The organism is Streptomyces sp. CA-142005 (assembly GCF_050942335.1).
Classification (GTDB): Bacteria; Actinomycetota; Actinomycetes; order Streptomycetales; family Streptomycetaceae; genus Streptomyces.
On sequence record NZ_CP192078.1, the window covers coordinates 1,126,410 to 1,236,997 of the forward strand.

The 110,588-nt window shown below is 72.7% G+C and carries 108 protein-coding genes and 3 pseudogenes (2 of these 111 cut by a window edge); 51 read left to right on the plus strand and 60 right to left on the minus strand.

The window, feature by feature from the left end; genetic code table 11:
• Nucleotides 1–223, minus strand: the 5' end (the start) of a protein-coding gene (locus tag ACQPXS_RS05550) for an ABC transporter substrate-binding protein (protein ID WP_433447480.1). It extends 1,121 nt beyond the left edge of the window; 223 of the gene's 1,344 nt are visible here — the first part of the coding sequence; the start codon lies at nt 221–223; its stop codon lies beyond the left edge, outside the window.
• 85 nt (nt 224–308) lie between these two features.
• Complete coding sequence (locus tag ACQPXS_RS05555; protein WP_433447482.1) at nt 309–2,138, minus strand: glycoside hydrolase family 2 protein; 1,830 nt, start codon at nt 2,136–2,138, stop codon at nt 309–311.
• A 150-nt stretch (nt 2,139–2,288) separates the two neighbouring features.
• Here ACQPXS_RS05555 and ACQPXS_RS05560 point away from each other — a divergent pair, with 150 nt between their 5' ends.
• On the plus strand, nt 2,289–3,302 hold the full coding sequence (locus tag ACQPXS_RS05560) for a LacI family DNA-binding transcriptional regulator (protein WP_433447484.1): 1,014 nt from the start codon (nt 2,289–2,291) through the stop codon (nt 3,300–3,302).
• A gap of 11 nt (nt 3,303–3,313) precedes the next feature.
• On the opposite strand, the gene ACQPXS_RS05565 is transcribed toward ACQPXS_RS05560, so the two are convergent.
• The 4 genes from ACQPXS_RS05565 to ACQPXS_RS05580 all read right to left on the minus strand — a co-directional run bounded on the left by ACQPXS_RS05565 (nt 3,314) and on the right by ACQPXS_RS05580 (nt 8,510).
• Nucleotides 3,314–4,600 (minus strand): phosphodiester glycosidase family protein, encoded by a 1,287-nt coding sequence (locus tag ACQPXS_RS05565; RefSeq protein ID WP_433447487.1) that lies wholly within the window; start codon nt 4,598–4,600, stop codon nt 3,314–3,316.
• Between the two features lie 403 nt (nt 4,601–5,003).
• Entirely contained in the window at nt 5,004–7,196 is a 2,193-nt protein-coding gene (locus ACQPXS_RS05570) for an MMPL family transporter (RefSeq protein WP_433447489.1), read from the minus strand.
• Between the two features lie 224 nt (nt 7,197–7,420).
• Nucleotides 7,421–8,074 carry a maleylpyruvate isomerase N-terminal domain-containing protein gene (locus ACQPXS_RS05575; protein WP_433447492.1) on the minus strand — a complete coding sequence of 218 codons (654 nt, stop codon included), beginning with the start codon at nt 8,072–8,074 and terminating at the stop codon, nt 7,421–7,423.
• A gap of 70 nt (nt 8,075–8,144) precedes the next feature.
• On the minus strand, nt 8,145–8,510 hold the full coding sequence (locus ACQPXS_RS05580) for a 5-carboxymethyl-2-hydroxymuconate Delta-isomerase (protein WP_433447494.1): 366 nt from the start codon (nt 8,508–8,510) through the stop codon (nt 8,145–8,147).
• A gap of 268 nt (nt 8,511–8,778) precedes the next feature.
• Here ACQPXS_RS05580 and ACQPXS_RS05585 point away from each other — a divergent pair, with 268 nt between their 5' ends.
• Together ACQPXS_RS05585 and ACQPXS_RS05590 are read left to right on the plus strand one after the other, a co-directional pair.
• On the plus strand, nt 8,779–9,213 hold the full coding sequence (locus tag ACQPXS_RS05585) for a septal ring lytic transglycosylase RlpA family protein (protein WP_433447496.1): 435 nt from the start codon (nt 8,779–8,781) through the stop codon (nt 9,211–9,213).
• Between the two features lie 63 nt (nt 9,214–9,276).
• Entirely contained in the window at nt 9,277–10,425 is a 1,149-nt protein-coding gene (locus ACQPXS_RS05590; protein WP_433447498.1) for a glycoside hydrolase family 19 protein, read from the plus strand.
• A gap of 112 nt (nt 10,426–10,537) precedes the next feature.
• On the opposite strand, the gene ACQPXS_RS05595 is transcribed toward ACQPXS_RS05590, so the two are convergent.
• Nucleotides 10,538–11,389 (minus strand): helix-turn-helix transcriptional regulator, encoded by an 852-nt coding sequence (locus ACQPXS_RS05595; protein WP_433447501.1) that lies wholly within the window; start codon nt 11,387–11,389, stop codon nt 10,538–10,540.
• A gap of 87 nt (nt 11,390–11,476) precedes the next feature.
• On the opposite strand from ACQPXS_RS05595, the gene ACQPXS_RS05600 reads away from it, so the two are divergent.
• Entirely contained in the window at nt 11,477–12,277 is an 801-nt protein-coding gene (locus ACQPXS_RS05600; RefSeq protein WP_433447504.1) for an SDR family NAD(P)-dependent oxidoreductase, read from the plus strand.
• Nucleotides 12,278–12,292: 15 nt separating this feature from the next.
• On the opposite strand, the gene ACQPXS_RS05605 is transcribed toward ACQPXS_RS05600, so the two are convergent.
• Complete coding sequence (locus ACQPXS_RS05605; RefSeq protein ID WP_433447506.1) at nt 12,293–13,165, minus strand: SGNH/GDSL hydrolase family protein; 873 nt, start codon at nt 13,163–13,165, stop codon at nt 12,293–12,295.
• 353 nt (nt 13,166–13,518) lie between these two features.
• On the opposite strand from ACQPXS_RS05605, the gene ACQPXS_RS05610 reads away from it, so the two are divergent.
• Nucleotides 13,519–14,514: an NAD-dependent epimerase/dehydratase family protein gene (locus ACQPXS_RS05610; RefSeq protein ID WP_433447509.1), complete on the plus strand. Its 996-nt coding sequence runs from the start codon at nt 13,519–13,521 to the stop codon at nt 14,512–14,514.
• Nucleotides 14,515–15,358: 844 nt separating this feature from the next.
• Here ACQPXS_RS05610 and ACQPXS_RS05615 read toward each other — a convergent pair.
• Both ACQPXS_RS05615 and ACQPXS_RS05620 read right to left on the minus strand, forming a co-directional pair.
• The gene (locus ACQPXS_RS05615) at nt 15,359–16,468 is read right to left on the minus strand and encodes a sensor histidine kinase (RefSeq protein ID WP_351801551.1); all 1,110 of its coding nucleotides are present in this window, start codon (nt 16,466–16,468) and stop codon (nt 15,359–15,361) included.
• 2 nt (nt 16,469–16,470) lie between these two features.
• Nucleotides 16,471–17,202 carry a response regulator transcription factor gene (locus ACQPXS_RS05620; protein ID WP_356306325.1) on the minus strand — a complete coding sequence of 244 codons (732 nt, stop codon included), beginning with the start codon at nt 17,200–17,202 and terminating at the stop codon, nt 16,471–16,473.
• A 111-nt stretch (nt 17,203–17,313) separates the two neighbouring features.
• Here ACQPXS_RS05620 and ACQPXS_RS05625 point away from each other — a divergent pair, with 111 nt between their 5' ends.
• Genes ACQPXS_RS05625 through ACQPXS_RS05635 form a run of 3 tightly spaced genes read left to right on the plus strand, consistent with a single transcriptional unit; the run spans nt 17,314 to nt 19,372 of the window.
• On the plus strand, nt 17,314–18,006 hold the full coding sequence (locus tag ACQPXS_RS05625) for a glycosyltransferase family 2 protein (protein ID WP_356306323.1): 693 nt from the start codon (nt 17,314–17,316) through the stop codon (nt 18,004–18,006).
• Entirely contained in the window at nt 18,003–18,620 is a 618-nt protein-coding gene (locus ACQPXS_RS05630) for a TIGR04282 family arsenosugar biosynthesis glycosyltransferase (protein WP_433447513.1), read from the plus strand. The genes ACQPXS_RS05625 and ACQPXS_RS05630 overlap by 4 nt, the downstream gene beginning before the upstream one ends.
• Nucleotides 18,617–19,372: a methyltransferase domain-containing protein gene (locus ACQPXS_RS05635; RefSeq protein WP_433447516.1), complete on the plus strand. Its 756-nt coding sequence runs from the start codon at nt 18,617–18,619 to the stop codon at nt 19,370–19,372. The genes ACQPXS_RS05630 and ACQPXS_RS05635 overlap by 4 nt, the downstream gene beginning before the upstream one ends.
• 313 nt (nt 19,373–19,685) lie before the next feature.
• Here ACQPXS_RS05635 and ACQPXS_RS05640 read toward each other — a convergent pair whose 3' ends face one another.
• Nucleotides 19,686–20,918, minus strand: coding sequence for a molybdopterin-dependent oxidoreductase (locus ACQPXS_RS05640; RefSeq protein ID WP_356306317.1), 1,233 nt, complete (start codon nt 20,916–20,918; stop codon nt 19,686–19,688).
• 113 nt (nt 20,919–21,031) lie between these two features.
• On the opposite strand from ACQPXS_RS05640, the gene ACQPXS_RS05645 reads away from it, so the two are divergent.
• Nucleotides 21,032–22,366, plus strand: a complete 1,335-nt coding sequence (locus tag ACQPXS_RS05645; protein WP_433447519.1) for a hypothetical protein — start codon at nt 21,032–21,034, stop codon at nt 22,364–22,366.
• Between the two features lie 155 nt (nt 22,367–22,521).
• On the opposite strand, the gene ACQPXS_RS05650 is transcribed toward ACQPXS_RS05645, so the two are convergent.
• The 5 genes from ACQPXS_RS05650 to ACQPXS_RS05670 all read right to left on the minus strand — a co-directional run bounded on the left by ACQPXS_RS05650 (nt 22,522) and on the right by ACQPXS_RS05670 (nt 28,865).
• Nucleotides 22,522–25,530, minus strand: coding sequence for a CHAT domain-containing protein (locus ACQPXS_RS05650; RefSeq protein WP_433447522.1), 3,009 nt, complete (start codon nt 25,528–25,530; stop codon nt 22,522–22,524).
• Nucleotides 25,515–26,306, minus strand: coding sequence for a hypothetical protein (locus ACQPXS_RS05655; RefSeq protein WP_433447524.1), 792 nt, complete (start codon nt 26,304–26,306; stop codon nt 25,515–25,517). Before ACQPXS_RS05655 ends, ACQPXS_RS05650 begins: the two co-directional genes overlap by 16 nt.
• Nucleotides 26,299–26,583, minus strand: coding sequence for a hypothetical protein (locus ACQPXS_RS05660; protein ID WP_433447527.1), 285 nt, complete (start codon nt 26,581–26,583; stop codon nt 26,299–26,301). The genes ACQPXS_RS05655 and ACQPXS_RS05660 overlap by 8 nt, the downstream gene beginning before the upstream one ends.
• Before the next feature lie 271 nt (nt 26,584–26,854).
• Complete coding sequence (locus tag ACQPXS_RS05665) at nt 26,855–27,298, minus strand: DNA-binding protein (protein WP_351801573.1); 444 nt, start codon at nt 27,296–27,298, stop codon at nt 26,855–26,857.
• A 73-nt stretch (nt 27,299–27,371) separates the two neighbouring features.
• Nucleotides 27,372–28,865: a long-chain-fatty-acid--CoA ligase gene (locus ACQPXS_RS05670; RefSeq protein WP_433447530.1), complete on the minus strand. Its 1,494-nt coding sequence runs from the start codon at nt 28,863–28,865 to the stop codon at nt 27,372–27,374.
• Nucleotides 28,866–29,039: 174 nt separating this feature from the next.
• Here ACQPXS_RS05670 and ACQPXS_RS05675 point away from each other — a divergent pair, with 174 nt between their 5' ends.
• Nucleotides 29,040–30,191 (plus strand): PucR family transcriptional regulator, encoded by a 1,152-nt coding sequence (locus ACQPXS_RS05675; RefSeq protein WP_433455721.1) that lies wholly within the window; start codon nt 29,040–29,042, stop codon nt 30,189–30,191.
• A 62-nt stretch (nt 30,192–30,253) separates the two neighbouring features.
• On the opposite strand, the gene ACQPXS_RS05680 is transcribed toward ACQPXS_RS05675, so the two are convergent.
• Nucleotides 30,254–30,997: a class I SAM-dependent methyltransferase gene (locus ACQPXS_RS05680; RefSeq protein WP_433447532.1), complete on the minus strand. Its 744-nt coding sequence runs from the start codon at nt 30,995–30,997 to the stop codon at nt 30,254–30,256.
• A gap of 116 nt (nt 30,998–31,113) precedes the next feature.
• Nucleotides 31,114–31,266: a hypothetical protein gene (locus tag ACQPXS_RS05685; protein WP_433447535.1), complete on the minus strand. Its 153-nt coding sequence runs from the start codon at nt 31,264–31,266 to the stop codon at nt 31,114–31,116.
• Between the two features lie 10 nt (nt 31,267–31,276).
• Between ACQPXS_RS05685 and ACQPXS_RS05690 the strand changes: the two genes are divergently transcribed.
• Nucleotides 31,277–31,780 carry a LamG domain-containing protein gene (locus ACQPXS_RS05690; protein WP_433447537.1) on the plus strand — a complete coding sequence of 168 codons (504 nt, stop codon included), beginning with the start codon at nt 31,277–31,279 and terminating at the stop codon, nt 31,778–31,780.
• Between the two features lie 193 nt (nt 31,781–31,973).
• On the opposite strand, the gene ACQPXS_RS05695 is transcribed toward ACQPXS_RS05690, so the two are convergent.
• Together ACQPXS_RS05695 and ACQPXS_RS05700 are read right to left on the minus strand one after the other, a co-directional pair.
• Nucleotides 31,974–32,504: an NADPH-dependent FMN reductase gene (locus ACQPXS_RS05695; RefSeq protein ID WP_433447539.1), complete on the minus strand. Its 531-nt coding sequence runs from the start codon at nt 32,502–32,504 to the stop codon at nt 31,974–31,976.
• A gap of 108 nt (nt 32,505–32,612) precedes the next feature.
• A complete protein-coding gene (locus ACQPXS_RS05700) occupies nt 32,613–33,278 on the minus strand; it encodes a ScbR family autoregulator-binding transcription factor (RefSeq protein ID WP_433447541.1) in 666 nt (221 codons plus the stop codon).
• Nucleotides 33,279–33,439: 161 nt separating this feature from the next.
• On the opposite strand from ACQPXS_RS05700, the gene ACQPXS_RS05705 reads away from it, so the two are divergent.
• The 4 genes from ACQPXS_RS05705 (at nt 33,440) to ACQPXS_RS05720 (ending at nt 36,772) form a co-directional block, all read left to right on the plus strand.
• Complete coding sequence (locus tag ACQPXS_RS05705) at nt 33,440–34,414, plus strand: TIGR01777 family oxidoreductase (protein WP_433447543.1); 975 nt, start codon at nt 33,440–33,442, stop codon at nt 34,412–34,414.
• A gap of 70 nt (nt 34,415–34,484) precedes the next feature.
• Nucleotides 34,485–35,399, plus strand: a complete 915-nt coding sequence (locus tag ACQPXS_RS05710; RefSeq protein WP_433447546.1) for a TIGR01777 family oxidoreductase — start codon at nt 34,485–34,487, stop codon at nt 35,397–35,399.
• Between the two features lie 151 nt (nt 35,400–35,550).
• Nucleotides 35,551–36,420: a class II glutamine amidotransferase gene (locus ACQPXS_RS05715; protein ID WP_433447548.1), complete on the plus strand. Its 870-nt coding sequence runs from the start codon at nt 35,551–35,553 to the stop codon at nt 36,418–36,420.
• 118 nt (nt 36,421–36,538) lie between these two features.
• Nucleotides 36,539–36,772 carry a hypothetical protein gene (locus ACQPXS_RS05720; protein WP_351801592.1) on the plus strand — a complete coding sequence of 78 codons (234 nt, stop codon included), beginning with the start codon at nt 36,539–36,541 and terminating at the stop codon, nt 36,770–36,772.
• Between the two features lie 19 nt (nt 36,773–36,791).
• Here ACQPXS_RS05720 and tatA read toward each other — a convergent pair whose 3' ends face one another.
• From tatA to ACQPXS_RS05735, 3 genes are all read right to left on the minus strand, one after another.
• Nucleotides 36,792–36,998: a Sec-independent protein translocase subunit TatA gene (gene tatA, locus ACQPXS_RS05725; protein WP_433447551.1), complete on the minus strand. Its 207-nt coding sequence runs from the start codon at nt 36,996–36,998 to the stop codon at nt 36,792–36,794.
• 71 nt (nt 36,999–37,069) lie between these two features.
• Nucleotides 37,070–38,773 (minus strand): LCP family protein, encoded by a 1,704-nt coding sequence (locus ACQPXS_RS05730; RefSeq protein ID WP_433447553.1) that lies wholly within the window; start codon nt 38,771–38,773, stop codon nt 37,070–37,072.
• A gap of 328 nt (nt 38,774–39,101) precedes the next feature.
• Nucleotides 39,102–39,464 carry an ArsR/SmtB family transcription factor gene (locus ACQPXS_RS05735; RefSeq protein ID WP_433447556.1) on the minus strand — a complete coding sequence of 121 codons (363 nt, stop codon included), beginning with the start codon at nt 39,462–39,464 and terminating at the stop codon, nt 39,102–39,104.
• 560 nt (nt 39,465–40,024) lie between these two features.
• Here ACQPXS_RS05735 and ACQPXS_RS05740 point away from each other — a divergent pair.
• Nucleotides 40,025–40,291, plus strand: coding sequence for a GlsB/YeaQ/YmgE family stress response membrane protein (locus ACQPXS_RS05740; RefSeq protein WP_351801600.1), 267 nt, complete (start codon nt 40,025–40,027; stop codon nt 40,289–40,291).
• Nucleotides 40,292–40,365: 74 nt separating this feature from the next.
• On the opposite strand, the gene ACQPXS_RS05745 is transcribed toward ACQPXS_RS05740, so the two are convergent.
• Together ACQPXS_RS05745 and ACQPXS_RS05750 are read right to left on the minus strand one after the other, a co-directional pair.
• Complete coding sequence (locus ACQPXS_RS05745) at nt 40,366–41,238, minus strand: trypsin-like serine protease (protein ID WP_433447559.1); 873 nt, start codon at nt 41,236–41,238, stop codon at nt 40,366–40,368.
• 11 nt (nt 41,239–41,249) lie between these two features.
• Nucleotides 41,250–42,098: a helix-turn-helix domain-containing protein gene (locus tag ACQPXS_RS05750; protein WP_433447562.1), complete on the minus strand. Its 849-nt coding sequence runs from the start codon at nt 42,096–42,098 to the stop codon at nt 41,250–41,252.
• Between the two features lie 87 nt (nt 42,099–42,185).
• On the opposite strand from ACQPXS_RS05750, the gene ACQPXS_RS05755 reads away from it, so the two are divergent.
• On the plus strand, nt 42,186–43,190 hold the full coding sequence (locus ACQPXS_RS05755) for an LLM class flavin-dependent oxidoreductase (RefSeq protein WP_433447565.1): 1,005 nt from the start codon (nt 42,186–42,188) through the stop codon (nt 43,188–43,190).
• Nucleotides 43,191–43,487: 297 nt separating this feature from the next.
• Here the strand turns inward: ACQPXS_RS05755 and ACQPXS_RS05760 are convergent, their stop codons facing one another.
• The 3 genes and pseudogenes from ACQPXS_RS05760 to ACQPXS_RS05770 all read right to left on the minus strand — a co-directional run bounded on the left by ACQPXS_RS05760 (nt 43,488) and on the right by ACQPXS_RS05770 (nt 45,546).
• A complete protein-coding gene (locus ACQPXS_RS05760) occupies nt 43,488–43,664 on the minus strand; it encodes a hypothetical protein (protein ID WP_433447567.1) in 177 nt (58 codons plus the stop codon).
• Nucleotides 43,665–43,944: 280 nt separating this feature from the next.
• Nucleotides 43,945–44,633, minus strand: a pseudogene (locus ACQPXS_RS05765) (beta-glucanase).
• A 310-nt stretch (nt 44,634–44,943) separates the two neighbouring features.
• On the minus strand, nt 44,944–45,546 hold the full coding sequence (locus ACQPXS_RS05770) for an Rv1733c family protein (protein ID WP_433447569.1): 603 nt from the start codon (nt 45,544–45,546) through the stop codon (nt 44,944–44,946).
• A gap of 409 nt (nt 45,547–45,955) precedes the next feature.
• Between ACQPXS_RS05770 and ACQPXS_RS05775 the strand changes: the two genes are divergently transcribed.
• From ACQPXS_RS05775 to ACQPXS_RS05785, 3 genes are all read left to right on the plus strand, one after another.
• Entirely contained in the window at nt 45,956–46,471 is a 516-nt protein-coding gene (locus tag ACQPXS_RS05775) for a pyridoxamine 5'-phosphate oxidase family protein (RefSeq protein ID WP_433447572.1), read from the plus strand.
• Nucleotides 46,472–46,849: 378 nt separating this feature from the next.
• The gene (locus ACQPXS_RS05780; protein ID WP_433447574.1) at nt 46,850–47,671 is read left to right on the plus strand and encodes a serine hydrolase; all 822 of its coding nucleotides are present in this window, start codon (nt 46,850–46,852) and stop codon (nt 47,669–47,671) included.
• A 356-nt stretch (nt 47,672–48,027) separates the two neighbouring features.
• Nucleotides 48,028–48,258, plus strand: a complete 231-nt coding sequence (locus ACQPXS_RS05785; protein WP_351801615.1) for a response regulator transcription factor — start codon at nt 48,028–48,030, stop codon at nt 48,256–48,258.
• Nucleotides 48,259–48,276: 18 nt separating this feature from the next.
• Here ACQPXS_RS05785 and ACQPXS_RS05790 read toward each other — a convergent pair whose 3' ends face one another.
• Nucleotides 48,277–50,082 (minus strand): alkaline phosphatase family protein, encoded by a 1,806-nt coding sequence (locus ACQPXS_RS05790; RefSeq protein ID WP_433447577.1) that lies wholly within the window; start codon nt 50,080–50,082, stop codon nt 48,277–48,279.
• A gap of 247 nt (nt 50,083–50,329) precedes the next feature.
• Here ACQPXS_RS05790 and ACQPXS_RS05795 point away from each other — a divergent pair, with 247 nt between their 5' ends.
• Entirely contained in the window at nt 50,330–50,743 is a 414-nt protein-coding gene (locus ACQPXS_RS05795) for an SRPBCC family protein (protein WP_433447579.1), read from the plus strand.
• A 76-nt stretch (nt 50,744–50,819) separates the two neighbouring features.
• Nucleotides 50,820–51,017, plus strand: a complete 198-nt coding sequence (locus ACQPXS_RS05800) for a hypothetical protein (protein WP_433447582.1) — start codon at nt 50,820–50,822, stop codon at nt 51,015–51,017.
• A gap of 112 nt (nt 51,018–51,129) precedes the next feature.
• Here ACQPXS_RS05800 and ACQPXS_RS05805 read toward each other — a convergent pair whose 3' ends face one another.
• The 3 genes from ACQPXS_RS05805 to ACQPXS_RS05815 all read right to left on the minus strand — a co-directional run bounded on the left by ACQPXS_RS05805 (nt 51,130) and on the right by ACQPXS_RS05815 (nt 54,529).
• A complete protein-coding gene (locus ACQPXS_RS05805; RefSeq protein WP_433447584.1) occupies nt 51,130–52,311 on the minus strand; it encodes an ROK family protein in 1,182 nt (393 codons plus the stop codon).
• A 152-nt stretch (nt 52,312–52,463) separates the two neighbouring features.
• Nucleotides 52,464–54,038 (minus strand): hypothetical protein, encoded by a 1,575-nt coding sequence (locus ACQPXS_RS05810; protein ID WP_433447587.1) that lies wholly within the window; start codon nt 54,036–54,038, stop codon nt 52,464–52,466.
• A gap of 140 nt (nt 54,039–54,178) precedes the next feature.
• The gene (locus ACQPXS_RS05815; RefSeq protein WP_351801625.1) at nt 54,179–54,529 is read right to left on the minus strand and encodes a DoxX family protein; all 351 of its coding nucleotides are present in this window, start codon (nt 54,527–54,529) and stop codon (nt 54,179–54,181) included.
• 61 nt (nt 54,530–54,590) lie between these two features.
• Here ACQPXS_RS05815 and ACQPXS_RS05820 point away from each other — a divergent pair, with 61 nt between their 5' ends.
• The 9 genes from ACQPXS_RS05820 to hypA all read left to right on the plus strand — a co-directional run bounded on the left by ACQPXS_RS05820 (nt 54,591) and on the right by hypA (nt 62,403).
• Nucleotides 54,591–55,487, plus strand: a complete 897-nt coding sequence (locus ACQPXS_RS05820) for a LysR family transcriptional regulator (RefSeq protein WP_433447589.1) — start codon at nt 54,591–54,593, stop codon at nt 55,485–55,487.
• Nucleotides 55,488–55,815: 328 nt separating this feature from the next.
• On the plus strand, nt 55,816–57,363 hold the full coding sequence (locus ACQPXS_RS05825; RefSeq protein ID WP_433447591.1) for a hypothetical protein: 1,548 nt from the start codon (nt 55,816–55,818) through the stop codon (nt 57,361–57,363).
• A 144-nt stretch (nt 57,364–57,507) separates the two neighbouring features.
• Nucleotides 57,508–58,596, plus strand: a complete 1,089-nt coding sequence (locus ACQPXS_RS05830) for a hydrogenase expression protein HypE (RefSeq protein WP_433447594.1) — start codon at nt 57,508–57,510, stop codon at nt 58,594–58,596.
• A 63-nt stretch (nt 58,597–58,659) separates the two neighbouring features.
• The gene (locus tag ACQPXS_RS05835; RefSeq protein WP_433447596.1) at nt 58,660–60,453 is read left to right on the plus strand and encodes a nickel-dependent hydrogenase large subunit; all 1,794 of its coding nucleotides are present in this window, start codon (nt 58,660–58,662) and stop codon (nt 60,451–60,453) included.
• Nucleotides 60,446–61,006 (plus strand): NifU family protein, encoded by a 561-nt coding sequence (locus ACQPXS_RS05840; protein WP_433447598.1) that lies wholly within the window; start codon nt 60,446–60,448, stop codon nt 61,004–61,006. Before ACQPXS_RS05835 ends, ACQPXS_RS05840 begins: the two co-directional genes overlap by 8 nt.
• Entirely contained in the window at nt 61,003–61,599 is a 597-nt protein-coding gene (locus tag ACQPXS_RS05845; RefSeq protein WP_433447600.1) for a DUF5947 family protein, read from the plus strand. The genes ACQPXS_RS05840 and ACQPXS_RS05845 overlap by 4 nt, the downstream gene beginning before the upstream one ends.
• Nucleotides 61,600–61,620: 21 nt before the next feature.
• Nucleotides 61,621–61,827: a hypothetical protein gene (locus tag ACQPXS_RS05850; protein ID WP_351801637.1), complete on the plus strand. Its 207-nt coding sequence runs from the start codon at nt 61,621–61,623 to the stop codon at nt 61,825–61,827.
• Between the two features lie 62 nt (nt 61,828–61,889).
• A complete protein-coding gene (locus ACQPXS_RS05855) occupies nt 61,890–62,039 on the plus strand; it encodes a hypothetical protein (protein WP_433447603.1) in 150 nt (49 codons plus the stop codon).
• A gap of 7 nt (nt 62,040–62,046) precedes the next feature.
• On the plus strand, nt 62,047–62,403 hold the full coding sequence (hypA, locus tag ACQPXS_RS05860; protein WP_433447605.1) for a hydrogenase maturation nickel metallochaperone HypA: 357 nt from the start codon (nt 62,047–62,049) through the stop codon (nt 62,401–62,403).
• Between the two features lie 20 nt (nt 62,404–62,423).
• Here hypA and hypE read toward each other — a convergent pair whose 3' ends face one another.
• From hypE to ACQPXS_RS05905, 9 genes are all read right to left on the minus strand, one after another.
• Entirely contained in the window at nt 62,424–63,503 is a 1,080-nt protein-coding gene (gene hypE / locus ACQPXS_RS05865) for a hydrogenase expression/formation protein HypE (protein WP_433447607.1), read from the minus strand.
• On the minus strand, nt 63,496–64,647 hold the full coding sequence (hypD, locus tag ACQPXS_RS05870) for a hydrogenase formation protein HypD (RefSeq protein ID WP_433447610.1): 1,152 nt from the start codon (nt 64,645–64,647) through the stop codon (nt 63,496–63,498). The genes hypE and hypD overlap by 8 nt, the downstream gene beginning before the upstream one ends.
• The gene (locus tag ACQPXS_RS05875) at nt 64,644–64,934 is read right to left on the minus strand and encodes a HypC/HybG/HupF family hydrogenase formation chaperone (protein WP_351801647.1); all 291 of its coding nucleotides are present in this window, start codon (nt 64,932–64,934) and stop codon (nt 64,644–64,646) included. Before ACQPXS_RS05875 ends, hypD begins: the two co-directional genes overlap by 4 nt.
• A gap of 3 nt (nt 64,935–64,937) precedes the next feature.
• Entirely contained in the window at nt 64,938–67,289 is a 2,352-nt protein-coding gene (gene hypF / locus ACQPXS_RS05880) for a carbamoyltransferase HypF (protein WP_433447612.1), read from the minus strand.
• Entirely contained in the window at nt 67,286–68,008 is a 723-nt protein-coding gene (gene hypB, locus ACQPXS_RS05885) for a hydrogenase nickel incorporation protein HypB (RefSeq protein WP_433447614.1), read from the minus strand. The genes hypF and hypB overlap by 4 nt, the downstream gene beginning before the upstream one ends.
• A gap of 73 nt (nt 68,009–68,081) precedes the next feature.
• Nucleotides 68,082–68,648 (minus strand): hydrogenase maturation protease, encoded by a 567-nt coding sequence (locus ACQPXS_RS05890; protein ID WP_433447616.1) that lies wholly within the window; start codon nt 68,646–68,648, stop codon nt 68,082–68,084.
• Nucleotides 68,645–70,351, minus strand: a complete 1,707-nt coding sequence (locus tag ACQPXS_RS05895; RefSeq protein ID WP_433447618.1) for a hydrogenase maturation protein — start codon at nt 70,349–70,351, stop codon at nt 68,645–68,647. Before ACQPXS_RS05895 ends, ACQPXS_RS05890 begins: the two co-directional genes overlap by 4 nt.
• 75 nt (nt 70,352–70,426) lie before the next feature.
• A complete protein-coding gene (locus ACQPXS_RS05900) occupies nt 70,427–70,795 on the minus strand; it encodes a hypothetical protein (RefSeq protein ID WP_433447620.1) in 369 nt (122 codons plus the stop codon).
• Nucleotides 70,796–71,035: 240 nt separating this feature from the next.
• Nucleotides 71,036–71,566 (minus strand): hypothetical protein, encoded by a 531-nt coding sequence (locus ACQPXS_RS05905; RefSeq protein WP_433447622.1) that lies wholly within the window; start codon nt 71,564–71,566, stop codon nt 71,036–71,038.
• 217 nt (nt 71,567–71,783) lie between these two features.
• Here ACQPXS_RS05905 and ACQPXS_RS05910 point away from each other — a divergent pair, with 217 nt between their 5' ends.
• From ACQPXS_RS05910 to ACQPXS_RS05920, 3 genes are all read left to right on the plus strand, one after another.
• Entirely contained in the window at nt 71,784–72,272 is a 489-nt protein-coding gene (locus ACQPXS_RS05910) for a DUF1360 domain-containing protein (protein WP_433447624.1), read from the plus strand.
• Nucleotides 72,273–72,649: 377 nt separating this feature from the next.
• Nucleotides 72,650–73,093 carry a DUF2267 domain-containing protein gene (locus ACQPXS_RS05915; protein WP_433447626.1) on the plus strand — a complete coding sequence of 148 codons (444 nt, stop codon included), beginning with the start codon at nt 72,650–72,652 and terminating at the stop codon, nt 73,091–73,093.
• 189 nt (nt 73,094–73,282) lie between these two features.
• Complete coding sequence (locus ACQPXS_RS05920) at nt 73,283–73,651, plus strand: ANTAR domain-containing protein (protein WP_433447628.1); 369 nt, start codon at nt 73,283–73,285, stop codon at nt 73,649–73,651.
• A gap of 18 nt (nt 73,652–73,669) precedes the next feature.
• Here the strand turns inward: ACQPXS_RS05920 and ACQPXS_RS05925 are convergent, their stop codons facing one another.
• Nucleotides 73,670–73,819, minus strand: a complete 150-nt coding sequence (locus ACQPXS_RS05925; RefSeq protein WP_351801667.1) for a hypothetical protein — start codon at nt 73,817–73,819, stop codon at nt 73,670–73,672.
• Between the two features lie 361 nt (nt 73,820–74,180).
• On the opposite strand from ACQPXS_RS05925, the pseudogene ACQPXS_RS05930 reads away from it, so the two are divergent.
• Both ACQPXS_RS05930 and ACQPXS_RS05935 read left to right on the plus strand, forming a co-directional pair.
• Nucleotides 74,181–74,613: pseudogene (locus ACQPXS_RS05930) on the plus strand (nitroreductase family protein); the annotation flags it as partial.
• Between the two features lie 222 nt (nt 74,614–74,835).
• On the plus strand, nt 74,836–76,002 hold the full coding sequence (locus ACQPXS_RS05935) for an AI-2E family transporter (protein ID WP_433447630.1): 1,167 nt from the start codon (nt 74,836–74,838) through the stop codon (nt 76,000–76,002).
• A gap of 84 nt (nt 76,003–76,086) precedes the next feature.
• Here ACQPXS_RS05935 and ACQPXS_RS05940 read toward each other — a convergent pair whose 3' ends face one another.
• Nucleotides 76,087–76,644: a TetR/AcrR family transcriptional regulator gene (locus tag ACQPXS_RS05940; protein ID WP_433447632.1), complete on the minus strand. Its 558-nt coding sequence runs from the start codon at nt 76,642–76,644 to the stop codon at nt 76,087–76,089.
• A 106-nt stretch (nt 76,645–76,750) separates the two neighbouring features.
• Between ACQPXS_RS05940 and ACQPXS_RS05945 the strand changes: the two genes are divergently transcribed.
• Nucleotides 76,751–77,908, plus strand: coding sequence for an FAD-dependent monooxygenase (locus tag ACQPXS_RS05945; RefSeq protein WP_433447634.1), 1,158 nt, complete (start codon nt 76,751–76,753; stop codon nt 77,906–77,908).
• A 220-nt stretch (nt 77,909–78,128) separates the two neighbouring features.
• On the opposite strand, the gene ACQPXS_RS05950 is transcribed toward ACQPXS_RS05945, so the two are convergent.
• Nucleotides 78,129–78,785 carry a M56 family metallopeptidase gene (locus tag ACQPXS_RS05950; protein WP_433447636.1) on the minus strand — a complete coding sequence of 219 codons (657 nt, stop codon included), beginning with the start codon at nt 78,783–78,785 and terminating at the stop codon, nt 78,129–78,131.
• A 447-nt stretch (nt 78,786–79,232) separates the two neighbouring features.
• Between ACQPXS_RS05950 and ACQPXS_RS05955 the strand changes: the two genes are divergently transcribed.
• The gene (locus tag ACQPXS_RS05955; protein ID WP_433447638.1) at nt 79,233–80,378 is read left to right on the plus strand and encodes an FUSC family protein; all 1,146 of its coding nucleotides are present in this window, start codon (nt 79,233–79,235) and stop codon (nt 80,376–80,378) included.
• 66 nt (nt 80,379–80,444) lie between these two features.
• On the opposite strand, the gene ACQPXS_RS05960 is transcribed toward ACQPXS_RS05955, so the two are convergent.
• A complete protein-coding gene (locus ACQPXS_RS05960; protein WP_351801671.1) occupies nt 80,445–81,239 on the minus strand; it encodes an SDR family NAD(P)-dependent oxidoreductase in 795 nt (264 codons plus the stop codon).
• Nucleotides 81,240–81,316: 77 nt separating this feature from the next.
• Nucleotides 81,317–81,820 (minus strand): molybdenum cofactor biosysynthesis protein, encoded by a 504-nt coding sequence (locus ACQPXS_RS05965; RefSeq protein WP_433447641.1) that lies wholly within the window; start codon nt 81,818–81,820, stop codon nt 81,317–81,319.
• Between the two features lie 223 nt (nt 81,821–82,043).
• On the opposite strand from ACQPXS_RS05965, the gene ACQPXS_RS05970 reads away from it, so the two are divergent.
• The gene (locus ACQPXS_RS05970; protein ID WP_433447643.1) at nt 82,044–82,685 is read left to right on the plus strand and encodes a LysE family transporter; all 642 of its coding nucleotides are present in this window, start codon (nt 82,044–82,046) and stop codon (nt 82,683–82,685) included.
• A 100-nt stretch (nt 82,686–82,785) separates the two neighbouring features.
• On the opposite strand, the gene ACQPXS_RS05975 is transcribed toward ACQPXS_RS05970, so the two are convergent.
• The 4 genes from ACQPXS_RS05975 to ACQPXS_RS05990 form a co-directional block, all read right to left on the minus strand.
• On the minus strand, nt 82,786–83,622 hold the full coding sequence (locus tag ACQPXS_RS05975; protein ID WP_433447645.1) for a lysozyme: 837 nt from the start codon (nt 83,620–83,622) through the stop codon (nt 82,786–82,788).
• 151 nt (nt 83,623–83,773) lie between these two features.
• Nucleotides 83,774–85,630 (minus strand): M1 family aminopeptidase, encoded by a 1,857-nt coding sequence (locus ACQPXS_RS05980; RefSeq protein WP_433447647.1) that lies wholly within the window; start codon nt 85,628–85,630, stop codon nt 83,774–83,776.
• Between the two features lie 221 nt (nt 85,631–85,851).
• Nucleotides 85,852–86,508: a maltokinase N-terminal cap-like domain-containing protein gene (locus ACQPXS_RS05985; RefSeq protein ID WP_433447649.1), complete on the minus strand. Its 657-nt coding sequence runs from the start codon at nt 86,506–86,508 to the stop codon at nt 85,852–85,854.
• 168 nt (nt 86,509–86,676) lie between these two features.
• Nucleotides 86,677–87,297 (minus strand): hypothetical protein, encoded by a 621-nt coding sequence (locus ACQPXS_RS05990; RefSeq protein ID WP_433447651.1) that lies wholly within the window; start codon nt 87,295–87,297, stop codon nt 86,677–86,679.
• Nucleotides 87,298–87,444: 147 nt separating this feature from the next.
• On the opposite strand from ACQPXS_RS05990, the gene ACQPXS_RS05995 reads away from it, so the two are divergent.
• Nucleotides 87,445–88,362, plus strand: a complete 918-nt coding sequence (locus ACQPXS_RS05995; RefSeq protein ID WP_433447654.1) for an SGNH/GDSL hydrolase family protein — start codon at nt 87,445–87,447, stop codon at nt 88,360–88,362.
• Nucleotides 88,363–88,628: 266 nt separating this feature from the next.
• Here the strand turns inward: ACQPXS_RS05995 and pgm are convergent, their stop codons facing one another.
• Complete coding sequence (gene pgm / locus ACQPXS_RS06000) at nt 88,629–90,269, minus strand: phosphoglucomutase (alpha-D-glucose-1,6-bisphosphate-dependent) (RefSeq protein ID WP_433447656.1); 1,641 nt, start codon at nt 90,267–90,269, stop codon at nt 88,629–88,631.
• Between the two features lie 159 nt (nt 90,270–90,428).
• Here pgm and ACQPXS_RS06005 point away from each other — a divergent pair, with 159 nt between their 5' ends.
• Nucleotides 90,429–91,046, plus strand: coding sequence for a DUF4328 domain-containing protein (locus ACQPXS_RS06005; RefSeq protein ID WP_433447659.1), 618 nt, complete (start codon nt 90,429–90,431; stop codon nt 91,044–91,046).
• A gap of 10 nt (nt 91,047–91,056) precedes the next feature.
• Here the strand turns inward: ACQPXS_RS06005 and ACQPXS_RS06010 are convergent, their stop codons facing one another.
• Both ACQPXS_RS06010 and proP read right to left on the minus strand, forming a co-directional pair.
• Nucleotides 91,057–91,899 (minus strand): chitosanase, encoded by an 843-nt coding sequence (locus ACQPXS_RS06010; protein WP_433447661.1) that lies wholly within the window; start codon nt 91,897–91,899, stop codon nt 91,057–91,059.
• Between the two features lie 157 nt (nt 91,900–92,056).
• Nucleotides 92,057–93,607 carry a glycine betaine/L-proline transporter ProP gene (gene proP, locus ACQPXS_RS06015; protein WP_433447663.1) on the minus strand — a complete coding sequence of 517 codons (1,551 nt, stop codon included), beginning with the start codon at nt 93,605–93,607 and terminating at the stop codon, nt 92,057–92,059.
• A 181-nt stretch (nt 93,608–93,788) separates the two neighbouring features.
• Here proP and mgrA point away from each other — a divergent pair, with 181 nt between their 5' ends.
• The 3 genes from mgrA to ACQPXS_RS06030 all read left to right on the plus strand — a co-directional run bounded on the left by mgrA (nt 93,789) and on the right by ACQPXS_RS06030 (nt 95,798).
• The gene (gene mgrA, locus ACQPXS_RS06020; protein WP_433447665.1) at nt 93,789–94,832 is read left to right on the plus strand and encodes an L-glyceraldehyde 3-phosphate reductase; all 1,044 of its coding nucleotides are present in this window, start codon (nt 93,789–93,791) and stop codon (nt 94,830–94,832) included.
• A 157-nt stretch (nt 94,833–94,989) separates the two neighbouring features.
• A complete protein-coding gene (locus ACQPXS_RS06025) occupies nt 94,990–95,169 on the plus strand; it encodes a hypothetical protein (protein ID WP_356306184.1) in 180 nt (59 codons plus the stop codon).
• 2 nt (nt 95,170–95,171) lie between these two features.
• Nucleotides 95,172–95,798 carry a DedA family protein gene (locus ACQPXS_RS06030; RefSeq protein WP_433447667.1) on the plus strand — a complete coding sequence of 209 codons (627 nt, stop codon included), beginning with the start codon at nt 95,172–95,174 and terminating at the stop codon, nt 95,796–95,798.
• A 19-nt stretch (nt 95,799–95,817) separates the two neighbouring features.
• On the opposite strand, the gene ACQPXS_RS06035 is transcribed toward ACQPXS_RS06030, so the two are convergent.
• The 3 genes from ACQPXS_RS06035 to ACQPXS_RS06045 all read right to left on the minus strand — a co-directional run bounded on the left by ACQPXS_RS06035 (nt 95,818) and on the right by ACQPXS_RS06045 (nt 99,498).
• Nucleotides 95,818–96,972, minus strand: coding sequence for an ANTAR domain-containing protein (locus tag ACQPXS_RS06035; RefSeq protein WP_433447669.1), 1,155 nt, complete (start codon nt 96,970–96,972; stop codon nt 95,818–95,820).
• A gap of 313 nt (nt 96,973–97,285) precedes the next feature.
• Nucleotides 97,286–98,941 (minus strand): MFS transporter, encoded by a 1,656-nt coding sequence (locus ACQPXS_RS06040; protein ID WP_433455723.1) that lies wholly within the window; start codon nt 98,939–98,941, stop codon nt 97,286–97,288.
• A 134-nt stretch (nt 98,942–99,075) separates the two neighbouring features.
• Nucleotides 99,076–99,498, minus strand: a complete 423-nt coding sequence (locus tag ACQPXS_RS06045) for a MarR family winged helix-turn-helix transcriptional regulator (RefSeq protein WP_433447671.1) — start codon at nt 99,496–99,498, stop codon at nt 99,076–99,078.
• Nucleotides 99,499–99,647: 149 nt separating this feature from the next.
• On the opposite strand from ACQPXS_RS06045, the gene ACQPXS_RS06050 reads away from it, so the two are divergent.
• Nucleotides 99,648–99,821, plus strand: a complete 174-nt coding sequence (locus ACQPXS_RS06050) for a CsbD family protein (RefSeq protein WP_433447673.1) — start codon at nt 99,648–99,650, stop codon at nt 99,819–99,821.
• Between the two features lie 266 nt (nt 99,822–100,087).
• Entirely contained in the window at nt 100,088–100,534 is a 447-nt protein-coding gene (locus tag ACQPXS_RS06055; RefSeq protein WP_433447675.1) for an ATP-binding protein, read from the plus strand.
• Nucleotides 100,535–100,559: 25 nt separating this feature from the next.
• Here the strand turns inward: ACQPXS_RS06055 and ACQPXS_RS06060 are convergent, their stop codons facing one another.
• Together ACQPXS_RS06060 and ACQPXS_RS06065 are read right to left on the minus strand one after the other, a co-directional pair.
• Complete coding sequence (locus ACQPXS_RS06060) at nt 100,560–100,820, minus strand: hypothetical protein (RefSeq protein ID WP_433447677.1); 261 nt, start codon at nt 100,818–100,820, stop codon at nt 100,560–100,562.
• Between the two features lie 194 nt (nt 100,821–101,014).
• Complete coding sequence (locus ACQPXS_RS06065) at nt 101,015–101,350, minus strand: thiamine pyrophosphate-binding protein (protein WP_433447679.1); 336 nt, start codon at nt 101,348–101,350, stop codon at nt 101,015–101,017.
• A gap of 170 nt (nt 101,351–101,520) precedes the next feature.
• Between ACQPXS_RS06065 and ACQPXS_RS06070 the strand changes: the two genes are divergently transcribed.
• The 3 genes from ACQPXS_RS06070 to nrfD are packed head-to-tail and all read left to right on the plus strand — an operon-like array spanning nt 101,521 to nt 104,154.
• Entirely contained in the window at nt 101,521–102,111 is a 591-nt protein-coding gene (locus ACQPXS_RS06070; RefSeq protein ID WP_433447681.1) for a hypothetical protein, read from the plus strand.
• Nucleotides 102,112–102,127: 16 nt separating this feature from the next.
• Nucleotides 102,128–103,144, plus strand: coding sequence for a 4Fe-4S dicluster domain-containing protein (locus tag ACQPXS_RS06075; protein ID WP_433447683.1), 1,017 nt, complete (start codon nt 102,128–102,130; stop codon nt 103,142–103,144).
• A complete protein-coding gene (nrfD, locus tag ACQPXS_RS06080) occupies nt 103,141–104,154 on the plus strand; it encodes an NrfD/PsrC family molybdoenzyme membrane anchor subunit (protein ID WP_433447685.1) in 1,014 nt (337 codons plus the stop codon). The genes ACQPXS_RS06075 and nrfD overlap by 4 nt, the downstream gene beginning before the upstream one ends.
• 6 nt (nt 104,155–104,160) lie before the next feature.
• On the opposite strand, the pseudogene ACQPXS_RS06085 reads toward nrfD, so the two are convergent.
• Nucleotides 104,161–105,655: pseudogene (locus ACQPXS_RS06085) on the minus strand (MFS transporter).
• A 228-nt stretch (nt 105,656–105,883) separates the two neighbouring features.
• On the opposite strand from ACQPXS_RS06085, the gene ACQPXS_RS06090 reads away from it, so the two are divergent.
• A complete protein-coding gene (locus ACQPXS_RS06090) occupies nt 105,884–107,395 on the plus strand; it encodes an MFS transporter (RefSeq protein WP_433447688.1) in 1,512 nt (503 codons plus the stop codon).
• A 232-nt stretch (nt 107,396–107,627) separates the two neighbouring features.
• Here ACQPXS_RS06090 and ACQPXS_RS06095 read toward each other — a convergent pair whose 3' ends face one another.
• The gene (locus tag ACQPXS_RS06095; protein ID WP_433447690.1) at nt 107,628–108,164 is read right to left on the minus strand and encodes a haloacid dehalogenase type II; all 537 of its coding nucleotides are present in this window, start codon (nt 108,162–108,164) and stop codon (nt 107,628–107,630) included.
• Nucleotides 108,165–108,339: 175 nt separating this feature from the next.
• Between ACQPXS_RS06095 and fdh the strand changes: the two genes are divergently transcribed.
• Nucleotides 108,340–110,588, plus strand: partial view of a formate dehydrogenase gene (gene fdh / locus ACQPXS_RS06100; protein ID WP_433447692.1) — the 5' portion only. The gene runs 1,012 nt beyond the window's last position; only the first 2,249 of its 3,261 coding nucleotides appear in the window; the start codon lies at nt 108,340–108,342; its stop codon lies off the right edge, out of view.

Below are 110,588 nucleotides of genomic sequence, written 5' to 3' on the forward strand. Positions count from 1 at the left end.
GCATGTCGGGTCGCGCGGCACGCACCATGTCGTTGAGCAGGCCGCCGTCGGCGCCGCTGAACAGGTCCCAGAGGCGGACGGTGGACTCGTCGGCGGCGAGCGCGGATCCGCAGCCGGAGAGCGCGCCGGCGCCGAGGACCGCGGCTGTGGAGGCGAGGGCCGCGGTCAGGGCGCGGCGCCTGGTCAGGCCGGGAGGCCGGACGGGTGCGGGTATGCCGGTCATATGGCTCCTTTCCCCATGGATATACATCGATGTAAATCGCGGGCAGGATGTGCTGCTCGCGCTCAGGCAGAGCCTCGCGAACGTGCTACGGCGTCCCCGCTTCGTAGGCCGCCGGGCGCTGCTGGGCGTCCCTCAGCCGGGCGGTGTCGACCTTCTCGGAGCGGTCGAAGCGGTAGACGCCGTTGCGCTCCTGGAAGACGTCGGTGAGCTGGGTGTAGCAGTAGCCGAACATGTCCGGGTCGTCGAGCAGGACGCCCGTGAGGCCGGTGAAGCGGTCGATGAACTCCTCGGCGGTGCCCGGCCGTTCGCCGTAGCCCCAGGAGGTGCCGGGCTCGTTCCCGGCCGCCTCGGCGGCCGCCTTCGGGTCCCACCAGACGCCACCGAACTCGCTGCAGAAATAGGGCTGTCCGCGGTAGGGCACCGACCACGGCCGCCCGTCCGGCGCCGCGTTGACGTACGGCCGGCCCTCGGCCAGCCCGTCCATGGCCTTGGCGAAGACCGCCGGGTCCTGCTCGTAGCAGTGGGAGTCGTACACGTCGGTCTCCGCGACCCGGTGGGCGTAGCCGGAGGCGTCGATCACGGGCCGGGTCGGGTCGGCCTGCTTGGTGGCCAGGAACATCGCGCGGGTGACGTCGTCGAGCTGGGTGATGCGGTCGTGCAGCGGCTGGTACGTCTCGTTCAGCGGGCACCAGCCGACGATCGAGGGATGGGAGTGGTCGCGCTCCAGGGCCTCCAGCCACTGGGCCACGTACGACGCGTCGGGTCGCTGGTTGTCGTCGCGGACGCCCACCTCGCAGCCCCAGTCGCCGAACTCGCCCCACACCAGGTAGCCGAGCCGGTCGGCGTGGTACAGGTAGCGCTCCTCGAAGACCTTCTGGTGCAGTCGGGCGCCGTTGAAGCCGGCGGCGAGGCCCAGTTCGATGTCGCGGACCAGGTCGGCGTCGCTCGGTGCGGTCATCAGGCCGTCGGGGTAGTAGCCCTGGTCGAGCACGAGGCGCTGGAAGACGGGCTCTCCGTTGAGCAGCAGCCGCTTGCCGTCGACGGCGACCGAGCGCAGGCCGGCGTAGGAGCGCGCGGCGTCGGCGACCGTGCCGTCGGCGTCGAGGAGTTCCAGGGTCAGGTCGTACAGATGCGGGTCCTGCGGGGACCAGGGGCGCACCCGGTCGGCGGGCAGGGGCAGGACGAGCCGGGGGCACAGGTCGAGGTCCGCGCGGGTCTCGGCGGCGGTGATGTCACCCTGGCCGTCGGCGAGCGTGGCCCGGAGCCGGTGGCCGGGCCGGTTGGCGGTCAACGGGAGTTCCAGCAGGAAGGAGCCGGAGGCCAGGTCGGGGGTGATGCGGGGCCGCTTGAGGGCGACGGCGCGCGGGACCGGCTCCAGCCACACGGTCTGCCAGATCCCCGTCGTCCGGGTGTAGTGGCAGTGGGAGTTGGCGTACCAGGTGGACTGCTTGCCGCGTGCCTGCACGCCGTGCCGGCTGTCCCGGGCCCGTACGACGATCGTCAACTCCTGGCCGGGAACGGCGACTTCGCCGAGGTCAGCGGTGAAGGGCGTGAAGCCGCCGCGGTGCCGGGCGACCTCGCTGCCGTTGACCCAGACGGTGGTGTCGTGGTCCACGGCCCCGAAGTGCAGCAGCACCCGGGCGTCGCCCCAGGCGGCGGGCACGGTCACCGTCCGCCGGTACCAGACGGCCTCCAGGAAGTCCGTCTCCCCGATCCCGGACAGCGCCGACTCGGGACAGAAGGGGACCAGGATCGTGCCGGCGAGTTCACGCGCCGCCAGGCCGCGCTCCAGGCCGGTGTCCGACCGGTCGATCTCGAACTGCCACTCGCCGTTGAGATTGAGCCAGGCCTCGCGGACGAACTGCGGCCTGGGGTATTCGGGACGGGGCGTGTCCGGGGCGTGCGGGACGGGCATGGGGCTCCTTGCATCGAGGGTGCGGGTCGGTGCGCGACACATGGCACCATGGGTTTACATCGATGTAAAGATGTCGGGAGAGAAGACCGGGCCCGAAACCCCCGTGCGTGACGGTCGGTACGATCACGGCAAGCGGAAGGACGGAGCAGCGTGGCGGCCAGACCGAGGATCAAGGACGTGGCGGAGTACGCCGGCGTCTCCCCCAAGACCGTCTCCAACGTGATCAACAACTTCGAGCACGTGTCGGAGCGGACCCGCGCCGCCGTCCAGGAGGCCATCGACGCCCTCGGCTACCGCGTCAACATCGCCGGGCGGCAGCTGCGCCAGGGCCGTACCGGCGTGATCACCCTGGCGGTCCCGGAACTCGACGTCGCCTACTTCTCCGAGCTGGCCAAACACGTCATGGCGGAGGCCGACCGGCACGGCCGTACGGTGCTGCTCCACCAGACCGGCGCCGTGCGCGAACGCGAGCTCGCGGCACTGCACGGCTTCGACGCGCAGTTCTCCGACGGCGTCATCCTCAGCCCGCTCTCCCTGCTCCCCCGCGACCTGGTCACCCGGGACCGGCGCCTGCCCGTCGTCCTGCTGGGCGAGCGCTCGGCCAAGGGCAGCACCGACCATGTCGGCATCGACAACGTGCTGGCGGCCCGCGAGGCCGCCGAGCACCTGCTGGCCCGCGGGCGCCGCCGGATCGCCGTCATCGGCGGCGCGCTGCGCGGCCGCCAGGGCACCGACCGGCTGCGGACCGACGGCTACCGCGAGGCCCTGAAGGCGGCGGGGGTGCCCTTCGACGCCGATCTCGTGGTGCCGGTGGAGGCCTTCCACTGGCAGGACGGGCTGCGCGCCGCCACCGCGCTGATGGCTCGGGAGGCCCGGCCTGACGCGCTGCTGTGCCTGAACGACCATCTCGCCCTCGGCGCGCTGCGCGCCCTGCACGAGCAGGGCCGCTCGGTGCCGGGAGACCTCGACGTGATCGGCTTCGACGACATCGAGGCCTCCCGGTTCAGCGTGCCCAGCCTGACCACCGTCGCCCCCGACAAGCGGGAGATCGCCCGGGTCGCCGTAGCACTGCTGCTGGAGCGGATCGACGACCCGGACGCCACTGCCGTGCACGACCATGTGGCCGGGCACCGGATCATCGTGCGGGAGAGCACGGGCGGCTGAGCGGAGGGATCTCAGCCCTCGGTGGGACGGTACGGGCCGGGTACGAAGACCAGGGCGTCGCCCACGGACCGCTCGGTGGAGCCGCTGGGGTGGTTCACCAGCGTCCCCTCGACCGACATGGTGGTCGAACCGCCGCCGTCCAGGTTGACCGCGTCGGTCAGGCCGAGGGCGTCGGCGACCGCCGCCGTCTCGTCCATCGTGGTGCCGACACTGGTCGTCATGCGGCCGTCGACGGTCGCCAGGACGACCTTGCCCTCGCGGGTCGTACCGGCGATCGTGCGCGGGTTGCGGTCGAAGAAGCTGCCCGTGCCGGCCGGCACCACGATCCGCCCGAGCGCGGTGAGGCGATAGCGGCCGTTCACGCCGAACAGTCCGGGCCGGACGGGGACTTGCCGGCCCTGCTCGTCCGTGAGCACCGAGTCGGTGCGCAGGCAGCCCCCGTCGGCGGTGTGCAGCAGGGCCGCCGCGTCGGCGCCCGTGGCCTGTACCGAGGTCTGGCCGGTGGTCAGGTGGGTGCCGCGCTCCGTCTGCGTGCGCACGACGCAGCCGTTGCGGTCGAGGACCACCTCGACGCCGGCGCCGGCGGGCGTGGTGTCGGCGAACTCGGGGGTGAAGCGCACGACGTCGCCGGGCACGGCGCACTGGGTCGGATCGGTCAGGTCGGCGCAGCCCGCCGGTACGACGGGCGGGTGGTTCACGTACTTCAGCGGCAGCGTCGCGCCGGTCCGCCGGTTGTGCAGGCTGCCCGACCAGCTGAGCCGGCCCATCAGGGCGCGGTTGTCGTGGGCGTCCACGACGAAGTCGGCCTCCGCGGGATCGCCGGTGGGCTCGCTGAGGAGGCGGCCGTCGTAGAGGCCGAGCCCCACCGGGTCGCCGGGGTACTGGGCGCTGGCGGTGAAGGTGAAGAAGGAGGCGTTGACGCCGGCCAGGGCCTGCGAGGAGCGCACCAGGTCGGTCGTCTTCTCGGTGTGGGCCAGGTCGGGGCCGTACGTCGCCTCCAACTGCCCGCGCGCCCTGCGCGGGTCGATGGTCAGGACCTCGACCACCCAGGGGCCGCGTGTCGTGGTGTTGATCTGGTCGGCCGGGGCGGGTTCGGTCCCGCGGACGATACGGGTGAGGGTCACACCGTCGGCCAGGGTCTGTGTCGTACGGGTCTCCGCGAGGCCGGGCTCGCCGAGCGGGAGCGTCGCCTCGGCGGCGGTCGCCCGGCCGGCGGGCGGCGCGAGCAGCAGGAGCAGGGCGGCCGCGGTGAGCGTCGCGGCACGGGTCATGCCGGGTCTGTACGAGGTGAATGCCATGCACGTGAGGGTGCTGGTCGATGCGGACGTTTACCCGTGCGGCGGTTGATGCCCCGGTCCCGGTTCGGTTAACTGCCGGTAACGTGGATCGAGTTGGCGGGGCCGGCGGGCCGGGGGCCGGCATCCTGTCCTGCCTTGCGCAGACCCGGCCGGACTGTGCCGCCGCAGTCTCGTCCGCCGGTCGGTCCGGCCCACCGGGTGGCCGAACCCGGCGGGGTGCAGCGCGTCCAGGGCCGCGTTGCCGAACGCGCCGCGCCACTCGTAGGTGAATCTTCACGCCGGGCTCGCAGTGGCACCGCACGTGAGCGTGGGATCGCCGGCCGCGTCCCACGCGACGCGCGGACGGGGCGTCCCGCCAGGCCTCTTGACCCGGCGGGACGCCCCGTCACGACCAGCACTGCCGCTAGTTGCCGCGCCCCGCGGCGTCGTGGGCGACGGAGTCCCGCTCGCCGCCCGGCGCCGACACGGAACCGCCGGCACCGGTGGCCGCGCCGGCCGGCGCGGCCTCGGCCCGGTCCCCGTGCCCCGGCCACCACGCGGCGTGGCCGATCAGCGCGGTGAGGCTCGGGGTGAAGAACATCGCCATCACGAACGCGGCGACGGCGATGCCGAAGGACACCGCGAAACCCATCTCCGTGAGCAGCGAGTTGCCCGCCAGCATCATCGTGGCGAAGGTCGCCGCCAGGATGAAGCCGGCCGCGGCGACCGTCGGACCGGCGTGCCGCAGGGCCATGCCGGCCGCCTCACGCGGCTCGCGGCCCTCGCGGGCCTCCTCGCGCAGCCGGGCGATCATGAGGATGTTGTAGTCGGTGCCGATGGCGACCACGAACAGATACATGATCACCGGGAGCATGAACATCAGACCCGAGTGTCCCTGCCCCTTCTGGAAGATCCACACGGTGGCGCCGAGCGTCGCGCCGAAGCCCAGGCCCACCGATGCCATCAGGTACCAGGGGGCGACGACACTGCGCAGCAGCAGACCGAGGATCACCATGATGAGGACGGCGGCCACCGGGAAGACCGTCTTGTAGTCGTGGTTCACCGCGGCGTCGATGTCCTTGTAGATCGAGGACATGCCGCCGACGACCGCCGTGGTGCCGTCAGGGGCGTCGGCGTGTGCCACGTCCCGCACCCGGCCCACGGTGTCGATGGCCTTGTCCGTCGACGCCTCGTACTTGAGCGTGACGGTGAAGTCCGCGGTGCTGCCCTCCTTGTTGACCTGCGTCATACGGGCGCTCGCCACCCCGTCCACGGCCCCGAGCTGGCTCGCGTACGCGTCGAAGGCGGCCCTGTCCAGCGGCTTGCCGTCGGTGCTGGACAGATAGACGTCGGTGGGTGCCGCGGCGCCCGCCGAGTACGCCTTCTGCATCTGGTCCTGGACGACCATGGACTCCTTGGTCTTCGGCATGGAGCCGGACGCCAGGTCGAACGTGGCGTTGTAGCCGAAGATGCCGAGCGACAGCGCGATCAGGACGAGACCGGACGCCCCGGCGGTCAACGCGGGGCGGCGCTGCACACCGCGGCCGAGGGCGGCGAACCGGGCGTTCTCCGGCTCCTTCTGCCAGGACTTGGAGGGCCAGAAGACCTTTGGTCCGATCAGCGAGACCACGGCCGGGATCAGGGTCAGGCCCGCCACGAGGGTGGCGGCCACCGCGATCGCCAGCGCCGGGCCCATCTGCTTGAGGAAGCCCAGCGTGGACAGCACCAGCGCGAGGAACGCGATGATGACGGCGCCGGCCGCCGAGGCGATGGCCTCACCGACCCGGCCGACCGCGTTGATCATCGCCTCCTTGGGTTCGTCTCCGGCGCGCAGGCGTTCGCGGTACCGGAACATCAGGAAGAGGAAGTAGTCCGTACCCACGCCGAAGAGCACGACGATCAGGATGGACGAGATCGAGCTGTTGGCCTGCAGGTCGAACAGCTTGGTGGCGTAGGCGATCAGGCCGTTGGCGATGGCCGACACCAGGCCGATCAGCACCAGGGGCAGGAAGGCCAGGATCGGCGCCCGGAAGATGATCAGCAGGGTCACCAGGATGATCACGAAGGTGCCGATGCCGATCAGCGCCTGTCCACGCTTGGACGAGTCCTGCTGGTCGAGCGCCTGCGCGGCGGAGCCGCCGAGCTTGACGTCGAGATGCGTGCCCTTGGCCAGCTCCTTGACGTCGTCGCGCAACACCTTGGCCGCGTCCGCCTGTTTGGGCTGGCCGGCGTTCTTGCTGTCCATCTGGACCAGGGTCAGGTCATACCTGCCGTCCTTGGACGGCCGGCCGGGGACGACCTTCTGCACCTGGTCGATGTGCTTGTCGCCCAGCTCGGTGCTGATCCGGGCGACGTCCTGCTTGTCGGCGGCGGTCAGCTTGCCGCCGTCCGTGCGCTGGTAGAGCGCGATCGCGGACGGGGTGAAGGCGCTGGGGAACGCCTTCTGCTGGAGATCCGCCGCTTTGATGGATTCGTAACTCTTGGGCAGGAAGCTGCTCTCGTCACTGTTCGAGGGCAGACTCGGAGCGGTGGCGACAATCGCCACCGCGGCAATCAGCCATGCCACGATCGTCCACACGGGATGTCGGACGACGGTGGTGCCAATACGTCGGAACATGCGGAAGGTCCTCCTGGACAGGAAGATCACCGCAGCCCGGGGAGCGGTCCCTGGCATCGGCGACCCCGTACGGCCCGTGTCCAACGGGCCGGTCGAACGGTTGTCTTGCGGCCACATGGTAGTGACCGGGGGCGAAGATCATCTCATCAAGTGGTCAGGTTCGGGCCAGGGAGGAGTGCCCGGGGGGAGGTTTGAGCACTCGTCCGGGAACGGCGACGGGCCGCTCACCCCAGAACGAACGGAAGCCTGTCGGCCAAGTCGCCCAGCACAGCCTGCTCCTCGCCGGTCGGCGCACGGCGTCCGGTGCCGATCAGCAGCGCGTCCTTGTCGGACAGCGCGGCGGGGAACGCGGCCCCTGCGATCTCCTCCAGCGACGCGCGTGTCGCCGCGAGCGTCTCGGCGGGCGGCTCGGCGGCCGACGGCAGATGGGCGATCAGGTCGAGGTGGTGCAGGGTCCACTCGACGACGTAAGCCGACAGGTAGTCACCGACGGTCAGCACCTCGTCCCGGGTGCCGACGCGGACGGCCGGGTCGGCGAGTGCGGCGGCGCGGCCCGCCGCGGAACCGACGTCGTCCAGGTGGAACTTCAGCCACCGCGGCTCTCCGTAGGCGGCGGCCAGTCGGGGGATCAGCGCGTCGAGCGGGTCCTCGCCGGTCGGGGGCTCGACCAGCTTCCAGTACGTGACCGCGTCCACGGTCGGTGCGGTAGCGACGGGTGTCACCAGGGTGATCAGGACGTCCTGCGCGTCGATGACCAGGTGGCACACCAGGTCCCGTACCAGCCAGCCGGTGCAGCCGGACGGCCGCTCGAAGTCCTCGTCCGGCAGTTCCGCGACGGCTGCGCGCAGTGCCGTCCAAGAGCGTGAGAAGAGATCCACCGGCGGCAAGCTAGTGCGGGACCGGCGGGACGGACAACCGAATTCCGATGAGCCGTGTCCGCCCGGCGGTTCATCGCACGGACGGCGAAAGCCGGTAGGAGGCGGCGAGGTCGCGCACCTCCACCGAGAGGACCACCCGTTCCTGGCCACGGTCGTCCGCCGGCAGATGCTTGGCGAGCAGGGCCAGCACCCCCTCGGACAGCCGGGCCTTCTGCGTCTCGGGGCGGCCGGGCATGAGGCCGACTTCCACGTGCACGAACACGACCCGCCCGCTCGCCCCGTGCCCGACATACGTCTCCGCCGGCCGGAGCAGCGTCTTGCACACGCCCGACGTACCGGACTCCTCGACCACGAGCGGATGCAACTCCTTCACAAGGGCGCAAGCGTCGAAGGCTCCGGCCAGGCGGGAGGAGTAGTCGATGGTGAGGTACGGCATGGAGGACCTTTCACGCGTTCCCCGTAGTTTCACTAGCCAACTATTTTCCCTCATACCGTCGGCGGGTCACACCTCACCCCCTGCGCCACGGAACGCGCCTCAACTCGCTTTCCTCATGGCTTACTTCACACCTTGACCCCCAATGGTCTGTACCTCTAGTTTCACAGCCCAGCCACACATCGTGGCCCGTGCTCACCGTTGGCCGTCGCTGCCAGGGGTGCACCGTGCCCGATGCCCACCCCCCCAACCCGAAAGGCCACCCCCCTTCATGGCCAGGTCCCGTTCCGCCGCCGTCCTGACTGCCGCGTTGGGCCTCTCCGCATACCTGCTCACCACTTCCCCGGCCCAGGCCGGCACGGACGCGCCCGCCGCGCCGGCATCCGACACCTGCTGGGCGACCCACTACGGCCCGCAGCCGCCCGGAGCCCTGACCGCCAGCGGCGAACTCTTCGACAACAACGCCGACACCGCCGCGACCTCGCTCAGCCGTCAGCCCCAACTGCCCTTCGGCACCCGGGTGCAGGTCACGAACACCGCCAACGGCAGGTCACTGGTGGTCCGTATCAACGACCGGGGCACGTTCGCCTGGACTCCGCAGGTGCCCAAGTGCCTTGACCTGACCGAAGGCGCCTTCGGCCGGCTCGGCGGAAGCCTCGATCCCGACGCCGGACACATCGTCGTCACCGAGACCGTCCTCGGCTGACGGCCCCGTACCCACACCACCGGCATGAACCCATCCACCCGACCAGGACAGGAGCACCCGCCGATGCACCTCCGCCTCGCCGCACTCCCTCACAGACCCCTACGCCCGGGGCGTCTCGGACGCTTCCTGGCCGGCGGCGTCGTCGCCGCCCTCCTCGCCGCGCTGTTCGCCGCCGCACCCGCCCGGGCCGCGGACGGCCAGATCACCGGGCTGGCCGGCAAGTGCGTGGACGTGGCCGGCGCCAACAGCGCCAACGGCACCGCCGTACAGCTCTACGACTGCAACGGGACCAGCGCCCAGATCTGGTCGAACCCGGGTGACGGCACCCTGCGGGCGCTCGGCAAGTGCCTGGACGTCGTCGACCGCAGCACCGCCGACGGCGCCGCGGTCCAGCTGTGGGACTGCTCCGGCGGCGCCAACCAGCAGTGGGTGGTCACCTCGGCCCACGACATCGTCAACCCGGCCGCGAACAAGTGCCTGGACGTGCGGGACAACAACAGCGCCAACGGTACGCGCCTGCAGATCTGGACCTGTACGGGTGGCGCGAACCAGAAGTGGAACGCTCCGGCCGGCGGCGGAAGCGGCACACCGTCCGGATTCGCCGTCTCCGAGGCCCAGTTCAACCAGATGTTCCCGAACCGGAACGGCTTCTACACCTACAGCGGCCTCGTCCAGGCCCTGAGCGCCTACCCCGGCTTCGCGAACACCGGCAGCGACACGGTCAGGAAGCAGGAGGCCGCCGCCTTCCTCGCCAACGTCAGCCACGAGACGGGCGGCCTGGTCTACGTCGTCGAGCAGAACACCGCCAACTACCCGACCTACTGCGACTGGAGCCGGCCGTACGGTTGCCCGGCCGGGCAGGCCGCCTACTACGGACGCGGCCCGCTCCAGCTCAGCTGGAACTTCAACTACAAGGCCGCCGGTGACGCACTCGGCATCGACCTGCTGAACAACCCCTGGCAGGTGGAGAACAACCCCGCCGTCGCCTGGAAGACGGGCCTTTGGTACTGGAACACCCAGTCCGGACCGGGCACGATGACCCCGCACAACGCCATGGTCAACGGCGCCGGATTCGGCCAGACCATCCGCAGCATCAACGGCTCCCTGGAATGCGACGGCAAGAACCCCGCACAGGTCCAGAGCCGCGTCGACGCCTACCAGCGCTTCACCCAGATCCTCGGCGTCTCGCCGGGCGGCAACCTGTACTGCTGACCTGGTCAGCCCCTGCTCACCGGTGCACCGCGTCGCAGGAGGGGCGGTGCACCGGCCGGTCGGCACCGTGCGCGCCGATCTGCCCAGCCACACACGGTACGGCGAGTTCGGCTCAGCGGGCGGCGTCCATGCGCTGGGTGCCGATGACCGACAGCAGCCGCAGTGCCTCCTCCGACGGTGTGCCGGGGACGGCGGTGTAGATCACGACCTGCTGGTCCCGGTCGGTGAGGTCGAGGGCGTCGCAGTTGACGGTGACCGGCCCGACCAGGGGATGCCGGAACGTCTTGCGGAGCGTGGGTCCCCCGTCCACGTCGTGGGAGTCCCACAGCCTGGCGAACTCCTCGCTGCCGGTGCGCAGTTCCTGGATCAGCCCGGTCACCTCGGGATCGTCGGGGTAGCGGGCGGCGGCCGTGCGCAGCCGGCGCGCCGCGTGCCGGGCGAACGCGTCGGCGTCGGACACGCCGTACAGCCGCTGCCCGGCGGCGCGCGGCCCGAGGAAGACGCGCCGCGCGAGGTTGCGGTCGCGGCGCGGCAGGGCTGAGAAGTCCTCCATCAGGGCGGCCGCCAGCTCGTTCCAGGCGAGCACCTCCAGCGTGGCCGAGGTGACGAAGGCGGCGGACTGCGGCAGCCGGTGGATCAGGTCGAGGATGCTCTGCCGCACCTCGCGCGGGGGGCCGGGCGGGGGCTCCGGCGGGGCACCGGCCAGCAGATGGAGGTGCTCGCGCTCGACGTCCGACAGCCGCAGGGCGCGGGCCAGCCCGGCCAGTACCTCACGGGACGGGCGCGGGCCGCGGGCCTGCTCCAGCCGGGTGTAGTACTCGGTCGAGATGAACGCCAGATGCGCCACCTCCTCGCGGCGCAGCCCCGGTGTGCGGCGGCGCGGCCCGGCGGCCAGGCCCACGTCGTCGGGGCTGATCCGCTCGCGCCTGCTGCGGAGGAATCCCGCGAGTTCTGCTCTGTCCACACCCCCAGTGTGCGGGTGTGCCGCGAGAACCATCCAGGTACTCCCGGTGCCTGGATGGGCCCGGCTCCCGGGCGCAGGCTCGCTGCCATGGACAACACATCGCACGAGCAACACAAGGACACGCCTCCCTGCGGCCTGCTGGCCGGCAAGGTCGCCTTCGTCACCGGTGCCGGGCGCGGGATCGGCGCCGCCGCGGCGCGGCTCTTCGCCAGGGAAGGGGCCCGGGTGCTGCTCGCGGCCCGCACCGAGGCCCAGCTGAAGGCGGTCACCGAGGAGGTGCGGGCGGCGGGCGGCACCGCGGACTACGTGGTGTGCGACCTGGCCGACACGGCGAGCGTGCGCGCCGCCGTGGACCGTACCGTCGACCTCTACGGCCGACTCGACATCGCCTTCAACAACGGGGCGACGATCCAGCCGCCCGGCCCCATGGACCAGTTGCCGGAGGCCGAGTTCGACCATGTGTACACGGTGAACCTCAAGAGCGTCTGGCTGGCCATGGTCGCCGAGGTCGCCGCCATCCGGGCCACCGCCGGGACGGGCGCCATCGTCAACAACTCCTCCATCGGCAGTCTGCGGGGCAATCCCGAACTGCCCGCGTACGGTGCGATGAAGCGGGCGGTGAACAGCCTGACGGAGTCGGCCGCCGTGACGTACGGTCCCGAGGGGATCCGCGTCAACGCGATCGCGCCCGGCAACACCCTGACGGAGATGATCCGGGCCTGGGAGGCGGAGGCTCCCGGTCTTCAGGACCGGCTCACGGCGCTCACCCCGCTGCGCCGTGCGGCTGTGCCGGAGGAGATCGCCGAGGCCGCCGCATGGCTGCTCAGCGACCGTTCCTCCTTCGTGACCGGCACGGTGCTGCGGGTGGACGGCGGCGCACGGGCCTGAACGCCCGGTGCGGGGTCAGCCGAGTCCGAGCACGTTCATGGTGCGCTCGGCCATGCGCTGCTCACCGAGCGCGTTGGGATGGACCGGGACGATGTTCCGCCCGAACAGGAGCGGCTCGATCCACCGGGTGCCGGCGGCCCGGCAGGCGTCGTGGCCCTGGGACACCTGGGAGAAGTCCACGTAGGTGGCCCCGCTCTCGGCGGCGGCGCGCTGCACGACGGCGTTGAGGTGGGCCTGCAGCGCGTGCAGGTACGGCACGTCGCCGGAGGCGATCGGCATGCTGACGAAGCAGGACGGGTCGGCCTCGGCCGGCGTGATCCACGGGTAGCCGAGCACCGCCACCCGGGCGTCCGGTGCCTTGGCCCGCACGGCGCGCAGCGCGGTCTTCAGCGCGGGGTAGGTCTTCGCGTCGATCGCGTCGTCGAAGGAGGTGCCGTACGTGTCCTTGCACGGGCTGCCCTTGCCTCCGCCGAGGACGCCCGCGGTGCCGCAGGCGAGCATGGCGTTGACGAAGGTGCCGTTGTCGTTGCCGCCGATCGTCAGCGTCACCAGGTCGGTGTCCGCGGTGACGGCGTCCGCCTGCGGGACGGCTCCTGGGTACTGGGACTCGGTGAAGTCCTTGGTCTGGGCGGCGCCGCAGGTGACGTCGGTCAGCCGGGCGCCGGTGCGGGCGGCGAGGACGTGGGGGTAGTCGGCCGTGGAGCGCAGGCAGATCAGGTTGCTCGCGTCGACCGGCAGGATCCCGGAGCCGGCGCTGTAACTGTCGCCGAGCGCGGCGTAGTTCAGGGGTGTCGTGGCGCTGGCGGGCACGGCGGTGAGGCCGAGGGCCAGCGCGCCGGCGAGTGCGGATGTCGCGGCCATGACATGCCGGAGGCAAGACTTGGGCATGGGCGGGTGCTCCCTCTTCTCGGGTGGGGGACACGGAGCAGGCGGGCATGGCTGTGCCCGCGTGTGTGCTGTGCGCGAGAATGCGGCGGCTCGGAGCAAGGAGAGGTACCGGCGTGGGGGTGCCGGCTCGCGGGATTACCGCTGAGTTCTACTGGTAGGTAATGTGCGGGCATCCACCGGGGGCGTCAACGTTGTTGACACAGATTCTTGAAAAACCCACGACCGACCCACGACCGGAGCCGAGCCCACGTCCTTGCCTCATCCGAAAGACTCGCTTCGTCCACGCCTTACGGAGTCATGACGTGCCGGTCGCGTCGCCCGGCCCCGGTGCCGTCCGCCTCTAGCGTGGCCGTATGCGTGTACTGGTCACCGGCGGTGCCGGGTTCATCGGGTCCCATGTCGTCGAGGCGCTCCGGGCGCACGGGCACGAGCCGCTCGTGTACGACGTCCGTGAGGACCCCGGCGCGGACGTGCGCTCCCCGGCGTCCGTCGCCCGGGCGCTGGCCGGGGTGGACGCCGTCTGCCACCAGGCGGCGATGGTCGGGCTCGGCAACGGTGTCGCCGACGCGGCGGAGTACGTCTCGCGCAACGACCTCGGCACGGCCGTGCTGGTCGCGGCCATGGCGGAGGCGGGGGTACGGCACCTGGTGCTGGCGGGGTCGATGGTGGTGTACGGGGAGGGGCGTTACGAGTGCCCGCGCCATGGGGTCGTACGGCCGGGCCCCCGCGCCGTCGCCGATCTGGACGCGGGCCGGTTCGAGCCCTCCTGCCCGCACTGCGGTGCGGAGGTGAGCCCCGGACTGGTCGGTGAGGACGCCCCGGCCGATCCCCGGAACGTGTACGCCGCGACCAAGCTGGCCCAGGAGCACCTGGCCGCGGCCTGGGCCCGCAGCACGGGCGGGTCGGCGGTGTCCTTGCGGTACCACAACGTGTACGGACCGCGCATGCCACGCGACACCCCGTACGCCGGCGTCGCGTCCTTCTTCCGCTCGGCCCTGGCCCGCGGCGAGGCCCCGAGGGTGTTCGAGGACGGCCGGCAGCGACGGGACTTCGTGCACGTACGCGACGTGGCCGCGGCCAATGTGGCGGCGCTGGAGGCCAAGGCGGCCCCGGGAGTGCTCGCGGCGTACAACACCGGGAGCGGTGAGCCGCGTACCGTCGGCGAACTCGCCCGGGCGCTGTCCTCCGCGTGCGGCGGGCCGGAACCGGTGGTCACCGGGGAGTACCGGCTGGGCGACGTACGGCACATCACCGCCGACTCGTCGCGGCTGCGGGCCGAGCTGGGGTGGAAGCCGCAGGTCGGATTCGCGGAAGGGATGCGGGAGTTCGCGGGCGCCGGGCCCGTGTAGGGCCCTGTGCGCCGCAGGGCGGATGCGCGCGGGTCACACGGAATGCGCGGCGGGCGAGTCGGGGACGGCGCAAGCGAACCTGCCCGAGACCCAGCAGCCGGGGAGTCCCACCGAGTCGCGGCGCCGCAGAGCGCATACGCGCGGGGTCACACGGAACTCGCGCCGGGCGAGTCAGGGACGGCGCAGGCGAACCTGCCCGAGACCCAGCAGCCGGGGAGTCCCACCGAGTCGCGGCGCCGCAGAGCGCATACGCGCGGGGTCACACGGAACTCGCGCCGGGCGAGTCAGGAACGGCGCAGGCGAACCTGCCCGAGGCCCAGCGGCCGGCGAGTCCCACCGAGTCGCGGCGCCGCAGAGCGCATACGCGCGGGGTCACACGGAACTCGCGCCGGGCGAGTCAGGAACGGCGCAGGCGAACCTGCCCGAGGCCCAGCAGCCGGGGAGTCCCACCGAGTCGCGGCCGGAGGGCGCACCCGCCCGGAGGGCGGCGACGGCCGGGAGGGCCCAGGATGCCGCGGCGTCCCGAGCCCAGGGTGCCGCGGTTCCCGGACTGCCCATGCCGGGGGCGCCGCCAAGACCCCGAAAGGACACCGCGACGCCCAGACTCCCCCAGGAGGCCGCAATCCCCCGACAGCCCATGACGCGGGCACCCCAAGACCCTGAAAGGTCACCGCAACCGCCCAGACTCCCCCAGGAGGCCGCAGTCCGTGGACGCCTCGGGCCGCGGCACCTCGGGACTGCCGGGACGCGGAGACCCCGCAGACTCCGAACGATGCCGCGGCCGCCCGGACTCCTCGGGATGCCCCAGCCCTCGGGCCCCGGGACGCGGCACCCCCTGCCCCCTCTAAGGCGCCGCAGGCAGCGTCACCTCGAAGCGGCAGCCGCCCGGGATGTTGCGGACGGTGGTCCGGCCCTGGTGAGCCTCCACGATGCCCCGGACGATGGCGAGGCCGAGACCGGCGCCCGCCGGCGGGGTACGGGCGTCACTGCCGCGCCAGCCGGTGTCGAAGACGCGCGGCAGGTCCTCCTCGGGGATGCCGCCGCAGCCGTCGGTGACGGAGAGCACCACGCCGTCGTCGGTGCGCTCGGCGGCGACCGCGACAGTGCCGTCCGGTGGGGTCCGGCGGATGGCGTTGACCAGGAGGTTGCCCAGTACGCGGGTCATCTCCTTGCCGTCCACCTCCACGGGTACGGGCTCGACGCGGCCGCCCACCAGCCGTACCCCGTGTTCCCGGGCGAGCGGGTCGGCGCCCGCCAGTGCGTCGCCGACCAGGTCGTACAGGGAGATCCGGGACGGGCTCAGCGGGAGGGTGCCCGCGTGGATGCGGGAGAGTTCGAAGAGGTCGCCGACCATGTCGTTGAGCCGTTCGACCTCGGTGCGGATCTGCTTGAGGTAGCGGCCGGGATCGGCGGCCACGCCGTCCTCCAGCGCCTCCGACATGGCGCGCAGTCCGGCGAGCGGGGTGCGCAGGTCGTGCGAGATCCAGGCGACCAGTTCGCGCCGGGACTTCTCCAACGCCCGCTCCCGCTCGCGGGACTCGGCGAGCCGTGCGCTGGTCGCGGCCAACTCGCGGCTGAGGGCGTCCAGTTCCGCGGTGGCCGGGCCGTGCGGTGCGGCGAAGGCGCCGGCGTCGCCGAACGAGCGGGCGGCGTCGGCGAGTTCGCGGCTGCGGGCGGCCACCCAGCGGCCCAGGAGCAGTGCGGTGGCCAGGGAGACCACGGCCGCCATGGCGACGACGGTGGTGACCACGCTCAGGTCGTGCGAGGACAGGAACATCGCCCAGGCGACGGCGAGCGTGCCGGCGAGCATGGCGACGACACCGACCGCGGCGACCACGGCGATGGAGGCGGTGAGCGAGCGGCGCCGGATCAGGCGCAGCACGCCCGCGCCCGTGATCCCCGCGGCGGCGGCGCCGGCGAAGGCGTACAGGACGATGAAGAGGGTGGCGCTCACGGTCAGAGCACCGCCCCGCCGGGCTCGAAGCGGTAGCCGACGCCCCACACGGTCTGGATCAGTCGAGGCCTCGCGGGGTCGTCCTCGACCTTGCCGCGCAGCCGGCGCACGTGGACGGTGACGGTCGACAGGTCACCGAAGTCCCAGCCCCAGACCTCGCGCATCAGATCCTCCCGGCTGTAGGCCCGGCCGGGGTTCCGCAGGAAGAAGGCGAGCAGGTCGAACTCGCGGAGGGTGAGGGAGAGCCGGGTGCCGTTCTTGGTGGCCCGGCGGGCGTCGGGGTCGACGGTGAGTCCGCCCGCGGCCAGCCGGTGCCCCGTGCTGACCGGGCGGCTTCGGCGCAGCACCGACTCCACGCGCAGGACCAGTTCGCGGGGGCTGAAGGGCTTGGTGACGTAGTCGTCGGCGCCGACCTCCAGGCCCAGGATGCGGTCGTCCTCGTCGCCGCGGGCGGTGAGCATGATGACCGGCACGGGCCCGCCGTCCCGCATCCGCCGGCACACCTCCAGGCCGTCCATGCCGGGCAGCATCAGGTCGAGCACCACGAGGTCGGGCCGGTGGGCGGCAGCGCGGGTGAGGGCGGTCGGGCCGTCGTCGGCGCGGTCGACCAGATAGCCGGCGCGGTGCAGGTATCCGGTGACGACCTCGGCGACGGTGGGATCGTCGTCCACGACCAGGATCCGGGCCGTCTCGCCTGCGGCTTCGGTCCCGTGGGGCTCGTACAGCGATTGCATGTCTCCAGCGTCGCACCGCTCGGCCTCCGTCGTGGGGCCGCGGGGCGGGCGTCCGCGTTTCGTAAGGAGCACGAGTCCGTTATGCCCCATTGGCGTTCGTAGGGTGAGACCGTGACGACCACTTCAGCGGACGTCGACGTGGTGCTGCCCTGCCTGGACGAGGCCGAGGCCCTGCCCTGGGTGCTCGGCCGGATCCCGGCCGGCTGGCGCGCCCTCGTCGTCGACAACGGTTCCACCGACGGCTCCCCCGACCTCGCCCGCGCGCTCGGCGCGACGGTGGTGCACGAGCCGCGGCGCGGCTTCGGCGCCGCCTGCCACGCCGGACTGACCGCGGCCACGAGCGACATCGTGTGCTTCTGCGACTGCGACGCCTCCCTCGACCCCGCGCTGCTCGTTCCCTTCGTGAGGGAGATCCGGGACGGCGCGGCCGACCTGGTCCTCGGCCGTCGGCGTCCCGAGGGCCGGGGCGCCTGGCCGGCGCACGCCCGCGCGGGCAATCTCGCGCTGGCGCGGATGCTGCGCCGGCGTACCGGGCTGCGCCTGCACGACCTGGGCCCGCTGCGCGCCGCCCGCCGGGAGCCGCTGCTCGCGCTCGGCCTCACCGACCGCCGCAGCGGCTATCCGCTGCAGATGGTCGTCCGCGCGGCCGACGCCGGCTGGCGCATCGCCGAGCACGACGTGCCCTACCGCCCGCGCACCGGCGCCTCCAAGGTGACGGGGACCTGGCGCGGCACCTGGCAGGCGGTGCGGGACATGAGCCGTGTGCTGGCGGAGGCCCCGGCCGACGGGGGGCTCGTACGGTGACCACGCTGCTCGTCATCGCCAAGGAACCGCTGCCCGGGCGGGTCAAGACACGGCTCAGCCCGCCGTTCACGCCGGAAGAGGCGGCGCGTCTCGCGCAGGCGGCGCTCGCCGACACCCTGCACGCCGTGGCGGCGGCGCCCGCGACCCGGCGGGTCCTCGTCCTCGACGGGACGCCGGGAGACTGGCTGCCGGCCGGCTTCGAGGTGCGTCCGCAGTGCGCGGGCGGGCTGGACCAGCGGCTGGCGGACGCCTTCGCGCACTGCTCGGGACCCGCGCTGCTCATCGGCATGGACACCCCCCAGGTGACGCCTCGGCTGCTCACCGTGGACTTCGCGGGCTGCGACGCCTACTACGGACCGGCGGAGGACGGGGGTTTCTGGGCCCTGGGCCTGGCCGAGCCCGATCCCGCGCTGCTGCGGGGCGTGCCGATGTCGACGCCGGTGACCGGGGCCGTGCAGCGGGAGCGGCTGCTGGCCGCCGGGCTGCGGGTGCGCGAGCTGCCCCGGCTGCGGGACGTCGACACCGTCGCCGACGCCCACGCCGTCGCCGCGCTGGCCCCGCGCGGCCGGTTCGCCGCCCAGCTGGCCCGCTGTACGCCGGTCACCCCGCGATGAGGGGCACCTCCGTCGCCTGGGCGGCCGCCGACCCCTACGCGGCCGCGTTGCGCACCGGCCGCGGTCCGCTGTTCCTGCGCCGCACCGACGGCTGGCTGCTGCCGCTGGAGGTGGAGCGCTGGTGCGGCCGGGCCGATCACGTCGACGTGGCGGTCCTGGACCGCTGCGAGGGCGCCGTCCTGGACGTCGGCTGCGGTCCCGGCCGGCTGGTGGCGGAGCTCGCCGCCCGGGGACGTACCGTGCTCGGCATCGACGTCAGCGAGGCCGCCGTCGACCACACCATCGGGCTCGGCGGGCAGGCGCTGCGGCGCTCGGTCTTCGAGCCGCTGCCCGGCGAGGGCCGCTGGGACACCGTGCTCCTCATGGACGGCAACATCGGCATCGGCGGGGAGCCGTCCGCGCTGCTGGAGCGGGTGGCCGCGTTGCTGCGCCCGGGCGGGCTGCTGATCGCCGAGACCGTGCCGGGACACGTCGACGAGCGCGCCCGGGTCCAGGTGGTCGACACGGTCGGCGGCGCCCGGGCCGCCGGGGCGCCGTTCCCGTGGGCGCGCCTCGGCACCCCGGCCCTGCTGCGGTACGCGCGCAGGGCCGGGTGGCGGTCCGTCGCTCAGTGGTCGGCGGGCGGCCGGTGCTTCGCCGCCCTGCGCACACGCCACACCAGCAGCACGGCCGAGCCGCCGAAGAGCACGGCGGTGATCAGCAGCCAGCGGGCGAGGAACCCGTCCGGGGACAGACCGGTGGCGGACCGGTAGCGCCGGTCCACCATCCCGCTGATCAGCGGGAACCAGACGAGCAGGAGGAGCTCGGACAGCAGGGCCGGAACGCGCACGTACAACGTCCAGCCGCGCCGTCCGGCCGCCCCCAGACCGCCGGTGACCGCCCGGTCGGCCACCGTGTACAGCGGCAGCAGGACGAGATCGTGCAGGAGGGCGGCGCCCACGATCCACAGCGCCACCCCGAACCAGTCCCCGGCCAGCAGCCGCACACCGGCGTACGCGGCGAGGGTGAAGGAGCAGGCGAGCAGCAGCAGTTGGAAGGGACTGCCCAGGCTCAGGCTTCTCGGCATCACAGGTCTCCGAAGGTCAGCCGGGCCACCCACTTGGTGTTGAGCACACCGGGTGCCGCGGGGACGATGATCCGCGCCGGGTGGCCGTGGTCGGGGGACAGTTCCTCGCCGTTGACGAAGAGCGCGAGCAGCGAGCGTCCGTCGGCCACCTGGTTGGCGCGCAGGGCCGCACGCCGAAACGCTCCGTGCCGTTGCAGGGACTCCACGAGCACGTCCGGCGGGTCGCCGTCGTACCCGACGAGCGCCGCGAGGTCCCGCAGCCGCACCCCGCGCCACCACTGGTCGGCGGTCGACCAGCCCTCCACACAGGCGATGGGCAACGAAGCGCTGTGCTGCGGCAGTCGGAGGAGCTGCGCGCGGCTGAGCCGGACGGTTCCGGCGCGGCCGGTGACGACGAGCCGCCAGGCGTCCTCGTGGGTGTCGGCCGCCGTGATGCCGGCGTACGCGGCCGTCTTGTTGATCTGGAAGCCGTTCGGGCCGCCGCCGGGATCGGCGGTGCCGTGCGGCGCGAGCAGGGCCGTACGGCGGAAGGGTCCGCCCAGGCTCTGCCCGACGGTGGTCAGGAACAGCAGCAGGGAACCCCCGCCGACCAGCCCCAGCGCGCCGCGCCGGGAGACGGTGGGCGCCGCGGGGCGCGGGGAGACGAGGTCGCTCTGTACCTCACGGCGCCGCCGTACGGCCCGTACCGCCGTGGGCGTCTTCAGCGCGGCGTGTGCGACGAACGCGGCGAAGAACACCCATGCCCCGTAGAAGTGCAGCGGGTAGAAGGAGCCGGGGAAGACGTAGTCCAGCTGGACGTTGAGGACTCCGGTGGTGAACTCGAACAGTCCTCCTCCGACCAGCAGTACCAGGGAGATCCGCTCCAGCGCGTGGGCGAGGGAGCGGGCCGGCGGCAGGGTGAAGAGCCTCGGCACCACCGACCACAGTTTGGCCAGCAACACGGGGATCAGGGTGATGCCGAGGGTGACGTGGACGCCCTGGGTGAGCCGGTACAGCCACACCGGGTCGGTGGGCCAGGCGAAGAGGTAGAAGCCCAGGACGCCCTTGTCCGGTGTCTGGTCGTTCACCCGGGACAGGCCCGGGTTGTAGGCGGCGTACGACACCAGGCCGGTCACGAACAGCACGGTGATGCCGACGAGCAGGACGAGGCCGAGCACCGAGGTGAACCAGGGGCCGCGCAGGGGACTGCGCCAGAAGCCTGCGGAGGTGGGAAGCCGGGGATGGTCGCGCATGTCCCGACCGTAGGCCGGGTGACCCCCGGAAAAGGGGCCGCGACCGGTGACGAAACGCTGACGTCCGGCCCGCACGGCGGCTGTGTGCCGCTCTCCCGGCCTAGCGTTCCGGTGTGACCCGATCCCTCCGCCGCGATCTGTACGCCGCCGGTGCCGCCGCCCTCCTCGTGACGGCGGCCGTCCTCGTCGGCCGGCACATCCAGGACACCCGCCACACCCTGTTCGTGCACTGGCCGCCGCTGTTCGCGGACTGGGACCCGCACCTCGGCCCCGGCACCCCGGCGGCCATGGCGGTGGCGGCGGCCACCGTGACCTGCGGCCCGGCCCTCGCGGCCCGGTTGCCGTGGCGCGGGCTGCTCGCGGCGGCCTGGGCGGCCGCCCTGGCCTGGATCCTGTCCCTCGCCCTGGTCGACGGCTGGCACCAGGGCATCGCGGTCAGGCTGACCACCCGCAACGAATACCTCAGTGTCATCGGCCGCTTCCACGACATCCCGGCCACCCTGCGCGACTTCACCCACCACATCGTCAGCGGCACCCCGGACCCCTGGCCCGCGCACATCGCCGGTCATCCGCCGGCCGCCACGCTCACCTTCGTGCTGCTGGACCGGATCGGGCTGCGGGGCGGCGGCTGGGCCGGGATGTGGTGCATCACCATCGGCGCGACGGGCTGCGTCGCCGTCCTGATCGCGCTGCGCGCGCTGACCGGCGAGACGCTCGCGCGCCGGGCCGCGCCGTTCCTGGTGCTGGCCCCGGCCGCGGTGTGGCAGGGCACCTCCGCCGACGGCTACTTCGCGGCCGTCGCCGCCTGGTCCCTGGCGCTGCTCGCCCTGGCCCTGACCCGACGGTCCCACGGGTACGCGGTGGCCTCGGGCCTCCTCTTCGGCCTGACCTGCTACCTCTCCTACGGCCTCACCCTCTTCGCCCTGATCGGCGCGGCGGTCGTCGCGCGGGCACGCCGTGAACTGCGGGAACGCCCTGCCCTGTTGCTGTCCCTGCTCGCCGGACTGGCCGTGTTCCCCGTGGTGTTCACGCTCGCCGGCTTCGACTGGTGGCACGCCTACCACCTCCTCGTCACGCGCTACTACCAGGGCGTCGGCGGCACCCGCCCCTACGGCTACTGGGTCTGGGCCAACCTCGCCTGCACCGCCGTCATCACCGGCCCGGCCACCGCTGCCGGCCTGCGCCGGACGACCACGACCCTGCTCCCCGGGACCGGCCCCCGGCGCCCCGCGGACACCCGCCTGGCGTTCCTCGTCACGGCCGCGCTGCTCGCCCTTCTGGTCGCCGACCTGTCCGGCATGAGCAAGGCGGAGACGGAACGCATCTGGCTGCCGTTCGCCCTCTGGCTCCTGCCCGCCTGCGCCCTCCTCCCCCGCCCCCGCCCCTGGCTCGCGGCCCAGGCGATACTGGCCCTGCTCCTCAACCACCTGCTGCTGACGGGCTGGTGAGGTTTCTCCGTGCAGTTCGCCGAACGGAAACGGCAGACGGGGTGCCGGTCGGGTCCGCAGCGCGAGCTGGCGCCGGGGAGCGTTCCGCACCTGTACCCGGATGACCGGGGGCCGGTCACCGGCAGCCGGGCGGGCGGCGACCTGAGCGCCGAGGTTCAGGGACCGATGTGCACATGAGGTGTCCAGAGCGAGGGCCGTTCGGGCTCCCGCTCGCGCACCCGCGCCACGGCGTGATGGAGGGACTCGGCGACCGTCGCGTCCCGATGCGCGGTCAGGTGCTCGTAGAACGCCTGTACCAGCCGGGTGTTGATCCGCTCGGTCACCGGCCAGAGGCTGCCCACCAGGTGGCTGAAGCCGGCGAGCTGGAAGGCCGACAGCAGGTTCAGGGACTCGTCGGGCAGGTCGAGGCGGTTGCGGGCGGTGCCGCAGGCGGACAGGAAGGCCAGGCCGGCCCGGTCGGTGCGGGCGGCCGCGATGTCGCTGATGTGCAGCCGGCCGTCGTGCAGGACGAGGTGGCCCTCGTGATGACGGTCGGCGTCGTGTCCGGCGTGGCAGGCCACATGGACGATGTCGTGGTCCGGCACGGCCGTCAACAGTCGCTCACGGGTGGCGGCCGGCCCCCGCAGCAGGCGGGCGCCGGGGAACGAGCCGGTGAGCAGGGCCGCCTCCTCGTCCGCGGCCGGCAGATCCGGGGCGCCGGGGGTGCGCGGCAGGGCGACCACCAGGGGGCGGCTGTCCGGCCCCGGCCGCCAGGCGCTCAGGCGGCGGAGCGCGTGGACGGTGGGCGTGTAGGACGACACCACGAGGGCGAACGCGCTGCCCTCCTCGCGGCGTTCGGCCATGTGCAGCGGGAAGAGGCTCAGCGGCCCGGTGGGGCACCACCACATGCGGGGCGGTGCGGTGCCCTCCCGCAGGCCGCCGAGGTCGTCCCGCAGAGCGTCGAGGACGGGCCCCACGACGGCGTCCCAGAGCAGGGCCAGACCGGTGCGCAGGGAGTACTCGCCGTGGCTGCGGCGCGCCGGGGAGGCCCCGTGGTCCAGAGCGAGTTCGGCGCCGCCGAACAGATCGCGGCCGAGCCGCCGGACGGTGTCGAACGTGAGCCGGGGCAGCGGCAGCCGGCGGACGCCGTCCCGGGTGACGAGCAGGGCGTCGGAGCCGTAGCGGCCGAACATCGGGACGGCCACGGGGCCCTCGCGACAGGCGTCGAGGATCTCCTCGAGGCGCGGCGGCTGGAGGAAGTCCTCGAACCCGGGCACGCCCTTGATCTCCTGGATCAAGTGCCGTCGTTCGTCCGCCAGTCGGTGGCGCCGGTCGGCGTCCGGCTCGGACCGCAGCCGGGTCGGCAACTCCGCCAGGGCCGTGGCGAGCCGGGGGGCGTGGACGCGCAGCCGCTCCAGATCGACGCGCACGGCGGATGCCTCCGCATGGAGCACCCCGCGTCCCTGTTCCAGCAGTTCCAGCGCGCGGGCCGGTGAGCCGGTGGCCAGCGCGCAGGAGGCGGCCAGTGTGGGCAGCGGCGCGTAGGCGGGCAGCCGGCGTTCCCGGTCACCGGCGCGCAGCTGCCAGCCGGCGAGGTCCGGCAGCAGACGGACCGCCAGGGAGAGATCGTCGGCGGCGCTGGGCCAGTCCTCGAGGTTGATCTCCAGCTTGCCGGCGTGCCAGGCGCTCTCCAGCCGTCTGGGGACGCTTTCGGTGGCGGCCCTCGCGACCTGGCGGAACAGGGTCGCCGCCTCGCGGGCGTCCGCCGGCTCGCCGTACTCCACATAGCGGTTGTTGAGGGCCGCACCGAGCAGGTAGCGGCGGGAGGCGAGGTGGGCGGGGCTGACGGCGGCGGCCAGGCCGTCCCGCAGCACGGCGATGGACTCGGCGAGCACGGCGGGGTCACGGGTGCGGGCGTACTGCTCGGCCAGACCGCCGGCCAGCGCCTCCAACGCCACTTCCGTCGGCCGGCCCGCCGAGCCGGTATGGGCCTGGCGGGCGAGCCGGAGGGCTTCGGCGAGGTCGGCCGCCGGATCCTGTCCGGGGCCGCCGCGCCGGGCACGCTGTCCGAGCCGGCGGCCGAGGTTGGCCCGGACGGCCGTGCGCAGTTCCGGGTCGGCGTCGGGGGTGAGGGCGGCGAGGGCCGCCCGGCCCAGATCGATGATCTCGTCCAGCGCGGCCGGGTCCGCGTTCTCGCCGTCGAGTTCGGCCAGCGTCTCCAGCTGATGGGCGAGGTTGTTCAGCTCCCGGGCGCGGGCAGGGTGGTCGGGGGGCAGTCCGTCGACCAGCGCACGGGAGAGGGCGACGGCCTCCCGCAGCGACTCCGAGTCGCCGACGTCGTCGTGGCGCAGATGCAGCAGTCCGGCGAGGTTGGTCACCGCGTCGGGCCTGCGGGGGTGGCCGGGCGGCAGCCCACTGGACACCGTCCGGGCCAGGTCGATGGCCTCGGCGAGCACTTCGGGCTCGCGGTGGAGGGTGTAGGCGTGCCGAAGGGCCTCGCACAGCCGGGCCAGATGGTGGAGGTGCTCGGGCGCGTCCCGCGGAGTCTCGGCCACCAGCCTGCGGGCCAGGTCGACGGCCCCGGCGAGGAGTTCCGCCTCGGCGTGGTGCTCGTGCAGCAAGAGCAGGCTGTGCACGGTGTTGCCCATGCACCGGGCCCGGCCCGGTCTGTCCTCGGCCATGACGATGCCCAGTTGCAGCACAGCGGTCGCCGCGAGGAGCGCCGTTCGGTCGTGCGGTCCCGCCTCCTCCAGGAGCAGTCCCGCGAAGTCGTTCCAGACGCCCACCTGGGGAGCGCCCGGCGTCGGGGCGTGGATCTGCGCGACGACCGCCTCCGGCACGGACTGCGGCTCGGCGTCGCGCAGCGGGGCGAGGAGGGCGAGGGCGAGCGAGAGATCCCGGTCGTTCAGCGGGTTGCGCCGCCCGTCGGACAGGGCACGCAGCCAGAACAGCCAGCCGGTGTCGTGGAGGAGCCGGAGCCGGGGCTGCACGTCGATGCTCATGTCCCGCACGACGGAGCGTACGCCCGAATCGAGGAGGGCGGCGGCTTCCCGCTCGGCTCCGGCTGCGAGCAGGACGGCGGGATCGCGGGTGGCCGTGTAGGCCTTGAGACGGCCGGCGAGCGCATCGGTCTCGGGGCCGCCGGAACCGGTGTCCTGACCGGCGGGGTTCAGGTCCGGCGGCAACGGAACCACTCCTGCCTGCTGTCGTCCCACACGAGCGTGCGGCCGCGCAGCTCCGAGCGGTCCATGGCCATCAACTGCCGTACCGCGTCGGGTGGGATGGGGTCGGGCACGACGAGCTGGAGGTCGGTTTCCGGGTCCTGGATGCTGACGAAACCGGAGGCGTCGTGCGGGACTTGGGGGTCCGGGGTGCCCGTGCCGGAACCGGCCGAGTCGGCGGCGGACGGGTCTGCGGCGGGGCTGCCGCGCCGGGTCAGGCGGGCGCGCAGGCCCGCGTACACGTCGTCGGCCGATTTGCCGGCGACGGCCTGCACGAACGGGATGATCAACGCGGTGGCGGTCCCGCTCAGCACCAGCGACACCCAGTCGGGCATGTCGCGCAGCGCCGGCGGTTCGGGCGGCGCGCCGCCTGGTTCGGGCGACAGGACGTCGGCGATCGCGGCGGCGGGCGGGGCCGCGCCGGCGTCCGCGGGGATCCGCCGGGTCCGGCCGTCGGGGGCGGAGACCTGCCAGTCGCCGTCGGCCGTGCTGTACCGGACCACGAGATCGTGCGTCTCCTCGGGAAACCGGCGCGGTGTGGCGCACAGCCACAGCCAGAGCAGGTCTCCGGTGCCGTCGCCGCTCTCGTCGTGGTAGAGGTTCCGGCGTACGACGCTCAAGCCGTGGGTGCCCAGGGTCTCGGTCAGCTCGCCGAGTCGTGCCTCCAGGCCGGACCGGCCGGCTCGCGCGCGGCCGCCGGAGTCCAGCGCACTGTCGTTGCTCACGTCGATGTCACACATCCCCGTACGGTGGCCCGGTGGTGCTCGCTGCTGTGCCGTCGGGTCCGGGGCCGCGCGGCAGGCGGTCGATCCGTTCCAGGGCGGCCTGCCGTACGTCCGGATCGGCGGAGCGCGCGGCGCGTTCCAGGGCGGACCCGGCACCCTGCGGATCCGCCAGGCGTACCGGGACGTCGCTCGGCGGGATCAGGGACCGCGCGGCCACGAGCGGATGCCCGGAGCGGGCGGCCTGGCGGAAGGCGTCGCGGGGGCCGCGGAAGTCCCCGCGCCGTTCGAGCATGCAGCCGGCGCCGTATGCCCCCGGGGGTGCCGGCTCCGGGTCGCCGGAGCGCAATCGCCTCGCCATATCCGTCCGCGTCCGCCACCGAGGGCAGCTCCTCGGGCCCCGACGGTGCCGGGACCGCGAGCCGCGCACGGATCCGTTCGCCCCGCTCTGCGCCCGGCTCCCCCACCGAAGTCTCCCGTCGCTTCAGCCCGCGTCGTTTCACCATAGCCCGCAGGGGTGTTGCCCCGCGAAGCCCTCGGCATACGGCCTGCGGCCGGCCGCGGTGTCAGGCGTCCCCGGCGTCGGTGGCGGTGCGGTCGGCCAGTCGTTCGTAACGCTGTCTGGCGGCCTGTGGCGTGCCGAGTCCGAGGCCGAAGGCGATCTCGGGCCAGGTCATGCCCCGGCCGCGGGCCATCTGCAGCAGTGAGGCCTCCAGTTCGTCCAGTTCCGCTCGCACCAGCGGCACGAGGCTCAATGCGGCCGTGATGTCGGCGCGGTCCACCTCCGGCTCGCCCTCGTCGAGCAGCGCGGCCCCGCTCAGCAGGAACGTCACGAGCCGGACGGCCTCGTGCGGGGCGAGGACCGAGGGGTGGGTCTGCCGACGGCGTTGCCCGTCCGTCGCCGCGTGCCGCTCGGCGATGCGGAAGAGGGAGGCGTGGACCCGCTGGGCGCGCGCCTGTTCCGGCTGTGGAGGGTTGAAGGGGTCGGTGTGATCGGCGGTTGACGACATGCGGCCAGGGTTGCGTTCAACACGAAGTGGTGTCAACTGATTACGGTGAACAGGTTGTTCATGCGAGGTCGTTTCAGGAGGCCGGCGCGGTGATCTCCCGTTTGAGGATCTTGCCGCTCGGTCCCATCGGCAGCGCGTCCGTCACCCAGACCCGGCGCGGGTACTTGTACGCGGCGACCCGGTCCCGGACGAACCGCTGCAACTCCTCGGTGTCCGCTTGGGCTCCAGGGCGCAGGACAACCGCGGCGGCCACCTCCTCGCCGAGCCGCTCGTCGGGCACGCCGAGGACCGCGGCGAGGGCGACGGCGGGATGCTCGTGCAGCACCTCCTCGATCTCGCGCGGGTAGACGTTGTAGCCGCCGCGGATGATGAGGTCCTTCTTCCGGTCAACGATGTACAGATAGCCGTCCTCGTCCCTGCGGGCCAGGTCGCCGGTGCGCAGCCAGCCGTCGGGGATGGCGGCTGCCGTCTCCTCGGGGCGGTGCCAGTACTCCTTCATCACGTTGGGCCCGCGCACGGCCAGTTCACCGACCTCGCCCGGTGCGACGTCCCGGCCGGAGTCGTCCAGCAGCCGGACCTCGACGTCGCGGATGGGGGTGCCGATGGAGCCGGGCTTGCGCGGGCGGTCGGGGTGGTTGAAGGAGACGACCGGGCTGGTCTCGGACATGCCGAAGCCCTCCAGCACCATGCAGCCGAAGCGCCGCTCGAACCCGTGCAGGATCTCCACGGGCAGCGAGGCGCCGCCCGAGACGCACATGCGCAGGCTGGAGACGTCGGCCGCGGCGGCGTCCGTATGCTGGAGCAGCGCCGCGTACATGGTGGGGACGCCCTCGAAGACAGTCGCCCGGTCGCGGGCGATGGCGTCGAGCACGGTCTGCGGCTCGAAGCGGGGGACGAGGGTGAGGGACGCGCCGCTGCGGACGGCGACGTTCATGGTGCAGGTCTGCCCGAAGATGTGGAACAGCGGCAGACAGCCGACAATCACGTCGTCGGAGGTCAGCCGCTGCACCTCGGTGACGTTGACCTCGGTGTTGTGACGGAGCCCGGCGTGGGTGAGCGCGGCGCCCTTGGGGCGGCCCGTGGTGCCCGAGGTGTAGAGCAGCACGGCGATGTCGTCGCCGGCGGCGGCCGTCACCTCGTACCGCGGTTCCAGGCGCGCCAGTTCGGCGGCGAAGGCGGCCGGTTCGACCCTCAGGTGCCGTACGCCGGCGGCGGCCGCGCCCGCTGCGCCCTCGCCGGGCGCCTGATGCCACTCGAAGAGCAGCACGGCGCCGGAGTCCCGCAGGTGGTACTCGGTCTCGCGCTCCTTCAGCAGCGGGTTCATCGGCACCACGATGCCGCCAGCGCGCAGGACGGCGTAGTAGAGGACGACGAACTCGGGCACGTTCGGCAGCATCAGTGCGACCCGGTCGCCGGTGCGCAGGCCCTCGGTGCGCAGCAGCGCGGCGGCCTGGGCGCTGAGCCGGTCGAGGTCAGCGTAGGTGGTGGTCGCCGTGCCGAGCCGCAGCGCCGGGCGGTCCGGCAGCCGTCGCGCCGTCTCCACCAGGAATTCCGCCAGATTGGCCATGATGCCTCCTCGCACGCATGCTCCGCCACGCCCGCGGGTCCCGTCGCGAGCGTTCCCGGCATGGTCGCGTGCACGGTCAGGGGCGTCCATGGCGACGCCCACAGTTCGCCTGTTCCGGACTTGTTCTGCCGAACAAAGGGAGCGCCGTACGCTGCGGGTGTGGGTCTGTCGAATGTGGGCGCGGCGTTGCGTGGGCGCCTTCCGGAGCTGGGCGGGCGGATGGCCGAGCGCATCCGTGCGGAGGTCGAGTCGTACGCGGACGACTCGCTCATCCCCTTGGCGTCGCTCAGGGAGTCCTGCGAGGGCAACGCCGAGCAGCTCCTCGGACGTTTCGCCTACGGCTCCCAACCGGGCGTCGGAGCCGCTCAGCAGACCGGCCGGCTGCGCGCCGAGCAGGGCGTGCCGCTCGCGGACACCCTGCACGCGTACCGGGTCGGCTTCGAGCTGCTCTGGTCGGAGATGGTCGACGAGGCGCGCAGGCACCCGGAGGTCACGGACGCGGAACTGGTGGCCGGTTCCTCGGAGATCTGGGCGCTGTTCGGCCGGTACGCGGAGGCCGTGGCGGCCGCCTACCGCGAGGCCAGCGCGGAGCTGGCGCTGCAGCGCGAGGCCCGCCGGTCGGCCCTGGCCGAGGCGTTGTTCACGGGCGCCCTCGCGGATCGTACGACGCTGTGGGAGGCGGCCGGGCAGCTCGGTCTGCCGGAGCGCGGGCCGTACGCGGTGGTGGCCGCTTCGGTGCCGGATCCCGGCCAGGAGCCGCTGCCGGGGATCGAGGCGGCGCTGCGCCGCTCCGGTGTGCCGTCGGTGTGGCGGCTGCTGCCGGACCAGCAGATCGGGCTGGTCTCGCTCGGGCACCGGGACGCGGAGACGGTCAGCCTGCGCGCGCTGCGCCGCCGGCGCGCCCGGGTCGGCGTCAGCCCCCGCTTCGACTCACTGCGCGACACGCCGCAGGCGCTGCGGTTCGCCCGGCTGGCCCTGGCCGGACTGCCCGGCGAGGGACACGGGGTCAACCGGTTCGACGACAGCCCGCTGGCGATGCTGGTGGCCGCCGCTCCGGCGGAGGCGAGCCGGCTGGTCGAGGTCGCCCTGGGCCCGCTCCTCGAACTGCCGGAGGCGGAGCGGGCGCGGCTGCTGCAGACCCTCGGTCACTGGTTCGCCTCGGGCGGGGTCGCCGCCGGGGCGGCGGAACGGCTTTTCGTCCACCCCAACACGGTGCGCTACCGGCTGCGCCGCGTGGAGGAGCTGACCGGGCGTCCGCTCACCGACCCGATGGCCCTCGCAGACCTGGGCGCCGCGCTGTACGCCCTGCGGCTGCTGCCTTCCTGAGCGTCCACGGCGACGCGGTGGCGATCGGCGCTCACCACGCGGGCATGCGCGCCGTTCCCCGGCTAGTCCGTCAGCCGCAGCCGGTACACCGAGACATGGGAACGCGAGTCGGCGGTGAACTCGGTGCCGGACCAGTCGGCGTGCCTGGACTCCAGCTCGAATCCGGCCAGTCGGGCCATGAGGTCGAGTTCGGACGGCCAGATGTAGCGGTGCGGGCTGCGGTACAGCCGGGCCTCCTCGGTCTCGTCGATGCGGAAGTGGTGTGACACGACGCGCTGGTTGAGGACGTCGTAGGTGTCCAGCCCCACGTACCCGGCGTCGGCGCGCCACACGGTGGCCTCCTTGCCCGGCGGAAGCGTGCGCAGCTCCGGCACCCACAGCTCGATCACGAACCGGCCGCCGGGCGTGAGATGGCGGGCCGCGTTGCGGAAGCACTCGACCTGCTCGGCCTGCGTGAGCAGATTGGAGATCGTGTTGTAGACGAGGTAGACGAGGCTGTACGTCCCCGGGGCGAGGGTCGTCGCCATGTCACCCATGACCACGGGGATCGTGGCTTCGTCGGCCTTGGTCCGCAGCTGCTCCACCATCGGCCCCGACAGCTCGATGCCGGTGACGGGGACTCCTCGCCCGGCCAGCGGGACGGCGACCCGGCCGGTCCCGATCGCGAACTCCAGTGCCGCTCCACCGTCCGCCAGCTCGGCGAGGCGTTCCACCGTGGGCGTCAGAACCTCGGGGGCGAACATGCCGGTACCGGGCGTGTCGTAGCGCTGAGCGACGGCGGTGTCCCAGATCTTCTCCTGATCCATTCCATCAACGCTGACCTTCCGCAATGGAGTTGTCCAGCGAATTACCGCCGCACGCTCACGTCTCCCGCGTGCCATTGACACGCCATCACCCGCGTCCACCACCAGTACTACGACGTCTACTGGCTGACCGGCCAACCCCCGTCGCCGCCACCGGAGTTCGCCGCCTGGGACCGCTTCGACGAGACCTCCGGCAGCACGGCCTCCGACGCCACCGGCAACGGCAGGACGGCGACCCTGGCGAGCGGGGCCGCCTGGGCCCAGGGACGCATCGGCGGAGCCGTGGCCCTCGACGGCCAGGACGGACATGTCACGCTCGCCGAGGACCTGCTGGCCGGGGCGTCGGCCTACTCGGTGGCCACCTGGGTCAACCTGACCGGGCAGCCCGCCACCTGGAGCCGGATCTTCGACTTCGGCACCGGGGTCAGCGCCAACATGTTCCTGACCCCGCTGAGCGGCGCGGGCACGCTGCGCTACGCGATCACCACGGGCGGCGGCGGTGCCGAGCAGCGCATCGACGCCGACCCACTGCCGACCGACCGCTGGGTGCACCTGGCGGTCACCTACGGCTCCGGCACGGCCGTGCTCTACGTCGACGGCCGCGAGGCGGGCCGGAACACGGCGGTCACCGTCGAACCCCGCTACTTCGGCAACCACATCCGGGCCGCGTACGTCGGCAGGTCCCAGTACCCGGATCCGTACCTGAAGGCCGCGGTCGACGACTTCCGCGTCTACGGCACAACGCTGACCGCGGCCGAGGTCCAGACCCTGGCACAGGGCACGTAGGACCTCCCGTACGCCGCGTCCACCGACGGGGCCGCCACGAACGATCCCTCCCTGCTGGTGGTCAAGGACCCCGACCCGAGCGGAGCGTCGGCCGGTACCGCAAGCACTCGTGCCTCCCAGCACCGGCCGACGGCGGTCCACGCCATGCCGAGCCGGCGGCTCGACGGCGTCCACCAGCACGCGGGCCTCCGGCTCAACCGGCCGTCCGAGTCAACAGCGCGAGTACCTCACCCAGTTGGCGGCGTACCGACGGATCGGCGACGAGGCCGCCGCCGTCGAGCTGTCCCGTCCCACCGGGATCCGCACACACGCCTTCTCCACGACGGCCGCGCCCGTGAAGCCGAGCACCGTCCGCAGCGTGGCCCCCGCGCCCCGGCCACGGCCCGGGGCGGCCGCGTTGATCCATCCGGCCGGCTTGCCGCAGATCTCCGTTCCCCCGACCGTCCAGTCCGAACGAGCCGGGCAGCGTGCCCGCGTACTCGGGGGTACAGATCAGGACGGCGTCCGCACGGTCCAGCGCGGCCCGCAGAGCGGCGACCTGGGCCGGCAACGGGTCGGTGTCGTCATCGGGGTTGAAATGCGGAAGCCGGACCAGGTCCTCGTACATCGCCGTGCCCACGCCCACGGACGGCGCCACCGCCTGCACGGTACGCAGCACCGCCTCGTTGGTGGAGCCCTTCCGCAGGCTCCCGGACAGCAGCAGGATCACGGGCATCGGCGTCATCCGCTCAACCTACTGGCACGGCGGCGGCCAGGGCGCGGCCAGGAAACCGACCCGACGGTTTGGTAGCAGCCGCCCTCAACCGGTGCCACAGGCGCGCCGCGCGCGGACTCAGCTGTTGACGCCGGCCAATGACGCCGCCGGCTTCCTCCCTACCTCCGCGATCACCCTGGCGCCCCGGTCGGGTGCGGTGTCGAGGCGGACGAGGACGGCCGGCGCGGCGACGGCGGGGAGCAGGTGGTTGAAGAGGTCCGACATACGGTGGTCGAGGTCGGCCCAGTTCGCGACGGCCTGCGAGACGAACTGCACGCCGATCCACCCGCCGAGGAAGACCTGGGCGGTCTCCTCCGGCACCACATGCGGCAGTACCTCACCGCGCTCCTTGGCCTCCGCCAGCAGCGAGCCCGTCATCTCGGCCCAGGCGGGCCAGGCGCTGCCGAACACATCGCGGCCCTGAAGGTCGGCCGAGAGCCGGACCCCCGCGAGCAGCATCGGCTCCCGGGGCAGCCGCTCGGCCAGCGTCATGCCCGCGTCCACCCATTCCTGCAACTTCAGTTCCCGGGGGACGTGGTACTCGGTCGCCATCTGCTCCTGCAGCACACCGCGGGCGAGCGCGGCCTTGGAGTCGAAGTGGAAGTACAGGGCGCCCTTGGTCACGCCGGCCCGGTGGAGGATCTCGGCGATGGTGGCGGCCGCGTAGCCACGCTCGGCGAACACCGCGGCGGCGGCTTCCAGAACAGCACGCCGGGTCCGGACAGCTCGCTCCTGCTGAGCCATGGACCCTCCTCAAGCTGAAAATTAAACCAAACAGCTCGTACCTTACCGCAGCGCCTGTCAACGGAGAGGCGCTCTGGGGCAGTTACCCAGACCCTCGACCCCCTCTTTTGAACGCGTTCAAATATGCGGCTACGCTGTGCGTACCGAACCGAGGGGGCTCGATGAAGGTTGTTCTGCCCGGGGGAACCGGTCAGGTCGGCGCGATTCTCGACCGTGCGCTGACGGCGGCCGGTCACGAGGTCACCGTGCTCACCCGGCGTCCGACGCGAGAGCGGCAGGTCGGCTGGGACGGGGCCACGCTCGGCCGCTGGGCCCGGGTGATCGACGGCAGCGACGCGGTCGTCAACCTGGCCGGACGCAGCGTCTCGTGCCGCTACACGACCGAGAACCTGCGGGCCATGATGGATTCGCGGGTGAACTCGGCGCGCGTGGTGGGGCAGGCGATCGCCGCCGCCGCGCAACCGCCGCGCGTCTGGCTGCAGATGAGTACGGCGACGATCTACGCCCACCGCTTCGACGCGGCGAACGACGAGGCGTCCGGCGTGATCGGCGGCTCGGAGACCGGAGTTCCGGACTACTGGGCCTACAGCGTCGACATCGCCAGGAACTGGGAACGGGCCCAGGCCGAGGCACCGACACCGGCGACGCGGAAGGTGGCGCTGCGCTCGGCGATGGTGATGAGCCCGGACCGGGGCGGTGTCTTCGACGTGCTGCTGGGACTGGTCCGGCTGGGGCTGGGCGGGCCGGTCGCCGGCGGTGCGCAGTACGTCTCCTGGATCCATGACGAGGACTTCGTAGGTGCGGTGGAGTTCCTGATCGACCGGGACGACATCGACGGCCCGGTCAACCTCGCCTCCCCGGGCCCGCTCCCGCACCGGGAGTTCATGCGGACGCTGCGCGCGGCCCGGGGCGTCCCCGTGGGGCTGCCGGCGACCCGGTGGATGGCGGAGCTGGGGGCCTTCGCGCTGCGCTCGGACACGGAGTTGCTGCTCAAGAGTCGCCGGGTGGTCCCGGGGCGACTGCGGGCGGCCGGGTTCGACTTCGTCCACCCCGAGTGGCAGCCGGCCGCCGTGGACCTCGTACGGCGGGCCAGGTCGTCGCGAACCCTGGCGGGTCGACCCCGCCGGTTTACTTGAAACTACAAGCAACCCGTGTATCGTGCGCCATGGTTCAAATTTGAAACACAAGGCTCCTCGGGAGGACGCCATGCGCGTCGCAATCACCGGGTCCACCGGACTCATCGGCTCCGCCCTCACCCGCTCCCTCCTCGCCGACGGCCACCAGGTGATCCGCCTGGTCCGCGACCGGTCCGCCGTCACCCCTGACGACGGCAGCGAGTCCGCGCACTGGGATCCGGTCGCGGGCCGGGTCGAACCCGGCTCGCTCGACGGCGCCGACGCCGTCGTGCACCTGGCCGGCGCGGGAGTCGGCGACAAACGGTGGACCGCCGCCTACAAGCGGGAGATCCGCGACAGCCGGCTGCGCGGCACCGACACCGTCGCGCGAGCCTGCGCCGCGTCCGCCGACCCGCCGCGTGTCCTGGTGTCCGCGTCCGCGACCGGTTACTACGGCGACACCGGCGAACGGATCGTCGACGAGAGCGAGCCGGCCGGAGACGACTTCCTGGCCGCCGTCTGCGCCGACTGGGAGGCGGCCGCCGATCCGGCTCGACGGGCCGGCATCCGCGTGGTGCACCCGCGCACCGGCCTGGTCGTCTCCGCCGACGGAGGGGCGTTCGGCCGGCTCCTCCCGCTCTTCCGCTTCGGCCTGGGCGGCCGGCTCGGCTCCGGCGAGCAGTACTGGCCGTTCATCTCGCTGACGGACCACGTCGCCGCGCTCCGGTTCGCCCTCGGCACCGAGGAGCTGTCCGGGCCGGTCAACTTCACGGCGCCCGAACCGCTCACGAACCGCGAGGTGACGCGGGCGCTGGGCCGCGCCCTGCACCGTCCGGCGCTCGCCGCCGTCCCGGCCCTCGCCCTGCGCGCGGCGCTCGGCGAGTTCGCCGCGAGCATCACGTGCAGCGCACGCGTCCTACCGGCCGCCCTGCACAAGGCGGGTTTCTCCTTCGCTCATCCGACGATCGACGCAGCGCTCGACTCGGTGCTGCGACCGGCCGCTTGAGGAAGCCGTCGACGGGGCCGAGGGGTGCGAGGGCGCGCCGGATTCCGTCCGTGGCGCGAGTGCGTCAACGTCCGGCGCGCGGGACCATGGTCGTCCGGGCAGGGCGCCGGACGACCGGGCTCGGCGGAAGACGGGCGACGAGGAGGAAGCCGTGTGCCGACTGTTCGGGCTGATCAGCTCCCCGCTGCGGACTCACGCCACGTTCTGGCTGCTGGACGCCCCCGACAGTCTCAGCGTGCAGAGCCGCCGCGAGCCCGACGGCACCGGGCTCGGGTTCTTCGACGCGGCAGGCACGCCGGAGGTGCACAAGGCCGCGATCGCCGCGTACGAGGACCGCGCCTTCGCCCGGGAGGCCCGGGAGGTGGAGTCGGCCACCTTCCTCGCGCACATCCGCTACGCCTCGACCGGAGGGCTGGACGTGCGCAACACACACCCCTTCGAGCAGGACGGAAGGCTGTTCGCGCACAACGGTGTGATCGAGGGGCTGGACAGACTCGACCTCCGGCTCGGCGAGGACCGTTCGCTGGTGCACGGGGACACCGACTCCGAGCGTTTCTTCGCCCTGGTCACGCGGGAGACGGCGGCGCACGGCGGGGACGTGTCCGCCGGCATCGAGTCGGCGGCCCGCTGGGTCGCCGGGAACCTGCCGCTGTACGCCCTCAACATCGTCCTCGTCACGGCGCGAGAGCTCTGGGCGCTGCGTTATCCCGCCACCCACGAGTTGTACGTGCTACGGCGCCCGGCAGGCGGTCACCACGGATCGCGGCATCTCGACCACGCCGGCAGGCACGGTCATCTGCGGGTGCGCTCCGCGCATCTGGGTGAGCGTCCGGCGGTCGTGGTGGCCAGCGAGCCCATGGACGAGAGCCCGCAGTGGCAGCTCATGTCTCCCGGCGAGTTGCTGCACGTGGCCGCCGATCTGCGGGTGACCTCCCGCATCGCCGTGCCCGACCCTCCGGCATACCCGTTGACCCTCTCCGACCTGCGCCCCGAAGCGGCCGCCTCCCAGCGGCCCGCGTAGCCCGGCCCGGGTTTCGGCGAGCCGGCACGCGCGCTGATGCAGGACCGACCGCGCAGGCGGGGCGCCCCGTGACCCGGCTCACGGGCCCGAAACTTGCGCAACCCTTAAACTTTCCGTCGTGGAGACTACCGAGGTGACGGGTTGGGAGACCGCCGTGCTCGACGGCGGGCCGGCGGACGGGCTGCGGATGAAGGTCTCCGACCGGCCGCGCGTGATCCAGGTGACGTACCCCTGCCCGGTCGAGGCCGCACCGCACGGTGGCGTACGCGCCGAGGCGGTGTATCTGTACCGCCGCGACTACACCGTCACCAGCGAGCCCCTGCGGTACGGCTTCGACGTCGCCAGCCCCTGATCCGCGCGGTGGACGCGGCTCAGTCGGCCGGCCCGCTCGCGACCGTGGGAGCGGTGGACGGCCTCGCGGTGTCGTCCTCCTTCATGGCCTTGGCCTCGCTCTTGAGGATGCGCATGGACTTGCCCAGTCCACGGGCGGCCTCGGGCAGCTTCTTCGAGCCGAACAGCACGATCACGACGATCGCCACGATCAGCAGGTGCCAGGGTTCCAGTCCGTTGCGGAACATCGCGCCCACCCCTCTCCGACTTGCGGTCTTGCGCAACTGTACAACCGGGTCACCCGCTCGGTCGCCGGCGGTCAGGCGTCGGAGTCGGGCTTACCGCGCGCCGCGGCGTACGCCTGGGCCGGTGTCATGGCGACGCCGTTGAGGCTGACCGTCCTGTAGGGGCTGACCTTGGCGCAGGTCTTGGCCTGGTCGGCGGTGGAGGCGTGGGCGCCTCCGACGGCGGCCTGGGTGTCGGCCGGCGCGGGTGAGGAGGTGCCGCCCGGGAAGCCGGTGCCGCTGGGCCAGTCGCTGCCGATCACCAGGGTCAGGCCGCTGCCGGTGCCCTGCTTCAGGTGCGAGGAGGGCAGACCGAGCGCCTTGGCGACCGACGTGGCCTGCGCCTTCTGATCGGTGCCGTAGGTCAGCGTGGTCGTCGTCGCCGGGCTCGGCGCGTTGGCCGTGGTCGTGCCGGAGCTGAAGCCCTGATCGGTCAGCGCGGTCGCGACGGCCGAGGCGCGGCCGGTGACCGAGGTGCCGTTCTCGACGGTGACGGCGATCTGCGAGGCGGGCACGGCCGACGCGGTGGCCTTCGCGGTCGCCGAGGCCGCCGCGGACTTCTTGCCGGAGCCCGTGGTGAGCGACTGGTCGTTGGCGATGGTGGAGAACAGGGTCCTGGCACCCTGGCCCACGACCACCCGGTCCTTGTTGTTCGGGTCGGGGGCCGTCTGCATCGTCGTGAACGTCATCCGCTTGGTCGGCACCTTGTCCACGTCCGACGCGAGCGAGATGAGCTTCTTCACGCTGCCCAGGCCGTCGTCCACGGTCAGCGCCTTGGTGGCGGCGTCGGCCAGCCCGTAGACCGCGGTGGGGTCGGTGAGCGTGCCGGCGCTCTTGAACTTGCGGATCATCGAGCCGAGGAAGATGTGCTGCGAGATCGTACGGCCGAGATCGCTGCCGTCGCCGAAGCCGTGGCGGGAGCGGACGAACTCCAGCGCCGCCTTGCCCTTGAGGGTGTGGGTGCCCTTGGACAGCTTCAGATGGGAGTAGGTGTCGTACACGTTGTCGCTGACACAGACGGAGACGCCGCCGATGGCGTCGGACATCTTCACGACGCCGGAGAAGTCGAGCTTGACGAAGTGGTCGATCGGGATGCCGGTGAGCCGGTGGACCGTGGCCACCTGGCAGGCGGGGCCGTACTGCAGGGCGCTGTTGATCTGACCGTAGTAGCCCGACGTGGACTGGCCCGTCTCCGTGTCCTTGCAGGCCGGGACCTGGGTCATCGTGTCGCGCGGGATGCTCATGACCGTCGCGTTGGAGCGGTCGGCGGATATGTGCACCACCATCTGCACGTCCGCGTTGCTGCCGCTCTGCACCCCGGTCCTCGAGCAGCCGCCGCCGAGCTTGCAGTCGGCCTGGCTGGTACGGCCGTCCGAGCCCATGACCAGGATGTTGATCGGGGTGCGGCCGAAGGCGTCGGCCTTCTCGTTGCCGCCTTTGCCGTCGAGGGCGACGCTGTGGATGTTGCCGTTCAGGTGCTGGTAGAACCACCAGCCCGCACCGGCAGTAACCACGATGATCACGGACAGGCCTATTCCGAGGATCTTCAGCGCCTTCCTGCCGCGGCCCACCGAACGGGCCCGGCGCCCCCGCCTGCCGCGTCCGCGGGCAGCCGCCCGGGCCGCGGCCCGGCCGCCCGGCCGAGGCGGCCCGTCGGGTTCGGCCGTTCGCTGTCCGGGCACCCGCGCGCTACGGCTGCGCGTGGCCTGCCCGGTGGGCCCGTCCCACGGGTCGCTCATCTCCCACTCCCATGAACGGTCGGGCCCTGCGGGCCGGGCCGTGGGGTGTACGGCCCGGCCCGCGCGGCGATGTACGGGCGGACGGAGCGCGTCGCTCCACCGTTGCTTGCGTGGTTGCGCAATCTAACAAACCTGTGGCCCGAACTGCACAGATACACACATGATTCACAGGTGAGGCATCTCATGGACCGCCGTGCGGGCCTGGGGCGGTATGGGAGCGGGAGTCTACGCGCCTCATATAAGAGCGACATATAGGCCTTGCGCAAAAGCGGCGCATAGGCGGCATAAAGAAAGGATCGGAACAGCGCCGACGGTTCGCGCAGTGCTCTCAGCCGCCGGTCCAGCGCAGGCCGTGGGCAGCGGCGGCGGTGTGCGTCGAGCGCGCGGTCAGCTGGCCCACCATCATCCGGACCAAGGTCACGACGTCGGGGTCGTCGATGTAGTACACCTGCCGTCGGCCCTCACGGCGCGAGCGGACGAGTCCGGCGAGCTTGAGCTTGGCCAGGTGCTGACTGACCGCGGGGAGCGCTCCGCCCACCCGGTCGGCGAGATGCGTGACATCGCTCTCCCCCTGCGACAGGGCCCACATCAGATGCAGCCGGGCGGAGGAGGCGAGCAGGCCGAACGCCACGGCGGCCTCGGCCAGCACCTCGGCGGGCGGGTCCCCGAAGCCGGCGGCGCTCTCCGTCACAGCCCTCTCCCGTCCCCGCCCTCGTCACAGCCGACGCACACGCGCCCACCCAGTGTAGGCGCCCGGTTCCGGCGCCCGGGAAGAAGTTGCTGATCATCTCTGGCTCGTCGAAGGAGCAGGTCACGCTGGAACTCCCGGTGCTGAACGGGGTTACGGTGAACGCCGGGGCCGGCGGGGCGGCGACCGGAGGCTTCGGCACGGCGAGCGGCACATCGGCGCCGGGACCCGTCTGCGGGCGGCGACCCGGTCCGGGGCGGGGCCGTGCTGTCGAGGACGCCAATGTGCGCGCGGTGCGCCTGCCCGAAGGCCTGGCCACGGTTCGCGCGTCCGGTTCATACCCGGTGTCCGCCTGGCGGCCCAGCCCACTCCGACTTCCTCGATTGCCCAATGTCTTCATCATGTAGCAGAACCTCGACGGGACATCACCAGAGGCCCGCCGAAGGCCAACGGCCCTTGTCAGGACGGCTCGACCCGCCCCTAGGCTTGCGCGAGCAGGCAGACGAAGTGTCGGTCTCCGGTGCACTCGGCGCGGATCCCGACCCGACAGGAGGAACAAGACCATGGGCATCATCGGCTGGATCATCCTCGGCCTGTTCGCCGGAGCGATCGCCAAGATCCTGCTGCCCGGCCGCGACCCGGGCGGGCTGATCGGCACCACCCTCATCGGCGTCGCGGGATCCTTCATCGGCGGCTGGCTCTCCGCCCGCTTCCTGGACCGCCCGGTGGAGAAGCACTTCTTCGACCTCTACACCTGGGGCGCGGCGATCGCCGGCTCCCTGGTGCTGCTCATCGGTTACCGCCTCCTGTTCGGCAACTCCCGCGACTGACCCACCCGGTCGGAAGAACGTGCCCCGGCAGGAGGAGATCCGCCAACGGCCCGCCCGGGGCGGGCCGTTCACCCTCAGGGCAGTTTGACGAACGGTGCCAGGAAGGCTCGGGCTTCGGGTGTGTCGAGGCGATAGGTGACGTTGGTGGCGTAGCAGGGGGTGTCGCCGGTGATGGTGGTGGAAGCCAGGATGTTCTTGCCGCCGACGACCGCGAAGTTGGGCCCGCCGGAGTCGCCGTAGCAGGCACCGCCGTTGCCCTGGGGAGCCGTCATGGCGAGCCTGACCCAGGCCGCGTTGAGGGCGTCGAAGGTCACGGGTGCCTTCATGCGGACGCCTCCGCCGGGATGGGTCTGGCCGCCCGGACCCCTGGCGGCCTCCTGCGTGCCGTACCCGGCCACGAACCAGTCGGTGGAGTTCAGGCCCTGGGGGCCGAGCGCGCCCAGCTGGTTCTCGGTCGGCAGGGTGGCCGGAGTGAAGGACCAGCGGGAGGCGACCTTGGCGGCGGGCAGTTCGATCACCGCCATGTCGTGCGGGTCGGAGGCGGGGCCCGGATAGCCGGGGTGGGTGTGCGCGACGCCCTCGACGGCCACGGCGTTCGCCTGGGCGGCCGGGTCGCCCGGGTACTTCTTCGCGGCGGCGTCGAGCCCGGCCTGGACGTCCTGGTCGAGTGAGACGTAGAACCGGACGCCGGCCGGCCAGTCGCTGGTGCAGTGGGCCGCGGTCAGGAAGGTGTCGGCGTCGATCATCGTGCCGGAACACACCCAGTCCACACGGTCCGGGGTCGCCGGGTCGTTGTCGGCGTCCCAGGTGGCCACGAGCGCCCCGACCTCGGTGCGTTCGGGTGCGGGCGTGGCGTTGTACGAGTTGATCGCGGAGGAGGGCAGCGCGACGGCGAGCACGGTGGCGCAGGCCGCTGCGGTGACGGCGGTGACGCGTAGAGCGGTCAAGAAGAACCCCTTCACTTCGTGTGTGGGACAGGTGTTCTCCTGTGGGAGGTAGGAGCATTCAAGTGGGTGGGGCGACCCGGGGACAAGACCGCGGCGGACTGATCGGGCTCCTCGATGTCCCGGTGCGCCGCGAGCTCCGTCAGGGCCTGCTGGGTGGCCGGGTCGGCCGGCAGGAACGCCTCCAGTTTCAGCTCGGCGAGGGTCACGTCGACGGCGGTGGCGAAGGTCGTCACGGTCGTCATCAGCCGTAGTTCGCCGTACGAGGAGCGCAGGAGCAGCGGGACCGCGAACCCCAGGTGATCGGCGGACGGCTCCAACTCGGGCAGGTAGCCACCGAGTTCGTCCCGCAGTTCGGGCAGGTGGCCGAGGCGGGCCAGGATGTGCCGGGACCACTCGGCGAGATTGCCGATGCGCGGGGCCAGACCCTGCGGATGCAGTGCCAGCCGGTAGACGTTCGTGCCGGGGCCGACGAGTTCCGGGGCCGCGCCCTCGGTGAGCACGCCGAACGCCTCGTTCGCGGCGATCAGATCACCGTCCCGGTCCACGACCAGCGCCGGATACGGCAGATGCCCGCGCAGGATGTGGTCGATCGCCGTCCGCACCGGGGCCAGCTCGGGGTCGTCGAGGGAGCTCTCGGGGTAGGCGGGCGCGTACCCGGCGGCCAGCAGCAGCTCGTTGCGTTCACGCAGCGGCAGTTCCAGCGACTCGGCGAGGCGTACGACCATGGTGCGGCCGGGGGTTGATCTGCCGGACTCGATGAAGCTCAGGTGGCGCTGTGTGGTGCCCGCCCGCAGGGCGAGGTCGAGCTGGCTGAGGCGACGGCTGGTGCGGCGGGCGCGCAGGGCGCGGGGGAAGTCCACGCGCCCGTTCTAGCGCCCGGCGCGGCGTCCCGGCCATTCCCTGCGGGGAATTGTCGCGCCACGAGCCCGCACCGGAGCATCGGCGGCATGGACATCGGCGTACTCCTTCCGACCGGCACCGCGCAGTGGGGTCCGGGCGACGACCCGCGGGAGCTGGTCGTCTTCGGCCGCCGGGCCGAGCGCTCGGGCTTCTCCTCCCTCTTCGTCAACGACTCCCTGATCAGTCCGCGCATCGAGGCACTGACCATGCTGGCCGCGCTGGCCCCGGCGACCGAGAGCGTGACCCTGGGCACGGCGGCCCTGATGCCGTTCCTGCGCCGGCCGGTGCAGACCGCGCAGACCCTGGCCTCCCTCGACCTGCTGTCCGGCGGCCGGCTCACCGTGGCCGTCGGCGCGGGTTTCCCCGGCCGTTTCGGACGGCCCCTCTACGACCTGTCCGAGGTGCCCTGGGAGCGCCGCTTCGCGCGGCTGGACGAGACCGTGGCGCTGTGGCGGGCCCTGTGGGCCGGCGCGGACTCCTTCCACGGCGAGATCCTCCGGTTCGACGGCATCCCGCCCGCGACCGCGCCGTACCGTCCCGGTGGCCCGCCGGTCTGGCTCGGCGGCGGGACCCCGGCGGCGCAGGCCCGTACCGGCCGGCTGTACGACGGCTGGCTGCCGTACCCGCCCGACCCGGCCGACTACGCCTCCGGGCTGCTGAACGTGCGCGCGGCGGCGACCGGCGCCGGGCGCAGGGCGCAGGACGTCACGCCGGCACTCTTCGTCTCCGTGCGGGTCACCGAGGACGGCGAGGACACGGACGGCGGCCGGCGTGAGCTGGACGCGTACGCGCGGGCCGTCTACGGCATGCCACTGGCGGAGCTGGAACGGATCCAGGCGGTCGTCACCGGCTCCGCCGAGCAGGTACGCGCACGGCTCACCCGGTTCGCCGAGGCCGGCGCCCGCCACCTCGTGGTCCGCCTGGGCGCCCTGGGCCTGGCCGCCCAGCGCGACCAGCTCGAACGGGTCGCCGGCCTGATCCCGGCGCTAAAGGCGGCGGCCGCGGCCGCCGCACCGGCGGTGCCGCGCGTTCAGCGGGACACCCTGGCCTGAACTGCGAACACGCCCTTGCACCCTTCGGACGGCCCGGGGGGACCCAGGCCACTTTTATCCCTACGGGCCTACGGGTGAATCAGTGGATGGATGTCCGGACTCCGCCCGGCCTGTGCGGTGTGCTGACTTCGTTCTGTGCGCGTGGCTGCTGACCGCCGGGCTCGGCGGATACCTCGGCACGGTGTGGGTCCGCCACGGCGGACTGCGGCAGCGCACACCCGGGGTGACGCGGCTGCCGCTGTGGCTCGTGCTCGGGCACGTGGCCCTCGCCGTGGCCGGACTCGTCGCCTGGACCTCCTACGTGGTGGGAGGGGTGCGGAGTTCGGCCTGGGCGGCGTGCGCGGTCGTGCTGATCGTGGCCGCGTTCGGCTTCATGATGCTGCTGCGCCGGCTGCCCAGTTCCGGACGCCACTCCCACGGGGACGCCACGGCCGAGCGGCACTTCCCGCTCACGGCCGTGGTCGCCCACGGCACGACCGCCGGCGCCACCGTGAGACAACCAGATCCGGGGCCGGGTCCTCGGCGTGTGCCACAGGTGCGGCGAACACGGGGAAGCCGATGCCGATCGCTGCGGCGGCCACGCAGGCCGCCGCGGGACGGAGGGCTGGGCGCACGATGGGTCTCTCCTCGGTGGTACAGGGCATGTCCCGGCCTGCCGGGTCGGCTGATCATGTACTGGACACTCGGAGAGCCATGAGGGTTGTACGGGCACCCGGGAGCCAAGGGGCCCGCCGAGGGTATGGATACGCCCCGGTCAGGTGACCGCGCCCGTCCCGGGTGCGCGGTCCTGGGCCCCGGCGGAGGCCGCCCCGCCCGGTGGGTGTCCGTGCGGAGCCGGGCGTCGTACGACGAGACTGCTCGCCTCGAAGGACATCTCGGTCGTCGCCGCGGCGGGCGCCGGGTGATAACGGCCCGCGCAGACCGAGAGGTTGACGATGAGGAAGGCGTGCCAGCGGTGCCCCACTCCCCGCCGGTCCGCGAAGACCTGAACGCCGTTCACCGACCAGACGACCGAGCGTGCCCCGAACTCGGTCCGGGTGTTCCGGGTGGTACTCGAACACGTCGATCTCCTGGTCGCCGTCGCGCCAGGTCCAGATCGCCGGCCAGGCCCCGATCTCGCCGGGCAGCCGTACCCGGGCCTGCAGCACGTCTCCCGAGCGGACCGTGAACGCCTCCTGGCTGCCCTCGGTCGTCAGCAGGCCGGTGTCCCAGGAGCCGTCGGCCGGCGCGTGGCCCGGAAGACACCGGAGCGCGCGGAGGAGGCGTCGGGAACCAGGTGGTCCAGCTTGTCGTCGCCCGGGTTCACCGGGCCTCCGTCCGGATACGCCGGGAACGGCCCGCCACCCATTGCCTGGCGGAGCCGAAGTCGGCCGTGAACACGACCTCGTGCCGAGCCGGGGGGCGGGGACCCGGGAGCGGGTTGCCGGGAGTCTGTCTCTCCATGAGCGATGTCTGACCGGCTCGGGTCCTGTCATGCGCCGGGAGGCCCGTGAGGTGCGGGAACGACCCTTTCGGGTGACAGGCGGACGGGGAGTGCGAAGGCGGAGGGTTGCGGGGCCTGGTGGGACGGCGGTTTCCGTGGTGTGCTGGTAGTGGCGGGAAGGACCGAGAACAGACGCGGGGAAGCGGCCCGGAGCCGTGCACCGCGCAATCCGGATCCGCGAGAAGCGGATGGCCCTTCCCGCCCTGTCGTCTCCCGTCTCCTCGCACCGGCCGTCCTGCGACCGTGCGCAGGCAGTCCCGGAGCGTGTGTTCAGCCTCGTCCGCCGCTGAAGTTCCCCCAGCGGGGACCGATCTGCTTCCACTCCTCGTCCCACTCGGCCATGCGCCGCTTGATCAGCCGGCTGCGCACCACCCAGCCCGCGCCCCAGACCGCCGCGGCGGCCGACGGGGCGACGAGGACGCCGGTGAGGGCCGCCTGCAGATCGGCGGCGGCTCCCGTGACGGGCGCCGAGACCACGTGGCCCGCGCGGTTGGTCCACACGGTCACCTGGGATCCGGTGGGGGCGCCCGGCATGACCTTCGCCCGGTCGGTGTGGACGGTGCCGTGGGCGCCCGTCCAGCGCACGGTGGCCCACACCCGCCCGTCGTCGTAGCCGGTCCCGGAGGCCGGGGTCCGCGCACCGGCGTCGGTGAGCACGGCGGACACGGCGTGCACCTGGGCCTCGCGGGCGGAGAACGCCGCGCCGGCGGTCTGGGCCGCCACGAGACCGGCGGCGAATCCGCCGAGGACGGCGAGCACCCAGGTCACCAGGACGATCCAGGCCTCGACGACGTCGCTGTGCCGCCTGAGCGGATTGCGTCGCCAGCGCCACAGCCGTACCTGGGTGACCGTCGTGGGAGGTGTCCGGTTCATCGTCACCGCCTCCTCTCGCGCACCGTCGGCTTCGCCGCGCCCCCACTCCACGTACCTCTCGCCGGGCAGGATCGCGCCGGGCGGGCGGCGAGCGGGCTCGGGGCGGTGTCCCGGACCCGGCCGTCGAGTGCCACCACACCATCGTGCACCTCAATCCGGATATCGGCGGGGTGAGAGGAGAACAGGCTCGTGAGGACTTCGCGCCGCACCCTGCCGACGGGCGGAATCGGGACGTCCGGCCCTCCCGCCGTGGGCCGAAGGACACTGGGGGGACGGCGTGGGACGCGCGAGAGTGGGGGGTCAGGAGCGGCGCCGATCCCCCGCGGTGTCGCTCCGCCCCCGGGATCGCCGCCGCGCGCCAGGAGCCGGCGGAGACGGGGGATGTCACGCACTCGCGAAGAAGCCAGCCATGATCCGTTACGGCGAGCCGGCGCACCGGCGCATCGACCTGGACCCCGTGGAGGCGTTGCGCCTGCTGGACAGCGTGTCCCTCGGGCGGATCGTCTTCACCCGGCAGGCGCTGCCCACCGTCCGCCCGGTCAACCACGTCCTCGACGGCGGTGACATCGTGATCCGCACCCACGAGGGTGCTGCGCTGACCGCGCACACGCAGCAGGGCAGCGAAGGCGAGGGCGTGGTGGTCGCCTACGAGGCCGACGCGATCGACCCGGACACGCATCTCGGCTGGAGCGTGGTGGTCACGGGCTACGCCCGGCTCGTCACGGACCCCGCGGACCTGGCCCGGGTCCGGACGCTGCTCGCCCCCTGGGCGCCGGATGAGGGCATGGACCAGGCCGTACGCATCCGCCCCTCCCTGGTGACGGGCGTGCTCCTCACCGACGCACCGGCCGGTCCCGCGAAGGGCACCGCGCGGCGGGCGCGCCGGACGCCGGGTCGTTCCGGTACGAGGGCCAGGACGGTGTGAGCGGCAGGTCGTCGGTGTAGGCGTTCACCGGCTGGGCGATGGGGCGGGTGCCCTTGACGTCTGGGGCCACCCGCGCGGCCCTGGTGCCGAGGGTGCCGTGACGAAGCCCGTGAGCTGGACGAGCCGGGTCGAGGACGAGCACGGCGACGGCACCGAGCGCGATCACCAGGGCGACCACGAGGGCGGCGGCGAGCGGCCACGGCCGGATACGGCGTACGGACGGCGCACCGACGGGGACGGCCACCGTCCGACCGACCCGGATGTCGCGATGCGCCCCATTGAGCGGCGCAGGTGGCTCTTCTCACAATTCGCCGCGAACAGGCCCGAAGGTGACCGCCACCACGTCGCCCGGCGCACGCTTTGTCTACGTTCGGCGCCATGCCGTCTCGCCCCTCCCCCACCACCGCACGCACACGGACCGGCGCCCTGCTGGCCTCGGTCGCGACCCTCGTCTCCGTCGGCGCGCTGCACCCGGCACCAGCCGCGGCGGCCTCCGCTCCGGCCCCCTCCCCGCACGCCACCGCCGCCGTGCTCGACCTGGACGGAACCGGCCGCACCCCGGTGCTGCACGGACGGGACAGCGCGTACGACACCGCCAGCATCGTCAAGGTCGACATCCTCGCGGCGCTGCTGCTCCGGGCCCAGGACGCGGGACGGCAGCTCACCGCCGAGGAGCGGGGCCATGCCGAGCCCATGATCGAGCGCAGCGACAACACGGCGGCCAACGCGCTCTGGCGCGAGATCGGCCAGGCCTCCGGGCTGGCGGCGGCCAACAAGCGACTGGGACTGACCTCGACGACGGGCGGGCCGGGCGTGAAGTGGGGACTGACCCGGACCACCGCGAGCGACCAGATACGGCTGCTGCGGGCCGTGTTCGACGGCGACACGACGGCGAAGGCCGGTTCCGGCACGAAGTCCGCCCTGAACGCGAAGTCCCGGACCTATATCCGCAGCCTCATGGGCAAGGTCATCGCCGAGCAGTCCTGGGGGGTCTCGGCCGCCTGCGGCTCCGGCGGCGCGTGGGCGCTCAAGAACGGCTGGCTGCAGCGCAACACCACCGGCCTCTGGGACGTCAACAGCGTCGGCCAGGTCACCGTGAAGGGACACCGCTACCTCGTGGCCGTACTGTCGAACGGCAGCGCCTCGATGAGCGACGGTGTCTCCCTGGTGGAGCGGACGGCGCGCGCGTCCGTCGCGTAGCGCCTCAGGCGTCCCCCATGCGGTCGTAGACCGTCGTTACGCCGTGCACAGGGACGCAGGTTCATGAGCAGTGCCCCCGAGCGGCGGGCCTGCCGCCGGCGGCGGCGAGGAGGCGGCCACCCCTGGCGGTGGCGCGCCGTCCGAACATGGTGCTGACGGACGTACGCATGCCGGGCATGACCGCCGCGGAGGCGAACCGCACCGCCTCCCGCCGCTCAGTGGTTCAAACCATTCCCCTTTTCCCTGTGACGCCCCTGTGACAGTCGGCGGACACGGCCATGACGTCCGGCGAGCAATCTGAAGGAACAAGGGCAAATCGCCCTAAACGGTCAGATACCTCGCCGGAGGACAGCACCATGAGCGCCACTCTCGCCACTCCCCGCACCGAAGCCCCCGCCCCCGCGCTGGCTCCGCGCGAGCGCGAGACGCTCCGGCACATCGCCGCCGGCCGCACCTACCTCCAGACCGCTCGCCACATGGGCCTCTCCACCCACACCGTGGACGCCTACCTGCGGCGCATCCGGGCCAAGCTCAACATCACCAACACCGCCGAACTGACCCGTATGGCCATAGCCCTGGGCCTGTGAACCCCGCGTGGTGGCCGGTCAGCCGACGGTCAGGGAGAACGGTCCGGCGAGGACCGAGTAGCCGTCGTCGGCGAGGTAGTACACGTCGTACGTGCCCGCTCCGCGCAGCTTGCCGGTCGAGAAGGTCAGGGCACCGCTCGCGTTCGGCGCGTAGGACCAGGTCAGCGAGGACTGCTTGCCCGGGGTGACGCCCGCCGGGTAGACGCCGATCCAGTTCTTGGCGTTCACCTGGGCCGCCGACGCCACCGAGTAGCGGAAGGTGACGTTGCCGCCGTCGGAGACCGCGTTCAGGTCGCCGGTGAGGGTCGGCGTGCTCGCGGTGGACGGGGCGAAGGCGGCGTTGAGCGGTGTCGCGTAGGTGTCGTTGGCCGTGAGGCCGGGCAGGCCGAGGGCGGCCTCGATGGTGCGGCCGATGCCGTAGTGGTCGTAGTGGAGGGGGCTGCTGGTCCCGGCCGGGACGGTGCCCTGGGAGCCGACGACCGTGGTGACCACGTGGTTGTAGGCCTCGTTCTGGCTCTCGTCCCAGGTCAGGATCAGCAGCGAGCGCTGCTGGGTCCAGGCGGGGGAGGCGAGCACCGGGGCGAGGGTCTGCTTCAGCCAGCCGTCCTGGGTCTTCAGGCTGGTGGTGCTGCCGTTGCCGGAGGCCTCGCCGTCGTAGTAGTCGTCGGCGGCGATCCAGGAGAAGTTCGGGGTGGTGGCCGCGGACTTCAGGTCGGTGGTGAGCTGCGTGGTGTCGAACAGGTGGGCCGAACAGCGCTGGGCGTCGCCGCTGATGTCGGTGTAGTTGATGAAGGGCGCGTCGTCGGGCTCGTAGTAACTGTCGTAGTTGTTCTTGGTGTTGCAGGGGGTGCCCATGCCCTGCTCGTAGGCCTTCCAGGTCTTGCCGGCCGCCTCCAGGGTGTCACCGAGGTTGCGCTCGGGAGAGTTGATGTCGGGGAAGTAGGTGGCGCCCTTGGCGTAGGTGTCGCCGCCGGCTATGGCGAGGTAGTTCTCGTCGCTCGGGTGGTAGACGCCGTGGAAGTCGGTGAGTGTGGCGCCCTGGCCCATGAGGCTGTGCATGTACGGCGTGTCCGCCGGGTCGTTCACGACCTCGGAGTAGTCCGTGTTCTCCATCATGACCATGAAGACGTGGTCGTAGCCGGGGACCTCGGAGACGGGCGGGGTGAGCGGGGCGGGTGCGGTGACCGGGGTGTCCAGGGTGAGGGAGAGGTTGTCGAGGTAGCCGGTCTCGCTGCTCGTCGACAGGAACTGCACCTCGACCTGGATGGAGCGGGTGCCGGCCGGCACCGCGCCGGTGGTGCTGCGCGAGAGGAACCTGGTGGCCAGACCCCGGTCGCCCGCGGAGACGGTGGGCAGCTTGGCGGCGGCGCCGACGGGGCGGCCGCCGGCGTCGTGGAAGTGCAGGCCGACCGCGACGTAGCCGCCGTAGGTGGTCCAGCCGCCGAGCCAGCCGGAGAGGTTGTAGTGCACTCCCCCGCCGTCGATGGCCGAGGCGGCCGAGGAGACGTCGACGGTCTGCGTCATCGCTCCGTCGCCGAAGTTTCCGGGCCCGAAGAAACCCTTGCCGGGTGTCCTGCCGTCGCTCGGCAGCCCGAAGGAGGCGACGCTGTGGCACATGACGTCCGGGCCGCCGGCCTCGGTGGTCCAGCCGGGGACCGTGGTGGCGGCCGCCCAGTCGGAGGTGCAGGAGCCGCCGCCCTCCGCGTCGCCGTTGACGATCAGGTTGCCGCTGCTCCCGGCCGCCCCGGCGGGGGCGGGGGCGGCGACGATCAGTGTGCCGAGGAGGGCGACAAGCCCGCCGAGGGATCTCCAGCGCAGTCGCATACGTGGTACCTCGTCCCGTTGGTGAGGATGCCCTGCAGGTCGGCGCCCGCACGGCCTGACTGTGCACAACGAACGGCACATGAGTACTGGTGGCCACTGTCCAACGGAAGAACCACGACCAAACTTGACCAGACAAGTTCACGGCGGGCGAGGCCGGATCGCACCACGGGCCGGGGCGGGCTTTTCGGTCGCCGCGGAAAGGGGCACGCGGTCGGGGTACGACTTCCGAGCGGAGGGCGGTATCACCATGACCGAGTACGAATGGTCCCGCACGATGCCCGCACAGCCCGAGCAGGTGTTCGACCAGGCGTCCAACCTGGGCCAGCTCGACGCATGGCTCCCGGCCGCCCTGCACGTGGAGGCCGAGGATCCGCCCGCCGTCACGGTGCACGAGGACCGCTCCGGCCAGGACATGGCCGCCCTGCTGCGGGCCCGGCCCGACCAGATGCGCCTGGAGTGGGGCACGCGGGAGCAGGACAGCTACACCGGCTGGCTGCAGGTGTCCGGCATCGGCAGCGGGGCCAGCGAGGTGACCGTGCACCTGTCGTTCTTCGACCCCGGTGACGATCCCGGCGAGGAAGCGGTGTTCGACGCGCTCGACGGCAGCCTGCGGCGCCTGGAGGCGCAGGTGCGCATGCGTGTCGACAACACGCCCGGCTGAGCTGCCGGTCCCTGCACGGGAAGCCCTGTTTGCCTCCGCGAAGCGCTGGGGACCCGGAGGGCTGGAGGTGATCGTCGTGCCCGAACCCGGCAGCAAGAAGTACGACACCCGCAGGGCGCGGCTGCGCAAGGACGCGGAAGACTCCGGTGTGTCCGACCAGGACGCGAACACCGCGGCCAACGAGTCCCTGCAGGAGGATCCGCAGTGGCGGAGCCGGGGCCCGAAGACGGAACGGGGGCGCGGCCCCAAGGGCGAACGCCCAGGGAACGCCTAGGCGTGCGCGGGCCTCCCCGGACACACCGGGGAGGCCCGCGTGTCATGTGGGCCTCGGCGGCGCAGGGCCGCCAGGTCGCGTGCCGACAGGGCCCGAGCCGGCCGGGGTCGGCCTACGCGGGTGAGAAGAGGTGGTCGCTGATCAGCCGGGCTCCGCCGATCACGCCGGCGGTCGGGCCCAACTCACCGAGGACGATGGGCAGGTTGCCGGTCGCGAGCGGCAGCGACTGGCGGTAGACCTGGGTGCGGATCGCGGCGAGCAGGGTGTGGCCGAGGCCGGTCACCCCGCCGCCGATCACCACCAGGCCGGGGTTGAAGAAGGACACCAGTCCGGCGATGACCTGACCGACTCGGGTGCCGCCCTCACGGATCAGGTCCAGCGCGGTGGCATCGCCGGCCGCGGCCGCGGCGGCGACGTCCACGGCGGTCAGCGTGCCGTTCGCCTCCAGCCGGGCGGCGAGTTCGGCGGACAGGCCCTGCGCGGCCGCCTGCACCGCGTCCCGGGCCAGTGCCGCACCGCTGAAGTGGGCTTCCAGACAGCCCCGGTTGCCGCAGGCGCAGGGGTGTCCGTCGGGCACGGCCTGGATGTGGCCGATGTCGCCGGCGCTGCCGGTGGTGCCCCGGTGGACATGGCCCCCGACGACGATGCCGCAGCCGATACCGGTGCCGATCTTGACGCACAGGAAGTCGGCCGTGGTGCGGGCGACTCCGGCGTGCTGCTCCCCCATCGCCATGAGGTTCACGTCGTTGTCGACCATGACCGGGCAGCCGAGTTCCTGGCTGAGCGCCTCCCGCACGGGGAAGCCGTCCCAGCCGGGCATGATGGGCGGGGCCACCGGCACGCCCTCGGGGAAGCGGACCGGTCCGGGCACGCCGATGCCGGCGCCGTCGAAGCCCTCGGCAAAACCTGCGGCCTTCAACTTCCCTGCCATGTCCAGGACTTGCTCGAAGACGGCGACCGGGCCCTCACGGACGTCCATCGGCTGGTTGAGATGGCCGAGGATCTCCAGTTCGGGATTGGTGACGGCGACGTCGACCGAGGTCGCGCCGATGTCGACGCCGAGGAACCGGAGGTCCGGATTGAGCCGGACGTTGTGGGAACGGCGGCCGCCGCGCGAGGCGGCGAGTCCGTCGGCCACGACCAGTTCGGTCTCCAGGAGCCGGTCCACCTCCACGGCCAGCTTGGACCGGGACAGGTCGACCTGGTCGCCGAGCTGGGCGCGGGAGTTGGGGCCGCCGTCACGCAGCAGCTTCAGCAGGCGCGCCTGGTGCGCGTTCGCCGGTCGAGCCGTCATGCGTCTCACGTGTCCCTCCCCGTCGGTTTCGGCCACCAGTATCGGGCTTTCGACAGGGAACGTATCAGCGGCCACCGAACCTGCGGAAGAAGCCGCGCACGAGCTCCCGATCCTTTTTCCACTGACGGGACAAAGGGTGTCCCGGCCGCCGGTCAGTAATCGGACCCGAGCGTCCGGGTCGTGTAGGCGCACTCCGTGTAGATGTAGCCGGGCCGCAGCACGGCCGTGTCGGAGGCCGGGGTCGCGGTGCTGCGGCCGTTCGACTTGTGCACGAAGTAGGTGGTGCCCGCCGGGAGGCTGATGGTGCGCTGCGGGTAGTGCCTGCCGCTGTCGCTGCACGGCTTGAAGCCGGTCATCAGGGTGTCGGCGAGTGTGTACGCCGTGCAGCCGCCGCAGCCCTTGAGGGTGAAGCTGCCGGTGACCGGGCCGGTGTAGAGCACGGTGATGTCGTGCGGGCCGTCGTTCTTCACCGTGACGGAGATGCTGCCGCCGGAGGCGGTGGTGGGCAGCTTCCTGCCGGCCTTCGGCAGCGTCTGGGCGACCTCGGCGGCTATGGCGATCTTCTTGGCGCGCGCCCGGTTCCTGTCGTGCCCGTCGCCGGAGACGAACTCCTCCATGGTCTTCTGGGCGGCGTCGAAGTCGCCGTCCTTGTACTGGTCGACTCCGCAGGCGTACTCCCCCGCGTCACCGCTTGTGCCGGCGCGATCGGCGGCCTTGGCCAGCGTGCCGTCCGCGTCACCCGAGGACTTCGACAGTCCGCCGATCCGGGTGTCCAGGTCACGCAACCGCGCCACGGCCGTGCAGGGTTCGCTCCGGCCGACGGCCTTCTCCGCATCCCGCACGGCCGCGTCGACGGCGGGCGAGACCTTCGTCGCGGCCTCGGAGCGCGGGAAGGTGTTCAGCAGGTCGCCGAAGCGCGCGTCCCAGTCCGTCCCGCCGGCCGTGAGGCGCTGGGACCCGCACTCGTACAGCGAGGTCGCGAGCCGGTCGTCGGGCCAGCGGGCCAGCGATCCGAGCTGCTCCTTCGGCATGGTGCCGGGCACCGTGCGCAGGTACTTCAGCGGCTCGACGGCGTCGCAGTAGTCCCGGTGGCCGTAGGCCGCGCCGACGGTCGTGTAGTAGGTCCGCAGGCTGTCGGGGAGCCGCCCGGCCGCGCGGGAGCCGGAGTGGTGCTCCGCGAGGTCGCGGTAGACCTCCAGCGCCGACCGGTAGTCCGACTCGACGGAGGTGAACGTCCGGCGGCCGCTCGTCGCCACCAACTGGTCGGCCTGGCCGAGGCGGTCGAGGAGCGCCTGCTCCACGGCCTCGTCGTGGGCGTCCCGGTACCAGAGCGTGCCACCCGCCGGTACGGCGAGCAGCAGCGCACCCAGCACGAGGGCGAGCGGCGCTCGGGCCGGCCAGGCGAGCCGGGTGCGCAGTCCGGCGGCGGCGCCGTGGAGGGCGGCGAGCAGCAGGAGTACGGCGTACGCGGCGAGCGCTGCCCCCGGGATGCCGTCGGCGTCCGCGGGCAGCGCCACGAGCAGCAGCACCGCCGTCGCCACCCAGCACAGCGCCGCCGGGACCCAGCGCCGCAGCAGCGCGTATCCGAGGCCGAGACCGCTGAGGTTGAGCAGGGCGACGGCGACGGCGCGCCAGGCGTCCGGGGGCGCGGGTGGCGGGCTCGACGGCATGGGCGGCAGCGGCGGTCCCGGGAACCCCTGGCTCGGACCGTACGGACCCACGGACATGATCGCTCCCCCCGGTCAGCAGCGCCCCCATGGCTGCGGACCCGCAGTTTACGGGTCCGCGGGCCGACCTGACAGGGGCTCGAACCGCGCCTATTCCGCTGGGACTTGGGAGCGGCTGCCGCGAGGGCGCCGCCCGCCCGTCACCGGGCGGCCGCCAGTGCCAGCGCCCCTACCGCCAGCGCGAGGAACACGCCCGGAAAAGCGATGTTGTGGAGCACCCGCGCCCGCACATGGGTGATCACGGCCCCGACGTAGAACAGCACCAGCCCGGTACCGGCCGCGACGCCCAGGGGGCGTGCGCCGAGCAGTCCGAGGAGCAGCCCGGCCGCGCCGGCCGCCTTGAGCACGGCGAGGGCGGGGATCCAGGCGGAGGGCACGCCGACCTCGGCCGAGTTGGCGAGCACGAACGGCGCCTTCGCCAGGTCTGCCGCCGCGATGCCCGCGTTGGCCAGGACGGCCGCACAGGTGACGGCCACATAGGCGATTTCCATGGCCCCACCCTCACCGGCAGACCACCATGACGTCCAATACCAGCGTCTATAACCTGGAGGAATGGATGTCGACACGCGTCTGCTGCGCTCCTTCCTCGCCGTCGCCGAGGACGGCAGCCTCACCCGCGCCGCCGAGCGCGTGTTCGTGTCCCAGCCGGCGCTGACCAAGCAGATCCGGCAGTTGGAGACCCAGCTCGGCGTACGTCTCTTCGAGCGCTCGCGTGCCGGTATGGCGCTGACGGACGCGGGCCGTGAACTGGCGCGTCGGGCCCCCGAGATGCTCGCCCGCTGGGACGACGCGCTGCGCGCCACGAAGGCCACGGACCGGCAGGCGGCGCGGATCCTGCGCGTGGGGTTCGTGGCGAGCGCGGCCAACGAGGCGACCCAGGACATCGTCGCCGAGTTCGCCCGGCGGCGGCCCGGTTGGCGGGTCGAACTCCGGCAGGCCGCCTGGTCGAACCCGAGCGCCGGGCTGGCCGACGGCGAGGTGGACGCGGCGCTGCTGCGGCTGCCCTTCCCGGGCCAGGACGCCCTGCGGGTGGAGGCGCTGTTCAGCGAGGCGCGGTGGGTGGCGCTGCCGAGCGGGCATCGGCTCGCGGAGCACACCGAGATCGCCTTCCGCGAGCTGTGGGACGAGCCGTTCGTGGCCGCGCCGGAGGAGACGGGCGCCTGGCGCGACCACTGGCTGGCCGCCGACGAGCGCGAGGGCCGGCCGGTCCGCGTCGGCGCGGTCACCGAACAGCCCGACGACTGGCTCAGCGCCATCGCCAACGGGTACGGCATCGCCCTCGCCCCCGAATCCGCCGCGCGGTTCTACGCTCGCCCCGGCGTGGTGTACCGGCCGGTCACGGGAGTGAGCCCGACACGGGTGGGCGTGGCCTGGGCCCCGGCCGACGACCGCAACCCTGTCGTGCAGGACTTCGTCCGCTGCTGCCTGGACCTCGCGCGACGGGTGTGACGGGACGGGGCGGCCCCGAACAAGACGTCGATGACGTCACCGGCCTTCTCCAGGCCCTCGATGATCTTCTCCCCGCGCACCGCGCCGATGTCCTCGGCCTTGTCCCACAGGTTCTTCACGGCGTCGAACACGTGTCCTTCCTCTCCGTCGGTCGCCTGAGCCGACCGTGACCGTGATCCCCACGCGCGCGACCCCGGTGGTTCGCGGGGCCCACCCGCTCGCCGTCCCCTGGGCGGCGCAATGGCGGTGCGTCGGACGAGCGCGAAGCCGTGACGGGTGTGACGGTGGTCAAAGGAATGCGCGAGTGAACCGGTGACGAGGAGGCGGCATGTCGGACCGGGCCGGCGTGGGTGGCGTGGGACTCGCCGCCGTGTTGGACGAGGACGGCGTCGGCACGTCCCGCCACGTCTTCGAGCGGGTCGGCGCCGTCGCGGACGCCGTGCTGTACGAGGGGTACCTGCTCTACCCGTACCGCCGGTCCTCACCGAAGAACCGGGTCCGCTGGCAGTTCGGCGTGCTGCTGCCCCGCGACTGGGTCGAGCGGGACGGACCGGTCGTGCCGGGGATCGCCGGCTCCGCGGACTCCTGGTACCAGCAGACCGAGTGCCTGCTGCGCGCACCGCGCGCCGACGACGCGGTCGTACGGGTGCGGGTGCGCTGTCTGCAGATGCAGGACAAGCAGGTCGAGGCCGCCGACCCGGACGGACGGTACCGCCCGGTCGAGTCGCTGCGGACGGCCGACGGCACGACGCATCTGTCGTTCGAGGAGGCCGTGCCGCGCGAGACCGAGCTGGCGATGCCCCTGCGGGAGTTGCTGCTCGGCGGTCGTACCGCCTTGGTGGGTGCGCCCGCCGGCACGGATGCCGAGGAACTGCCGGGCGGGGCCGGGCGGACGGTACGGCGGCGCCGGGAGCTGCGGGCCGTGACGACGGTCGAGGCCGAGCCGCTCGCGCCGGAGCTGTACCGGTTGCGGGTGCGCACCGAGAACACCGGCGCGGTGACGGACCCGCGGGCCCCCCGCACCCAGGCTCTGCGGCAGGCGCTGCTCGCCACGCACACCCTCGTCGGCGGGGACGGCCTGGAGTTCGCCTCGCTGATCGATCCGCCCGAGGATCTGGTCCCGCACGCGCGGGGCTGCCGCAGCGCGTTCACGTTCCCGGTGCTCGCCGGTCCGCCCCAGCAGGGCAGGACGGGCGCCGTGATGCTCTCCGCTCCCATCATCCTGCCGGACTGGCCCCAGGTGGCGCCGGAGAGCCCGGGCGATCTGCACGACGCGGCGGAGATCGACGAGATCCTCACCCTGCGCACGATGCTGCTGACCGACGAGGAGAAGGCCGAGGCCCGGGCCACCGATCCCCGGGCGGCGGAGATCCTCGACCGGGTCGACACCATGCCCCGGGAGGTCTTCGCCCGACTGCACGGCGCCATCCGCTCCCTGGCCCCGGCACCGAGCCGGTCCGGCACCGAGCGGCCCGCCTGGTGGCAGGAGGGCGGCGACGCCGGCCTGTCCCCGGCGACCGACACGGTGCTCGTGGACGGCGTGCCCGTCGGCGGCGGCAGCCGGGTCCGGCTGTGTCCGCGCGTCCGGGGCGCCGACGCCCAGGACATGTTCCTCGAGGGACGGACCGCTCAGGTCGCCGCCGTCCGCCACGACGTGGACGGCAGCGTGCACCTGGCCGTCACCGTGGACGACGATCCCGCGGCCGAACTGCACGGCTGGTACGGCCGTTTCCACTACTTCCGGCCCGACGAGGTCCAGCCGATCGGCGACTCCGACGGACCGGGTCCGGTCCACTCACCCCGGCCGCAGTCCCCGCGGCCCCCCGAACGTCCGGCCGACCGGCCGGAGGAGGGACGGTTCGATGGATGCCCCTGACGGGCCGCGGCACGACCACCCCATGGCCGAGCGGTCGTCGCGCGACCACGCCGCCGCCCTCGGCCGCGCCCGGGCCCGGGCCCTCGTGACCCCGGCCACCCCCTACGACCGACTCCGAGACCGGCAGCGACGGAGGCCGCAGCGATGACCACACAGAGCGGTACCACCGATGTCCACGGCGAGCCCAGCAGAGCCGAGGCGCGGAAGGGATTCGACGAGATCACCATCCTCTGGATCTCGGAGGGCATGAGCTGCGACGGCGACACCGTGTCGCTGACCGCCGCCGGTCAGCCGTCCATCGAGGACGTCGTGCTGGGCGTCATCCCGGGCCTGCCGAAGGTGAACCTCGTCAACAAGGTGCTCTCGCCGAGCCTGGGCGGCGAGGACTTCCTGGCTCCCTACCGTGCCGCGGCACGCGGCGAGCTGGAGCCGTTCATCCTCGTCATCGAGGGTTCGATCCCGAACCAGAACATCATCCGGGGCGACGGCTACTGGACGTCGTTCGGCAACGACCCCGACACCGGTGAGCCGCAGACCCTGAACTGGTGGATCGACCAGCTCGCGCCCAAGGCCTGGGCGGTGGTGGCGGCGGGGACCTGTGCGACCTTCGGCGGCATCCACGCCATGGCCGGCAACCCGACCGGCTGCATGGGCCTCGCGGACTACCTGGGCTGGGAGTTCAAGGCGCGGTCGGGGCTTCCGGTCGTCAATGTGCCCGGCTGTCCCATCCAGCCGGAGAACTTCATGGAGACCCTCGTCTGGGTGCTCCAGCACGCGGCCGGTGCCGCTCCCCCGCCGCCGCTGGACCACATGCTGCGCCCGCAGTGGCTGTTCGGGAAGACCGTGCACGAGGGCTGCGACCGGGCCGCGTACTACGAGCAGGCCGACTTCGCCAGGGACTACAACTCCCCCAAGTGCCAGGTGAAGGTCGGCTGCTGGGGCCCGGTCGTCAACTGCAACGTGCCCAAGCGCGGCTGGATGGCCGGCATCGGCGGCTGCCCGAACGTCGGCGGCATCTGCATCGGCTGCACGATGCCCAGCTTCCCCGACGCCTTCATGCCGTTCATGGACGAACCCCCGGGCGGCACCCTGTCGACGATGCTCGTCAAGCCGTACGGAGCCGTCGTCCGCCGACTGCGCGGTCTGACCAACGACGTGGTGAACCACGAGCCCAAGTGGCGCCACAACAAGCGCAAGCTGACCAGCGGTTACGACCCGCACTGGCGTGCCTGACGCCGTCCGTCCCCGTCCCGCCACCGAACCGCCCGACCCGAACAGCGAGGGGCAGTACCGCAGATGACCACCACCGAGTCCCGGCCCACGGAACGCAAACCCGCCCAGATCGTCGACATGTCCTGGGATCCGATCACCCGGATCATCGGCAACCTGGGCATCTACACGAAGATCGACTTCGCCAACCGGGAAGTCGTCGAGTGCCACAGCACCTCGTCGCTCTTCCGCGGCTATTCGGTGTTCATGAAGGGCAAGGACCCGCGTGACGCCGGGTTCATCACCTCGCGGATCTGCGGCATCTGCGGCGACAACCACACCACCTGCTCCAACTACGCCCAGCAGATGGCCTACGGCGTCAAGCCACCCAAGCTGGCCGAGCACATCACCAACCTGGGCGAGGCGGCGGAGTACATCTTCGACCACACGATCTTCCAGGACAACCTGGTCTTCGTGGACTTCTGCGAGGCGATGGTCAAGGCCACCAACCCCGGTGTCCTGGCCCGCGCCGAGCGCACCGACGCACCGCGCGGGGACGTCCACGGCTACCGGACGATCGCCGACATCATGAAGGCCTTCAACCCCTTCGAGGGCGAGGTCTACAAGGAGGCGCTGAAGGTCAGCCGGATCACCCGGGAGATGTTCTGCCTGATGGAGGGGCGGCACGTGCACCCCTCCACGATGTACCCGGGCGGGGTCGGCACGATGCCGCAGCCGAACACCTTCACCGACTACCTCAGCCGCCTGATGCGCGTCATCGACTTCATCAAGAAGGCGGTGGCGATGAACGACGACGTCTTCGACTTCTTCTACGAGGCGCTGCCCGGCTACGAGGAGGTCGGCAAGCGCCGCATCCTGCTGGGCTGCTGGGGCGCCTTCCAGAACCCGGACGTCGTCGACTACCGCTACGCGACGATGAACGAGTGGGGCCGGGCGATGTACGTCACCCCCGGCATCATCGTGGACGGCAAGCTCGTCACCAACAACCTGATCGACATCAACCTCGGGCTGCGCGTCATGCTGGGCAGCTCCTTCTACGAGGACTGGGTGAACGAGGATCCGTTCGTCACCCACGACCCGCTCGGCAACCCGGTCGACATGCGCCACCCGTGGAACCAGACCACCGTACCGGTGCCGCAGAAGCGGGACTTCGACGGCAACTACAGCTGGGTGATGAGCCCGCGCTGGCACCACCCGCAGACCGGAGAGCACCTCGCGCTCGACACCGGCGGCGGGCCGCTGGCCCGGCTGTGGTCCACCGCCCTGAGCGGCCTGGTCGACACGCCGTACGTCAAGGCGACCGGCGGCAGCGTCCGCATCACCCTGCCCAAGGGCGAGAGGCTGCCGGAGCAGACCCTGGAATGGCGCATCCCGAAGTGGAGCAACACCCTCGAACGGGACCGCGCCCGGCCGTACTTCATCGCCTACGCCGCCGCCATGGCCCTGCAGTTCCTGGAGGAGGCCATGGGGATGCTCAGGAACGGCGACACCAAGGTGTTCGAGAACTTCGAGGTGCCCGACGAGTCGATCGGCTGCGGCTTCCACGAGGCCGTGCGCGGGGTCCTCTCCCACCACCTGGTGATCCGGGACAAGAAGATCGCCAACTACCACCCGTACCCGCCGACCCCGTGGAACGCCAGCCCCCGCGACAGCTACGGCACCCCGGGCCCGTACGAGGACGCCGTCCAGGGCCAGCCGATCTTCGAGGAGAACGGCCCCGACGACTTCAAGGGCGTCGACATCATGCGCACCGTGCGCAGCTTCGACCCCTGTCTGCCGTGTGGTGTCCACATGTACGTGGGCAAGGGCAAGACCCTGACCACCGTGCACTCGCCCACGTACGGAGCGAACCATGGCTGACGGCGGCGTACGGCTCCCCGACCCGGCGGTGGAGGCGCGGCTCGCCCGTCTCGACGAGGTGCTGGCCGGGCTGGAGTCCGCTCCGGGCCCGGCGCTGGAGGCGGTGCGGCTGCTGACCGAGGTCTACGGCGAGGCCCTCGCCCGGGTGCTGGACCACGCAGACGAACCGCTGCGGGAGCGGCTCGCCGACGACGAGCTGCTCGGGCATCTCCTGGTGCTGCACGACGTGCATCCGGAGTCCCCGGAGCGCAGGGCCGCCCGCGCGGTGGAGAAGCTGCGGCCGGCGGTGCGCGAGCGCGGCGGTGACCTGGAGTGGGCCGGCGTCGACGGGCAGGTGGCCCGGGTGCGGCTGACCTCCGGCGGCGGGTGCGGTTCCGGGTGCGGCGGGGGCTCGTCGGAGGTCACCGAGGCGGTCCGGGCGGCGGTGCTGGCCGTCGCTCCCGAGCTGACCTCGGTGGAGACGGTGCCGGATGCCGCCGAGCGAAAGCCGGCACCCGCGTTCGTACCGCTGAACACGATCAGGCGACGGGCCGTGCCCGAGGAGGCGCGGTGAGGGTGGACGGAGCACTCGCCCGGGTCATCCGCTCCACGGCCGACCGCGCGGCGACGGCCGAGGCCGAGGTGTGCGAGATGTGCGCCGCCCGCCTGGCCGTCGAACATCCCCACCTGTACGACACGGGTGCCGCCGAGGTGCGGTGCGTGTGCGGCCCCTGCTCGGTGCTGTTCGCCGACGACGGGGCGGGCGAGGGCCGCTACCGGCTCGTGCCCCGGCGCCGGCTGCGGCTGCCGCCGGTCGACACGGCGCTGCTGGGCGTCCCGGTGGGGCTGGTGTTCTTCGTGCCGCGCCGCGACGGCACGGTCACCGCGCAGGGGCCGAGCCCGGCCGGTGCCATGCGATGGGAGGTGGACGCGGCGGCCTGGCAGCGGCTGGCCGCCACGGTTCCGCAGCTCGCCGCCATGGCACCCGATGTGGAGGCGCTGCTGGTCAACACCGTGCGCGGCCTCGACGAGCACTGGATCGTGCCGGTCGACGACTGCTACCGGATGATCGCCCTGGTCCGCCGCGAGTGGCGGGGCCTCTCCGGTGGCGGCCGGGTCTGGCCGGCCGTAGAACAGTTCTTCAGGGAGCTGACCGAACGGTCCTGAGGACCCGGAAGGAGAACCGACGTGGGCAGCATTCGAGTGGGCCGCGCCCAGGCGAAGCCCGACACACCGAGTCACGTGCGCGGACTGCACCAGGGCAACAAGGGCCCCTACAAGCACCAGCCCGGACACCACAAGGACGGCAGCTCCGACGCGCGCCGCTCCACCGGTATCCACTGGAAACGGCATGACGCCCTGGTACAGGACATGCCGAACATCTCGCCCGGATGAGACAGCGGAAAGAGAGCGCCATGAAGGTTGGCATGAGAAGAAGGACCACCACGCGGTCCGGCATGTCCGGACGTCAGCTGCTCGTCGTACAGGCGGCCATGATCGGCGGCCTGGCCATGACCCTGTTTGTCAAGGAATTCCCCGGAATCGTACGCGAGTTGCGCATCTACCGGATGACCGGTGGCATGCGGGCCAACCGCCGCTACCCCTGAGCCGGCCGTGCACGAGCTGTCGATCGCGACCGCGATCGTGGAGCAGGCCGGCGAACTCGCCCGCGCGGACGGCGCGGACGCCGTCTCGGCGGTGACCGTCCGCGTGGGCGAGCTGGCCGGCGTCGTGCCCGACGCGCTGCACTTCGCCTTCGAGGTGGCCCGGGAGGGTACGGCGCTGGCGACGGCCGAGCTGGTCGTCGAGCAGGTCACGGCGCACGCCTACTGCGCGCCGTGCGCCGAGGAGTTCGCGGTGGGCATGCCGCCGTTCTTCTGGTGCCCGCGTTGCGACCGGGCCTCGCAGGAGCTGCGCAGCGGCCGGGAGCTGGAGATCACTCGGGTCGAACCGGTCCCGGCCCCGCGCTGACGGCGGGGCCGGGGGTCCGCTCAGCAGATGCGGGGCAACTGCTCGCCCAGCGGCAGATCCACCACCCGGGTGCCGCCGAGACCGGTGGCGACGACGACCATGCCCGGGTGCTCGGCCACGCACTCGCCGACGACGGCGGCACCGGTGCCCTGCGGATGTGCCCGCATCGCGGCCAGGACGGCCTCCGCGTGTTCCGGGGGCACGAAGGCGACGAGTCGGCCCTCGTTGGCGACGTACAGCGGGTCCAGACCGAGGAAGCCACAGGCGTTCGCCACCTCGTCCGGGACCGGGATGGCACGCTCGTGCAGCCGCACTCCGGTGCCGGAGGCGCGGGCGATCTCGTTCAGGGACGCGCCGAGTCCACCGCGGGTGGGGTCGCGCAGGACGTGGATGTCCCGCGTGACCGCGAGCATGGCCGCCACGAGGTCCGCCAGGGGCGCGGTGTCCGAGGCGATCTCGACGCCGAACTCCAGGCCCTCCCGCACGCTCATGATCGCCACGCCGTGCAGGCCGATCGGACCGCTGACGATGACGGCGTCGCCGGGCCGGGCGCGCTGCGGGCGGATGTCGACACCGTCGGGGACGAGGCCGACGCCGGCGGTGGTGACGTACACGCCGTCGCCGTGTCCGGACTCCACGACCTTGGTGTCTCCGGTGGCGACGGTGACGCCGGCGGCCTCGGCCGCCGCGCCGATGGCCCGCGCGATCCGGCCGACGACGTCCAGTTCGACGCCCTCCTCCAGCACGAAGGCCGTGGACAGGTAGGCGGGCCGGGCGCCGCTCATCGCCAGGTCGTTCACCGTGCCGTTGACGGCGAGGTCGCCGAGGCTGCCGCCGGGGAAGAACAGCGGCCGTACGACGTAGGAGTCGGTCGAGAAGGCCAGCCGGGCGCCGCCCAGGTCGAGGACGGCCGAGTCGGTGAGGGCCGCGAGGGTGGGATTGCCGTAGGCAGGGGCGAAGACCTGCTCGATCAGCTCCGCGGACAGGGCGCCGCCTCCGCCGTGCCCCATGACGACGACGGGCTGGTCGCGCAGGGGGGCGGGGCAGGTCCAGTCGGCGGGGTCGACGACCGGGGCCTCGGGTGGGGCGAGGTCAGCCAACGGGGTTCATCTCCTCCTGTGAGACCTGCGGGATACGCGACCCTTGCGCCGCCGGGGTGTTCATGCGCCGGTACAGGTAGTAGGCCGCGCAGGCGCCCTCGCTGGAGACCATGGTGGCGCCGAGCGGGGTGCGCGGGGTGCAGGCCTTGCCGAAGGCCTCGCACTCGGTGGGCTTGATCAGCCCCTGCAGCACCTCGCCGGCGCGGCACACGGCGGGCTCCTCGGTGCGGATGCCGGTGACGTCGAAGCGGTGTTCGGCGTCGTAGGCACGGTAGGCGTCGGACAGCCGCCAGCCGCTGGCGGGGATGCGTCCGATGCCGCGCCAGTTGCGGTCGGTGACCTCGAAGACCTCCTCCAGCATGCGCAGGGCCGCCGGGTTGCCCTGCTCGCGCACGGCGCGCTGGTAGGCGTTCTCCACCCGGTGCTCGCCGCGCTCCAGCTGGCGGACGGCACGGCGGATGCCCTCGAGGATGTCCAGCGGCTCGAAGCCGGTGACGACGATCGGCACCCGGTGCTTGTCGGCCAGCTCCGGGTACTCGGCGGTGCCCATGACGCTGCACACGTGACCGGCGGCCAGGAAGCCCTGGACCCGGCATTCCGGTGCCGTCATGATGGCCTCGATCGCGGGTGGCACCCGGACGTGGGAGACCAGCAGGCTGAAGTTCGCGATGCCCAGGCGGCGGGCCTGGTGGACGGCCATGGCGTTGGCCGGGGCGGTCGTCTCGAAACCGATGGCGAAGAACACGACCTGGCGGTCGGGGTTCCTGCGGGCCAGGTCGAGGGCGTCCAGCGGCGAGTACACGACGCGTACGTCGCCTCCCTCGCCCTTGACCCGGAACAGGTCCCGGTCGGTGCCGGGCACGCGCAGCATGTCTCCGAAGGAACAGAAGATGACCTCGGGGCGGGCGGCGATCTCCAGGGCCTTGTCGATGACGTCGAGCGGCGTGACGCAGACCGGGCAGCCGGGGCCGTGGATCAACTCCACGCTGTCCGGGAGGAGCTGGTCGATGCCGTGACGGATGATGGAGTGGGTCTGCCCGCCGCAGACCTCCATCAGCGCCCAGGGCCGGGTGACCGTGGCGTGGATCTCGTCCAGCAGCCGGCGCGCCAGATCGGGGTCGTTGAACTCTTCGATGTACTTCACCGGGCCTCACTCCCGCTCTCCTGCCGGGCCGCCTGCTCCCAGGCGTCCCCGAACTCCTCGTCCAGCAGCCCCAGTTGCTCGAACAGCTCCAGGGACGCCCGGGCCGACTCCTCGTCCAGGCGCTGCAGGGCGAAGCCGACGTGGACGATGACGTACTCCCCCACCCGGACATCGGGCAGGTACTCCAGACACGCCTGTTTGCGCACTCCGCCGAAGTCGATCAGCCCGGTCAGGGGGTCGGTGCTCCGGTCGATGGACACGACCTTGCCGGGCACGGCCAGACACATGGGTCACTCCGTCTCGTGGTGGGTTGCTGTTCCCGCGACCATGAGCTGACCGAGCGCCAACCCTCCGTCGTTCGGGGGTACTTCGCCGTGCCGGAGCACCGTGAAGCCGTCCTGGGCCAGCTGCGCGGTGCACTCCTCCTCCAGCAGGGCGTTGGCGAAGACGCCCCCGGTGAGGGCGACCGTGGTCAGCCCGGTCTCCGCGCGGGCACGGCGACAGATCTCGGCGACGGCCCGTGCGACACCCCGGTGGAAGCGGGCCGCGAGGACCGGTGCGGGGGTGCCGCGCCGCTGATCCGCGAGCAGCGCTGCGAGCATCGGCGCGGGGTCGCAGGCGAGGACGCCCGTACCGGTGACGTCGAAGGGGTACGCCACCGCGTCCGCGTCCCCGGCCTCCAGCGCCGCCGCCTCCAGTTCCATCGCGGCCTGCGCCTCGTATCCCGCCCGGTGGCACACCCCCGCCAGGGACGACACCGCGTCGAAGAGCCGACCCATGCCGGACGTCGGCACACAGGCCACCTGGCGGTCCAACTGGCGCTTCAGCACGGCGAGTTCCATGTCCGAGCAGGCGGTGACGCTCGGCACGTCCGGGGTCCAGGGCAGGCCGGCCGCCCACAGCCGGGCCAGCGCCAGCCGGCAGGGGTTGGCCACACCGGCGTCCCCGCCGGGCAGCGGGGCGGGGGTGAGGTGGGCGAAGCGCCGGTAGCCGGTGTAGTCGGCGAGCAGGATCTCGCCGCCCCACACGGTGCCGTCGTCGCCGTACCCGGTGCCGTCGAAGGCGACTCCGATCACCGGTGTGGTGCCGTCCAGCCCGTGTTCGGCCATCGCGGAGGCGATGTGGGCGTGGTGGTGCTGGACCAGCCGCGGGGAGCCGCCCGTCATCCGGGAGGCGCGGCGGCGGGCCCAGCCGGTCGAGTGGTAGCCGGGGTGCCGGTCGGCCGCGACCATGGCCGGGGTGACCCCGGTGAGGCGGGTCAGGTGCCGTTCGGCCCGCTCGGCCGCCTCCAGGGTGGCCAGCTCGCCCATGTCGCCGATGTGCGGCCCGAACCACGCCTGGTCGCCCTCGCCCAGGCACAGGACGTTCTTCAGGTCGCCGCCGACCGCGAGCACGGGCGGTACCGGCACCGGGAGCCGCAGCGGGCGGGGCACGTAGCCGCGGGACCGTCTGAGGACCTGTTCGGTGCCGTCCGGGCGGACCCGCAGCAGGGAGTCGTCACACGGCGAGGCGATGGGCCGGTCGTGGGCGAGCCAGGCGTCGGCCAGTCCGGCGAGCCGGGTCAGGGCCTCGGCGTCGTCGGTGACGATGGGTTCGCCGGAGCGGTTGCCGCTGGTCATCACCAGCACCCGGGGGCCGGGTGGATCGCCGGGCAGCCCGAACAGCAGGGTGTGGACCGGGGTGTAGGGCAGCATCACACCCACGTACGGGCTGCCCGGGCAGACCTGGTCGGCGAGACGGAGGCCGTCGGGCGCGGTGCGCCCGCGGAGCAGGACGATGGGGCGGCGGGCGCTGGTCAGCGCGGCCCGTTCGGCAGCGGTGAGGACCGCGATCCGCTCGGCGGTGGCGAGGTCGGCGCACATCACCGCGAAGGCCTTGCCGCCGCGTTCCTTGCGGTCGCGCAGGGCGGCCACGGCCCGGTCGTCGGTGGCGTCGCAGGCCAGGTGGTAGCCGCCGGCGCCCTTGACGGCGACGATCCGCCCGGCCGCCAGCAGCGCCCGTGCCGTGGCGAGGGCGTGCGCGTCCCGGGCCGGACGGAGGCCGCCGAGGGCCGGGATCAGGGTGAGCCGCGGCCCGCAGTCGGGGCAGGCGACCGGCTGGGCGTGGAAGCGCCGGTCGGCGGGGTCGCCGTACTCGTGGGCGCAGGTGGGGCACATGGGGAAGCCGGCCATGGTCGTGGCCGCCCGGTCGTAGGGCATCGCGGTGGCGATGGTGAAGCGGGGGCCGCAGTGGGTGCAGGTGACGAACGGGTGCCGGTGCCGGCGGTCGGCCGGATCGGCCAGTTCGCGCAGGCAGTCGGCGCAGGTCGCGGTGTCGGGCGGCAGCTGGGTGCGGCCGTCGGCGCGCTCGGTGGAGCGGATGGCGAAGGGGCCGTCGTCGCCGGTGGCGGGCAGGTCCTCGCCGGCGATGCCGCTGACGGTGGCCAGGGGCGGTGGCTGCTCGGCCAGCGCCGCGCAGAAGCGGTCGACCTCGTCCGCCGGGCCCTCGACCTCGATGATCACGCCGTCGCCGGTGTTGCCGACGAACCCGGCGAGGCCGAGGCCGGCGGCCAGGCGGTGCACATACGGCCGGAAGCCGACTCCCTGCACGGTGCCGCGCACCGTGAGCCGGCGGCGGACCAGGCCGGTCGCCGGGGCCGTCATACGGCGGGGGCGGGCGTGGTGTGGTCGTGGCCGTGCGGGTGCGGCGCGAGCGGTGGCTGGTGGGGGACGCCGTCCCGGGCGGCCAGGGCGCGGTCCAGGAGGGTGCCGACACCGACGCCGGTGCGGGCACAGGACCGTACGATCTCCACGCCCGGATTGACCCGGTGCACGTTCGCCCGGAAGGCGGTCTCGTCGAAGCCGGCCGGCTCGGCGAGGTCCGTCTTGGTGATCACGACCAGATGGGCGGAGCCGAACGCGGTCGGGTACTTCAGCGGCTTGTCCTCGCCCTCGGTGACCGCCATCAGCACGACCCGCAGGGTCTCGCCGAGGTCGTACGCGGCCGGGCAGACGAGGTTGCCGACGTTCTCCACGAAGAGCACGGAGGTGTCCGCGGGCAGCCAGCCCGCCAGCCGGGCCCGCACCTGGCGGGCCTCCAGGTGGCACAGTCCGTCGGTCAGCAGCTGCTGGACGGGGGCGCCGGACCGGGCGAGCCGGACGGCGTCGTTCTCGGTGGCCAGGTCCGCGGTCAGCGCCGCCACCGGCACCTCCCGCTGCACCGCGCGGGCCAGGACCCTCCCCAGGAGTTCGGTCTTGCCGCTGCCGGGGCTGGAGAGCAGATTGACGACGGTCACGCCCTGCCGGGCGAGATCGCCGCGCAGCTCCGCGGCCAGGTCGTCGTTCTTCGCCAGGACGGCCTGCTTGACGTCGGACCGGCACATGGGCGCTGCTCCTCGGATACGGCGGTGGAGCCCGGTCCGCGTCCTTGCGGCCCGGGCTCCACCGATCTTCCGCTCAGCCGCCCGCCGTGCCGGGCAGCGCAGCCGGGCGGGGGGGCCCGGATTCCACCGGGCGGCCCAACGGGGGCGCGGGCGCGCCGGGGTCGGCGAGCAGGGCCGGGATCAGCGTGTGCAGGGCGTCCACGGCCCGGCCGACGGCTTCCCGCACCGGTGTGCTGAGTCCCGGCAGGAGGTCCTCGTCGCCCGTCGGCAGCACTTCGGGCTCGCAGGCCAGGACGAGGACACGGGGCAGGGGCTCCTCGCCGAGGTGGGTGGCGAGGGCGAGCACCTTCGCGGGGTCCATGCCGTGGGCCTCGGGCACGACGCTGCCGTCGGGCGGTTCGGCCTCGATCAGGGAGAGGGTGCCCGGGTCGTGACCGCGCCGCGCGGCGTCCACCAGGACGGCGGTGTCGTACCCGTCGAGGAGGTCGTAGGCGAGGTCCATGCCGCGGATGCCGTAGTCGTGGACGCGGACCACGGGTGGCAGCGGGCGCCCGCCGAGGGCGCGGATGACCTCGGGGCCGAAGGCGTCGTCGGCGAGGAAGATGTTGCCGACGCCCGCCACCAGCAGCCGCGGCGTCACCGGACGGCTCCGGCGGGCACGGCAAGGGGCCGGGGTGAGCCGGTCGGTGTCTTGCGGACGAAGGCGGAGCGCAGGGCGTGGTAGGGGGCCTCGGGGTCGTGGAAGATGGTGTGCATCCGGGCCAGTTCGGACTCGCGGTAGCCGGCCAGCGGGCGTTCGTGGTCCTTTGCGGCGCGGGCGGCCTTGGCGGCGATCCGCACGTCCAGGAAGGGCGAGGAGGCGAGCTCGGCCGCGAACTGCCGTACGGCAGCCGGGAATTCGCCGGGCGCGGCCGGTACGAGCCGGTCCACGAGCCTGAGCCGCTCGGCGGACGCGGCGCTGACGGGCAGGGCCTCGGTGGTCAGCCGCTCGGCGGCTTCCGCGCCGACGCGGCGGGGCAGGGTGTACGTCCAGAACTCCGAGCCGTACAGGCCCATGCGCCGGTAGTGCGGGTTGAGGACGACGCCGGTACGGCACCACACCTCGTCGGCGGCGAGGGCGAGCATGGCGCCGCCCGCTGCCGCGTTGCCGGCGAGCGCGGCCACGACCAGCCGGTCGGTGGTGCGCAGCACGGCCTCGACCAGGTCGTCCATGGCGTTGAGGTTGACCCAGGACTCACGCGCCGGGTCGGGTGCCGCCTCGATGACGTTCAGATGGATGCCGTTGGAGAAGAAGTCGCGGTCCCCGCCGAGCACCAGGACGCGGGTCGGCCGGGAGAGCGCGTACTCGTAGGCGGCGAGCAGCCTGCGGCACTGGTCGGTGCTCATCGCACCGCCGGGGAAGGAGAAACCGAGGAAGCCGAGGTCGCCGTGCTGCCGGTAGCGGATGTCGGTCCAGGTCCGCCGGTCGGACGGCAGCTCCAACGGAACGGTGGCTTCAGGGAGTTCGAGGGAGGGCTCCCAAGCGGCGAGCACGGAGGCGGCCGGGCGGCGGAAGGGCGCGGGGTCGCCGGAGTTCTTGCGGGGGCGCAGTTCCGGGATCCAGACCGCGCCGTCACGGGTGGCCCGGCAGACGGCGCCCGCCCGCCGCGCGAGGAGTTCGCCGGGACGGCCGCGCAGCCGGTCCTCGGGGTGCCCGCCGTGCAGGAACACCTCCCGGCCGAGGACTTCGTCCAGGACGCCCGGCTGCGAGTCGGCGCCGCGGAGTTTGCACAGAATCGTTTCGGTGTCGTCCCGCTCCCAGTCGATGCGGCGCCGCTGCTGCCGGAAGGCGTCGCGCCAGACCACCCTGACCGAGCCGTCGGACTGCGGCCGGGGTTTGTGGGCGCCTTCGGCGTAGCGCCGTACGGCGGTGAGGACGGCGGTGACGGCGGCGTCGGAGGCCTCGTTGCGGTACAGGTCGCTCTTGCCGACGGGCGGCACCGGGAACGGCTCCGCCGCCCAGATCGCGCCCGCGTCCATCGCCGCCTCGGCCTGCAGGACCGTCACGCCCCACTCCCGCGCCCCCTCGGCGATGGCCCAGTCCAGCGAGGACGGTCCGCGGTCACCGGGCGGACCCGGATGCACGATCAGGCAGGTGTGTGCGCGCCACACGTCCTCGGGCAGCGCCGTCCTGAGCATCGGTGCGATGACCAGGTCCGGCCGCAGTTCCCGGACGGCGTCCCGGACGGGTTCGGTGCCCTGTGAGGCGAGGACGACGTCCACGTGGTGCCCGTGGTCCGTCAGTTCGGCGTACACGCGCTGGGTGAGGCTGTTGAACGCGCTGGCGACCAGCAAAATGTCCATGACACCGCATCGTCGTCCCTCGCGGGGGTGACGTGAAGCACCGCCGCGCCCTTTTGTCCGCCTCCGTCGGGTCTCTCAGGTCTCTTCCTCCATTCGGATCGCGTTCCGCAGTTCCTCGAAGGCCCGGCTCCCGTCCTCGGCGTGGGCCTCCAGGAGCGCGCCTGCGATCGCGTCGAGCTTGCGCTGGATCGCGTGCTCGGCCCGCATCTCGGCGTTCTTCAGCAGGGCGAGCAGCAGCAGGGTGACCGCGGTCATGGACTCGCCCGCCAGCAGGAGCAGTTCGAGCCGCAGGTGCGCGACGTGCGCGGCGACGAAGAAGCCGACGAGCAGCAGGCAGAAGAAGAAGAACACCGGCGAGCTGGTGAAGCTGGAGGCGTACTCCGCGAACTGCTCGAACCGGCCGCGGCCCGTCCCGCCGCGGTGCACGGGGTTCTTGAAGGCCATGGCCGAGCCTCACCCCGGGGTGGGCGGGACCGTCCCGCGGACCGCCGGGCCGTCGTACGGCGGCCTCGGCCACGGCCCGGATCCGGCAGGGTTCGCCCTGCCGTCGACTGGCACGCGCATCGCCTTCGCCTCCCTGCCGTCGCCCGGAGCCGGCCGCTCTGCCGGCCACGACCCCGGATCAGCTCCGCAGTACCCCCGCGGGGGGCATACGACACCGGGACGGTCCGGCGGATCGCGGGCTCAGGCGGCGAGGGTGCGGCCCGGTCCCAGCCGGTCCAGGAGCTGGTCGAGGTGGAGCTCGGCCACGGGGGCGAGGAGGTCGGGGTGCCGCAGCAGGGCGGCGGCGCGCCGGTCGCCGTCGTCCGGGGCGAGCAGGCGCCGGAACTCGGCCGGCGAGCCCGGGCCGTGCTCCCCGTCGGCGAGTGCGGCAACGGCCAGGCCCGCCAGCTCGGGATCGGTGAGCAGGCCGGCCGCCCAGCTGGCCACGACCTCGTCCACCCAGGTCCGCCAGGCCCAGTCGCCGTCCGCGTCCTCCTCGCCGGTGCGCTCGGCACCCGTGACCCAGTCCAGCCGGGCGGCGCCGCCGGGACCGGCCATCGTGACCAGCGCCGCGTCGATCTCGGTCGGGTAGCGCAGCCGTGCGGCGACGGTCACCGCCTGCCGGGCCTGCGCCTCGCAGAGCGCGCAGGCCAGCGCGCCGCCGCTCGGCGGATAGGCGACCGTCAGCCAGCGCGACGTCGCAGCGATGAGGGGGGACAGATCAGTGAGCACAGCCGGGCCGTCCGGGAGGCGAAAGGGGAACAGGGGCTCGACGCAACGGTAGCCCGGCACCGGGCAGGACAGGGAGAGTGTGCGAACCAGGTCATATGTGGTATCCCCCACGCCGGCCCACCTCCGCCGCGTGACCCCGCCCCTTGTCCCCGTGTCGCTCCGCGGCCCCGGGGAACTCGTTGCTGGCCACGGCAGCACACGCACCGGAGGTGAGGGCATGCCGGACACAGGGCAGTACGACGACCAGGGCGACGTCCCTCTCGCCGGGTACGCCGTCCTCGCCGCCGTCTTCACGGCGAGCGCCGGGACGTACGCGGTGCTGGCCCGCCGCCGGGGTGTCCGCCTGCCGCAGGAGCTTCCGGCGTGGGACGTGGTGCTGCTGGGCACGGCGACCTACAAGGCGTCCCGGCTGCTGACGAGGGACAAGATCACGAGCTTTCTGCGGGCGCCGTTCACCCGCCGTACGGATGACGGCGAAGCGAGCGAGGTCGTCGACGAACCGCGCGGCGACGGGCTTCGGCGGGCCGTCGGTGACCTGTTGTCCTGCCCGTTCTGCACCTCCGCATGGGCCGCCGGCGCCCTGGTGTGCTCCTACGCGGCCGCTCCCCGCCTCACCCGCCTGGTCTGCGGTGGCCTCGGTGCGCTGACGGTCGCGGACTGGCTGCAGTACGCCTGGACCTGGACCCAGCAGAACGCCGAGAGCTGAGCCGGCGGCCCGGGCGGACGGCAGTACCCGCTCGTCGTGCGACGCCGGCCCCGCCGGATCCTCGGCGCCCTCCGGCTCCAGCAGCACGCGGGCCGCGTCGTCCGTGCCTGATCCGCAAACCTAGCCGGGTGCAGGTCGCCGACCGGGGTGTGCGTGCGCGGTCCGGCGCCCTTCTGTTCCGCCGCGCACGCCTACCCCGCGACGGGACCGCGACTCCACCGGGCCGGGTACCGGCGGCGGCGACCGGGTACTCGGCCGGGGCCGTGGGAGGCCCCGGCCGACTCCGGTGACGGCGCCGTCGGCCGGGAGCGGGTTGCTGCCCCGCCCGCGGCGAGGGGGCACCGCCGTCAGGACTTCGTGAGGAAGGAACCGGCCTCATGCACCACGACGAGATGATCGGAAAGGTGCAGGCGCTGGCCCAACTGCCGGACCGGGGTTCGGCCGAACGGGCCGCGCACGCCGTCGTGAGCACGCTGTCGGAGCGGCTGCCGTCCGGGCTGGCCCGGCATGTGGCCGCACAGCTGCCGCCGGACATGGCGGCGGCGATGCGGGAGGCGGCCGACGCGTCGGCCGGGGCCGACTCCGGCGCGTCGGGCGAGCGGTTCGGGCTGACCGTCTTCGCCGGACGCATCGCCGACCGGGCGGGCACCGACGAGGACACGGCCCTGCGCGACGCCGCCGCGGTGATGGAGGTGCTCGACGCCGCGCTGGCCCCGGAGCTGACCGAACGGATGGCCGGCGCCCTCCCCGCCGACATCCGTGACCTGCTTCCGGTGGGCCGGGCGGCCGAGAGCGGCCGCGGCGGCCCGGAGGGACGATAGCGCGCTGGCCGGGCCGGAATCCGGCGAACCGGAGAGGCACGGCGGGGCCGGGTCCGGCGCACGGGTGTTCACGCCCTGCGGCATGGCTCAGGCGGCGTGATAGTGCGCCGCCCTGCTGGTTCAATTGTGTGCAAGCGCCCATCGAGGGCAGCCGTGGCAGTAACGCTTCCGACCCCGCAAAGGTGCTCCATGGCCTTCTTCGCTCTCTCCCGGCAGCAGCCGCTGGTCCTGCTCTCCTCGACCGAGCTCGCGGCGGAGTACGACCGGCTGGTGATCGAGAACGAGCAGTTGCAGCGCGCCGTGTCCTCGCACGCGGTGATCGACCAAGCCATCGGAGCCGTGGTCGTCGTCGGGCAGATCGCGCCGGAAGAGGCCTGGCGGGCGCTCAGGGACGTCTCCCAGCGCACCAACACCAAACTGCGGATGGTCGCCGAGCACATCCTGGACTACGTGCAGGGCGGCACACTCCCCGAACCGGAGCGGATCGAGCTCGGCAAGGCGATCCTCCGCTACCGGCGCTGCACCGGCCTGGACGACCGCACGGCGACGGGCCGATAAGAGCCCGCCGGCGACGGATCAGCGGCGGCCCGCCCTCAGACGGCGGTGCCGGCGGGGCCTGGTGCGGCGGGCCGTCGGGGGACGCAGGATCCAGCGGTCCTCGACCTGGTCGAGGCCGAACAGCAGGATCGTGAGGACGGGAAGCAGCAGCACGGCGACAGTGATCACTGGCTGATCCCTTCTGCCGACGACGCCCTCCGGGTGCCCCGCCCCTGCCGGGCCATCCACGGCGGTTGTGAATGTCCTGTGAGCGCCTGCTGCCGGCACCGGTCGCCGACGGAGATCTGTGGTGTGAGCGCGCAGGTGGGGCCGCCGTGTCGAGCAGGTGTTCGTAGGGGGGACATGTGGAGGCGGGGATCGGCACGGAGGCGGCGGCCGGGCGTGCCGTGCCGTCGGTCGGCCAGGCCGTCGAGCGTGTTCCTCGGGCAGGATCGGCAGGTCGAGGCCGGGTGGGACGGCCTTCGGTCACATGCGACGGTCGGCCCGCGTCAATGCTGCGGAAGGCGGAGTCGGCCCGGAGGCCATGCAGGTGGATGTGTACGAGGTGGTGGCGAGCCGGCGGGCGGGCGGGCCTTCACGGACGAGCCTGTCCCGCGCGCGGCGCTGGTGCGGGTCCTGACCGCCGCCGCGCGCTCGCCCTCGGGCGGCAATCTCCAGCCGTGGCACAGCCATGTGCTCACGGGTGCCCCACCGGCCCAGCTGAAGAAGCGCACCGCCGCACGTGCGGCGGCCGGTGATCCCGGGGACGAGCGGCAGTACCGGATGTATCCACCGCAGCCGAAGTCTCCCTACCGGGAGCGGCGCTCCGCGGCGGCCGCCCAGCGTTTCGGGCGCTCGGGATCCGGCGCGCGGACGCGGAGGCCCGCCGGACGGCCGTCGCCGCGAACTGGCGCCGTTTCGGAGCTCCGTGTCTCCTGCTGTGCCACCTCGACCGGGACATGGGCGCGGCGCGGTGGGCCGACAAGGATCCCCCGGCGCCGTTCCCCCGTATCGACCGGGCGCCGCTCGCGGAGGTCGTCACATTCCTCGTCGACGCGCAGGACGACGACGATCCGGCCATGGAACGTGCCCGTTCGGGGGAACCCGCGCGCGGGCGCGTTGCGCGCGCCCCTCTCGCGACGTCCGCTTACGGTTCTCTACAAGTGACCGACCGTCATCAGGGGTGACGGAGAGGAGCCGGAGCGGTGGGCGATGCGCGTCGGCGGGCGGCCGGGCCGGACGGCCGGCGCCGCAGGGGGCGGGTGCTGGGCAGCCGGCCGGCGTACACCGTGCGGCTCCCGGCCGTCCCGCGCACCGAGCCGGTGCCGGCGGCCGAGCGGACGGTGCCGTGGCTGCGGGTCGGGGCGGCCTACGCCTGGCGGCTCATCCTCATCGGGGTCGTCGTCTACGGCGTCTTCAGCATCCTCGGCAGCTTCCAGCTCATCGCCGTGTCCCTGTTCCTCGCGCTGGTCGTCACCTCCGTGCTGCGGCCGCTGACGGACCTGCTCAACCGATTCCTGCCGCGGCCGCTGTCCGTCGCCGTGGCGCTGCTGGGCAGCATCCTGCTCCTGCTGGCCCTGCTCGCCCTGGTGGGCAACGCCGTGGCGGGCGAGTCGGCCAGACTGACGGGCGAGTTCCGGGGCGGGGTGCACCGCATCGAGCAGTGGCTCCAGCGGCCGCCGTTCCGGCTGAGTCCCGGTCGGCTGTCCGAGCTGGAGAACCAGGTGACGCATTACCTGGCCGCACACCGGTCCAGCCTGCTCAACCGTGCCGTCAGCGGGCTCAGCCGGGTGGTCGAGCTGGTCACCGGGGGCGCGCTCGCGCTGTTCGCCTCGGTGTTCTTCATCCACTCCGGCGAACGCCTGTGGCACTGGATCCGCGACCAGCTCCTGCCGACCGGCGCCCGTCCGGCGTGGGACCGGGCGGGGTGGGCCGCTTGGCGGGCCTTCGCCGGGTACACCCGCGGCATCATCATCGTGGCCGCTACCAACGCCGTGCTCGTCGGTATCGCGCTGCTCGTGCTGCGGGTGCCGCTCGCGCTGCCGCTGACGCTGCTGGAGTTCTTCGCCGCGTTCGTGCCACTGGTGGGCTCGCCGGTGGCGCTCGCCGTCGCGACCATCGTCGCGCTGGCCGGGCGGGGGCCGCTGACGGCTCTGGCCGTGCTGGCGCTGATCGTCGTGATCGGCCAGCTGGAGGGGCATGTGCTGCATCCGCTGGTGATGAGCTGGGCGGTACGGCTGCATCCGCTCGTCGTCGCGGTGTCGGTGATCGCCGGCAGCATCATCGCCGGGGTGATCGGCGCCGTGGTGGCCGTGCCGCTGGTGTCGGTGGTCTGGGCCGTGCTGCGCGCCCTGCGAGCGGTGCCGCCATGACCCCAGGCCACCGTCAGCTGCCCTGGGTCTCGAGGGACATATCCGAGCACGGTTCCACCACCGGCGCCGCCGTCGTCGTACCGCTCAGCTCAGGGCCGCCGCCACGAGTCCGCAGATCTCCTCCTCCGACACACCGCCGCCGTTCACCAGCCGGTCGAAGACCAGGCCGTCCACGCAGGTCAGCAGCGTCACCGTCCGTTGCTCCGGGTCGGCGACGCCCTGCGCGGCGAGGAAGTCGCACAACGCCTGCCGCGCCGGGTTCTCGCGCGGGACCAGGATCTCGCGCAGTTCGGGATGGCGCGCGCTCTCGACGGCGCACGCGTAGCGGGCCAGGGAGCGTCGGCGTCCGTCCCCGGTGAGCCGCGCCGCCGTGAAGGCGGCGAGTCCCGCCACCACGTCACCGGCGGTCCGCAAGGGCGGCGTCCGCGCCCCGATCTCCTGCAGTTCGGCCTGGTCGAGCCCCACCAGGCGCCGGACCAACGCGGTGAGCAGGGCCTGGCGGGTGCGGAAATAGGCGGATGTGGTGCCGGGCGGCAGCTGAGCCGCCCGGTCCACCGCACGATGGGTCAGCCCCCGCAGGCCGGCGTCGGCGAGGACGCCGATGGCCGCGTCGGCGAGAAGAGTACGTCGGTCTGTGGACACCCCCACGTTCTACACCCCCGCTTCTACAGCCGTAGAACCCGCTGTAGGGTCTTCGCCGATGCTTCTACATCTGTAGAAGGACGGGCGCGAACCGAGGGGGTCCGGCATGGGCGGTACGGCGGTGGTGGTCGGGGGTGGCATCGGCGGGCTTGCGGCGGCGATCGGCCTGCGCCGGATCGGCTGGGACGTACGGGTCATTGAGCGGGCCGGCACCCGCGCCGACGCGGGCGCGGGCATCTCGCTGCACGCCAACGGCCTGCGCGCCCTGGACGCCCTCGGCGTCGGCGCGGCCGTGCGCGCGGCGGCACGCCCGCAGTACACCGGCGGCACCCGCACCCCGGAGGGCCGCCGGCTGGCGCGGATGGACGGGTTCGCCCTCGAACGCGCGCTGGGCACGCCGATCGTCGGCATCCGGCGCGCGGTCCTGCACCGTCTGCTGCGCGAGGCCCTGCTGGCCGAGAGCCTGCTCATCGGCGTCACCGTGCCCGCACTGGACCGCTCGGCCCCCGACCGGGTGGGCGTGCCGGTCGGGGACGGGGTGCTGGACGCCGACCTGGTCGTCGCGGCCGACGGGGTGGGCAGCAGGCTGCGCGGACTGCTGTTCCCCGATCATCCCGGCCCGGTCCACGCCGGCTCGACGGTGCTGCGGGCCGTGACCGACCGGCCGCTGGACCTGCGCACCGACTTCGAACTGACGTGGGGCGAGGGTGCGGAGTTCGGGCACATCTGCTTCTCCGACGGCCGGGCCGAGTGGCACGCGGTGCTCACCGCTCCACCCGGTGTCCGCCACGCCGACCCGCTCGGCATGCTGCGCCGGCGCTTCGGCGGCTGGCACGAGCCGATCCCCGCCCTCCTGGACGCGACCCGGCCGGAGGACGTGCTCCACCACGACATCCACGAACTGGTCACGCCGGTGCGGTCGTTCGTCGCGGGCCGGGTGGTGCTCCTCGGCGACGCGGCGCACGCCATGACACCGAATCTCGGCCAGGGCGCCTGCCAGGCCCTGGAGGACGCGGCCACGCTGGCCGCCGCGCTCGCCACGGAGCCCTCGGTCGCCGCGGCGCTGGCCCGCTACGACGCCGAGCGCCGCCCGCGCTCGCAGGCGGTCGCCCGTGCGGCCCGGCAGGCGGGCCGGATGGGCCAGCGGCTGTCCCATCCGCTGGCCGTGGCCTTGCGCAACACCGCGCTGCGGCTCACCCCGTCCCGGGTGACGATGCGGGCGATCCTCCGGCACGCCGACTGGACGCCGCCCAGCCTGGGCTGACCTGCCCGCGGGGGGCGCCCAGGGCGTTTCCTCCGGTCATCGGATCGTCGGTGCGGGCGTGCCTCAGACCGACGCGCAGTGGGCGCGGGCAGCGCCGCTGTTCCCCGATCGGGCGCCGAAGCGGGGCGGGCGGCGGCGTGGCGACCTTCGCCCTGCTCGTCCCGGCCCGCCGAACCGATCCCAGGCCGACGTGTCGGCGGGCGGGTGCGGACACGCGGTTCTACGGACGGTGTTCGCCGCGCTCACCCCGATGGCGCGGGCCGCAGCAGAAGGCGGGCCCGTGCCGGTGGTCGCCCCTCGGCGCCGTGCTCGCCGTGCCCACCGGCACCGCACACCGCGCCCGCTTCGCGCTGTCGACCATGCGATCGCTGTCGGAAGCCGCGTCGGCCAGGCTCGCCCGGCACACCGTCAGCAAGAGGGCGCCGGCCAGGAAGGGCAGGCTGCGGCGGGCAGGGGGCGGCGCCAGCAGAGCCCGAACGCGCTGGGGCACTTCCCCACCGGTCACGGCCAGCGAGGCGGGCCGGGAGGCACCGGCTGACGCGAGTGCGGCGCGCCCGACGGCGCGGGCGACGACCACGCGGTCGCCCACCTGCGCGGCGGCCTCCTCGTCGGCCCAGCGCTCCAGGACGAAGGCGCCGGTGTCGGTCAGGGGACGCAGCAGCGGGTTCAGGGCAGCCGTGGGCCGCCACAGGCCCAGGAAGAGGTGGTGCCGTCCGCGCGGATGGGCTCGTTCGTGCGCCAGCAGGGCCTCACGCTCGCCGTCGCCGAGACGGCGCAGCATGCCCCGGGACACCACGATCCGGCACAGCCAGTGGACGGTGGGTCCGTGGCTGTTCCGGCCGTACGCCGTGTGCTCGGTCTTCTCGGTGATCCTCACCTCGGGCCAGGACAGGAAGACCTCCGGCGACGGCCTTCACACCGGCGCCGTACGGACCGCCCAGCAGGCCCCCGCCGACGCTCCCGCGTGCCGACCACGGATACGCTCCCCCAACCCGCGTACTGCCGCAGCCCGTTCGGCCCTGCCCAGCGCCTCCTCGTCGGCCTCCGCTCTCCGCGTGCCCCAGCCCATCGCCCGCCTCCCCGGCTGCTCACGGCATGTCGTCCGGTTCCTCTCCAGGGCGGCGGTCGCCCAACCGGCGGGGCTGCTCCTGGCCGGCCGGCACGGTGATCCTGCGGGGCGAGGTCTCGGCGCACGCGGCCGCCACGCCACCTGAACAGGACCGACGGGCGGTGAAGGCGCGTAGGGGGGTAGGCCGCTGGTCACCCGGAAGGTATGCGATGCGGGCGGACGGTGCGCGGGCGTGTCCAGGGTGGCACCCGGCGCGTGCGAGTGACGTGGCAGGCGCTGGGGCGGGAGGCGACGGCCGCGGCGCACGGTCTGGCGCGAGCGTGGGCCGGACCGTGCCGGGAGCGCGATCTGGCCGCGCAGGCGGTGAAGGCGGCCCTGGCCGCATGGCTGGCCTGGGCGGTGGCCGGCTGGTGGCTGCACGCTCCGATGGCGTTCGTCGCGCCCTGGGTGGCGGTCGTCCTGGTGGAGTCGACCGTGTACCGGTCGATCGCGCACGGGCTGCAGCAGCTCGCGGCGATCGCGGCCGGCACGGTCGTGGCCACTGCGGTGGCGCTGCCGCTGCGCGACACGGTGGCCGCGATGGCCGTCGTCCTGCCCCTCGCGATGCTGCTCGGCCAGTGGCGGCGCCTGGGCAGTCAGGGCATCTACGCGGCCACCGGCGCCCTCTTCGTCCTGACCGGCGGATCCGTCACCGTCGCCACCTCCGCGGCCCGGCTCGCGGAGGCCCTGTTCGGGGCCGTGGTCGGCATCGCCGTCAACGCGCTGGTGCGGCCGCCGCTGTACTTGCGGGACAGCAGGGCCGTGCTGAAGGACGCGACCGAGGAGGCCCACGACATCCTGCTGGCGGTCGCCGAGGGGCTGGCCAAGGGACGCTGGGACGCCGAGGAGGCCGATGCCCGGCACGAGCGGGCCCTGCGGCTGCACCGGCTCGTGGAGCAGGCCCGCTCCTCGGTCGAGTGGGGCCGGGAGAGCCTGCGCGGCAACCTGCGCCGGCGCACCGGCGCCGCGCCACCGCCCGGCAAGGGGTACGACGACGCGATCCTGGTGCTGGACTACGCGGCCGTGCACACGGCGGGCGTGACCCGCACCGTGCTGGAGGCCGCCGCCGAGCATCTCGCGGCACCCCGGCCGCACCCCGAACTCGCGCACCGCTACGCCGAGTTCCTGCGCCGCACGGCACACGCGCTACGGCTCTACAGCCACAGCCGGTTCGGTGACGACCGCGACGGGGACGAGGACGAGCTGAGCGCGGCCGTGGCGCGGTTGCGCGCGACGCTGAACGAGCTGCGCCGGGACCTGGTCCGTGCCACGAGGGACGACCCGGACGAGGTCGCGACGTACGGCGCCCTGCTCGCCCAGGCCCACCGGCTGGCCGATCAACTGGCCGTCTCGGGCACCTGACCGGGCCCGGTCACCAAGCGGGCGAGACCGCCGGCGGGACGCCCGGCCGGGGGGCGGGCAGGGCGATCACAGCGTCTTGACCTGACCGCCGTCGATGGTGAACTCGGCTCCCGTGATGTTGCCCGCCAGCGGGGAGGCGAGGAAGAGTGCCAGGTCGGCGACTTCGTGCGGCTCGGTGACCCGCCCGGTGGAGATGCCCATGCTCTGCGGCACGACGACGTCGATGGCTTCCTGCGCGGTGGTGCCGGCCTGGGCCGCCGTGGCGTCGGCGAAGCCACCCGGCGCGGTCCAGAACGGAGTGCGAACCGGCCCCGGGGCGATCGCGTTGACCCGGACGCCCTGGGGCGCGAACTCCTCGGACAGCGACTTCGTCAGGCTGGCCAGCGCGGCCTTCGCCGCGGAGTAGTCCACCACCGCGGGGAAGGGCAGGCGCGCGTTGATGGAGCTGATGTTGACGATGGAGCCGCCGTCCGCGGCCAGCAGGTGGGGAAGCGCCGCGCGGCTGGTCCGGACCGCGCTGAACAGGGTCAGGTCGAAGATGCGCTGCCATTCGGCGTCGTCGATGTCCAGGAAGCTCTGCCGGGGCGTCGCGGCACCCAGGTTGTTGACCAGGATGCCGACCCCGCCGTACCGCTCCACCGCGACGCGGACGAGTGTGCGGGGTCCGTCCGCGGTGGCCAGGTCGACCGGGACCGCGGTGACGCCGTGCTTTTCGTGCAGCCCTTCGAGTTCCGGGGTGACGCTTCGGCTGCCGGCGACGACGTGCACGCCCTCACGGGCGAACGCCTCGGCGAGGGCGAGGCCGATGCCCTTGCTCGCTCCCGTGACGACAGCGACATTGTCCTTGAGCTGGAGGTCCATGGCGGTCCTTGTCCGGGTCGGCCCCCCGCACCCACGGTAGGCGGTTCCGGCATCACCGGCTCATCGAGCAGGGCTGCCTAGGCGTGGCCCGGCTCGCGCACCCCGAACAGGGCCGGCCCCACGGTGAGGATGCCGTCGGTCAGGGGGCGGCAGCGCACTCCCCCGCCGCCGCGCAGCGCGCGCTGCGCGCCGGGGCCGAGGGTGCTGTCCATCCAGGCACAGGGCCTGGCCGCGCTGCGCACCTCGAGTTCCACGGGACCGGTGCCGCTGTCGAGGAAGACGGTCGCGCCGATGCAGGCGTCGATGTCGATGCCGCGCAGCAGGACGTTGCGCCGGGTGCGCAGCAGGTCCGCCGGGTGCGGACCCGACTGCGGAAGCCGTTCGACGGCCATGAGGGTGATCGAGGCGTTGCGGTGGGCGGCCTGGTTGAAGTACCGGTCGCCGACGAGCCCCAGCCCGGCGCGCACCTCTGCGGTCGTCACCAGTTCCCCGGAGGGCAGTTCGGGCATTCCGTCGCCCGGCCGGCCCGCGAGCCGGTGCACCGGGGAGACCAGCAGCTGGAGGATTTCGACCTGGAACACACAGCGAGCCTACGACGGCGCCGGCCTGCCGCTGAGGCGGGGCGGTCGCAGCGGGACACCCTGCGCCTGCCACCGCCGAAAAGAAGTTGTCCGGGCGGCCGCACTGCCGCCACGATCAGCGCATGATTTCGCTGACCGCCTTCCTGCCGTCCACCGCCGCCGACCGATCGGTGAGCGGCCGACAGCAGCGCGGCCCCCGGCGGAGGCCTACGCCCGCGCACGCATGACCGCGGCACTGGTCGCGGGGCTTCTCGCGGGCTACGGCATCGCCGTGCCCGTGGGGGCCGTCGGGACGTATCTGGTGGCGTTGACCGCTCGGACCTCGTTGCGGATCGGCGCGTGTGCCGCCCTGGGGGTCGCTACGGCCGACGGCCTCTACGCGCTGATCGCCGTGCTCGGCGGCTCCGCGCTGACGCACGCCGTCGAGCCGATCGTGCATCCCCTGCGCTGGACCGCCGGAGCGGTGCTCGTCGTGCTGGCGGTCCACGGCGCGGCAACGGCGATCGCCCACCACCGCACGCCGCGGACGGCCTCCCGTGCCGACGAGACTCCCCTCCGCCCCGCCCGGGCCTTCCTGGGTCTGTGGGGCGTCACGATGATGAACCCCCTCACCGTGGTCTACTTCGCGGCTCTGGTGCTGGGCAGCCAGACCTCGGCGGCACCGGACCACCTCGAACGGGCCGTGTTCGTCCTGGCCGCCTTCGCGGCGTCGGCCAGCTGGCAACTCCTCCTGGCCGGCGGCGGAGCCTTGCTCGGCCGGCTCCTGACCGGCAGCCGCGGGCGGCTCCTCACGGCCCTGGCATCCAGTGCCGTCATGACGGCACTGGCCCTTCGCGTGCTCTTCGCACACGGCCACCAGGGATGACAGGTGGGTACGCGTGCCTGGGCCGGAACGGTCCGCGCAGGTTCGAATGCTGCCCTCTGCGCCCGATCCTGACGCCGCGCCGGGGGTGCCCGGCGCGGCGTCAGCTGGCCGCGAAGGACTTCAGCTGGTCCAAGGGGCCGTTGAAGCGGTCGTGGTCGCCGACGGTCTTGCCGGAGGACGTGTACTGCCACATGGTGTACGACGACCAGCCCGACGGCAGCGTCCCCGCGGTCGAGGCATAGCGGGCGATCCACAGCGGGTTGCCGCCGAAACCGGCGTAGTCGCCGGTGCACTGGGTCCACCAGCTGGTCGCCGTGTAGATGACGGCGTCCCGTCCGGTGCGGGACTTGTAGCGGTTCAGGAAGTCGCGGATCCAGCCGACCATGCCGCTCTTGGACTTGCCGTAGCAGGCGTCGCCGTAGGGGTTCCACTCGATGTCGAGCGCGCCCGGCAATGTCCTGCCGTCGGCGGTCCAACCGCCGCCGTGCGCCAGGAAGTAGTCGGCCTGCGCGGCACCGCCGGCCGAGTCGGGGGTGGCGAAGTGGTACGCCCCGCGGACCATGCCCAGGCTGTACGGGCCGTCGTACTGCTGGGCGAAGTAGGGGTTGGTGTAAGAGGAGCCCTCGGTGGCCTTCGCGTACGCCCAGGTGGTGCCGTCGGCCGACAGGGTCGGCCAGTCGACGTCACGCTGGTGGCTGGAGACGTCGACTCCTTCGGTCTGGCTCCCCCGGGTGGTGGCCGACTCGTAGGGGCCGCGTCCGTCATGGGCCAGGACGCCCATGCCCATGTACGCGCTGCCGCGCGGGGGTGTGTCCGGGGCCGAGTCGGACTGGGCCGCGGGGCTGGACAGGGCGAGGAGGAGGCCGGTCAGGGTGCCCGTGAGGGCAAGGCGTGAGCGGCCGCGCTGAAGGGATATGGAGCTTCGCACGGAAACCATCTGACCCGTGGTCGGGCCGTACCGCACTCCGGGTACCGCCAACGAAGCCATCTTCGGCCGCGTTTGGTCCGTATGGGTGGCCCCCGGGTGGCGTACGGGCCGGTCGTGGGAGTCACCCGGGGGTGCGTCCCACGACCGGCCCCTCGCCGGATCAGCCGTCGATGCGGTGCTGGGTCCAGAAGGAGGTGAGGTCGGTGCTCGTGGCGGCCTGGGCGGCGGCCTTGAACTCGGCCGTGGTGGACACGCCGTACCAGTGGGCGGTCGCGTAGTCCTTCAGCAGCTTGCTCATCGCGGTGTCGCCGAGGACGCGGCGCAGGTCGTGCAGGGCGCACTTGCCGTAGCCGTAGACGACGGTGGAATAGCGCGAGGAGTGCGCGTCCCAGTAGGCCATGGAGTTGGTGATCTTCTCGGCGCTGGAGGCCCAGGAGACGCTGCTCCAGCAGTTGCCGCCGGTCTTGCCGAGGGCGAGGTCGGTGGCGTAGTCCGTGAACGCCTCGTCCAGCCAGGGGCTGTTGTACTCGTCGTCACCGACGATGCCGTACCACCACTGGTGGCCGATCTCGTGGGTGAGGGCGGTGGTGCTGACCACGTCCAGGACGAACCCCGGGTACTCCATGCCGCCGAACCAGTAGTTGTTGTCGATCACGGCGTCCAGTTCGCCGTAGGGATAGGCGCCGAAGCGGGCCGCGTGGGCGTCCACGGCGCTCTTGGCGGTGCTCAGCATGGACTGGGCGCTGGAGGAACTGATGCCCGAGACCGAGTAGACGTTCACCGCGACACCGGCCGCCGAGGTGCCGGAGATCTTGGCGAAGGGCCCGGCCGCCCAGGCGAAGTCACGGACCTTCGGCGCCGTCGCCGTCGTGACCGTACGGCCGCTGGAACCGGGCGTGTCGGCGGAGGTGCCCGTGGCCGGCACCAGTAGGCCGCTGGGGTGGTCCAGGGTCACCTTGAAGTCGGCGGCCAGGGAGTAGAACGACTCGCCGTTGTCCGTGTACGGGTCGAGGTGCCAGCCGGCGCCGTCGCGGACCGCGAGGACGGGCAGGGCGTTGCCGATGAAGCTGTAGGCGCCGTCGTGGCCGAACCGGTCGGCGCCGCTGGGCACGGTGATGCCGAGGTCGAAGCCGATGGTGGCGCTCTGGCCCTGGGCGAGCGGGGCCGGCAGAGCGATCTTGAGCGCGGTGCAGTCCACGGAGGGCGCGCCCGCGGTGCCGCCGGTCACGTTCGTGACCCGGATCGGCATGGCGTCGCAGGTGCCGTGGTAGTTGTCCCACAGCCTCAGATAGACCTCGTTCAGCGCGGTGGCGGAGGCGTTGCTGAAGGTCGCGCTCTCGTGCCCGGTCCAGACCGTGCCGCTCGTGTCGCTGCTGAGGTTCACGGTGTACGAGGGCGAGGCCGGGGTGCGCGTGGAGTCGCCCGGCGGGGGCACGCTGCCGCCGGAGGTGTCGAGCGCGACGTCGTCGAGGACGAAGCTCGTCTGGAGGCTGGAGTCCTCGGTCCCGGTGAAGGAGAGGGTGACGCTCTGCCCGGCGTACGCCGACACGTCGATCGACTTCCGGACGTACCCGGTGGTGTCGTCGAGGTTCGAGTAGGTGGCCAGCGTGGTGCTGCCGATCTTGGCCGTGAGCTTGTCGTACGCGACGGAGGAGGTGGTCTCGTCGGTGTCGATGTGCAGCCAGAAGGTGAGGGTGGCCGCGTCGCAGCCGGCCGGGATGGTGACGCTCTGGCTGAGGGTGTCCGTATGGGTGCCGCCGACTCCGTCCAGCCAGGCGTAGGAGCTGCCGCCGTGGGCGGTCTGTCCCAAGCGGCTGGTGATGACGGTGGAGGAGGACGCCGACCAGGGCGAAGTCCCGTTCTCGAAGCCGCCGTTGCCGACGACCTGCGCCGGAGTACAGGCGGCGGGTGCCGCGGCCGGCCGGGCCGCGGCGGGCGTGCCGGGGAGCACGAGGGCGGCCACGACGGCGACGGTGAGCGCACCGGCGCCGAGGACCTTGTGGGGGGTCGATCTCACACGCTACTCCTTTGCGGCGGCCGGGATTCCCGGCCTGCTCGATGGCCGCCGGCCGGCTGGGGTACGCCGGGGCGGCCGCTGACGGGGGTTGCGCGATCGCTGCACCGGCAGGTGCGCCGCGCCCTTATGGGGTCGGGCGCGGGATGCCGGACTTTTGAGAGAGTGCCAGATTTGACCGGACCATGCCAGAAGCGTGGCGGCGCTTTGCGTGAAGGCGCCGGTCAGTCGGTGCGCAACGTCACGAAGACCGCCGTCAGCACGGTGCCCTGCGGGTCCTGCCAGCCGCGCGCCACATGGCCGACCGCTCCCACCGGGCACGGGGGCGTGTTCTCGGGGACGGGGTCCAGGACCCGGTGGACGTGGAGGACCGTGCCGTGCGGGGCGGGGATGCGGGTGCCCTCCTGGTCGTCGGCCGGCTCGGCGCTGAAGCCGTCCAGGGTGAAGGGGCCGCCGGTGCAGGAGCGGATCACCTCGGGGTCGGGGGCACCGTCGACGCTCTGGGCCTGCGCCTGGGCCCTGCCCTCGATCAGCGACAGCAACTCGGCGACCAGCACCGGGTCGTGGCAGCCGTCGTACACCCAGCGCTTGCCGAGTACGCCGTGCTCCAACGTGCCCACCAGTGCGTGCTCCGACCCCTCCAGCGGCGCGCCGCGATAGGTCAACGGGACCATGTAGGCGGTCGGTTCGGGGGGGGAGGTGTCGGTGGTCACCATGAACTCGATGCCGACCTCGCCCTCCGGGTCGTCCAGCCGGAAGCCACCGGACTTGGTCAGCACCGGGGCGCCCGGACCGCCGCGGTACCAGGGGCGCGAGGGCAGCCAGTCGGTGAGCAGCTCCAGCTTTGTGGGCTTGAGCGTGGTGTGGTGGATGATGGCCATACCGGCAGGGCTCCTCCGTGGTACGGATGCTGACCCGCACCAGCCTCGCACACGTTCCCGCACGTCATCCGCCCGCCGCGGTCGGCGATGGGCTCAACTCGGCCCAGGAATCGCGCGGTTCACCCAACAGCCCTTCCGCGGAAAGGCGTTGGAAGCCGAGCCCGCCGCTCACCTCCTTGCCCTCCCTCCCGCCGGAAACCCGTGGACGCCCGGCCCGGCGAGGGCGTCGTCGTCCGGGATGTCGAGCGGGCAGATTCCCCAGTCCCGGGCGATGGTCATGACGTCCTGCTCGTTCGGCATGGCGGCGTGCCACTCGTCCCAGTCGGACTCCTCCCACTCCTCCCAGCCGTCCTCCAGCCAACGCGTCCCGACCCCCGACTCCCGTTCGACGGGAGTGGGTTCGCCGAGGTGGAAGGGCACGTCGCCGTGTGCGCCGTGATAGCAGTAGGCCCGGACCAGCCGGCCCTCCTCCACCTTGGCCCAGGCGTGGCAGTCGCCGACACGGTCCGTGCAGAAGAACTGCAGGTCGCCCAGGCGGGCCGCGAGGGCGAGCAGCCAGTCGGGGAAGTCCGGGCCTTCGGGGCCCCGACCCGGGGTGAGATCGACTCGACCGTGGGCGAGGGTCCAGCCGTCGACGGGACCGGCGACGTAGACGCCCTCGCGGTAGGCGGCCTCGGTGCCCTCGGTCCAGCCGACCTCGCGCCGACCGCCCAGCGCGAGCGCGTCGGCGACCTCCGCCACCGTGGCACCGCGCACCCCGAGCCAGGACGTCTTGTACCCGAATCCCATGACCTGCTCCCCGACAGCGCCTGAACTCATTGCTTCCCGCTTCTGGTCCGCGAGACCTACCGGACGGTATACAGACCCAGTCGAAAGCGCGAGGGCCGCTCCGCGGAGCCGGCGCCGTGCGATGAAACGGCCTCAGGGGGAGGATCCATGGCGAACGGCACGGGTGCGGCGGGCGGGGCGAGAGGCCGGCGGGGAGCCGCCGTAGTGGGGGCGGCGCTGGGCGGTTGCGTCCTCGTCGCGGCCGCCACGGCACCGGCCTCCGCGCACTCCGCGGGACACGGACACGGCATCGACTACGTCGCCCTCGGCGACTCCTACACCTCGGGTCCCGGCATCCCGCAGCAGGCGGACGCCAACTGCGCCCGCTCCGACCACGATTACCCCTCGCTGGTGGCGGACGGGCGTCAGGTGAGCACCTTCGAGGACGTCAGCTGTGCCGGAGCGACGACCGCCGAGATGTGGCAGGCGCAGGGCACCAACGCACCCCAGCTCGACGCCGTGCACCGGGACACGGACCTGGTGACGGTGCAGATCGGCGGCAACGACGTCGGCTTCGGCCCGATCATCAACACCTGTGCCCACCTGGCCGCCCAGGACCCGACGGGCAACCCCTGCGAGCGCTCGTACAAGGCGTCCGGCTACGACCAGCTGGCCCTCGCGATCGCACAGGCCGCGCCCAAGGTCGACCGGGTGCTGCGGGCCGTCCACGCGAGGGCGCCGCACGCGCGCGTGGTCGTCGTCGGCTACCCGGACCTGCTGCCCGACGACGGCAGCGGCTGCTTCCCGCAGGTGCCGTTCGCGCAGAAGGACTTCCCCTACCTGCGGGACACCGAGAAGCGGCTGAACCTGATGCTGCGCCTGGTGGCCGGGGTGAACCGGGCCGAGTACGTGGACACTTACGGCCCCACGGTCGGGCACGACATGTGCAAGGCGCCCGCGGACCGCTGGATCGAACCCCTCCAGCCGGCCGCGCCCGCCGCCCCGGCGCACCCCAACGCCAAGGGAGAGCAAGCCATGGCACAGGCGGTGCTGAACAGGCTGGAGGAGGGCCGGGGCCGCGACTGACCGGGCCGGGCCGGATTCTGTGGCGGAGCGGGACGGCCCCGCGAGGCCGGGCCGGACTTTGGCAGGGCTGGGCCTCGTCGCAGGGGCCGGGGCTCCCGGGTCGTGGCCGGACCCGTTGTCAGGGCCGGACCGCGCCGCCGGCGCACCCGGCCCCGGCGCGCCGCAAGGGTCGTCGCCGCGTGCCGGGCCGCCCTCGGCACCTGCCGTCGGTCCGGCACGCGCACCGGGTCGGCCCGGCCCCTTCGCGGAGGCCGCCCGCAGTTGACTCAGCCGTCGAGCGCGCCCAGCACCACGGCCTGGGCCTCCTGCTGCACCCGGGCGAGGTGGTCGGGGCCGAGGAAGGACTCGGCGTAGACCTTGTACACGTCCTCGGTGCCCGAAGGGCGGGCCGCGAACCAGGCGTTCTCCGTGGTGACCTTGATACCGCCGATCGCGGCGCCGTTGCCGGGCGCCTCGGTCAGGACGCCCGTGACGGCCTCCCCGGCGAGCGTGTCGGCGGTCACCTGAGCGGGTGACAACTTGCCGAGCAGCGCCTTCTGTTCGCGGGTCGCGGGCGCGTCGATGCGGGCGTAGGCGGGTTCGCCGAAGCGGGCCGTCAGGTCGGCGTAGTGCTCCGAGGGGGTCCGGTCCGTGACGGCCGTGATCTCGGAGGCGAGCAGGGCCAGGATGATGCCGTCCTTGTCGGTGGTCCACACCGAGCCGTCGCGGCGCAGGAAGGAGGCGCCGGCGGACTCTTCGCCGCCGAACCCGATGGCACCGCAGACCAGTCCGTCCACGAACCACTTGAACCCGACCGGAACTTCGACCAGTCGACGGCCGAGGTCGGCGGCGACCCGGTCGATCATCGTGGAGGAGACCAGCGTCTTGCCGATGCCGGCACCGGCCGGCCACTGGTCCCGGTGGCGGTACAGGTAGGAGATGGCGACCGCGAGGTAGTGGTTGGGGTTCATCAGGCCCGCGTCCGGGGTGACGATGCCGTGCCGGTCGGCGTCGGCGTCGTTGCCGGTGGCGATGCGGAACCGGTCGCGCTGCTCGATGAGGGAGGCCATCGCGTACGGCGAGGAGCAGTCCATGCGGATCTGGCCGTCCCAGTCCAGCGTCATGAACCGCCAGGTGGGATCGGTGTGCGGGTTGACCACGGTGAGGTCGATGCCGTGCTGTCCGGCGATGCGCCCCCAGTAGGCGACGGAGGCCCCGCCGAGCGGGTCGGCGCCGATGCGCACACCGGCCGCGCGGATCGCGTCCAGGTCCAGCACGCTCGGCAGATCGCCGACGTACGCGCCGAGGAAGTCGTACCGCCCGGTCGTCTCCGCGGCGAGCGCCCGTGCGTACGGCAGTCGGCATACGTCCTTCAGGCCGCCGGTGATGATCTCGTTGGCCCGGTCCTGGATCCAGGAGGTGGCGTCGGAGGCAGCCGGGCCGCCGCTCGGCGGGTTGTACTTGAAGCCGCCGTCGGCGGGCGGGTTGTGGGAGGGGGTGACGACCACGCCGTCCGCGAGTCCGGTGGTGCGGTTCCGGTTGTGGGTGAGGATCGCGTGCGAGACGGCGGGGGTCGGCGTGTAGCCGTCGGCGCTGTCGATGAGCACGGTGACGCCGTTGGCCGCGAACACCTCCAGCGCGGTGACCTTCGCGGGCTCGGACAGGGCATGGGTGTCGGCACCAAGGAACAGGGGGCCGTCGGTTCCCTGCGCCGAGCGGTACTCGCAGATGGCCTGGCTGGTGGCGGCGATGTGGTCCTCGTTGAAGGCAGTCGCCAGGGACGAGCCCCGGTGCCCGGAGGTGCCGAACGCCACCCGCTGTGCCGGGTCGGCCGGGTCCGGGTGCAGTGCGTAGTACGCCGTGACCAGCCGGGCCACGTCGACAAGATCCTCTGGACCGGCCGGCCGGCCGGCTCGCTCGTGCGGCATGAGTCCGTTCCTCCGAGTCGTCGGATCGATCGCTCACCGCCCATCTTTCCTCGTCAGGGCCCTGACACGCGAGTGGGCACCGGCCTATGATCCAGTGCTCGGATCTTCGCGCCGTTCCGCCGCCCGTGCCGGGCGCCTTCCACAGACAGGTCTTCAGCCGTGACCGCATTCGCCGCCCAGGCTCCTTGGTTCCTCGCGCGTTGCGCCCAGTTCGCCGTGGCAGCGGCGGCCGGCGGCGAACTGGTCCGGGCGCTGACGGCCCGTGCTCATCTGCTGCATCCGGAGACGACCACGGCGTCCGATTTCGGGCAGGTGTCGATGATCTTCGTGAACGTGGAAACGGCGGCGATCGTGTTGTTCCTGGTGTGGTTCGCCCGCTGCCGGCGCAACGCCGAACTGCTCTCGCCCGGCCGGGTTCCCGGTTCCGTCACCTGGGCGGTCCTCGCCTGGCTGATACCGGTGTTCAACCTCTGGGTGCCTCGCGGGCTGGTGCAGGACGTTCACCGCGCGAGCGCGCCTGACGGCGCCGGCCCCGGCCGCTCGGACGCCCTCGTGAACGTGTGGTGGGCGGCCTGGATCGGACACGGGGTGCTGAACTTGGCGGGCGCGCGCCTGGGCGGCGGCGCCTCGCTGCCGCTGCTCGTGGTGGCGCAGACCCTCGACGTCCTGGCCGCCGTCCTGGCGATCGTCCTGATCCAGCGCATCACAGCGCGACAGGCCGCCGGGCGGACCGTGACTCCGGTGCCCGCGCCCGCCGGCCTGCCCCACGCCTCTTAGCGGCCGCCGGTCAGCCGATGTGGTAACTGTCCCCGTACACCTTCCAGTCGAGCGGGGTGCGCAGGTCGAGGTTGCCCTTGCGCAGGAAGACCCGCTGCTCGGTGTCGACACGGCTGGTGTTGCTGTGCGCCTCCTCCTGCTTCATGGCCCAGACCCGGGCGTCGAGGAAGGCGTTGAGGTACGTCGTCTCGTCGCCGCCCTGCGCCGGCGGCTTGGCGCTGCGCAGGGCCCGCCCCCGGATGTTGCGGAAGCTGGTCGGGTCGTCGCCGTCACCGTGCATGACGATGGCGTCGTAGTAGCAGAACTGGCCGAGGGTGCGCAGGCCGTCGGCCTTGCCCTGGGCGACCGCCGGGTTGAAGTAGACGCGGTCGCGCTCGTCGTTCTGGCACTGCTGGAACACGGTGTCCTGGGCGGCCTTGCGCCAGTCCTTGGGGTAGTTGGGGTCGAGGCCGCTGTGGGAGTCGGTGCCGTTGACCTTGCGCAGGGCGGGCAGGTACTTGGCGAGGACGTTGCCGGGCTTGCGGTCGGCGTACAGCTGGACCAGGTCGAGCATGTCGCCGGTGCCGGAACAGAAGCCGATGATGCCGGCGGTGTAGCCGCGGCCGTCGCCGATGTCCTCGATGTACTTGTACTGCGCCTTCCAGTCGAGCGAGGAGTTCTCCGCGCTCGACACCAGTTCCATGGCGATCTCCTTCTTCGCCGGGTCGTCGAGGCCCGATGCCGCCGCCGGGGCGGCGATCGCGCGCTGGGTGGCGAGCAGGGCGCCGGAGGCGACGCCTGCGCCGAGCAGGGCGACGAGGGTCCGGCGGGATATGCGGGCGGGGGTTGCGGTCTCGCGGTCTGCGTTCACCACAGGGCTCCAAGCGGGAGTGGGGGGTGGGTAGTTGGTCCGGCTGATCCGCGTCCCAAGACATTGGTAGGAAAGTTTCCTATCAAACACGCGACGGCTCGGTAACCAGGCTCGCCAGAAGTTCGTACGATCGAACGAGGCCGGCTCGGACAGGCACGCCTCAGGTGCGCCGCGCCCCGTCCCGCTGCTGCACGAAGGCGTACAACTCCCGGGACGCCGTGATCAGTTCGCCCCGCTCCTCCCGCGAACCGACCATCGGCTGCGAACCCTTGAGCGGCACCTGGGCGGTCTCGGGCAGGAACTTCACCGTCAGCAGGCCGATGACCCCGGCCAGCATCAGGTAGTAGGCCGGCATCAGGTCGTCACCGGTGGCCGTGACCAGCGCGGCGGTCACCAACGGGGTGGTGCCGCCGAAAGCGGACACGGCGAAGTTGAAGCCGATACCCATCGCGGCGTAGCGGACGGCGGTCGGGAACAGGGCGGGGAGCGTGGCCGCGCTCGGTGCGGCGAAGCACGCCAGCAGGGTGGCCAGCAGCAGCACACCGAGGATCGGCGGCCAGGTGCCGTGCGCCTTGATCAGCTGGAACGCGGGAACGGCCAGCACGATCATCGCGGCGGCGGCCACGGCGTAGACCGGGCGCCGGCCGACGCGGTCGCTGAGCCGGCCGATGAAGGTGATCAGCACGACGATCCACAGCATGCCGACGAGCACCAGGAGGTCCGCGGAGCCGCTGGAGCGGTGCAGCGTCTCGGTCTGATAGGTCGGCAGATAGCCGGTGACCATGTAGTTGGTGACGTTGTACAGCAGCACCAGACCGACGCAGACGAGCAGTTCGCCCCAGTGGCTGCGGATGATGTCCTTGAACTCGCTGCGCGCCGATTCCTGCGCCACGGCCTTCTCGTGTTCGTCCAGCTGCTGCCGGAAGGCCGGGGACTCCTCCAGCTTGAGTCGCATGTAGAGGCCGATCACGCCGAGCGGTCCGGCGATCAGGAAGGGAATGCGCCAGCCCCAGGACAGCATCTGGTCATCCGTCAGGGCGAGGTTGAGCACGGTGACCAGGGCCGAGCCGAGGGCGTAGCCGACGAAGGTGCCGAAGTCGAGCCAGCTGGAGAGGAATCCGCGCCTGCGGTCCGGCGAGTACTCGGCGACGAAGGTGGTCGCGCCGCCGTACTCCCCGCCGGTGGAGAAGCCCTGGACCATACGGGCCAGCAGGAGCAGTACGGGTGCGGCGATGCCGATCGTGGCGTACCCGGGGACGACTCCGATGGCGAAGGTCCCGACCGCCATCATGATCATAGTGGTGGCGAGCACCTTCTGCCGGCCGACCCGGTCGCCGAGCGGCCCGAAGAACAGGCCGCCGAGCGGCCGGACGACGAAGGCGGCAGCGAAGGTCGCGAACGAGGAGATGACCTGCGCGGCCGGGGAGGCGCCGGGGAAGAACACCTTGCCGATGGTGGCGGCGAGGTAGCTGTAGACACCGAAGTCGAACCACTCCATGCAGTTCCCGAGCGCGGAGGCGCCCACGGCGCGCCGGAGCAGCGGCCGCTCGACGACCTGCACGTCGTCCTTGCCGAACGCGCGTTGGTTGCGGCGGAGCCTGCGGGCCAGCTCCTCGCGGACCTGGCGGGGCAGCCGTGCCACGGCCTGGGGCGTGTCCGGGCCGCCCCGACCCTGCCGCTGCCGCTGCCGCTCCGAACCGGCACCGCTCACGAGCGCCTCCTTCCCTCACGCCACCGGTCACCGCCTGCCCCGACGGTCGATTCAGAAACGGAACCGCTCAATCCCATCCGGTACGGCGGTTGGACTTGCGCGGCGCGCGGGAGCAGGGTGGACGGGCCCTTCCGCGCGCGGAGGGGCGACTCCTACGGCACCACCACCCGGAGAGGACCCGATGACCCACGTCGCGGACCCCACACGCTACGACGGCACCATGCAGTACCGGCGCACCGGCCGCTCGGGGCTGGACCTGCCCGTCCTGTCCCTGGGCTACTGGCACAACTTCGGCGACGACCGTCCCTTCGAGACCCAGCGCGAGATCGCCCTGCGCGCCTTCGACCTCGGGATCACGCACCACGACCTGGCCAACAACTACGGTCCGCCGTACGGCGCGGCCGAGCTGAACTTCGGCAGGCTGCTGCAGCGGGACCTCGCGCCGTACCGGGACGAGCTGGTGATCTCCACCAAGGCCGGCTGGGACATGTGGCCCGGTCCCTACGGGCAGGGCGGCGGCTCCCGGAAGTACGTGCTGGCCTCGCTGGACCAGTCGCTGCGCCGGATGGGCGTGGACTACGTGGACATCTTCTACTCCCACCGGCTGGACGCAACCACGCCGCTGGAGGAGACGATGGGGGCGCTCGACACGGCCGTGCGCCAGGGCAAGGCGCTGTACGTCGGCATCTCCTCCTACGACGCCGAGCGCACCCGGCAGGCGGCGGCGATCCTGCGGGAGCTGGGCACCCCGCTGCTGATCCACCAGCCGTCGTACAGCATGGTCAACCGCTGGATCGAGACCGACGGCCTGCTGGACGCGGCCGAGGAGGAGGGTTTCGGCGTCATCGGCTTCACGGCTCTCGCCCAGGGCCTGCTGACCGGCCGCTACCTGGAGGGCGTGCCGCAGGACTCGCGGGCGGCCCGGGGTACGTCGTTCGACGCCTCCTGGCTGACGGACGACATGCTGCAGCGGCTGCGCGCCCTGAACGACATCGCGGCGCGACGCGGCCAGACGCTGGCGCAGATGGCGCTGGCCTGGGCGCTGCGCGACCAGCGGGTGACGAGCCTCGTCATCGGGGCCTCCCGCACCGAGCAGCTGGAACAGAACGTCGCCGCGCTGGAGAACCTCCGCTTTGACGCGGAGGAGCTGGCCGAGATCGACAAGTACGCGACCGACGGCGGCGTGGATCTGTGGCGTGAGGCGCGACTGGGACAGCTGGGGTAAGGGGGGCTGGCGATTCCACCGGGAAGCGAAATTCAGTGAGAATCGTCACAGAGTTCGGAATAAAGCAGACATAATGGACGTCATAAAAGGCAGCGTTGTCAGCGCGGACGACAGCGCCCTCGTGTTCTCGCGTGACTTCCAAGGAGCCGCTTCCTCTATGGCACACGGAGCCCACCGCAGCCCCCTTCTGCCTCCCCGCCCCGACCTGAGCCTCGCCCGCGACTGCGAGGTGTGTCTCGGCTGGGGCACCGTCGTCACCCGCGACGGGGACCACGAACTGTGCCATATGTGCCAGGGCGTGCCCGATGACGACGGCTCCGTCCGCCCCCGCTCGTGAGCATGGCCGCCCCTCCGCTTCCGGGTCCACTGGCGCATCTGGCGCCGCTGCTCGGCCACTACGGCTACTGGGCCGTGGGGGCCGTGGTCCTGGTGGAGGACTTCGGAGTGCCCGCGCCCGGCGAGACGATCCTGCTGGCGGCGGGGGTGTACGCGGGCACAGGGCGGCTGAACGTCGTGGCCGTGGCGGTCATCGCGTTCGCCGCGGCCGTCGTCGGGGACAACATCGGCTACGGGATCGGCCGGCTCGGCGGGCGGCCCTTCGTGCACCGGTGGGGGCGGTACGTCTTCCTGACGCCGAAGCGGTTCCAGGCGGCCGAGGAGTTCTTCGGCCGGCACGGCGGCAAGATCGTGACCGTGGCCCGGTTCGTCGAGGGCCTGCGCCAGGCCAACGGCATCATCGCCGGCACCACGGGCATGCACTGGCGCCGCTTCCTCGCCTTCAACGCGCTGGGCGCGGCCCTGTGGGTCGGTCTGTGGACGACCCTGGCCTACCTCGTGGGCAGCCACATCACGGCCGTCTACGACGAGATCTCGCGGTACCAGCTCTACGTCCTGGTCGCCGCCGGCGTGCTGATCGCCGCCCTCGTCGTACGGCACCTGCTGCGGCGGCGGCGCCGCGAGGCCTGACCCGCTCCGCTCGGGCCGCTCAGCCGCCCCCGGAGCCCTGGGCGTGCAGGTACTCCAGCGCGTCCTGCACCACGGTGCGCCGGTACCAGGACCGCCAGGCGGCCAGATCATGGGCCAGGCCCTCCAGATCGGCCTCCTGACCGGGGTGCAGCCATGCGCCGGGCTCGACGCGGTGCAGCGTGATCACTCCGTTGCAGTCGCCGTCGTCCGTCGTCATCGGCACGCTGTGCAGCGCACGGCTGCCCACCGCCAGCGCCGCGCGGCCCGCCGGGTGACCGGCCAGCTCGGGGTCCGCCGCCACGTCCGCCACGGTCACCGGCCGGCCTTCGGCCTGTGCCCGCGCGCACACCGCCGGCGGTCCGGCCACCAGCGCGAGGCAGTCGCGGTAGGCGGCGTCCAGTCCGTGGTGGGCCTCCAGCGCGAGCGCCTCGTCCTGCACCCTGTCGGTCAGATGGATCTCGGCCGCGTCGGCGTCCCCCAGCGTCACCACCGCGTACAGGGCCGCTCTCAGCACCTGCCGCCGGTCCCGCAGGTCGACCGGGTCGGCCTGGGACAGTCCCAGTGCGGGCGGCGGGGTGCGCCGGCGGCCGGGGAACCACAGCTTTTCCGACAGCGGCGGCGGCGCGGTCACCACGGCCGAGGCCACCACCCGCAGCGGCACGTTGTACTGCTGGGAGGCCGCGCGCAGCAGGGTGAAGGCGTCGGCCGGTGCGGGCAGGGAGTAACGGGCGATCAGGATGCCCTGGGCGATGCCGATGATCCCGCTGGTGCGGGCCTTGGCCCGCAGGCCGAAGACCTCGCCGGGAGTGTCCTCGGCCTGGTACGTCTCGGGCTGCGGGGTCCGGCTCGTGCGCACACTGCCCACGGTGGCCAGGGCCCCCTCCAGACTCGGGTACAGACGGATGCCCGGCAGAGGTGTCGTGGTGAGCACGCGGCGGACCTGAGGGGTGGCTCCGGTGATCAGGACGGGGCCGGCGGCGCGGTGCCGGGTGTGGACGTCGAGGGTGTGCACCGCCGTGCTGCTCACGTGGCGCACTTCGGACATGTCTAGGACAAGCTGGAGGCCCCGTTCGTCGGCCCGCCTCAGTCTCAGGTCCAGCTCGCGGCCGAGCACTGTGGCCACGTCGGCGTCGAGCCTCCCCGACAGTCGTAGCACCACCGCCTGCTCGGTCACCGGTTGCACGGTGACCGTGGCTTCTCCCGTCACAGGGCCTCACCCACCGACATCGGCTCGCCGCCCCCGCCGTCTTCTGAGCGCCGCTTCCTCCACCTTGTTCCCTCGCGCGACGAAAAGGCAAGCAACCCGCCCGGCGCGTTGAGGGCCCGCCCGGCCCGAGGGGCGTGTCACGGTGGTTTGCCCGTGGGCGGGCGGCGCACACTGGAGAGAAGACCGCGGCCCGAGGTCGTATGGTCCGGGGCTCCCCCGGTTCGGAACAGTGCTGGGGGAGCTTCGCCGTGTCCGGGCTCCGGCGCCCCACTGGCGACGTTCAGCGCGAGGTGCGCGTGGGCCGGGCCTTCGCGGCTCGGTCGGCCCCCGCCTGCCGGGGGTCGTCGTCGGCGCGCTCGTGGCCGCCGCGCAGCGCGGAGGCGAGTGCGGAGACCAGGGCCATGCCCGCGGCCACGCCGAAGACGATGGTCAGGCCGTGGTGGAAGGGCCCGGAGACCAGCTCCGGGAAGAAGGTGTGGCCGGTCAGGGTGGCCCGCTGGGCGGCGGTCAGATGGTCCAAGGTGCCGCTGTCGCCGAGCAGGTGGCCGACGGGGTTGTTGCCGAGGAACGTGGCGAACAGGGTGCTGACGGGCGGCAGCGAGGCCACTTCGTGCGCGGTCGAGGCGGGCACGCCGTGCGCCTGGAGTCCGCTGCCGAGCGTCTTCGGCAGGGTGCTCGCGAGGCCGGAGACCATCAGCGAGAAGAAGACGCCGATGGACAGGGCCGTGCCGGAGTTCTGGAAGGTGGAGCGCATCCCGGAGGCCACGCCCCGGTAACGGGCCGGCACGCTGCCCATGATGGAGGAGGTGTTGGGCGAGGAGAACATGCCCTGACCGAGGCCGTTGAGCAGCAGCAGCATCGCGAAGACACCGTAGCCGAAGTTCACGGGGAGGGTCAGCAGGCCGAGGAAGGACCCGGCGACGACGATCAGTCCGGCGGTGGAGAAGAGACGGGCGCCGAAGCGGTCGGACAGATAGCCCGAGAGCGGCCCGGCGACCAGGAAGCCGAGGGTGAGCGGCAGCATGAAGATGCCGGCCCACAGCGGGGTGTCCGCGAAGTCGTAGCCGTGCAGCGGCAGCCAGATGCCCTGCAGCCAGATGATCAGCATGAACTGCAGTCCGCCGCGGGCGATCGCGGTGAGCAGGGCGGCCAGGTTGCCGGCGGCGAACGCCCGCACCCGGAACAGCGACAGGCGGAACATGGGCTCGGCGACCCGCGTCTCGACGAGGCAGAACACCAGCAGCAGGAACACGCCGCCGATCAGGCCTGTGAGCACCCAGGGGTTGGTCCAGCCGGTGGGGTGGCCGCCGTAGGGCTGGATGCCGTAGGTGATGCCCGCGAGCAGGATGCCCGCGCCCGAGGCGAAGGTGAGGTTGCCGAGCCAGTCGATCTTGCCGCGGCCGCCGGCCGAGGTCTCGCGCAGGCTCAGGTACGACCAGACGGTGCCGGTGACGCTGACCGGGACGCTCACCCAGAACACCGCCCGCCAGTCGACCGCGGCCAGCAGGCCGCCGGCGAGCAGCCCGAGGAACTGCCCGGCGAGCGCGGTGATCTGGTTGATGCCGAGGGCCATGCCGCGCTGCCGGGCCGGGAAGGCGTCGGTGAGGATCGCGGCCGAGTTGGCGGTGAGCATGGAGCCGCCGAATGCCTGCACGATCCGCCACAGGATCAGCCACAGCGCGCCCGCACCGGCCCGGAACGGGTCGAGGGACAGGGCGACGGAGGCGCACGCGAAGACCAGGAAGCCCAGGTTGTAGATGCGGACCCGGCCGAACATGTCGCCGAGCCGGCCGAGCACGACCACCAGGACGGCCGAGACCAGCAGATAGCCGAGGATCATCCACAGCAGGTAGCCGATGTTGCCGGCCGCGAGCGGGTCCAGGCCGATGCCGCGGAAGATCGCCGGGAGCGAGATGATCACGATGGACGCGTCCATCGTGGCGATCAGGACACCGAGGGTGGTGTTGGAGAGCGCGACCCACTTGTAGCCGGGGCCGGGGGGCGTGTCCCTGAGACGGGCCGAGCGGGCGAGGAGGCTGCCGCGTATGCCCGTGGTGGGCGCGTGGCCGGTCACAGCCGGTCCGCCAGCCGGTCGAGCAGAGGCAACGCGTCGTATAGGGCCTGCCGTTCCTGCGGGGTGAACTCGTCCAGCGCGTGGGCGAGGCGGCTCACGGACTCGGAGCGGCGCTGCTCCAGCATGGTCCGTCCCTCCTCGGTGAGGGAGACGATGGCCCGGCGGCCGTCGGCCGTGTCGGGGGTGCGGCTCACCAGTCCGCGTTGTTCCAGCCCGGCGAGGGTGCTGGCCATCGCCTGCGGCCGGACGCGTTCCAGTTCGGCGAGCGAGCCGGGCGAGTCCGGACCGGTACGGGCCAGCCGGGCCAGCACCGAGACGCCGGACAGTGTCACGTCGCCGACCGCGTGCGCCTGGCGCAGTCGGCGGACGATCCGGCCCATGGCCAGCCGCAGTGCGGCGGCGAGTGCAACCGTGTCCATGATTACTAACGATAGGTTTATCAGTCTGGACTGTTCAACCAAGGGTAAGTAATCCGCGGCAAGGGATGTCTGTAATTTCCTGTTTGGGCGGCGGTTCAAGGGCAATCCGACTGTGGACGGACCCGCACAACGTTGGGATGTGAGACTCGATGGCAGGCAGCCAGAAGGCCAAGGCCAAGAAGGAGCAGGCCAAGGGGAGGGCCAAGGAGGCCGTCGGCCGCGCCGTCGGCAACGAGCGGATGGAGGCCGAAGGCCGTATGGAAGGCGCGCGCGGCGACGCACGGCAGGCCAAGGAGAAGGCCAAGGACACCTTCAAGCACTGAGTCGCGTGCAAGCACCGAGCCGCGCCACGACGGCGGCTCCCCCGACTCCGAACGGGTCCGGGACATCCGGCGGGCGCTGGTTTCCCGGACCCGTTCCGCCGTGCGCACACCCGGTCCGCGGCCTTTGGCCAGGGGTTCGCGGGGAACCGGAGGATCCGCGGCCTACGTCCCCTTGACCGACGGTTCAGCGGGTATCCGCGCAGGGACGGGGCGCTCCCGTCTGCACAGGAAGGGCTCCCGGCGCCGCACGAAAAGGGCAACGACGTATGGACATCCCGCTCGGGACGCACACGAGGACGCAGGCCCGGCCCGCGCTCCTGCGGCACAGCCGTACCTGGGACGACGCCGTGGCCGGCATCGGCGAGGCCAGAGACGCCGTCGCCGCGCTGCTCGCGCGGGTGCGGCCCGCGCCCCCGCGGCGCTCGGTCCAGGACGCCCGGCTCGTCGCCAGCGAACTCGTCACCAACGTGGCCAAACACGCTCCCGGCCCGTGCACCCTGAGCCTGGAGGTGCTCCCCGACGCCGATGCCCTGTCCATCACGGTGTCGGACACCTCCACCGACCCGCCCCAGCCACGCCCTCCCGATCCGCGCCGCGTAGGCGGGCACGGGCTGCACCTCGTCGGCATGCTCTCCCGCGCCCTCGAGGTGACCCGGCTGCCCCACGGCAAACGGATCACCGCCACCGTGCCGCTCACCGCCGAGAAGACGTGAGCGCCCTCACGGGCGAGCTGTACGCCTACCGCGACGACGCGACCGGACCGGTCGGCGGCGCGTGTGCCGTCACCGGCGCCTGCCGGGCCTCCGTGTCACGGGCCCAGTCGGGCAGGGCGTCGCGGGCCAGGGCCGTCGTGGCCACACCGGCACCGAGGAGCGAGGCGACGCCCACGGCCTGCCCGGCCGCGGCGCGACCGGCGCTGCCCACGAGCACGGCCGGTTTCCCTGCGCCGTCGAGCACCTCGGCCGCACGCCGGACGTCCCCGTCGTCCGGCACGCGCACGGGCTGAAGTCGACACGTACGGCGTCGCCCAGCCCGGTGGACGCCGTCACCGTGAGGAGAGGGCGGGGCACCCACAAGGCTCGCGACGCCCCGGTCGGTGAGCGCGGCCCGCGCGGCACGGTCCAGGGCGTCGCCCGTCGACTCCGGTCCTGAGAGCTCCTCACAGAACACGGAGACCTCCGCCAGATGACGTATCACGCCTGCGCCGGGCGGCCGGCCGGTCGCTTCCCGCCCACGACGGCGAGCACCGGCGTCCGGTCCGCCGCCGCGTCGTACAGCCCGCCCAGCAGCCGTAGCGCAACCGCCCCGGGCGGAGCGAGGCAGCAGCCCAGACGGCCGGTGAACTTGGCGTCGGCGCACGCCATCAGGGCGGCGGACTCCGCACCGCGCGCCTGGACGAACCACGGCGCCTCCGGCCCGCCGAGCAGGGCGCCGGCCAGCGGGTCGACCTCCAGGCCCGGCACGCCGTAGACGCGTTCCACGCCCCAGGCCCGCAGCCGGGCCGCGACGGCCTCGGGCACGTTCACCACGCCCGCCTCCTCGTACCCGGCCGATGTCCGCGGCACCGGGTAGCCCCGCGCCGGTGGCGGCGAACGAGCCCGGCCGCCGTTTCGGCCGCGCGGAGCCGGGGCACCCGTGCCACGCTCGAGACAGAGCACCGAGAGTGAGGGCCCCAGCACGGGCGGAAGGCGAGCACACGGTGGCGGTGTCCGAGGAGCGGCGTCCGGCCCGGGGCGAGGGGCGCGGTGAACGCCTGGCGTCCGCGCTGGACCAGCGGCTGCCGGTCTCCGCGGCCGGCAAGGAGTTCCTGCGCAAGTCGTTCCCGGACCACTGGTCGTTCCTGCTGGGCGAGTGGGCGCTGTACAGCCTCCTCGTGCCGGTGGAACTGCTCACCCGCTCCTTCCGCACGGCGCTGTTCGTGCTGCCGTTCCTGACCTACCACGCCACCAAACGGGCCTGCCTCGGCCTGCAGGCCGCCGACCGGCGGCGGCTGCTGGACGGCGAGACGACGGCGGAGGTGCGGCGCACGGCGGGCGGCGGCTACGAGGAGGCGCACACCCTGCTGTCCCGCGAGGAGGCCTACCGCATCCTCGTGCGCGACACGCCGCGGCCGTGTGCGGAGGGCACGGAGGCCTGGCGCTGGTTCCACCGGCACCGGCTCCGCAACGCCCTGAGCCGCTGGTACTTCGGCAAGAGCGTGGAGATGCCGGCCACCGCCTGGCAGCGCCGCCGGGTGGCGTTCGTGCGGGCGGCGCCGGGCGAGGTGTCCGAGGGGGCCGAGAAGTCATGAGCGAGGAGGTACGGCGATGAGGGACGGCGACGAGGGCCGCGGACATCTGTGGTACGGCCCGCAGCCGGACGTGGCCGGGGACTCCGGTTACCCGGACGCTCCGCCGAGGATGGGCTTCTTCACCGACACCTCGGTGTGCATCGGCTGCAAGGCCTGCGAGGTGGCGTGCAAGGAGTGGAACGCCATCCCGGAGGACGGGCTCGTGCTGACCGGCATGTCGTACGACAACACCCAGAGCCTGGGCGCCGACACCTGGCGGCATGTGGCCTTCATCGAGCAGCGGGGGCCGTTCGGCGGGCAGGAATCCGGGGTCGCGCACGAGGACGTCGACGTGTTCGCGGCCGCGGCCCGCCTCGGCACCGACGCCTCCTCCCCCGGCCCGGGCGCCACCGCTCCCCCGCCCGGGCAGGCCCCCGAGGGCGCGCCCGCCGGGCAGATCTCGCCCCTGGCCCCGGACGGCCGCACCGAGTTGCGCTGGCTGATGTCCTCGGACGTGTGCAAGCACTGCACGCACGCCGCCTGTCTGGACGTGTGCCCCACCGGCTCGCTGTTCCGCACCGAGTTCGGCACGGTCGTCGTCCAGGAGGACATCTGCAACGGCTGCGGGTACTGCGTGCCCGCCTGCCCTTACGGCGTCATCGACCAGCGCAAGGACGACGGCCGGGTCTGGAAGTGCACGCTGTGCTACGACCGGCTCGGTGCCGGCATGGAGCCCGCCTGCGCCAAGTCCTGCCCCACGGACTCCATCCAGTTCGGCCCGCTCGAGGAGCTGCGGGAGCGGGCGCAGGGCCGGGTGGCGCAGCTGCACGCGGCCGGCGTGACCGACGCACGGCTGTACGGCGAGAGCCCGGACGACGGGGTCGGCGGCGACGGCGCGTTCTTCCTGCTGCTGGACGAGCCGGAGGTCTACGGCCTCCCGCCCGACCCGGTGGTGACCACCCGGGACCTGCCCGACATGTGGCGGCATGCGGCGCTCGCCGCCGGCGCGCTGATGGCCATGGCACTGGGCAGCTTCGCCAGGAGGCCTCGATGAGCGAGTCGGACGTCACCCGGGACGGCGTACAGGGCGTACGGCCCGGCAGGGAGGCGCCCACGGGCGCGGGCGGGAGGCGCCGCCGGCGTCGGCGCGGGCGGGGCGAGCAGCCGCTGGTTCCGGACGCCGCGTTCTCGTCGTACTACGGCAAACCGGTGCTGAAGAAGCCGACATGGAAGCCCTTGGACATCGCCGGATACCTGTATCTCGGCGGTCTGGCCGGGGCGTCGTCGCTGCTCGCGGCCGGCGGCCAGGTCACCGGGCGGCCGGGGCTCGCGGCTGCGGCGAAGTTCGGGGCGGCCGGGGCCATCTCGCTGTCGCTGGCGGCGCTCGTCCATGACCTGGGCAGGCCGGCCCGGTTCCTGAACATGCTGCGCGTCCTGAAGCCCACGTCCCCCATGAGCGTGGGTTCGTGGCTACTGGCGGGGTACGCGCCGCTGACGCTGACCGCCGCGGCGACCGAGGTGGCGGGCCGGTACCGGCTGCTGGGCTCCACCGCCACAGCGGCCTCCGCCGTCCTCGGCCCGGCCGTGGCCACGTACACGGCGGTGCTGCTCTCGGACACGGCGGTGCCGTCCTGGCACGAGGGCTACCCGGAGCTGCCGTTCGTCTTCGCGGGCTCCGCCGCCACCGCGGCCTCCGGTCTGGCCCTGGCCGCCGCCCCGACCGCTCAGGCCGGGCCGGCCCGCCGGCTGGCCGTGCTCGGGGCCGCCCTGGGACTGGGCGCGTTCCAGGCGATGAAGGGGCGCATGGGCCTGACCGCGGAGCCCTTCGAACGGGGCAGGCCGCACCTGCTGCTGCGCGCGGCGGAGGCGTTGACGGCGGGCGGCGCGGCCCTGGCGCTCCTCGGGGGGCGGGACCGGCGTCTGGCCCTGGCGGCCGGAGCCGCGCTGCTCACCGGCTCGGCGGCCCTGCGCTTCGGCGTGTTCCACGCCGGGGTGGCCTCCGCCGAGGATCCCAAGTACACGATCGTCCCGCAGCGGGAGCGCCTGGAGCGGCGCGCGCGCTGACGGCCTTCAGAACCTGGGGCGCGCCGACCGGGCCTGGACGAGCTCGGCCGCCTCCTCCTCCGTCTCCACGCAGGGCGGGGAACCGGCCAGCGGCTTGTTGGCGGTCTCCCGCATGCACAGCACCGCGACGACGCCGGCGGCCGCGGCGGCCGAAGCGTAGTAGGCGGGCATGAGGGTGCTGTGGAAGGCGCTGATCAGAGCGGTGATGACCAGGGGGGTCGTGCCGCCGAAGAGCGAGGTGGAGAAGTTGTAGGCGATCGCGAGGGAGCCGTACCGGACGTGGGTGGGGAAGAACGCGGGGAGCGCCGCCGACATCGTGCCGAGCAGCCCCACCAGGGAGAGCCCCAACAGCAGCAGGCCCAGGCCGATGAGGAGGACGCTGCCCTCCCGGATGAGCAGTAAGGACGGCACGGAGAGGACGAGGAAGCCGAGCATCCCCGTCATCAGCAGCGGTCTGCGTCCGAAGCGGTCCGAGAGCCGCCCGACCTGGTTGATGACGCACATCTGGACCACCATCACGATGACCAGGATCAGCAGCCCGCGGTCGATGTCGTAGCCGAGTTCGTCGGACAGGTAGGCCGGCATGTACGACAGCAGCATGTAGTCGGTGACGTTGTACGCCGCGACGAGCGCGAGGCACAGCACCAGCGGCCGCCAGTGGTGGGTGAAGATCTCGCCGAGGTCGGCGGTGGCCGAGGTCTCCACGGCGGCGTCCTCGGCCGCCCTGACCTGGCCTCCCTCCAGTTTCTGGAAGGCGGGCGTCTCGTCCAGCCGGAGCCGCAGGTAGAGGCCGATGAGACCGAGCGGGGCCGCGACCAGGAAGGGGATGCGCCAGCCCCAGTGCAGCATCTGGTCCCGGGTGAGGGCACCGCTGAGGCCACGACCAGGCCGGAGGCCCCGACGTACCCGGCGAGTGTGCCGAACTCCAGGAAACTGCCGAAGAAACCACGCCGTTTGTCGGGCGCGTACTCCGCGATGAAGGTCGCCGCGCCCCCGTACTCCCCACCGGTCGAGAAGCCTTGCACCAGCCGGAAGAAGATCAGCAGGGCCGGGGCCACGACGCCGATGGCGGCGTGCGAGGGGATCAGACCGATGGCGAAGATCCCCACCGCCATCATGATCACGGTGATGGCGAGGATGCTCCTGCGGCCGACCTTGTCGCCGAGCGGCCCGAAGACCATGGCGCCGAGGGGGCGCACCAGGAAGGCCACCCCGAGAACGTCGCGAAGGAGCTGATCAGTTGGGCGGTGTCGCTCCCCGAGGGGAAGAAGACCTTCCCGATCGTCGAGGCCAGATAGCTGTAGATGCCGAAGTCGTACCACTCCATCGCGTTGCCGAGGGCGGCGGCCTTGGTGGCGCGCCTGACGACGGCTTCGTCGGTCACGGTGATGTCGCTGCGGCGCAGCTTCGGGTGACGTCGCTTCTCGATCGCGCGGAACAGCATCCGGTGCCGTCTCACGGCCGCGGGGTCCACCGACGCGTCGTCGCCGGTCACCGCCATGGGGGTGTTCCCTCCGCCGTACGTCCTCTCAGACACACCGCCTGCGCAGATCTCGCCGCCTCAAACGGAACGGATCGCACGGGTACGCAGGGTGACGGCCGGCGTCTTTCGGTGAGTTTCCGGGACCGCTGACGGCACGCCGGCCGGCGGCACGGCTCGGTGTGTGTCCGCGTCCTGGTAGGGGAACTTCGTCCTTCCGGGTGTGCGGCCCCGGTGAGAGGAGCCCATGTGACTACGTCAGCCGCGGACGGTCGGCACGCGGGCGCCCGGGAGGCGGGATACGAGCCGGATCCGCAACGGTGGCGGGCCCTGTGGGTCACCCTGGTGGCGGGCTTCATGAGCCTGCTGGACGTGACGATCGTGGCGGTCGCCCTGCCCACGATCCAGCGCGATCTGCATGCCTCCCCCGCGCAGGTGCAGTGGGTCGTGTCCGGATACGCACTGAGCTTCGGCCTGGCCCTCGTCACCGCGGGCCGCCTCGGTGACGCGCTGGACCGGCGCCGCATCTTCCTGCTGGCCCTCAGCGGGTTCGTGATCTTCAGCGCGGCCTGCGGAGCCGCCCCGGACATCACCCTCCTGGTGGTGGCCCGTCTCGCCCAGGGACTGGCGGCGGGCTTCATGGCCCCGCAGAACTCCGCGCTCATCCAGCAGATGTTCCGCGGCGCCGAGCGCGGGCGCGCCTTCGGCTTCTTCGGCGCCACCGTCGGCCTGTCGGCGGCCACCGGGCCCATCACCGGCGGTGCCATCCTCGCCCTCGCCTCCGGCGAACAGGGCTGGCGGTGGATCTTCTACGTCAACGTCCCCATCGGCATCCTGGCCGTGCTCCTCGGCCGCCGTCTGTTGCCCCGCACCCGGCGGTCCGGCCGCGGGCACGTGGACGTGCCCGGCATCCTGCTTCTGGGCCTCGGTGTCCTCGCGCTGATGTACCCGCTGGTCCAGGCGGACTCCGGCGGCATCGGCCGCGTGTGGTGGCTGTTCTGCGCCGGTGCGGCGATCCTCGCCGGCTTCGCCCGCCGGCAGCGCCGCCTCGTCGCCCGGGGTGTCCAGCCGCTGCTGGACCCGCGACTGTTCACCACGGTGCGCGGGTACGCCGTCGGCGCCGGCGTCGGCACGCTGTACTTCATCGGGTTCAGCGGGGTGTGGCTGGTCTTCGCGCTGTTCTACCAGCACGGCCTGGGCTTCTCCCCGTTGCGGTCCGGCCTCGCCGTGACTCCCTTCGCGCTGGGCTCGGCGGGCTCGGCCGTGCTCGCCGGCCGGCTGGTGGACCGGTTCGGACGGCTGCTCACCGTGTGCGGCCTCGCCGCCGTGATGGTGGGCCTGGGCGGCACCGCGCTGCTGCTCCGCCTCGGGCCGCTCGGCATCGCGCCCTGGGCCGCCGCCCCGGTCCTGTTGCTGGCCGGCGCCGGCAGCGGTTTCGTCGTCTCCCCCAACATCACCATGACGCTGCGGGACGTGCCGGTGCGCATGGCGGGCGCGGCGGGCGGCGCCCTGCAGACCGGGCAGCGGCTGGGTGCCGCGGTGGGCACCGCCGCCCTGCCCGGCATCTTCTACCTGGTGCTGGGCCGGAGCCACGACTACCGCGCCGCCCTCGCCGTCGCGCTGGGCGCCGCCCTCGTCGGCATGGCGGCCTCCCTGGTGCTCGCGACGTTCGACTTCCGGCGCGACCGGCGAAGGCCCCGGCCGCACGGGAAGTGCCCGCAGGAGGTCGCCAACAACCCCATGCACTCCCGGCAGACCTGAGGTCTTCGTTCCACCGACGGGAGCGACGGCACGGTCGCGCCCCTCCACGGCCTTCCGTCCGCGCCCGAAGACGTCTCACTGCGGGCCTCCAGAGGGTGGTGCCGACGCCTCGATCCCCACGTCTGGGCGCGGCGGCGGCCGTCGCGCTCGCCGCCGCCGGCACGACCGCGCTCGTTTCGAGCAACGCCTCGGGCGCGACGCCGACGGTGGCGCACTGCATGCCCAGCCACGGTCACATGGCGCCGAGCCGGGCCGCCAGGTCCGGCAGTGCGGTGGTGGTCAGGTCGGCGGGGTGTGCCGTCGAGGGGTAGGGGCGTGCGGTCCGGCGCAGCCAGGCCGTGGCCAGGCCCGCGCGGGCGGCGCCGTCGATGTCCCACGGGTGCACCGAGACCAGCAGTGCCGCGCCGGCCCGCACGCCCAGGGCGTCCAGCGCGTACGCATAGGCCTCCCGCGCGGGCTTCCAGCGGCCCGGGGCCTCGACGTCCAGGTGGGACTCGAAGCAGTCGGCCAGTCCGGCCCGTTCGAGGACCGCGCGGGTGGTGCCGGCGGAACCGTTCGTCAGGGTCGCCAGCCGGTACCCGGACGCGCGCTGGGCCCGGACCCCGGCGGGCACGTCCGGGTGCGGGGGCAGTTCCGGGAGACCGGCGAGGACGTGTGCCGCCGCCTGCTCCGGGTCCGTGGCGCCCGCTTCACCGGCCGCGAGCGCCCGCAGTCCGTCCCCGGCGACCGCCGCGAAGGACGCGTGGCCTCCGGCGAAGGTCAGCGCCACGCCGTCGCACACCGCAGCGGCGAAGTCCCCCGGATCGGCCCCCTCACACCCGCCGGGCCCGTTTGGCCCCGCCCGGCCGGGGGTACTCCGCCGCCCACCGGCGCGAGAGATGCCGTGGCCGCGCACATGCGGGAAGATCGAGGGACCGGCGAGGCACCGAGCGGAAGGAGTGGCTGTGGGCGTACGCACCTGGATCGACTCCTGGCCGGTCTACCGCCAGCTGACGGGCACCGATCCGCTGGGCCGGGGCGCCGCGGCGAAGAGCGGGCCCAGCGAGCGGCTTCAGCCCCGGGTGGCCACGGCCGACCGGGTGGTGAAGTCCGTCTGCCCGTACTGCGCGGTGGGCTGCGGCCAGAACGTGTACGTCCAGGACGGGAAGGTCACCCAGATCGAGGGCGACCCGGACTCCCCGATCTCGCGTGGCCGGCTGTGCCCCAAGGGCGCGGCGAGCCTGCAGCTGACCACCGGGGACGCCCGCGAGCACCAGGTCCTCTACCGGCGCCCGCACGGCACCGAGTGGGAGCGGCTGGACCTCGGCACCGCGATGGACATGATCGCCGACCGGGTGATCGAGGCGCGCCGGGCGGGCTGGCAGTGGGAGGTCGACGAGACCCGCACCCGCCGCACCCTCGGCATCGCGAGCCTCGGCGGGGCCACGCTCGACAACGAAGAGAACTACCTGATCAAGAAGTTGTTCACGGCGCTCGGAGCGATCCAGATCGAGAACCAGGCGCGCGTTTGACACTCCTCCACCGTTCCCAGTCTGGGAACCTCGTTCGGACGCGGCGGCGCGACCACCTTCCAGCAGGACCTGCAGAACGCGGACTGCATCGTCATCGAGGGCTCGAACATGGCCGAGTGCCATCCGGTCGGGTTCCAGTGGGTGATGGAGGCCAAGGCGCGCGGCGCGAAGCTGGTCCACGTCGATCCGCGGTTCACCCGCACCAGCGCACTGGCCGATGTGCATGTGCCGCTGCGCGCGGGCTCGGACATCGCGTTCCTCGGCGGGATCATCAACTACGTGCTGGAGCACGAGAAGTACTTCCGCGACTACATCGTGGCCTACAGCAACGCCCCGGTGATCGTCCGGGAGGACTTCGGCGACACCGAGGACCTGGCGGGTGTCTTCTCCGGCCTGGACGCCGCGAACCGCTCCTACGACAACGGCAGTTGGCAGTACGAGGGCACCGAGGTGCAGGCGGCCTCCGGGGAGCGTGACCAGGAGTACGAGGAGCGCACCGGCCGGGGCAGTTCGGTGACCGAGGCGGCACGCGGCGAGGCGCACGGGTCCGGCGGCGCGGTGATCCCCGAGGGGGAGCCCGAGCGCGACGAGACGCTGACCCATCCGCGCTGCGTCTTCCAGGTGCTCAAGCGGCACTACGCCCGCTACACACCGGAGATGGTCGAACAGGTCTGCGGAGTGCCGCAGGATCTGTTCCGCCAGGTGTGCGAGCTGGTCACGGAGAACTCCGGCCGCGACCGGACGACGGCGTTCGCGTACGCGGTCGGCTGGACCCAGCACACGGTGGGCGTGCAGTACATCCGGGCGGCCTGCGTCCTGCAGACCCTGCTCGGCAACATCGGCCGGCCGGGCGGCGGCATCCTGGCCCTGCGCGGACACGCCTCCATCCAGGGCTCCACGGACATCCCGACCCTGTTCAACCTGCTGCCGGGCTACATCCCCATGCCGCACGCCCACCAGAACCAGGACCTGGACGCCTTCGTACAGGCGGAGGCGGCCCACAAGGGCTACTGGGGCAACATGCGCTCGTACCTGGTGAGTCTGCTCAAGGCCTACTGGGGCGACGCGGCCAGGGCCGACAACGACTTCTGCTTCGACTACCTGCCCCGGCTGACCGGCAGCCACTCGGCCTACGAGACGGCCATGGCCCAGCTGGAGGGCACCTGCAAGGGCTACTTCCTGTACGGCGAGAACCCGGCGGTGGGCAACGCCGACTCCAAGGTGATGCGGCTCGGCATGGCGAACCTGGACTGGCTGGTCGTGCGGGACTTCTCGCTGATCGAGTCGGCGACCTGGTGGAAGGACGGGCCGGAGATCGAGACCGGTGAGCTGCGCACCGAGGACATCCGCACCGAGGTGTTCTTCCTGCCGGCCGCCGCGCACACCGAGAAGGACGGAAGCTTCACCAACACCCAGCGGCTGCTGCAGTGGCACCACCAGGCGGTCGAGCCGCCCGGCGAGGCGCGCAGCGACCTGTGGTTCACCTACCACCTGGGGCGGATCATCCGGGAGAAGCTCGCCGGGTCCACCGAGGAGATGGACCGGCCGGTGCTCGACCTGGCCTGGGACTATCCGACGCAGGGCCGGCTCGCCGAACCGGACGCGGAGGCCGTCCTCGCCGAGATCAACGGCCGTGACGCGGAGGGCGATCCGCTGTCCTCCTACGAGGAGCTGAGGCCGGA

Bases quoted from the DNA above. Each gene is read 5' to 3' on its own strand.
- ACQPXS_RS05755 (WP_433447565.1), top strand. From the start codon at position 42,186: ATGGACATCGGCGTACTCCTTCCGACCGGCACCGCGCAGTGGGGTCCG.
- mgrA (WP_433447665.1), top strand. From the start codon at position 93,789: ATGACCCACGTCGCGGACCCCACACGCTACGACGGCACCATGCAGTAC.
- ACQPXS_RS05985 (WP_433447649.1), bottom strand. From the start codon at position 86,508: ATGGCCATCATCCACCACACCACGCTCAAGCCCACAAAGCTGGAGCTG.
- ACQPXS_RS05580 (WP_433447494.1), bottom strand. From the start codon at position 8,510: ATGCCGTACCTCACCATCGACTACTCCTCCCGCCTGGCCGGAGCCTTC.
- ACQPXS_RS05975 (WP_433447645.1), bottom strand. From the start codon at position 83,622: ATGGTTTCCGTGCGAAGCTCCATATCCCTTCAGCGCGGCCGCTCACGC.
- ACQPXS_RS05705 (WP_433447543.1), top strand. From the start codon at position 33,440: ATGAAGGTTGTTCTGCCCGGGGGAACCGGTCAGGTCGGCGCGATTCTC.
- ACQPXS_RS05780 (WP_433447574.1), top strand. From the start codon at position 46,850: ATGCCGTCTCGCCCCTCCCCCACCACCGCACGCACACGGACCGGCGCC.
- ACQPXS_RS05775 (WP_433447572.1), top strand. From the start codon at position 45,956: ATGATCCGTTACGGCGAGCCGGCGCACCGGCGCATCGACCTGGACCCC.
- ACQPXS_RS05875 (WP_351801647.1), bottom strand. From the start codon at position 64,934: ATGTGTCTGGCCGTGCCCGGCAAGGTCGTGTCCATCGACCGGAGCACC.
- hypB (WP_433447614.1), bottom strand. From the start codon at position 68,008: ATGTGCCGGTCCGACGTCAAGCAGGCCGTCCTGGCGAAGAACGACGAC.
- ACQPXS_RS05990 (WP_433447651.1), bottom strand. From the start codon at position 87,297: ATGGGATTCGGGTACAAGACGTCCTGGCTCGGGGTGCGCGGTGCCACG.
- ACQPXS_RS05960 (WP_351801671.1), bottom strand. From the start codon at position 81,239: ATGGACCTCCAGCTCAAGGACAATGTCGCTGTCGTCACGGGAGCGAGC.
- ACQPXS_RS05910 (WP_433447624.1), top strand. From the start codon at position 71,784: ATGCCGGACACAGGGCAGTACGACGACCAGGGCGACGTCCCTCTCGCC.
- ACQPXS_RS05920 (WP_433447628.1), top strand. From the start codon at position 73,283: ATGGCCTTCTTCGCTCTCTCCCGGCAGCAGCCGCTGGTCCTGCTCTCC.
- ACQPXS_RS05565 (WP_433447487.1), bottom strand. From the start codon at position 4,600: ATGGCATTCACCTCGTACAGACCCGGCATGACCCGTGCCGCGACGCTC.
- ACQPXS_RS05665 (WP_351801573.1), bottom strand. From the start codon at position 27,298: ATGTCGTCAACCGCCGATCACACCGACCCCTTCAACCCTCCACAGCCG.
- ACQPXS_RS05590 (WP_433447498.1), top strand. From the start codon at position 9,277: ATGCACCTCCGCCTCGCCGCACTCCCTCACAGACCCCTACGCCCGGGG.
- ACQPXS_RS05740 (WP_351801600.1), top strand. From the start codon at position 40,025: ATGGGCATCATCGGCTGGATCATCCTCGGCCTGTTCGCCGGAGCGATC.
- ACQPXS_RS05570 (WP_433447489.1), bottom strand. From the start codon at position 7,196: ATGTTCCGACGTATTGGCACCACCGTCGTCCGACATCCCGTGTGGACG.
- nrfD (WP_433447685.1), top strand. From the start codon at position 103,141: ATGAGCGAGTCGGACGTCACCCGGGACGGCGTACAGGGCGTACGGCCC.
- ACQPXS_RS05605 (WP_433447506.1), bottom strand. From the start codon at position 13,165: ATGCCCAAGTCTTGCCTCCGGCATGTCATGGCCGCGACATCCGCACTC.
- ACQPXS_RS05840 (WP_433447598.1), top strand. From the start codon at position 60,446: ATGGCTGACGGCGGCGTACGGCTCCCCGACCCGGCGGTGGAGGCGCGG.
- ACQPXS_RS05680 (WP_433447532.1), bottom strand. From the start codon at position 30,997: ATGGATCAGGAGAAGATCTGGGACACCGCCGTCGCTCAGCGCTACGAC.
- ACQPXS_RS05790 (WP_433447577.1), bottom strand. From the start codon at position 50,082: ATGCGACTGCGCTGGAGATCCCTCGGCGGGCTTGTCGCCCTCCTCGGC.
- hypF (WP_433447612.1), bottom strand. From the start codon at position 67,289: ATGACGGCCCCGGCGACCGGCCTGGTCCGCCGCCGGCTCACGGTGCGC.
- ACQPXS_RS05785 (WP_351801615.1), top strand. From the start codon at position 48,028: ATGAGCGCCACTCTCGCCACTCCCCGCACCGAAGCCCCCGCCCCCGCG.
- ACQPXS_RS05995 (WP_433447654.1), top strand. From the start codon at position 87,445: ATGGCGAACGGCACGGGTGCGGCGGGCGGGGCGAGAGGCCGGCGGGGA.
- ACQPXS_RS05700 (WP_433447541.1), bottom strand. From the start codon at position 33,278: ATGGCTCAGCAGGAGCGAGCTGTCCGGACCCGGCGTGCTGTTCTGGAA.
- ACQPXS_RS05835 (WP_433447596.1), top strand. From the start codon at position 58,660: ATGACCACCACCGAGTCCCGGCCCACGGAACGCAAACCCGCCCAGATC.
- pgm (WP_433447656.1), bottom strand. From the start codon at position 90,269: ATGCCGCACGAGCGAGCCGGCCGGCCGGCCGGTCCAGAGGATCTTGTC.
- ACQPXS_RS05945 (WP_433447634.1), top strand. From the start codon at position 76,751: ATGGGCGGTACGGCGGTGGTGGTCGGGGGTGGCATCGGCGGGCTTGCG.
- ACQPXS_RS05970 (WP_433447643.1), top strand. From the start codon at position 82,044: ATGACCGCGGCACTGGTCGCGGGGCTTCTCGCGGGCTACGGCATCGCC.
- ACQPXS_RS05660 (WP_433447527.1), bottom strand. From the start codon at position 26,583: ATGCTCGAACGGCGCGGGGACTTCCGCGGCCCCCGCGACGCCTTCCGC.
- ACQPXS_RS05730 (WP_433447553.1), bottom strand. From the start codon at position 38,773: ATGAGCGACCCGTGGGACGGGCCCACCGGGCAGGCCACGCGCAGCCGT.
- ACQPXS_RS05610 (WP_433447509.1), top strand. From the start codon at position 13,519: ATGCGTGTACTGGTCACCGGCGGTGCCGGGTTCATCGGGTCCCATGTC.
- ACQPXS_RS05620 (WP_356306325.1), bottom strand. From the start codon at position 17,202: ATGCAATCGCTGTACGAGCCCCACGGGACCGAAGCCGCAGGCGAGACG.
- ACQPXS_RS06050 (WP_433447673.1), top strand. From the start codon at position 99,648: ATGGCAGGCAGCCAGAAGGCCAAGGCCAAGAAGGAGCAGGCCAAGGGG.
- ACQPXS_RS06055 (WP_433447675.1), top strand. From the start codon at position 100,088: ATGGACATCCCGCTCGGGACGCACACGAGGACGCAGGCCCGGCCCGCG.
- ACQPXS_RS06025 (WP_356306184.1), top strand. From the start codon at position 94,990: ATGGCACACGGAGCCCACCGCAGCCCCCTTCTGCCTCCCCGCCCCGAC.
- ACQPXS_RS05710 (WP_433447546.1), top strand. From the start codon at position 34,485: ATGCGCGTCGCAATCACCGGGTCCACCGGACTCATCGGCTCCGCCCTC.
- tatA (WP_433447551.1), bottom strand. From the start codon at position 36,998: ATGTTCCGCAACGGACTGGAACCCTGGCACCTGCTGATCGTGGCGATC.
- ACQPXS_RS05900 (WP_433447620.1), bottom strand. From the start codon at position 70,795: ATGGCCTTCAAGAACCCCGTGCACCGCGGCGGGACGGGCCGCGGCCGG.
- ACQPXS_RS06040 (WP_433455723.1), bottom strand. From the start codon at position 98,941: ATGGACGCGTCCATCGTGATCATCTCGCTCCCGGCGATCTTCCGCGGC.
- ACQPXS_RS05855 (WP_433447603.1), top strand. From the start codon at position 61,890: ATGTCCGGACGTCAGCTGCTCGTCGTACAGGCGGCCATGATCGGCGGC.
- ACQPXS_RS05895 (WP_433447618.1), bottom strand. From the start codon at position 70,351: ATGGACATTTTGCTGGTCGCCAGCGCGTTCAACAGCCTCACCCAGCGC.
- ACQPXS_RS05695 (WP_433447539.1), bottom strand. From the start codon at position 32,504: ATGACGCCGATGCCCGTGATCCTGCTGCTGTCCGGGAGCCTGCGGAAG.
- ACQPXS_RS05585 (WP_433447496.1), top strand. From the start codon at position 8,779: ATGGCCAGGTCCCGTTCCGCCGCCGTCCTGACTGCCGCGTTGGGCCTC.
- ACQPXS_RS06045 (WP_433447671.1), bottom strand. From the start codon at position 99,498: ATGGACACGGTTGCACTCGCCGCCGCACTGCGGCTGGCCATGGGCCGG.
- ACQPXS_RS05915 (WP_433447626.1), top strand. From the start codon at position 72,650: ATGCACCACGACGAGATGATCGGAAAGGTGCAGGCGCTGGCCCAACTG.
- ACQPXS_RS05805 (WP_433447584.1), bottom strand. From the start codon at position 52,311: ATGACGGCTCGACCGGCGAACGCGCACCAGGCGCGCCTGCTGAAGCTG.
- ACQPXS_RS06075 (WP_433447683.1), top strand. From the start codon at position 102,128: ATGAGGGACGGCGACGAGGGCCGCGGACATCTGTGGTACGGCCCGCAG.
- ACQPXS_RS05555 (WP_433447482.1), bottom strand. From the start codon at position 2,138: ATGCCCGTCCCGCACGCCCCGGACACGCCCCGTCCCGAATACCCCAGG.
- ACQPXS_RS05825 (WP_433447591.1), top strand. From the start codon at position 55,816: ATGTCGGACCGGGCCGGCGTGGGTGGCGTGGGACTCGCCGCCGTGTTG.
- ACQPXS_RS05770 (WP_433447569.1), bottom strand. From the start codon at position 45,546: ATGAACCGGACACCTCCCACGACGGTCACCCAGGTACGGCTGTGGCGC.
- ACQPXS_RS05670 (WP_433447530.1), bottom strand. From the start codon at position 28,865: ATGGCCAATCTGGCGGAATTCCTGGTGGAGACGGCGCGACGGCTGCCG.
- ACQPXS_RS05685 (WP_433447535.1), bottom strand. From the start codon at position 31,266: ATGCGTCCCTGGGCCCAGGCGGCCCCGCTCGCCAGGGTCGCCGTCCTG.
- ACQPXS_RS05810 (WP_433447587.1), bottom strand. From the start codon at position 54,038: ATGTCCGTGGGTCCGTACGGTCCGAGCCAGGGGTTCCCGGGACCGCCG.
- ACQPXS_RS05815 (WP_351801625.1), bottom strand. From the start codon at position 54,529: ATGGAAATCGCCTATGTGGCCGTCACCTGTGCGGCCGTCCTGGCCAAC.
- ACQPXS_RS05640 (WP_356306317.1), bottom strand. From the start codon at position 20,918: ATGCGCGACCATCCCCGGCTTCCCACCTCCGCAGGCTTCTGGCGCAGT.
- ACQPXS_RS05830 (WP_433447594.1), top strand. From the start codon at position 57,508: ATGACCACACAGAGCGGTACCACCGATGTCCACGGCGAGCCCAGCAGA.
- ACQPXS_RS05820 (WP_433447589.1), top strand. From the start codon at position 54,591: ATGGATGTCGACACGCGTCTGCTGCGCTCCTTCCTCGCCGTCGCCGAG.
- ACQPXS_RS05795 (WP_433447579.1), top strand. From the start codon at position 50,330: ATGACCGAGTACGAATGGTCCCGCACGATGCCCGCACAGCCCGAGCAG.
- ACQPXS_RS05655 (WP_433447524.1), bottom strand. From the start codon at position 26,306: ATGTGTGACATCGACGTGAGCAACGACAGTGCGCTGGACTCCGGCGGC.
- ACQPXS_RS05600 (WP_433447504.1), top strand. From the start codon at position 11,477: ATGGACAACACATCGCACGAGCAACACAAGGACACGCCTCCCTGCGGC.
- ACQPXS_RS06030 (WP_433447667.1), top strand. From the start codon at position 95,172: ATGGCCGCCCCTCCGCTTCCGGGTCCACTGGCGCATCTGGCGCCGCTG.
- ACQPXS_RS05635 (WP_433447516.1), top strand. From the start codon at position 18,617: ATGAGGGGCACCTCCGTCGCCTGGGCGGCCGCCGACCCCTACGCGGCC.